The organism is Candidatus Pelagibacter sp. PS_11 (assembly GCF_059417975.1).
The window spans coordinates 286,767-400,242 of record NZ_CM182075.1 but is presented as its reverse complement, the minus strand read 5'-3'; the positions used below and the strand labels follow the sequence as shown (position 1 = coordinate 400,242).

The following is a 113,476-nucleotide window of genomic DNA, read 5'->3' as shown; positions in this document are numbered from 1 at the left end:
AAAATATTAAAATCATCAATTTTTTTACCAACCCAAACGAGTATAAAACTACTTAATAGAGTAGCGGACGCATAAATAGATCCAAACTGACCATGCGTTATAGAAAGCGCGTCTCTTATGCTTGAATTAAATAGTCCTAGAAAAAAACTCTGTCCAAAACTTGAAAAAAATGTAAATATAAATCCAAATAGAATTACTTTAAAATTCAAACTTTTAAACATAGGAAATAAAAATTATGAGCAATGTTGCATTTATAGGATTAGGTGTCATGGGTTATCCAATGGCAGGTTATATATCAAAAGCAGGTCATAATGTAACTGTTTATAATAGAACTGCTGCAAAAGCTGATAAATGGGTTGCAGAATATAAAGGGTCAAAAGCAGACACACCTGCAAAAGCTGCTGAGGGTGCTGACTTTATATTTACCTGTGTTGGTAATGATAATGATTTATCAGATGTTACAATTGGTAAAGACGGAATATATAACACAATTAAAAAGGGAGCTATTCATATTGATAACACTACTGCTTCAGCTGAAATTGCACGAAAATTATATAAATCATCTAAAGCACATGGTTGGGGATTTTTAGATGCACCGGTATCAGGTGGTCAAGCTGGTGCTGAAAATGGTGCACTAACGGTAATGATAGGTGGCGAACAAGCTGACTTTGATAAAGCAAAAGACATTATTGATTGCTATAGCAAAAAAATGAAATTATTAGGTGGTGCTGGTAATGGCCAATTAGCAAAAATGGTTAACCAAATCTGTATTGCAGGTTTAGTTCAAGGTTTATCAGAAGCAATTAACTTTGGCAAAAAAGCTGGATTAAATATGGAAGATGTAATTGAGGTTATATCTAAAGGTGCTGCTCAATCTTGGCAAATGGAAAACAGATACAAAACAATGATTGATGATCAATTTGAATTTGGTTTTGCAGTTGATTGGATGAGAAAAGATTTAAAAATTGCAATGGATGAAGCTAAAAATAATGGCTCACTACTACCAGTAACTGAAATCGTTGATAAGTATTACGGTGAAGTTCAAGAGATGGGTGGAAAACGTTGGGATACTTCTAGTTTGATTAGAAGACTTAGTAAATAAGCCATAATGCAACCAGCATACTACGAAGATTTTGAAGAGATCAAAAATAAGATCTGGTCAATGTTGGACAATGCTGTCAAGGATAGAGGGTCTCCTTTTAGAATTCCTGTATTTATTTGTGGTGGTCAAGATGACTTTGATGGAAGAATTGTAGTTCTTAGAAAATCAGATGAAACAAATAATCTTGTCCAATACCATAGTGATATTAGATCTAATAAAATTGCTAAATTAAAATCAAATAAAAACGCAGCAATGCTTTTTTATGACAAGGAAGAAAAGATCCAAGTTAGACTTAAAGTTGAATGCACCATTAATCATGAAAATGACATTACAAAACAGTCTTGGTTAAAAACAGGTCATATGAGTAGAAAGTGTTATTTAGTAGATAACGGACCAGGAACATTATCCAAAACCCCTACTTCAGGACTAAAGCCTGAACTGGATAATTTTGAATTTACGATGGAGCAAAGTGAAGTTGGATATAAAAACTTTACTGTTATTCAATGTAAAATTAAAAGCATGGAGTGGCTTTATTTAGCAGCCAAAGGTCACCGTCGTGCTAAGTTTGATTTAGAAAATAATAAAGATTGTTGGTTAGTTCCTTAGTAAAAAGAAGTCTTCACATCTCCAAATGTAGATGATGTTAGGGCTTTAGAAAAAGAAAATAAATTACAAGATTTATTAAAATAAATTACTGAATTGTTATAGAAACGTAAGGCTCTTCAATCCACATAACGTCTGTTGTTGTGTCTTCACATCCAACTGCATTTTCTGTGTTAAACGCTACTTTAATTACAGGAGCTTTTAATAATCTAGTATAAGGCTCAGTTAATTCATAAATCATGACTGCGTTATCACCTGATACACTCATTGAAGATGCGTATGTAGGATTTGTGTATCCTATGGTAATATTTTCAGAGTCAGTAGTACCAGTACCAACCTCATATTTATCATCATTTACAAGATACATTGCTGTTGATGATGCAGCAGTTGCTGTTGTTACCAATAAATTATCAGCCACGTTATCTGTTCCTCCGTCAGTGAAGCAAGAGCTTGAACCAGAAATTACGACTGTACCTGTAATTTGAATTGTTCTAGAAATTGTAATTCTAATGTGTGAATAAGTTCCACTAGGTATTCCTGCAGTTGAGGCATAATTTCCAACAGTAGCACCAGCATCTGCTGCTGCAATATCAGCTGCCATATCTCTTTCACCAACAGTGATAGGTGTGGTGCAAGTAGCATCCGAACATAATTCAACTTTTTTCATAGTAATCTCATATTCTGTTGCTTCTCCAGTTGCGGTAGCTGCATAACCCTTATTAAGAATTAAAAAAGTAAATAATAAAATTAAAAATATTTTTTTCATTAGTTTCCGTTTACCAATACTACTCCACTACTTTCAACTTCTAGAGTTATTATGTTGCTTCTTTTTACTTTTGTTAACATATCTTTACTAACATCTGAATTTTGAAATGCTTCACTTGAAAATCCATCCTCCGCATTAGGTCTTTTTTTTGATCCAGCAACGTATATAAGTTTTGCAAAATTACTGTAATTTGTTAAATTATTATCGTCTCTTCCAATTTCAATAGTTAAATTATTAGATAAATCCATTGTTGCCGTATAAATACTCCCCTTTGAATTTTCTGACCCTTTTTCTTTTTTCCATTCATAGTGATTGAAAGTAATATGAGCCCAAGGCGTATATGGAACTTGTCCCGTAATATTTAAATCATATCCATCTAAAACTCTTTCTGTATTATTGCCAACTTTATTTCCTCCACCTTGTGCATCTAAATAATAATTTCCATTGATATCAAAAGCTGAAGCTCTAAATTCTGTACCAAAACCTAGTCTACTATTGGTTTCGATATCTAAATCTAGAAAAGTATTTATTCCCCAAAAAGTACTCTTATCATCTGAAAGAAATCTTTTACCAATTCCATAATTTATAGATTGCCTATCATCACCAAATACATGATAGCTATTAAGCTGTGCCTGATAGAAAAGAACACTATCTTCTTCCACGCTCATTGGTCTAACAATCATAATAGAGCCTGTTGGCTTATTATTTCTTTTTGTTCCTATTGAAACTTCTGTGTCTCCTGGGCCGTCTAAAAGATTACTAATATAATTCTCTGCAGCATCTGAACCCTTGTCATACACTTTATTAAGTGTGTTCTCCAACTCATTAGCATTAGCTACAGTTGTGATAAATAGTGATAATATTATTACTAAAACTTTCATTATCATTGCTTAATTTAAATAACTTAAAAAACAAATATTTTATAACTCAAAATAGGTTTTTTTTGTTGAAAAAACTTTACTTTTTGAGGGTGATACTTTTTTTTAAGTCTTATTTAAGTTGATTAGTGAATTTTTTATATAGTTTTAAACAATCTTCAGTGTCTATTTTTCCTAATGGTTCAATCGTTTCCTTAAATTTTTTACCTAAACTTAGCCCTTCTGATTTAGAATAATCTAATAATTTTTTTTTAATTAATTTTTCTAATTTCCTCCTAACCGTTTCTTGAGGCATGGATAGATTTTCTGCAACTGCAAAGATTGTCAATTTTTTATCTTTCATTAATATCTTGTGATCTTCAGTCTCTGTCTCATCAAAAACTTCAGTCCAACTAAGTGACTTTCCTGAAGTGATAGTTTGATAGAGAAAATGTGTATATACTACTGACAAGATCATGTGACTTTCATAATCATGTTTCACCATCTTTTTTACATTTAGAAAATGGTTAATATGATGAGAAACAATAAAATATAATAATTCATTGTCTATCCCTTTAACCATGATTTATAAAAGATTTTTCTTAAAGAAATTTATAAATTGAGGCATATATTCATCACCATGATTTCCTCCAACATGAGCTCCTCTTTTTAAACATTTTTCACCTTTTAAAATTTTAAACATTTTTTTAAAAGTTTTTTTAGGTTCTGTGGCAGCAGCTTCACCGTACTCCTCCCAACTATTAAAAAGTTTATACTTATTTAAACCTAGGTCAGCAAGTTTGCCCATAACAACACCATTATCATCAACGTAATTTGCAGGACATGTAGGCATAACCATTGCCTTAACTTTTTGAGGTTTATATGGTGAATGCCAATCATGACCCCAGCCTGATTTAATATCAATTTCAATTTGTCCTTCTTTAGCCAGAATATTTTTAACATATTCTTCACATGGCTTTGCTAAAGTTAAATCGTCATCTTCACCGTGGACATAAAGCATTTTTGTATTCTTTGTAAGTTCAGCATTTTTAAACAATCCAGCCATTCTGCACTCTGCAGCCTCTGGAAGTATTGCATCAAATCCATTTGATCCCTCTAAAAATTTTGATGTAAATTTTACATCTGCAACAAGTAAAGAATTCGTACCACCTCTTGAGTGACCATTAGTTCCAATTTTTCCATTTGATCTTGGATGAGATTTTATAAATTGATAAGCCATCATAGTATCTATTGCTTGACTAACCATCGTCGCCTTAGATTGATCTCTCCATGTATCTTTTGTGCCTCTATTACAAAAGCTATCAATCAACATTACTCCAATCCCAGCCTCTAGAAGATTTTTACGCGCTTTAACATAATAAGGATTAGTAAATAATGATCCAGCACCTCCGCTTCCATGAGTCATAATCACTACAGGAGCTTTATTAGTACCTTTTGGAAAAGCTAAATATCCTGTTACAGTTACTGGGTTCAACAAATACTTTTCATTTAAAACGTTATACAAACCCATTGTTGTGTAAGAAGGCAATGCGATTATCTCCCCATCTTTTAAAACTTTATCTGCACCATATAAAATAGATTCTTTTTTAGAGCATTTGTATTTATCATGATCTGCAAAAGCAGATGATGAAAATAAAATTACAATTAAAATTAAAAATATTTTTTTCATAAATTATAAAAAACCCAATATAAGTTAACTATTTAAAACTCAAATGTCTAATAAACAAAAACCTATTTTGAGTTTTAAAATACTGATTTAGAATATTTTTTCCAATTATCTTGGTAATGAATTGCATTTTCAGTAATTAACTTTACCTCTTCAGTTGAGACTTGTCTTACAATTTTACCTGGGGATCCAACAACTAAAGAATTATCAGGGATGACTTTGTTTTCTGTGATCAAAGCATTAGCTCCTATGATGCAATTTTTTCCAATCTTTGCTCCATTTAAAATAACAGCACCAATTCCAATTAAAGAATTATCTTCAATGGTGCAACCATGCAACATTACTAAATGACCAATAGTTACATCTTTACCAATTTTTAATGGGTAACCAGGATCGGTATGTAATACACTGCCATCTTGAACATTGGAACCTTCACCGATATGAATATTTTCAACATCCCCTCTTAAGGTAACGTTAAACCAAATGCTGGTATTTTTTTCTAAAGTTACATCACCAATAATAGATGCATTAGATGCAGACCAATTATCACCTAAATTTTTAACTTTTTTATCTTCCAAATCATAAAACATAACTTATATATTATTATAACATGCCGTTAAAAACTCCAATATGTGATTTCGGACAAGCAGCTAAAAGCTTTGAATTAAAGTCCACTAATAACGAAATTATTAAATTAAATGATGTTAAAGGGACAAATGGAACTTTGGTTATGTTTATTTGTAACCACTGTCCTTATGTAAAAGCAGTTATTAAAGACATTGTTGAAGATTGCAAAAATTTAGAAAAACATGGGGTAAAAGCTGTGGCTATTTCAGCAAATGATCCAGTAAATTATCCTGAAGATAGTTTTGAAAATATGATTGAATTTGCAAGAAAACATCAATTTAATTTTCCATATTTATTTGATGAAACTCAAAATGTTGCAAAAAGTTATGATGCAGTATGCACTCCTGATTTTTTTGGATACAATAATAATTTGGAATTACAATACAGAGGTCGTATAAGAGAATTGGATAATTTAAAACCAGTAAGAGCTGGGGATAGTGATTTATATAGTGCAATGAAACAAATTGCAGAGACTGGCAAAGGTCCTGAAACACAAATTCCAAGTATTGGCTGTAGTATCAAATGGTTAGATAATTAATGTACCTAATAGTTACAAAAACGTTCCCTCCAGAAGTTGGAGGTATGCAGAATTTAATGTGGGGTTTAGCAAACGAACTTTCAAAACACTACATGATAAAAGTATTTGCTGATTATCATGAAAATCATAAATTATTTGATGAGCAAGTTTCTTTTTCAATAGAGCGTGTTGGTGGCATAAAACTTCTTAGAAAATATAGAAAAGCTCAATTGATTAATGAAATTATTAAAGAAAATAAAATTGATGGTATTATTGCTGATCATTGGAAAAGTTTAGAACATCTTAAAACTAATAAAAAAAAGATATGTTTAATCCATGGTAAAGAAATTAATCATGAAAAAGGCACCTCTCTTAATAAAAGAGTATTGGAGGTTTTAGATAGTGTTGAAACCATTGTTGCAAATTCTGAATATACTAAAAATTTAGCTATTTCATTAGGTGTTCACCAAGATAAAATTGTAGTTATTAATCCTGGTGTTGATCCTGTTGAAGAATTAGATAAAAAAACTTTAGATAAAGTAGAGAATTTATTAAAACATAAATCTCCCAGATTAATTACTGTCTCTAGATTTGATAAAAGAAAAAACCATGAAAAAGTAATCATGGCGCTTCGAAATTTAAAACAGATTTATCCTAGTATTGTCTATATTTGTGTGGGTTACGGCGATGAAGAGGAAAACATTAAAAAATTAGTAGCAGAACTAGGTCTTCAACCTCAAGTGATGTTCTTTAAAGATATTTCTAATGAATTAAAAAATGCACTAGTTGCTAAATCTAATATTTTTGTAATGCCATCTATTGTTCATAAAAAATCTGTTGAAGGATTTGGGATAGCTTATGTTGAAGCTGCTCAATATGGATTGCCCTCTCTTGGAGGAAAAGATGGGGGTGCTGGAGATGCAATCGAACATGAGAAAACAGGTTTAATATGTGATGGCAATGAATTAGATGAAGTGTATTCATCAATTAACTTAATGTTAGAAAATAAGAAATATTTAGAATATGGAAAATCTGCTAGAGAAAATTCTATAAAATTCAACTGGCATAAAATTTTAGAGAAATATAAACAAATATTAAACTAATAAAAGATGAAATATTCAATAATTAATATAATTTATAATTTACCTCTATCTAACTATTTGGGTGGTTTCATTAAAAAAAAACTCTTAAAGAATAATAGAATTACTTTTATTCCAACAAATAAAAAATCTTTACCAAAAAAAAACCATCCCATTTTAAATTCAATTGATTATCAAGAGGAAATTATTAGATCATATAATAAGAATAATGAATTATCATTTAATACATTTTTAGATTTAAAATGTTTATTAAAAAGAAAATTTAACACTAGTGAAAAATTTAATTTTCTTGATATTGGTGGTGATAAATTGGATTTTTACCTTGATATTTCTAAAGAATTTAAAAATATAAATTATTTTATAATCAATCTTCCTGAGGTTAATCAAATTATTAATTCTATTAAAAAAAAATATGGCTATGATAATTTAAAAATTTTAAATAGTTTAGATGAAATAAAAAATCATAATTATGATTTTGTATATTTTGGAAGCACATTACAGTATATGGATAACTATGAAAACTTTATTGAAGAAATTTTGCTAATAACTAAGAGATATATTTTTTTTTCTGCAACATGGTTTTTTTTAGATAATAATCCATTAAAGAAAATAGTAGTTAAACAATTAAATTTTTTACCAAAGCAATTCTACCTTTATTTTTTTAACTTACATTTTATTCAAAAAATGTTTGAAAACCAAGGTTTTAAAACTGAAATAAATGAAAAAAATACATCCCATACTTGTTCTTTTAAAAATTTTGAAAAATTAAATCTTAAAAATATTAAATATACTAATATTTTATTTACTAAAAAATTTTAAAGAAAAATAGATAAGTTATTTCTTTTTAAATACAGTTTTATAAACTTGCCAACTAACAATTAGTATTGTTATTCCTATAATTGATGTAGTGAGAGGTCTGTCCCATAAAAAAGTCCAAGAACCATCACTTATTAATAAAGATCTTCTTAAATTTTCTTCCATTAATCCTCCAAGAACAAAGGCTAATATAAGTGGTGGCATTGGAAAATCATATAAGCGCATAAAAGTTGCAACAACTGCAATCCCAATCATTAAATAAATATCAAAATTATTAAATGACATTACGTAAATTCCCGTAATTGAAAAAAATAAAATAAGTGGAATTAAATAATTTTTAGGAACTGCAAGTATTCTTGCTATGTAAGGTATTAAGGGTAAGTTTAGAATAAGTAATACTACCATTCCAATATACATAGACATAATAACTGACCAAAAGATTTCAGGATTAGTTATATAAAGTCTAGGCCCTGGTTGAATTCCAAATCCTAATAAAGCACCAAGCATTACAGCGGTTGTTCCACTTCCAGGTATTCCTAAAGTTAGTAGTGGCACAAAAGCTCCAGAGCATGCTGCATTATTTGCAGTTTCTGGCGCAGTTAAACCATGAACGCTTCCCTTACCAAATTTTTCTTTTTCTTCATCACTAACAAAATTTCTTTCCATTCCATAGGCTAGAAATGATGCAATAGTTGCACCAGCTCCGGGTAAAACACCAATTAAAAAACCAATAACTGAGTTTCGAGGAATAGCTTTTAACATTTTGGTTCTTTCTTCCTTATTAATTTTAATTGAACCAAGCTCTGTTAATGAAACTTGTTTGGCGACCGCAGATGGATCATTTCGTTTTAAAATAATTGTTAAGGCTTCACTCATAGCAAAAGTTGCCATTACAACTAAAACGAAACTTATCCCATCAGATAAATTCATATTATTAAAAGTAAATCTTGAAATATCAGATAAAGAATCTTGACCAACTGATGCTAACATTAAACCTAGAACAACCATCATCATTGCTTTTAAAAATTGTCCCTTTGATGAAAAAGCTGCAATTGCTGTTAAACCTAAAATCATTAAAGCAAAATAATCTGGTGATCTAAAAGATAAACTTACTTTAGATAAGCTTGGTGCAAGAAATAATAAATAAATTGAAGCAAGGGTTCCACCTGCAAAAGAACTCCAAGCAGCAATCGCTAATGCTTTTCCAGCTTTACCTTGTTGAGCCATTGGATATCCATCAAATGATGTTGCAACAGTTCCAGGAACACCCGGGGCATTTAATAAAATTGATGAAGTTGATCCACCAAATACTGCACCATAATAAACACCTGCCATTAAAATTAATCCAGTAGCTGGATCAAAACCATAAGTAATAGGTATCATTAATGCAATTGCTGTCATTGGTCCAAGACCTGGTAGCATTCCAATGATGGTTCCAAAAAAACAACCAATCATAACCATAAATATGTTTTGAAATGTAAGAGCTGTTTTTAAACCAATTAAAATTCCTTCAATCATCCCATAACTCCAATCAGTTTTAAAAATGGATCTCTTAAATAAATTTCAAGCACTCCATGCAAAAGATACATAAAAGCACCCACAAAAGGGAAAGAGAGTAAAAATATTAACTTCCACCTTCTCTCACCTAACGCATAATAAGAAGACGCTAGAAATAGAGAGGTCGTTAAAAAATAACCTACTTTTAATATAGTTACTCCATAAATAATTGCTATGAGCACAAGTATAGCTGTTTTTTTATACTCTAAGTTTTTATGATTAACTTTAATAGTATTGGGCTCTGGTAAAATAATTTTTAAACCAGAAAAGAATAAACCTGCATAACCTAAATAAATTGGAAATGTTCTGGCATTAAAAGGTGCGTTTTCATCAAATGAAAAAACCTGAATTTGATACGCAATATATAAATAGAATGCTGAGAAAATAAAAAAGAGCAGTGATATAATTTTAGTAGTATTTATATTCACTGCTCTAATTTTTAAATAATCCTAAAGGATTATATAACTCCTAATTTCTTCATAAGAGCTGTCATTTCTACAGTTTGTGCATCTAAGAATTTAACAAAATCCTTATCTGAGTTATAAATATTAACCCAAGCATTTCTTTTTCTAACAGCTTCCCATTCAGGAGTTTTCATCACTTTACCTAACATTGTAGATAAAGCTTTTTTATCTTTATTGCTCATATTTGGAGGTCCAAAAAATCCTCTCCAGTTTACGAACTGAACATCATATCCTTGTTCTTTTAGAGTTGGTGCATCCGGTGCATCAGCTATTCTTGAAGGAGCTGTGATACCAATAATTCTTACTTGGTCTCTTGCACCCATAAGTTCACCTAAACCTGTAGAGATAATTTGAGTTTCTCCAGATAAAAGTCCAGCTAACGCTTTTCCACCAGCATCATAAGGAATATAAGCAACATCATTTGGATTAGCACCAGCAGCTTGGAAAGCTAAAGCACCAATTAAATGGTCCATACTTCCTCTTACTGATCCACCAGCCATTTTGATAGAGCTTGGATTCTTTTTATATGCATCAACTACATCTTTAAAGTTTTTGTAAGGTGAGTCTTTTGCAACTGCAATCGCACCGTAGTCACCAATTACACCAGCGATCGGTGTAACATCTTTATAAGATAAAACTCCAGATCCTGTAACATAACCTTCGTGTCTAGTAATAGATCTTAAAACTAGCGGTGTAGATTGTACTAAAATTGTATTTTTAGGTTGAGTGTTAATCATGAAAGCTAAAGCTTTTCCACCACCACCACCTGACATATTTTCAAATGATGCACTTTTTAACATTCCTGATTTTGTTAAAGCTTCTCCAGTACCTCTAGCAGTTCCATCCCATCCGCCACCAGCACCACCACCAATTACGAAATGGATTTTTTCCATTGCGATTGAATTTGTTGCTGTTGCAGAGAATAATAGAATTACTGAGAATAATACTGAAACTAATTTTTTAATGTTTTTCATTATATTCCTCTATTGTTAGTTTTTAATATTTGCAGTTAATTATACTATGGTCATGAAAGCAAGTTTTTGAATAGAATGCAACTTAACGTTGATTTTCTTTCTTTGGGAAATAAGCAAGTGTTATCTCAAATATTTTATTAATAAAAAAAATAGATATCATTAATTACGAGAGTTTCTTTTCTTTTATTTTTTTATAGGTAAGTGATAAAAGAATATTTGTTAATGAAAAATTCTTCTATTCAATTTAATTCCTTTAACATTAAAGAATTATTTTCTAAAAAATTTCTATTAGTTATTTTAATTTCTATCCCAAGTGCAATTGTAGCTGACTATTTTAATATTCCATTAGCGTGGATGCTTGGTCCTATGCTTGCAGTTTCAGTTGCAGCATTAAGTGGATTAAAAATTAAAATGCCAAAACTAGCATTAAGTTCAATTTTAATAGTTCTTGGGCTTCATATTGGGAATTATATCGATCAAAATTTAATCAATCAGATGACTGAATGGGTGTGGACTTCAATAATAATGTTTGTCTATATTTTAATAAGTATTTTAATTGTTTCAAAATATTTACAAAAATTTTCAGGCTATAATGTCAAAACTTCTATTTTTTCAGCAGCCCCAGGTGCTTTAGGACCTTTGATGATATTAGCAGAGCATGAAAAATCTGACTTATCACAAGTTGCTACATCACATTTAATTAGGTTAATTATAATAATAACTGTCATTCCTTTTTTTGTTGTTAACTATTCAACAAATGAAGCTCTAACAATTGAAAAATTTAATTATCTTGATCAAAACCATTTTCATCTTTTAATTCTCTTAATAGGTTCGGTATCGTTAATTTTCTTATTTGATAAAATTGGTGTGCCTGCTGCATTATTATCTGGAACATTAGTTGCTAGTGGAATTTTACAAATAACTGAAGTTGCCTCCTATAAACTACCAGATGAAAGTATAAATTTTTGTTTGCTTATTTTAGGTGCCTCTGTGGGTTGTCGTTTTGCAGATAAATCACTAAAAGAAGTTGCGGGTAATTCATTTCATAGTTTGATTGCAACTGTAATACTTGTAGCACTTGGATTGTTAGCTGCAATTGTTGCAACATATTTTGTTGATACCAATTTCTTAACTCTACTTTTATCTTTTTCTCCTGGGGGAATTTATGAAGTAGCAGTTATTGCAATTGCTTTTGATTTAGACCCGAACTTTGTGGCATTTCATCATATTATTAGGTTGCTGATGATACTCTTTACTGTTCCTGTAATATTAAAAATTATTGGTAAAAAATTAAATTAATATTTTTTCTAAAACTTTACCTGCACTTAATTTATTTAAATCATCAACCTGTATTGCTTTAAAGTTTTCTCGCTCAATACTAACTTTAAAAGCTGTTGTATGTTTACCAAATAAAGTCAAACCTTTTACTCCAAGATGAGCAGTCATATGAGCTGGTCCTGTATCATTTGCAATAACAAATGAACTTTCTTTAATCAAGCTTGCAAGTTGAGAAATATCTAAAGCTTTACCTTTATCTAAAATTGAAATGGCATTAATGTTTTTTGCATCAACAATTTCAGAGGGTCCAGGTGCAACAATAACTTTAATTTGGTCTTTATATTTATTTTTAATTAACTCAATTAGCTCATTGTAATGGGGCCACTTTTTATGGGTTAGATGAGCTGAACAAAATGGAAATAAAATAATATATTTATCTAACTTAAATTCTTGTTTAATTTCATTGATATTAATGACAGCCCAACTAAAGTTAGGTTTCATAGTGTGTTCAGTTTTAATTCCAGAGATTTTTAATTGATGATCAAATCTATTCAAAACAGGATTTTTATCAAATTCTTCTTTTGAAATATTACTCGGTAAGGTAGTTTCTGAACTAGACCAAGTATTAAAATTTGCTTTTGAAAATAAAATATTTTTATAAAATTTTGTTCTAGATGAGTTTTGCAAATCATAAACTTTTTTTATATTTAATTTCTTCAAAGTTCTCATTAATAAATATAGATAAATTAAATTAAACCTTGATAGACGTTTGTCTAAAATAACATTGTGAATAAATGGATTTTTTCTAAATAGTTCAAAATAAGGTTTGGTTGTTAATATATGTATTTGATCATCTGGATGATTTTCAGAAATATCTTGAATTGCCCCACAAGCTTGGGCTATATCTCCTAAAGAACCATGTTTGATAATTAAAATATTAGACATATTTCTAACAACTTAACATAGTATAAATTTTTATGAATAAAATTCTAGTTGAAGTATCTGTGGGTGAGCTTTTAGATAAAATTTCTATTTTAGAGATTAAACAAGAAAAAATTAAAGATCCTGAAAAACTAAAATTTATTAATGATGAGCACAGTATTTTAAAAGATCAATTAGATAATAATGTTAAATCTGATGAAAAACTAAATACTCTTTTCCAATCATTGAAAGATATTAATGCAAAGTTATGGGTAATCGAAGATGATAAAAGATTGTGTGAAAAAAATTCTGATTTTACTGAAAACTTTGTAAAACTATCAAGAGACGTTCATTTTTTAAATGATGATCGTGCTAAAATAAAACTAGAGATGAATACTCATACAGGCTCTAAGATTAAGGAAATTAAAGAATATACTTCTTATTGAAAACTATATTTTTTTTCTAAATATTTTATCAAGTTGTGAATGATAAAAGTCATAAATAAATAAATTGCACCTGCTAAAAGAAACACCTCTAAGGGTTTATAAGTTGTTGATACAATATGTTTTGCAACACCTGTGATATCCATTAAGGTTACAGTGCTTGCAAGGGATGTGCCCTTCATCATTAATATAATTTCATTACCATAAGCTGGTAGGGATTGTCTAATCGCTACTGGAATTTTAATTTTATATAAAATAATTTTACTTGATATCCCTAGACTTTTACCTGCTTCAATAATTCCAGGTTTTATAGTTTGAAAGGCTGATCTTAAAATTTCTGAAGTATAAGCTCCCGTATTTAAAGCAAATGCAATAATTGCGCACCAATAAGGCTCTTTTAATATTACCCAAAGAAAAGTAGATCTTAACCACTCAATTTGCCCAAGACCATAATAAATTATAAATATCTGAACCAGTAATGGAGTTCCTCTAAATAAGTAAGAATATCCATAAGCAAATTTATTAATAAATGGGTTTTTATTTAATCTTAAAACTGCAAATAAAAATCCAATAAATAAACCAATGATTAATGATGCTGATAACAATTTTAAAGTTATAACTGCAGCACTAAGTAACTTTGGTAAACTTGTGATCATTAAATCAAAATCCATTAAAAGCCCCTACTATATTTGACTTCAAGTCTGTTAATTAACTTCATACTTAAAAATGTTAGCATTAAATATAAAACTGCAGCAAAACAATAAAAGAATAAAGGATCTCTAGTAGATCCTGCTGCAATATAAGATTGTCTCATAATCTCAACTAAACCAGTAACTGATATTAGTGATGTATCTTTTAAAGTGATTTGCCAAACATTACTTAAGTTTGGAATAGCAAGCCTTAACATTTGAGGTAGAATTATTTTATAAAATTGTACAAATTTACTAACCCCTAAAACTTTGGCGGCTTCAAATTGGCCTTTATCTATTGATTGTATCGCTCCTCTAAACACTTCTGTTGAATAGGCCCCAGATATAATGCCGATTGCAACTGAACCTGTAACAAATGCATTAATTTCTATATATTCAAAGTATCCAAAAATTGAAGCAACATACATTATCGCTCCACTTCCCCCAAAAAAGAAAAGATAGATTACCAATAATTCTGGAACCCCTCTGATAACTGTCGTGTAAGTATTTCCAATAAAATTTAAAAATTTATTATTTGATAATTTTAACGGCGTAAAGATTAATGAAAATAAAAAACCAATTAACATTGCAGTAACTGCTACAGCAATTGTCATTAGAGTTGCATAAAACAACTCGTCTCCCCAGCCTGTTTTTCCGAATGATAAAAGATCCATATCGAAAGGGCGACTAATTAAATAGTCGCCTTTTCAAAATATTATTTACATAGAAGCGTCAAAGCCAAAATACTTGATTGCAAGTCTAGAAATAACTCCATCTTTTCTTGCTTGATCAATGGCTTTGTTAAAAGCTTTTAAAAGCTCAGCGTCTCTCTCTCCTAGTGTTCCACCTAATTGAGAAGCTTGTCTTAAGCCAACTCCAACACCATTTCCAAATGCACCACCTGAAAAAGTTGGTCCAACAAGAACAACTGGTTTTCCAGATTTTTCAGCATAATCAGTAAATGCTACTGCTGCCGCTAAAGCAACATCACATCTTCCTGCTTCTAAGTCTAGATTAACTTCATCTTGAGTTTTGTAAGTTCTAACATTTACTTTACCTACATCACCAGACTCTAAAAAGTTTTGGTGAATAGTTCCTGTTTGAGTACAAACAGTTTTACCAGATAAAGCTCCAGTTATAGTTTTAAGTGCTTTATTAACACTTGAACCACCCAATGTTAGATTCACTCCTTCAGGAGTTTCCATTCCCTCTAAATCTGAACCTTTCATAACAGCAAGTGAAGCAACTTCGTCAGCATAACCTTGAGAGAAAGTAATTACTTTTTTTCTTTCATCAGTAATTGACATTCCAGCCATAATTGCATCAAATTTTCTCATTTGAAGAGCTGGTATCATTCCATCCCAATCTTGCTCAACAACTTCACATTGTCTTCCAATGTATCTACAAAGTGAATAAGCTAACTCAACTTCAAATCCAATTAATTTTCCTGAAGCATCCTTAGAGTTCCATGGTGGGTAAGCACCTTCTGTTCCAATCTTTATTTTATCAGCGTAAACATTTCCGATTAATAATAAAGAAGCAAGAACAGTTAAAATTGTTTTCTTAAATATATTCATTTTTCCTCCATAAATTTTAGGGGAAGAAATCCCCCTTAGGGATATTTATTTCACAAATTTGCTAATTTAAAAAGAAATTTTTAGTGATTAATTGATGATGAAAAGTTCCAAGAACAGTCAAAACTTGGGATATAAACCCTATCCAAAGTTGTATTTCCAAAATTCTTATTGAAAACATCTAGCCATTTCTCAACTTGCTCTGGTTTCTTATCTTGACTACCTACTTGAGCAGTAATTACTCCATTAGGTTTTAATATTCTAATTAATGAGTCCATATTTTTGGCAGCAAGATCAATACAAAACTGATCATCGTTAAGATCAACAAAAATTTTATCATATTTATCATCTTCAACAGATTTTATACTTTCAAAAGCATCCCCCCAAATACATTTAACTGAATTTTTCTCAGTTGATTTGTTGCCAATGCTTCCAAGGTGTTTGTTACAAACTTCAACTACTTCTGGATCAAGTTCATACCAGTCTATAAAATCAAAACCTTTAGAGGTACACTCTCTTGCAACTCCTCCATCTCCACCGCCGATAATAGCTGCTGTTCCCATATCTTTATTTAATTTTAAAGCAGCGTTTACAAATGTTGAGCTATATAAAACCTCATCATTTGTTGCGACTTGAATTTCGTTATCAATGAATAATGATTTACCAAATTGTTCTAAATCTAATATTTCAATATGTTGACCCACTTTAGATTTAAAATCTTCTAAAACTTCATTTACAACATATGACTTTTGTAATCCAGGCGAACTGTAAATGTCATGATATAAAGACTTAGTATCTCTATCAAAAGCTTTTGTGACAATTCTATTATGTTTAAATTGTTTTTTAACAATATCGAGAGCAATAGAAGGACTTACCTTCCCGCATGTGAAAAAATCAAAACTAATAATTCCTTTTTCTGGAAACGTATGAAAACTGATATGACTTTCCGCTAATAAGGCAAGGATAGTAAAACCTTGAGGTTCAAATTTATACTTTGAAATTTCAAGAATTGTAACTTCTGCAGCTTTTGCAATTTTACGAATTACGTTCTCGTAAACTGAAGGGTCATACTCTTGAGTAGTACCTATGATGTCTAAAGTTATGTGCTCACCTACTTTAGTCATAAAAATTATTCCCTCTTATAATTTTTTATTAATATTAAGTTGCCCGGTTTTATATAGGTGTATTGATAATTTTCAACAATTAATCAATTTTTTGATATTTTACTTAATTAAATTAGCAAATGCACTGGCCCCTTTTGCTAGATTTTTGTTCCAATCATTATCAGCATTTTCATCCGCATTATCCGATATATATTTAAAACATTTAAACTCAATATTTTCCAACCTACAAACTTTTGCAATAGCGTAGGCCTCCATATCGACTACATCAACTTCCATATCAATCTTTTTATTAACAAAGCTGTCTCCCGTTCCACAAGAATAACCATCTTTTGATGTTATAATTTCTTTAATTTTATCAAAAGGCGTCTCTCCCAATTCAAAGTCTAACCCTCTAACATCCATATCTCTTTGATAGAATTTAGTACACTCAACTATTCCTTTTAAATCTGTATTAATTGCACCAACTGTACCATAATTAATAATTAGTTTTGGTTTGTGAATATTAATTAACTTTAATGTGTTGTAGGTTGCATTAACTTTTCCAACACCAACATGATTAAAATAGTCCAACCCAATAGTTTCTTCTTTAATTGCTGCTAGGAATAATTTGTCCATAGATTTTTTTTACTAAAGATATAAATATATTAATATCATGAATTTAAAAGATTATATTAGGTCTATTCCAGATTATCCAAAAAAAGGAATTCTATTTAGAGATATAACAACTCTGATTAAGGATGCAGATGCATTTGAAGAATGTATTAATCAAATAGTTGAAAGATCTAGTAAATATAAAATTGATAAAATTGCAGCAATTGAATCAAGGGGTTTTGTTTTTGCATCAGCCGTTTCTTATTTGTTAAAAAAGCCATTTATATTACTTCGTAAAAAAAATAAATTACCTGCTAAAACTCATTCTATTGATTTTGAGTTAGAATACGGAAAGGCCACTATTGAGGTGCATATAGATTCGATTGACAAAAATGACTCTATTTTAATTATTGATGATCTAATTGCAACAGGTGGTACAGCTGAAGCTGCTGCTAAGCTTGTAGAAATTTCAGGAGGTAAAATTGCCGCTTTTATTTTTGCAATCAATCTTTTTGATCTTGGCGGATCTGATAATTTAGTTAAAAAAGGTTATAAGGTTGAAAACTTAATGGATTTTCCAGGTCATTGATATTTTTTATCAACTCTGTAGGATGAATTTTTTCCAATAATTGAATTTAACAAACCATTAAGTCGGCTAATATATTTACTTTTCATTTTTTTATTAAAGGTAATTGTATAAAAAACAACTTTAAAGAATGATCTAAGTAATTTTCCACTAGTTTTTTTAATTGCAAATAAATATCCATAATTTTTTTTATAAAAATAAAAAGTTGACCACATCCAATGCCACTCTCTTAATTTTTCAGATTCTAATTGATTTTTGGGATCAGATCCAAAAGATCCTTTGTAACCAAGATGATCAATAAGTAAATCTTTTGCTCTAAAAACATTTTCATTTTTTAACTCAAGATTTTTACACAAATCAAATTCCTCAAAATATAAAAAAAATGACTCATCAAAAATTTTCCTTGAGTTAAATTTTTTTAAGTTAATTAACATCATGCATCCTGTAACCCAGTCAACTTTAGTTAACGTTTCAAATATTTTTTTTGTAGATGACTCAATGTCATTACTATACTGCTTTTTCTCATTTTCTTTAAATACACCTGAAGATGAGAAAGATTTATCTTGATTGTATGTGCTCCCAATAATTGTAAAATTAAAACTTGAATCTAGATATTTTTTAACATTATCAAAAAATGTTTTATGAAAAACTATATCTGGATTGGCCACTATTACATAATCGGTGTTTACTAGGTTAAAACCATAATTGTTTCCGGCTCCGTAACCAAGGTTTTTTCCTGTAAAATGAATTGATAAATTATTTTTTTTATCGATAGAAAAAAATTGATTTTCTTTCTTAAAAGAATTTTCAATAATTTTAATTTCGACATTTTTATCTATTGAATTTAGACAATTTTTTAAAATGGTACTGTCTGTTTTGTATGTAACTATTACAATAGTGAGTTTTGCTAAATTATTCATTATATTCAAAAACTAAAATATATACTTTTTTTATTATTAATGTAGAAATTTTATGATGAAAAATATTATAGTAACTGGAGGGCTTGGGTTTATAGGTAGTAATCTAATTGAGTTATTAATCCATAAAAAATATAAGGTTATAAATATAGATAAGGTTAGTTACTCATCTAATTTTTACAATACAAAAGAGTACCAAAAAAATAAGAATTACAAATTTATAAAATGTGATCTTAATAACAAAAATAAACTTAATAAAATTATTTTTAAACATAAGCCAATTGGTATTTTTAATTTAGCAGCAGAAACTCATGTTGATAGATCAATAGATGGTCCTAAAAGTTTTATTGACAGCAATATTATTGGTGTTTTTAATCTACTTGAAATATTTAGAGAATATTTGAAATTAAATAAAAAAAGTAAATTAATTCATATTTCTACTGATGAGGTTTATGGAGATATATTAAAGGGACGATCTCATGAAAACTTTCCTTACAAACCTAGTTCACCTTATGCCGCTAGCAAAGCAGCTTCAGATCATCTTGTAAGTTCATATGTTAGAACCTATGGTATTCCTGCTATAGTCACAAATTGTTCAAATAACTATGGTCCAAAACAACACCCTGAAAAACTTATTCCAAAATTAATTTACAATATCTTAAATAATAAAAGTTTACCCATTTACGGTAATGGTAAAAATTCAAGAGAATGGATATATGTTCAAGATCATTGTGAAGCATTAATAAAAGTTTTTCAAAAAGGTAAAACTGGTGAATTTTATAATATAGGTTCAAATAAAAATTTGAACAATCTTGAGATTTGTAAAGCTTTAATAAAAATTGCTAAAAAAAATCACTTAATTGGTTCAAATGTTAAGATTAAATTTGTTAAGGATCGACCTGGTCACGATGTAAGATATGCACTTGATAGTAAAAAAATATTAATAACCTTGAGATGGAAAACAAAAGTTAGTTTTGAGAAAGGTTTAGAGAAAACATTTTTATGGTACCTTCATAATAATAATTACTATAAATCTATATCTAAAAAAGATATTATTAAAAGATTGGGTACAAAATGATTAAAAAAGGGATAATTTTAGCTGGAGGAATGGGAACAAGAATGAGTCCTCTTACAAAAGCTGTTAATAAACAACTTTTACCAATTTACGACAAACCTCTTATCTTTTATCCACTCTCAATATTAATGCTTGCAAAAATTAAAGACATTTTAATTATTGTAAATAAAGGACAGTTAAATCAATATAAAAAACTAATTCCTAATGGCAACAATCTAGGAATTAAAATTACTTATATAGAGCAAGACAAACCCAGAGGATTACCTGATGCTTTTGTTTTGGGTGAGAAATTTATTGGTAAAGATAACGTTGCAATGATTTTAGGAGATAATTTTTTCTATGGTCAGAACCTAACTTCAAAATTACTAGACTGTGCAAAAATTAAAAATGGCGCTAAGGTTTTATTGCATAGTGTTCAAACTCCCGAGTTATTTGGTGTTGCAAAAGTAGATAGAAATAACAAAATTATACAATTAAAAGAAAAGCCAAAAAAATTTATATCTAAAAACGCCATAACCGGTTTATATTTTTTTGATAATAAAGTTGTACAGTATTCAAAAAAACTAAGACCATCTAAAAGAGGTGAAGTAGAAATTATTGATCTTTTGTTAAGATATAAAAAAGATAATAAGTTATCGGCTGATTTTATTGGAAGAGGTGGTGCCTGGTTAGATACAGGTTCAATTGATGATTATTATAAAACAATCGCTTTTGTGCAGGCAATTGAAAATAGACAAGGATTTAAAATTGCTTGTATAGAAGAAATTGCATTAAACAATAAATGGATAGGGAAAAAAGAAATTGATAAATCAATTAAGTTTTATGGTAACTGTAATTATTCAAAATATCTTAAAAATTTAATTTAATGCAAAAAAAAATAGTTATCACGGGTGGTGAGGGAAGATTTGCCCAAGTTTTAAAGAGAGATAATAAAAAATTAGATATCCTTTATCCAAGTAAAAAAGAATTAAATATTTTAAGTATAAATTCTATAAATAGATATTTAAAAAAAAATAAGCCTAAATATTTGATTCATGCAGCAGCTTTATCGAGACCAATGAATATTCATGACAAACAAATATCTAAAAGTATTGATTTAAACATAATAGGTACAGCCAATATGGTAAAAGTCTGCTCTGAACTAAAAATTAAACTTATTTATTTTTCAACTGGCTATGTTTATGAGGGAAAAATTGGTAATTATAATGAAATTGATCCTGTATTACCTGTTAACAATTACGCATGGTCAAAGCTTGGAGGTGAGTGTGCGGTTACTATGTACAAAAATTCTTTAATATTAAGAATTACAATGTGTGAAAAACCTTTTTTACACAAATATGCTTTTCATGATATTGAGGCAAACTTTATATTTCATGAAGAAGTTGTAAAAATTATACCTAAAATTTTAGATAAAACTGGAATAATTAATGTTGGTGGAAAAATTCAATCAATTTATTCATTTGCAAAAAAAAATAACAAAAGTGTCAAAAAAAAATCTGGTAAAAAATTATTTCCAAAAAAAGTTTCCATGAATGTTGCAAAATTAAATAAAATTATGAAATGGTAGCGGGAAGTGGAATCGAACCACTGACCTCAGGCTTATGAGTCCTGCGCCATGACCCTTGGAGCCAACGCATCCTGTAAGAACATCTTCAAAACTCCTTTGTCTCTGCTCTTTTCTTTCTAAACTCAGATTTACATAAACTTAGACTCTAGTCAACTTCTATTGGAGCATTGGAGCATGAGTGGAGCAAAAAAAGTTAGTTCCAATCACTAACAGCTTTAACTTATCAAAATTATTAAAAGCTTTCAAATAAAACCCAAAATAAACATAATATGACTTTGATTACATTAAATATAAGTATATTTTTTAAAATTATGACTCAAACACTATTTGAAAAATATGGCGGAAAAAAAACAGTTGGTCAAATTGTTATTAATTTTTATCAAAAGCTTATGGCTGATGAAAATTTAAAAAAATTTTTTACAAATTCTGATATGAAAGTTTTGATTTCACACCAAACTAATTTCATTTCCCAAGCTTTAGGTGGGCCAAAAGAATATACTGGTCTTGATATGAAAACTGCTCATCAAGGCATGAAAATATCTCAAGAAGACTTTAATGGAGTTGCTGGACATCTAAAACAAACCTTGGAAGAACTAAATGTTGAAAGCCAAGATGTTGACACCATCATTGGTGTTGTCGCTCCACTTTCAGAACATATTGTATCAAAATAACAGAATTCATAATTAATAAATTTTGGTAATATTTATTTAATGATAAAAATAAATAATTGGGAAGACTTAATAGCATTAGCAAAAGAACAAGGGCTCACACCTAAGGAAGCATGGGAAAGAATTGAAAAAACAAATCTAAAATTTTTAAATAGAAAAAGTTCAGCAGAAAAAGAACTTAAAAAAGGAACAAGAGTACAAAAACTAATGTTTCCAAAGAATAATGAGGAAAATATTCTTTTAGCAAAAAATGTACCTTCTTTGGATGTTTCTGGTGATTTTTATAATTTCAAAAATTTAGAAGATAAAATCTTTTTTACTCTTGGCGATGTTTCTGGCAAAGGAGTGGATGCAGGACTCATTATGGCAAGAGTTACCTCATTGTTTGAAATCCTTGTTGAGGAAAAAAAGAGTCTTATTGAAATTGTGTCATTAATAAATGATAATTTATATAATTTACGTTCAGGAAAATTTTTAACAGGAATATTTGCTGTATACGATAAAAAATCTAAAAATCTTGAATTTATTAATGCTGGCCATTCAGAAAGTATAATTTCAGAGAATAAAAAAATTACTGAACATGTTTCTAGCAAAATTCCGCCGCTTGGAGTTCAGCCTATTAATCTTGATTTAAATAGTGTTTTAAATAAAATTTCATTGAAGGATAAAATTTTTTATATATACAGCGATGGCTTAAGCGAAAGTAAAGATTTTGAAGGAAATGAAATTGAAGCTGAGGGTATAATAGATTTGTTAAATAAGAATAAAGATCACGATATTGCAACACAATTGGAAAATATTTTTATAGAAATTTCCGCGTTTGGTGCATTGCAAAATATGTCAAATGAAGAACAAAGTATAATTAAGGATGATCTTACAATTTTAGCTATTAATGGGAAAAATATTTAATCAATGAAAAAAATTAAAAATGGTTTTACCTTAATTGAATTATTAGTGGTAGTTGCCATCATTGGTATTCTTGCAAGTGTAGGTATTGTTAGTTTTCAAGGTTACACTAAAATGGCAAAGAACAGGGTGCTTGTTGCAAATTGGAAAACAATTTCAAAAGTAATTGAGTTAGAATTAGCTGCTGCAAACAATGGTCTTGATAGTTTTATTGCAGAATATGATGAAGATGGAAATATGGTTAGTGAAAAAATGGATGGAAATACAACTTGTAATAATTTTGCATTTTCAGTCCAACAACATTTTAGTCATTTTAAAAACCCATACAATCTAGAATGGGAGTCTGTAACAGTTGATACATTAGCGCAATCACAACATAGGAAAGGACAAATTCAATTAGTGTGCTATTCACATTTTGCAAGTTTCGGTGACGGTGGAGGATGTCCTATTTCATCTGATGCATGTAGATTGTTGTTGATTGCTTATAAAGAAGATAGAGGACGATGGAATACACCTGATGGAAAGTGTGATAATACAATTGTTTCAACCACTGGTGATGGCTGGCAACGTAATGCGAGAGAATTTGTAAATGATTGTTATAATCAAATACTTGTAGGTGGAGACCAAAGAGAAAGTCAAGCTCAAGCACAATCTGATTGTGGTTGGGATTCAAGTATCCATGGCTCTTGGGCAGTAAATCAAAATAGTATCAGAGATGAAGCAGGTGGAAAATGTTCAGGTTCAAGTGGAACACCTTGTTCTTAAATTTTTAATTAATCTGTTATCTAACACGTGCTTCTCACTTGTTATTTCTTCTTCTAGATAACGCAATGACCAATTCTCATTGGAGCATGAGTGGAGCAATTAATATTTGAAAATGTTCAACCTTAAATAAGGCTTGTTAATTGGTAGCGGGAAGTGGAATCGAACCACTGACCTCAGGCTTATGAGTCCTGCGCTCTAACCGACTGAGCTACCCCGCCACTTAATTATCGTTGTTTTATAATAGATTTTATTTTTAGTGCAATCAAGTATTTGCCTGTTTTCTATACTCAATGTGCCTATAGTGTGCCGAGGATATATAGCTTTTTAGTGTGCCAAGATTATTATAACGTATAGAGATTATGAAAAAGATTTTAGGAATCATAGTTCTGGGTTTGTTGTTTAACAATAATTTATTAGCTGAAGAATATTCCAATTCATGGAAAATGGACATTTTTTGTAAACAAGGAAAAGGGGAATGGTATGAGTCTGCTTTTGTTGTAAATGTAGAAAACAATGAATTTTCATTAGGGCCATTTAATAGATGGCAGAATAAAAATATTAAATTTAAAGGAAAAATTGAAGGAAATAAAATCAAAATTTCAGAGTCAGTAACATTTAAAAATGGTTATCAGGATAACATTAATTATTCAGGTGAATTTATTAATGATAAAGAAGCAATTTTAAAAGGCAGAACTTCATGGACCCCTCCTTGGAAATGTAATGGAAAGTTTTTTAAAGTAGATCGTCCTCCACATTTAGCCCCTTTAAAATATTTAAGTGAAGCAACAGAAGAAATAATAAAATTTACCAGCTACAATCCTGGTATTCCCTTAACAATAATCAATGGATCTTATGTAAATTCTCCAGTTGAAGTGTCTGGAAAATTAATTTTACCAAAGGAAGGTAAAAATTTACCCGTAGTTGTAACCGTTCATAGCAGTGGAGGACCTAGTGAATTTACTGATATAACTCAGTCTTGGCGTAACGATTTTAAAAATCAATTATTAAAAAATAATATTGGTATTTTTGAAATAGATAATTTTACAAGCAGAGGAACAAAAGAAACAGCTTCTAACCAGGGTAAAGTGTCTATAAATGCTGGAGAGTTAGATGCTTTAGTAGCTTATAAAATACTGGATAAACACCCAAGAGTTAATGCAAAAAAATTAGGTATCACAGGTTTATCAAGAGGTGGAAATGCTGCAAATATGGCAGTAGAAAAAAAATTTTCAGATGTAATTCTTGGAGAAGAAAATTATTACCAAGCTTCACTTCCAATGGCTTCAGATTGTTTTAACGTAGCATTTGATAAACCAACTCCAACTCCTGCAAAAATATTATTTTTACTTGGAGGTGCTGATGATTATACACTAGCAAAGTTTTGCGTTGCTTATGCGGAAAAAATGAAAAAAGCCGGAGGTAATGTTGAGGTTATTGTAAAAGAAGGTTGGCACCATGACTTTTATAATGATGCACCTGCTAGCAACTGTTCTAATTGTGTACATTTTAATAAATGTGAAATTTATGCTCCTCAAGGGTGGGTTATGAATGACGAAGGGTTTATTCATGAAAAACAAACTGATATTTTTAAAGAAGCCTTTAAAATGGATTTAGAAAAATGGAGAAAAAAATTTGAGAAAGCATCTACAAAACCAGGTGCTTCGAATAAATTATATAGAAAGTTATATACTAAAATGTACAAAAAATGTGGAGAAAGAGGAACCACAAATGGTGGAGATCGTGGAAAAGAAACTGTTGAAATAGCAGTCCCATTTTTTGTTAGCACTTTAAAATAATGAAAAACTTTTAATTATTACTGTTTCCCCTTGTCACTATTTTATTTCTCTTGGTTGTGCCTAGAGTGTGCCAAGATATATGAAGATGTGAATTAACGTACACTGAACAAGGATAACGACCACTGACCTCAGGCTTATGAGTCCTGCGCTCTAACCGACTGAGCTACCCCGCCACTTAATTCTTGATGATTTATAATAGGTTTTTAATTTAGATCAATCAACTTTTGATCAATATGATTATTTTATAACCACTATAAAAGTTGAAAAAAGAGTTAATGCTAAAATTACTGAACTATAAAAAACGATTTGTCTTTTAGTTTCGTTTTTCTTATCTATTTTTACTCGGTTCAATAATTTATTGATGTCTACAATTCTCTTTTGATCAATATACTGTACTGGAATAGTTTTTTTATGAACTTTTTTTTCACTGGTATGTTTTCTGTCGTGAAAATAAGTTTTTTGCATGAGATTATTTAACCATCAATTATTTAATTCGGCAACTAAAATTATAACAATCTAGCACGTTTATCTTTTAGGGGAGCGATCTCTACTAGTGCTGGGAATTTCTGTTTAGCAACTTCAATATATAGGTTCATTTTTGAAAGTTCTTCATTTGAATGTATTGAGCTTACATATCCAAAAGACAGGTTTTTTTTATAATTAAAGGAATAATTCCCAGATGTCGTTCTTCCTATAATCTTATCTTCCAGATAGATTGGTTCTTCATGTAATAATAGAGGTGTGCCTGGCTTACTATCTTTAAGTGACAGCATAACAAACCTTCTGTTTTGTTTTTTACCTTTTATTTTTAATAAGCTTTCTTTGCCAATAAAATCGATTTCTTTTTTATAACTAATTGCAAAATTTAATCCTGCCTCGTATTGATTTTCTTCGGGTGAAATATCGTGACCCCAATGTAAAAATCCACTTTCCATTCGCATTGTATCCATTGCATGCGATCCACAGTGAGATAAATTATGATTTTTTCCTTCTTCAACAATTAACTGATAAATTTCTGTAGCATCCTTATTCTCTATATAAAGCTCAAATCCTAATTCACCTACATAAGATAATCTTTGAGCCCAAATTTTTTTTGAACCAAGACTTATAAATTTACCATAACCAAATTTAAATCCTTCATTACTAAAGTCATCATTTGAAATTTTTGAAATTAAATTTCTACTTTTTGGTCCAAAAATTCCTAAACAAATAATATCATCTGTAATATCTTTTAATTCTAAATTAGGAGATAAATGTTTTATAATATGCGCTTTATCATGGGTTCTTGTTGCAGCTGAACTTATTATTCTAAAATGATTTCTATCAATACAAATAATAGTTAAGTCTGCTTCAATTCCTCCAGCTTCATTCAGCATTTGTGTATATGTTGATCTACCTATTTCATTTTTAATATTAGCTGTACATATTCTTTGTAATTCTCTATGTGCTTGTTCTCCTTTTATTTCATATTTTGAAAATGGAGAGAGTTCATACAAACCAACATTGGTAATTGTATTTTTTGTTTCAAATTCAACTGAAGGATACCAGTTTTGATAATCAAAACTGTATTTGTATTCTGCTTTTTCATTATCTTTTGCGTACCACATAGGTCTTTCGTACTCACCCGATACACCAAAGCACGCTCCCTCTTTTTTTAATTCTTCATGATAAGGTAATAATCTTTGATTTCTTGATGTGTTATGTTGTTTATAAGGCCAGTGCATTCCATATAAGTCACCCAATGTTTCAGTAACTCTTTCCATAATAAATTTTTTAGATGAGTGGAACTTTTGAAATCTTTTAATATCAAGTGAAAATAAATCTTCATTCATATATCCATTAATCATCCATTCAGCAGTAACTCTGCCCGCACCCCCTGAACTTGCGATCCCAATGCTATTAAATCCACAACACGTAAAAAGATTACTCACCTCTGGAGCTTCTCCTAAAAGGTATTGTGTATCAGGTGTAAATGATTCAGGTCCTGAAAAAAATTTTCTAATACCAGCAGTTTCAAGTATTGGTAATCTTTGAAATGATTTTTCTAAATAAGGTTCAAAGTGATCAAAATCATCTGGAAACTCACCAAAAGAAAAGTCCTGTGGCACCACCCCTTTGTCTTTGAACGCAGGTTTTGCATTAGGCTCAAATATTCCAACTAACATTTTTCCTGCATCTTCTTTTAAATAAAGACAGGAATTATAGTCTCTTAAAACGGGTAAGTTTTTAGGTAACTTATCTAACGGTTCTGTGATTATGTAAAAGTGCTCGTTTGGATATAATGGAATACTTACCCCAATATCCTCTCCAATTTGTCTCGACCACATCCCAGTTGCAATTACAACGTATTCACAATCAATTTTGCCAAATTTCGTTTGAACACCAACAATTTTTTTGTCTTTAATTAATATTTTTTCAACAGGAGTTTTCTCAAATATCTGAGCTCCTTCCATCTTTGCAGCTTTTGCTAAAACATTAGTCACTCCAACGGGGTCTGCCTGACCGTCTTCCGGCATATATACCCCACCTAAAATATCATCATCATTTATAACAGGATAAAGTTCTTTTATTCTTTGTTTGCTAACAGTTTCAACATTAACATCAAATAACTGAGCAGCAGTTGCTTGTCTTAATAATTCTTGTAGCCTTTCAGGCGTGCTAGCAACTGTGATTGCACCATTTTGTTTTAGTCCAGTTGATAAACCAGTTTTTTTTTCTAATTCTTTGTAAAGATTTAAAGAGTATTTACGAAGTCTTGTAATTGTAGCGGATGCACCTAATTGACCAACAAGTCCTGCTGCATGCCAGGTGGTTCCTGATGTTAGTTGATCTCTTTCTAATAAAATGGTATCTTTCCAACCATATTTTGCAAGATGATATGCAACAGAACAACCAGCAACTCCCCCACCAATGACAACAACTTTTGCTTTGGCCGGAAGCATTTTATCCATACTTTTTTACTGGGTTATAGCTTTTTCCGGTGCTACAAACTCGTGTCCAAAAACATCAGCAACCGCTTTATAAGTCACCATACCTTTATGGACGTTTAATCCTGCAAGGAAGTTTTTATCTTCACCTAAAGCTTTTTGATAACCTTTGTTAGCAAGTTTAACTAAATAAGGTAGTGTTGCAGCATTTAATGCAATTGTTGAAGTTCTTGGAACTCCACCTGGCATATTAGCTACACAGTAATGAACTACATCGTCAATGATATAAGTTGGATCACCATGGGTTGTTGGTTTACTCGTTTCAACACAACCTCCTTGATCAATTGCAACATCAACAATAACAGATCCTCTTTGCATAAGTTTTAACATTGGTTTAGTAATTAACTTTGGAGCTTCAGCACCTGGAATTAAAACACCTCCAATTAATAAATCAGCTTTTGCAACTAGTTGATTTAAATCGATCTTATCACTTTGTTCTGGAATTATTTTATCTCCAAACATTTCAACTAATTGTTTCAATCTTGCTTCAGACTTGTCAACGATATGAACTTTAGCACCCATTCCTGTTGCAATTATAGCAGCATTTTCTCCAACAACACCACCACCTAAAATAACAACAGTTCCACCTTCTACTCCAGGAGCACCTCCCAATAAAAGTCCTCTACCTTTTTGATTTTTTTCTAAACAATGCGCACCAGCTTGAACTGACATACGTCCAGCAACTGCACTCATTGGTGCAAGTAATGGTAATCTGCCATTGTCATCTGTAACTGTTTCATAGGCTATACAAACACCTTTAGATTTAATCAAACCCTCTGTTAATTCTTTAGCTGCTGCTAAATGTAAGTAAGTATAAACAATCTGATTTTCTCTAATCATCTTAACTTCACCTGCTTGGGGCTCTTTTACTTTAACAATAATGTCTACATCATTGAAAATATCTTCAGCTTTATCAACAATTTTAGCACCCACACTTGTGTATTGATCATTTTCAAAACCAGCTTCAAATCCACCATTATTTTCAACTAAAACTTCATGACCTTCTGATATTAAAGTTTTAACACTTTCAGGTGTTAATCCAATACGATGTTCTTGTGGTTTGATTTCTTTAGGTACGCCGATTTTCATAACCTTCTCTCCTTAATTTAATACTTTAAAATTTTAAAGTTTTTAGTTTTTTTGATTTTTTTGATAGTTAGTGATACCAGTTCTTAACTTTTCAATAATCTCATCAATGTGTTTTTCTTCACAGATGAATTGAGGAGCTATAATTAAACAATCTCCTGTAGCTTTAAAGTTAACACCAGCTTCATAACAAGCTTTAAAACATTCATAACCAGCTTTACCTGGTTTAGTGTTTAGCTTCATGTCTATTCCGCCCATCATTCCATATCCTCTAATATTATCTACAGACTCTAGATCCTGAAGAGAGAATAATCCTTTTTGGAAATAAGGAGATAAATTTTTTGCTCTATTGAAAATATCATCTTTTTCAAAAATTTCCTGCACTGCAAGAGCGGCAGCAACTGCAACTGGAATTCCTGAATAAGTATAGCCATGAAACAATTCAACTGCACCTGTTGGTGAAGCATCCATTACCGCATCATAGATATAATCATTACATGCAACAACACCCATGGGAACAACACCGTTGGTTGTAGCTTTAGCCATTGTCATAATGTCTGGAGTTACTCCAAATTCATCTGCAGCGAATTTAGATCCTGTTCTGCCCCATCCTGTAATTACTTCATCAAAAATTAAAAGTATTCCATGCTTGTCACAGATCTCTCTTAGTTTTTGTAAATATCCTTTTGGTGGAACCAATGTTCCAGTTGATCCAGCAATCGGTTCAACAATACAAGCAGCAATGTTTTCGCCACCAAAGTTTTGACAAATAGTTTCTAAATCATTTGCTAAATAGTCTCCAGTTTCTGGTTGACCACTTACAAACTTATGTTCTGGTAAATGTGTATGTCTAATGTGTTGGACACCTGGCATTAAAACACTTGCAAACGTTTTAACATTATTTACCATTCCACCCACTGAAATACAGCCAATGTTCATTCCATGATAACCACGCTCACGTCCAACAAATCTAAATCTTTCTGCATGTCCTTTTGCTCTGTGATATGCAACAGCAATTTTAATTGCAGTTTCTACAGCTGTAGATCCACAAATTGTAAAAAACATTTTATTTAAATCACCTGGTGTGTGTTTTGAAATTTTTGTAGCTAATTCAAATGAACCACCAAAACCTTGTTGAAATGGTTGTGCGTAATCTAAAGTTTCTAATTGCTTTGTAACAGCTTCTGTGATTTCTCTTCTTCCATGGCCTAGTGGGTTACAAAATAACCCTGAGCTCGCATCTATTTGTGTTTTTCCATGGTGAGTTTTTAAGTAAACCCCCTTAGCTTCTGTAATTAGTCTTGGGTTTGCTTTGAAATCTTTATTAGATGTAAACGGCATCCAATGTTCATTTAATGAATTAGGTACTGAAGTTCTGTTTTCTGAGCTCATAAATATTCTCTCTCTAAGTATGTAGTGTTATAATTTTATTCCTAACTATTAGACTAAATCAAAAGGTTTTCTATAATTATTTTTTTCTTTAAGGCTTATAATTTTACAACTTATAGGTGTATAAAAATTAAAATTTGTTTTACATCAATTCCAAATTCTATTTAAATACAAATAATTTAATTAAATTACTAACAAAGGAATAATAATGAAAAAAATAATTGGTTTTATTCTTGGTGCTGTAGTTGCTCTTAACTTATCTATATCAGTTGCTAACGCTGCTGCTAAAGAAGTTAGAGTTGCATTCTTTTTAGAATGGCCTACTCCAAACCAAGAAGACAAAGTTAAAAAGATGTTTGATAAAGCTCTAGGTGTTCCAGTTAAATGGACTAACTTTTCAAACGGTGGTGCTATGACTGATGCTATGTTAGCTGGAGATATTGATATTTCTTACTCACAAGGCTTAGTGCCATTTATCAATGCTGTTAAATCAAAAGCTCCGCTAAAACTTGTAGATATTGCTATGGAATACGGAATGGGTGGAACAACTTGTGTTACATCTAATGCTTCTGGAATTACAAAAGCTAACGCTTCTGAATTAGAAGGTAAAAAAGTTGCTGTTCCTCTAGGAACAATGGCTGAGTATGTTTTTGATGAAAGTATGAAAGTTGTTGGCGCTGATAAAAGTAAAATGACAGTTATTCAAATGGATCCTGAAGAAGGTGCTGCTGCACTAGTTTCTGGTGATGTTGTAATGGCATGTTTATTTGGTGGTAATTCTATTAAAGCTGCAACTGCAGTTGGAAGTAGATTACTAACAGTTCAAGAAGCGCGTGATGCTGGTATCTTAGGTATTGACATTACATCTGTTACTGACAAATTTATGAAAGAGAACCCAGGTATGCTGAGAACTTTCATAGAAGTAACTCATGAAGCAAACGCTAGATATGCAGCAGGTAAAAGTGATTTAAATGTTATTGCTAAAGATGCTGAGATGAAGCTTGGTGATATGAAAGAAACTTTAAGCGGATTTAAATTTCTTACACCTGAAGAGACTGAAAAATCTATGACTTCTGGAAATCTAAGTGGATTTTTAAAAGGAATGGGTACTCCTAACGGAGCAGTTGATACAAGCTTTTTACCTCTTTAATTTAGAGAGTTGAATAAATTTAAATAGGCGCCAATTTAATAAATTGGTGCCTATTTTTTTAAAAAAATTCTAATATAGTATTGTCTTATGAGTGATTTAATTTCTCAGAATTTAAACATGATCTTTAAAACTCCAAAAGGAGAAACAGTTCATGCATTAAAAGATGTAAACTTTACACTTAAAAAAGGTGAACTTTTAACTGTTCTTGGTCCTTCGGGCTGTGGAAAAACAACTTTATTAAACATTACTGCTGGATTTCTACGACCTACTTCTGGAGTTCTCACTCTTAATGGAAATGAAATTAATGGCCCTGGTGTTGAACGGGGAATGGTCTTTCAGCAAGGTGCATTATTTGAATGGCTAACAGTTGCAGAGAATGTTGACTTTGGTTTAAGAATGAAAAAAGAAGACCCGGTTAAAACTGCTAAGAAAGTTGAAGAATGGTTAAATATAGTAGGCCTACAAGGTTTTGGAAACACTCCTACTTATCAATTATCTGGAGGTATGCAGCAAAGAGTTGCTCTTGCTAGATGTTTAATTAATGACCCTGATTTAATTTTAATGGATGAACCGTTAGGAGCATTAGATGCATTAACCAGAGAGAAGATGCAGTCTTTAGTTTTAAAAATTTGGAAAGAAACAGGAAAAACCATTATCTTAATCACCCACTCAGTTGAAGAAGCTTTACTACTAGGTGAAAGATTATATGTAATGGCACCAAGACCAGGTCGTATCCATAAAGAATATAATCTTCCTTTTGCATCAATGGGTATTGATGGTGATTTAAGGGAGATAAAAAAAACACCTAACTTTGTAAGCACTAGAGAAGAAATTCTAACTATGATTTGGAATATGGAAGAAGAAATTATGGGTAAAGATATTTAGTATGCTAACAGGTATTATAACATTCGTAGTAATTTTTGCAGTTATTGGATCTATTTTGTATGGAAGAAAATTAGCAAAAACTGAAAAATTAGATGCTGTATTTGGTAACCCTGAAAGAGCTAAAGGTGGAGTTCATTGGGTTATTGTTGGTAGTAGTTTTTTACTATTAACTTGGCTTTACTATTCTTGGGATATGGCGAAATCATTTTATCCTCAGTCAGCAAATGAACTTTGTCAGGTTGCAAAAGTAAACGACTCTTTACTTTCATTAAAATATTTATTTCCAATTGAGGAACGTGAATTTAAGAGTACTTCAATAATTAAAGGTGAAAACAAAAATATACAAAAACTAGCTAATGAAATTAAAAATTCACCTAATATAAGAGAACAAGACAAAACTACTCTTTTAAAATTTATTGCAAAAACTCAACAATCAATTCCATTGTTAACCAATATTGATCTTTTAGAAGAAGAAACAAAAAGTCAAATTCGAGATTTAACAAATAGAATTACTTGGTTAACAGAAGATTTTCAAAAAATAAGCTATCCGCCAATTAAAAGTATTGAAGAAGAGAACGCAAGAATTGAGGCTTTAAAAAAACAAGGGAAATGGGGAGCCTCTGCAACCGCTGTAGAAAATACAGTTGAAATACCAACTATTCCTGAAACAAAAATAGGTTTAAAATTTGATGCAGCTGCAAAAGAATTAACTCTTATTAGTAATGACTTTTTCAAATTAAGAAATCATAACTATAAATATAAGCAGTTAATGAAAGAGATTAAGGATGAGATTAAAGCTTATCGATCTAGTTTAGATGATACCCAAGAAGTAGCTTCTGCATTAGCAAAAGATGTTTTAAAAATTGCTCGAAGAATCGAATACGCAAGTATTTTCCCACCTAATACTCTTGATGATATGCAAAAATCAATAATAGAGTTTGATGAAGTTCAAAAGAAAGAGCAAGGTGTTTTAAGACTAGTTGATATTTTTTTATTTCCTGCTGGTACAATTGTTTCAAGTGGACCAAATTGTTCTGAGCAAGGATCTGGAAGATGGTTACCAAAACCGTCTGATACCTTTAATAAATTTGTGCTACTCCTTAAACCCAGTATTGGATTTAAAAACGTACCTCTAATTTGGTATGAAATGATGGATGTAAGTAAAATAGTTGGTTTTATATTACCTGATTGGATTGCAGATGCTATGCCTGGGGCATATCCAATTCATAATGCTGATGGAACTGTTACTCCAAACTTTAAGAGTAAAGTCTTAAGTGTCGTTACAGGTGAGTTTAAATTATTTAAGATACCAGTTCCGATGGGTCATATCTGGGATTCTTTTTTAAGAGTTCTTTTAGGTTTAGTACTTGGAATTATTTTTGGTGTACCACTAGGATTATTTATGGGTTTAAACAGATTTGCTAAAGGATTTTTTGATCCATTAATTGAACTATATAGACCGGTACCCCCATTAGCTTGGGCTCCTCTAGTTATTACTGTATTTGGAATTGATAATGTTGGGAAAGTTTTCTTATTATTTATGGTTTCATTTTCAATTATGATCATCTCTGCTAGAGCAGGAGCTGCTGGTACGCAGTTGTCTAAAATTCATGCTTCACACTCACTTGGTGCATCTAAATGGCAAATATTAAGACATGTAATATTTCCAAACTCATTACCAGAAATTTTAACAGGGGTTAGAGTTGCTGTTGGAATGTGTTGGGGAACTTTGGTTGCAGCTGAATTTTTAGCTGGTACTACCGGTATTGGATTTGTTGAAAACGTTGCTAAAAAATACTTCCAATATGAAGTTATTTGGATCACTATTTTTGTAATGGGTATGTTAGGTTTATTATTTGATGTTGCTTTAAGAAAAATAATTGACAAAACAATTCCATGGCATGGTAAAGGTTAATCAAACTTTTATTAAACTATGAAATCTTCGAAATTAAAAACAATTATTAAAGATATCTTTATTAAGTATAAATTAAGCAAAGATCATGCCACTATTTGTGCTGAAGCCTTAATCAATGCAGAATTAGTTGGTGCTCCATCACATGGTTTATCTAGACTTAAGATGTACTGTGACCGTATTTCTAAAAAAGTTATTAATCCAAAAGCTAAAATTAAAGTTAAAAAAATTTCTCAATCCATTGCCCATGTTGATGGTAACAATAGTATTGGCTTTGTTGCAGCAGATACCGCTATTAAAACTGCTATAAACAATGCTAAGAAAACTGGAATTGGCTTAGTTGCAGTTAAGAATAGTGGTCATTATGGTTTATCTGGTTATTACGCAGAGCAAGCAGTTAAAAAAGGTTTAATGGTAATGGTATTTACTAATGCACCTCCAGCAGTTGCGCCTCATGGAGCTTTAAAAAGTTTATTTGGAACAAACCCTATTTGTTTTGGAACACCTACTGGATCAAAGGTTCCTTTTATTTTAGATACTTCAATCTCAATGATTAATAGAGGAAAAATTAGAGTTGCAGCAAGAGAAGGAATTAAAATTCCTGAGGGAGTTGCTTTAGATAAATTTGGTAAACCAACAACGGATCCTAAAAAAGCATTAGAGGGTGTTCAATTACCAATAGCTGGTTTTAGGGGTTCTGGATTAGCTTGGATGGTTGATATTTTAAGTGGTGTATTAACAGGTGGTAATCATGCAGGTAGAGTTAAAGATCCATTTACTGATTTTAGTGGTCCACAAAATATTGGTCACCTATTTTTTGTTTTAAAGCCTAATTTATTTGTAGGAAATTCTTTCAATAAAAGGATAAAAGACAATATCAAAACTATAAAAAAACTACCTAAGATAAAAGGTGTTAAAGAAATTCTTTACCCAGGACAAAGTAAGTTTAATAGGTTTAAAAGTAATCTTAAAAAAGAAATTAATATTTCAAAAGCTGTTTTAAAAGACTTGGAATATTTACGAAGTATCTAGCTATCTTACAGTTCTTGAAAACTTTACAAGATCATTAACAAGAAGTTCAGGTTCTTCAAGCGCTGCAAAATGTCCACCCCTCGGCATCTCTGTCCATTGAGTAACATTAAACATTCTGTCTACATAAGATTTTGGTGGCCACTCAGACATTTCTGCTGGAAAAATTGCTGCAGCTGTGGGAATTTCTATTTTTTTAAAATCTTTAGGAAAAAAACGTCCACCCTCTTCTCTTCTTCCGTAATAAATCCAAGTAGCTGTGTTAAAAGTTTTTGTAACTACATAAACCATAATATTAGCTAAGAGTGTATCTTTTGAATAAACACTTTCAATATTGTTATCTTTTAAATCAGACCATGAGTACATTTTTTCAATAATCCATGCTGCAATTCCAACAGGACTGTCCATCATTCCATAACTTAAAGTTTGAGGTTTAGTTGCTTGTTGAGTTCTATAGCCATCCTGCATTATTTGGTCTGTATTAAATCTTTGTTGCCATTCTTCCTCTTGTTTTGTTTGTGGACCATCGGGGTGGCGCATTGTTAAACAATTAATGTGAATTGCCTTACATGATTTTGAATGGTCATAACCAATCCAGTTTGCAATAGTTGCTCCCCAATCACCTCCTTGTGCTAAATATTTTTTATAACCAAGGTTTTCTGTCATCAATTTATTTAAAGTATTGGCTATTTTTCTTGGTCCCATGGGTCTTGAAGGTCTCCCAGAAAAACCAAAACCAGGTAATGATGGAATCACTACATCAAAAGCATCTTCAATATTTCCACCAAATTTTTCAGGGTGTGCAAGTCTTTTTATAATATGTAAAAACTCAATTACTGATCCAGGCCATCCATGCATAAGAAGTAAAGGTGTTGGGTTGGACCCACTTCCCTTTTCATGAATAAAATGTATTTCGATATCATCTACAATAGTTGTAAAATTTGGAAATTGATTTATTTCTGCCTCATGTTTTCTCCAATCAAAATCTTTAATCCAATAATTTGAGATCTCTTTCATATAATCAAGATTACTTCCATATTTCCAGCCACCATCGTCTGGCATTTCATGCCATGGGTAATTTTTTACTTTAGTGTATATTTCTTGAAGTACTTTATCGGGAATATCTAATTTAAAAGGCTTAATCATTATCAATTTACAGTATATACTTTTTAAAAATTCAGACTAAATATACCTCATGCTTTCAAATAAAGAAATTGTTTGTCCTAATAACCTTCTGGATCATGCACATAAAAAAAAAGGTGTTAATGCTGCAATCGTAAATGCAGGGTTGCCTTTACCAATGCTTTCAGTTCAAGATGCTGTTAATGAAAATTTAATAACACCTATCTTTATAGGGAATAAAAAAGAAATTCTTAAATGTGCTGAAGATTTAAAATGGGATATTTCAAAATTTGAAATCATTGATGAACCTATTGAAAATAATACTGCTGCTATTGCTGCAAAACTTGCTAGCCAAGATAAAGTAGAAATTATTGTTAAGGGTCATATTCATACAGATGTCTTAATGAAAGAAATTTTAAAAAGAGATTACAATTTACTTGGTAAAACTAGACTTAGTCACATATGGCATATGACAAATACTAAAGATGACAAGCCACTTATAATTACTGATGGTGCTTTAAATGTTTTACCCAATGTAAAAACAAAAATGCATATTTTAAGAAATGTAATTGATTTTTCAAACCGTATAGGAATTGAAAGGCCCAAAATTGCAGTTCTATCAGCAACAGAAGAAATTTTAGATAGTGTACCAAGCTCTATCGATGCAGATGAAATTACAAAACTTGCAAAAGAAGAAAGTTTAAATGCTGATGTTTTTGGTCCCTTGGCATTTGATAATAGTATTTCAAAAAAATCTGCCGCTATAAAAGGTGTTAAAAATATTGTAGCTGGTAATGCAGATGTATTGCTAGTTCCAAGTGTTGAAACCGGAAATAGTTTGGTTAAAATGATGATTTATTTTATGGGAGCTTGTGCAGCTGGTGTAGTTGTTGGTGGTAAAGTTCCAATAGTAATTACTAGTAGATCTGATGAAGCACAAGCTAGATTAGCCTCTATTGCTGCAGCTGTTGTTGCTTTAGACTAATTCTTCATTGAAATAATTACATTAATGTTTTAAATAAAGCTTCAAAATTAGAGAGGGAAACAATGGCTATAACGTACTTAAAAAAATCACCAAAAACATCTTCAACGGACGATACTAAAACAACTGGAATTGTTCAGGATTTATTAAAAAATATCGAAACTACAAAAGAACAAGGTTGTATCGATCTTACAAAAAAATTTGATAAGTACGATGGAGAAATCATCGTTTCTAAAGAAAGAATTGAAGAAATTAAAAAAACATTAGATCAAAAAACAAAAGATGATGTTCAATTTTCATATGAAAGAGTTAGAAAATTTGCTGAAGCTCAATTAAAAAATTATGGTCAAGATTTTGAAGTAGAGCTTTCTGATGGACTTTTTGCTGGTCAAAAATTAATACCTGTAAATACTGCTGGATGTTATGTACCAGGAGGTCGTTATGCACACATTGCATCAGCTGTTATGAGTGTAACAACAGCAAAGGTTGCTGGTGTAAAAAACGTTATTGCCTGTAGCCCTCCAAAAGAAGGAGTGGGTGCTCATCCAACAATTATTTATACAGCAGATCTTTGTGGTGCTGATGTAATTTTAAATTTAGGTGGTGTTCCTGCAATTGCAGCAATGACTAATGGCTTATTTAATAACCCTCCTGCAGATATTATCGTTGGTCCAGGAAATCAATTTGTTGCTGAAGCTAAAAGAATTTTATTTGGAAAAGTGGGTATTGACTTGTTTGCTGGTCCTACTGAGATTGGAATTATTGCTGACGCTAAAGCTGACCCTGAGATAGTTGCTGTAGATTTAGTGGGTCAAGCTGAGCATGGTTATAATTCACCTTGTTGGTTATACACAACGAGTAAAGAGCTTGCAGAAAAAGTAATGAAAAGAGTTCCAGAATTAATTGCTGAACTACCAGAAGTTCCAAGAACAAACGCAGATGCAGCGTGGAGAGATTATGGTGAAGTTATCCTTTGTGATACTGATGAAGAAATGGCAACTATTAGTGATGAGTATGCTCCAGAACACTTAGAAGTTCAGACAGAAAATTTAGAGTGGTTTCACAAAAGACTTACAAACTATGGTTCTTTATTTATTGGAGAAGAAACAACTGTTGCTTATGGAGATAAATGTTCAGGAACTAATCATATACTTCCAACTAAAGGTGCGGGAAGATATACGGGTGGATTATTCGTTGGTAAGTTTGTTAAAACTTTAAGTTTTCAACGAATGACAAAAGAATCTACTGAATTAGTTGGTGCTGCAGCTGCAAGAATTTCTAGATATGAAGGAATGGAAGCACATGCAAGAACAGGCGACGTTAGGCTTAAAAAGTACGGTTATTCTAGTTAAATTATATAATTTCCATTAGCACTGTTAAAGCCAAAATAGACATAAAAAGAATAATCAAATAATTTATTCTTTTCCACACTGTTGCACTTTTAAGATATTTAGAAAAATAATTTGAAAGATATCCTATTATAAAAAAAAATAGGAATGAAGAAATGGCTGCCCCAGCACCAAAGTAATACTTATCCACTTGACTAAGGCTTTTAGAGAAGTTTCCAAGGAAAAACACAGTGTCTGAATAAACATGTGGATTAAGAAAAGTAAAACCTAAAGTTTTAACTACAATGTTAGATAAATTATTAGTTTTACTATCCACATCAAATGAAGTTTCTGAAACTTTAGTTTTAATTTTTCCCCAAATAAAATGTAATAAAAATATTAAAAGTAAAATATTAAAAACTAACTCAATAGTTGGAGTAAAAAAATGATTCAGATACTGAAATAAAAAAATTCCTAAAAAAATTAATAAAAAGTCTGAAATTGAACAAATTAAACATACAATAAAAATATATTGTTTTTTTAAGCCTTGTTCTATGACAAATATATTTTGAGCACCTATTGCAAGAATTAAACTTAACCCAGTTAAAAAACCTAATATTAAATAATCCATTAAGTTTTATTAAACTCTTTTTTTACCCTGAACAACCCTATCAAGTATTAATGCAACAAATAAAATAGCTATACCCGCAAGTATACCTTGTCCAACATTAGCATATTGCAATGCCTCAAGAACATCTTGACCTAAACCTTTTGCACCGATTAGAGATGCTACAACAACCATGGCTAAACTTAACATTACTGTTTGGTTCACACCTGCCAAAATTGAAGGTGTAGCTAGTGGCAGATCTACTTTTCTCAGCAAATACCATTTAGTTGCACCGTATGCGATAGCAGCTTCTCGAATTGTTTCTGGCACTCCACGTAACCCTAAAACTGTAAGTCTTACAACAGGTGTACCACCAAAAATCATTGTAATAATTACTGCTGCAACCTTTCCAGTTCCAAAAAACGCTATTACTGGAATCATAAATACAAAGGCTGGCATTGTTTGCATGAAATCCATTATCGGTCTAATTAATGAATAAAATCTTTGTCGTCTTGCACAGAAAATTCCAAGCGGAATTCCAATTGCTATACTTAAAACTGCAGCAGTTCCTAATAAGGCAAGTGTAGTCATTGCTTTAACCCAGAAACCTAAAAAACCCATGTAACATAAAAATCCTGTAGAATAAATTGCAGCCCTGGGTCCTGCAGATAACCCAGTTAAAGTTACAATTGCAGTTATAATTACAATCCAAGGAGTTTTAACAAACAATAATTCTAAGAAATCTAATACAGACCTAATACCAATTGTTATAGCTGTAAAAATTAAATCTCCTTTAACAACGGCATAATCAAAAACAATTTCTATCCATTTAATTGAAAATAATCTTATTTCAGGATGTGTTGGGAACGTATCCATTATCTTAAGTAAGCCCGGAAAACTGTAATGGATAACTGTAAAAATCATTATAACAGAGGTAAAAACACCACTTAAAATGTAATTTTTCATCTGCATCCCTGGATGAATAGACTTATCGGATAACCATTCAGAATATTTCTTTTCTAAAATTGAATTTGCCAAAACACCTTGAACAATTTTAACTCCTATCAATAAAATAAAACCAAAAATTACTATCCAAATTGCTGAAGCTTCTACTCTCATAATTTCATCTAAATAACCTTGCATAGCATTCTCTAAGGATTTTATGTTTCTTTCAAAGACATCAACTTTGTCTGGATTATTTTCTATCGCGGCTTCTAATTGTTTATTTCTAAAGGCTATAGTGCTTTTTACTTGTTCAACTTTAGCAATGGCCTCTGCCGTAATATTACCAAATAAACCTCTGATTATTTGTACTACTGAAAAAGTTTCAATAATTAAAAAAGCTAAAGTCCAATTCCAAATATTACGCATACCAAACCAAATTGGCCCAAATATGAATGCAAATAAATTAAATGAAAATGAGTAAGTAGGCTTGCTACCAATTTTTTTAAACTCTTTAATATAATAGTCTGGATTACTTTTTACAAAGTCAGTAATTAATTCATCTCTTGATGGGTTTCTGTTTGCTTTATTATCCATCACTGCCCTCTACAACAGCTTTTAATAAGTCTGCCTGTGTTATTATACCAATATTTTTATTTTCATTATTAATTACTAATATCGGCTCATCCTTAATAGAGGATTTTTCTATCAACTTATTTAGTAAATCATTTTCATGAACGCTTTCTAAATTTTTTGATATTAATCCAAATTCTTTTTCAAATTTCTCAACAGGCTGCATGATAGATTTTGCTTGAATAATTTTTAATCTAGATATTCCTTTTACAAAATCAGCAACATAATCATCTGCTGGTTTCATTACTATTTCTTCTGGTGTTCCTATTTGAATAACTTTTCCATCTCTCATGATAGCAATTCTATGACCTACTCTTACTGCTTCATCTAAGTCATGAGTTATAAATACTGTAGTCTTTTTCATTTGTTTTGAAAGTTTGATAAATTCTGCTTGAAGCTGTCTTCTTATTAATGGGTCTAGTGCACTAAAAGGTTCATCCATTAATAAAACATCAGGATCCGCTGCTAAAGCTCTAGCTAATCCTACTCTTTGTTGCATTCCACCTGAAAGTTCATGGGCAAATTTATTTCCCCAACCTTGAAGTTCCACAATATCTAAAATCTTATTAGCAGCATCCAATCTATCATTTTTACTAATACCTCTTATTTCAAGCGGCATTGCTATATTGTCTAAAACTGATCGGTGAGGCATTAGAGCAAAGTTTTGAAAAACCATGCCTATCTTTTTATTCCTTAAATCTTGTAAACTTTTTGGATCAAACTTCATTACATCTTCATTATCGATCAAAATTTGTCCTGAAGTAGGTTCTAGTAATCTATTAATATGTCTCACTAAAGTGGATTTACCACTTCCTGAAAGACCCATTACACAGAATATTTCTCCTTTTTTAACGTCAAAAGAGACATCTGATACACCAATTACTGAATTATATTTTTCTAAAGCTTCTTGTTTTGAAATACGATTATTTTGAATGGCATTTAATGCTTCCACAGAAGTGTTGCCAAAAATCTTCCAAACATTTTTTATTTCTATAGCTGAGTCCATCAAGTCCGTTCGAAAATTTAATAATTTTTTAAAGAAATATACCCGGCAACAAATTTGGTTGCCGGGTAAAATTTAGTTTAACTTAAAGGCCTAACCAACCATCAACTTTAGACTTATTGTTTTTCATCCATGTTCTAGCAACATCAGCTGGATCTTTTTTCTCAACTGAAATTTGAAAAGCCATTAATGAAACATCGTCTGCTGACAATTGAAAGTTCTTAAAGAAATCAACAATCGCTGGTGACTTTGCTTCTAAAGAAGTTCCCCAACCGATTTGGATTTGCTTAAGAGCATCTTTTGATGCAACATAAGATTTTTTGTACCAATCAGCATCTTCTTTAGGCTGAACCATTTTGTATTTTGCTTCATCGAACTTAGGTTCAGTTAACATAACTACATCAGCCATTCCCCAAATTGCATGTGGCTTGTAACAATAAAATGCATAACCTTCACCTTTTTTAATAGAGTCAAGTACTCTTGCATTTTTTACAGCTTCAGCAGCTCTGATTGCTTCAATGCCTGCATCGTATAAACCGTAATCTCTAAGTTTTACTTGGTTTACATTTGCAGAAGCCCATCCATCAGCACCTATCCAAAACTCACCTTTACCATTACCATCACTGTCCATTGCTTTCACAACTTCTGGTCTAGCTAAGTCTTCAATTGCTGTAATATTCATTTTTTTAGCAAATTGTTGAGACACACAATATCCTTGGTTTCCTTCATAAGGTTTTGAACTTAACTTAAGAGTTCCTTTAGGAACTAGATCGTTAGTATAAGCCTGTTGATTAGGTAACCAGATATCAGGGTGAACTTCTATTTCACCTTTGCTTCTATCAATTGCACCGTAGATTGCAGTGTTGTTTCCTGGAACTAGTTCTGCTTCTCCACCCATTTTGTCATTAACAACTGCTGCTAATAAATTTGCAATAGCCGTAGCACCTGTCCAACCTGGATCTCCTATTTTAACTTTCTCAGCAAATGTTGAAAAAGTAGCAAATAAAGAAATTAAACCAGCTACAAGTGTAGTTTTTATTATTTTCATTATATCCCTCTCGATTAATTTAAAAAACGAAGCATAACTTATAACTTTTGAACAAGTCAAAGAAAATTAGCTACTTATTATGATTGCTATGATTAAGTTTTAAGAGTGACTAATCCAAATAGTCTTAGTTTGAAGGTATTGATCTAGTGCTTCTGTACCTTGATCTCTACTCAATGATCCTGACTGTCTGTATCCACCAAAGGGTGTTTTTATATCACCTTCAGAAAAAGTATTAACTGAAACAGTTCCACAAGGTAAGCTTTTTGCCATATAAAAAGCTCTATCAATATCTTGAGTAAAAACACTTGCATGCAATCCATACTTTGAATTGCTTGCAATTTTTAATGCCTCTTCATCACTATTAATTGTAAGAACCCCTAAAACTGGTCCAAAAATTTCTTCTTGGGCAATTGTCATGTTTTCTTTTAAATCATCAAATAGAGTTGGTTTTGCAAAAAATCCTTTTTGATCACCGCTTGAAATTCCTCCAAATAATAATTTAGCTCCTTCATCAATTCCTTTTTGAATATATCCATCAACTGTTGCTAGATGTTTTTTAGAAATCATTGATCCCATATTACTTTCTGGATCAAGTGGATCTCCAGCTTTAAGAGCTTTAACTTTTTTTGAAACTTTATCTAAAAATTCATCTTTAACTTTACTGTGAATTATTTGTCTCATGTTTGCAGAGCAATTCTGTCCACCATTCCAAAAAGCTGAATTAATTGCATTATCAATTAAATCATCTGTAATCTTTGCATCTTCTAAAACTATAAACGGACTTTTTCCACCCATCTCTAATCCAATTGTTTTTAAATTACTTTCTCCAGAATATTTCATGAATAGTCCACCTACTTCTGTTGAGCCTGTAAATGAAACTGCATCAACATCATCATGTCTGCCAAGTGCTTCACCCACATCGCCAAAGCCAGGTACTATATTTAAAACTCCATCTGGAATACCTGCTTCTTTAGCAATTTGAGCAACTCTAATTGCAGTTAAAGGTGTGTCTTCTGCTGGCTTAATTATAACTGAACATCCAGCAGCTAATGCTGGTGCCATTTTCCAAACTGCCATCATTAAAGGGAAGTTCCAAGGAACAACTCCAGCAACAACACCTATTGGTTCTTTAACAATTAAACTAGTTAATGATGGTTCTGTTGGTCCAACTTTACCAAATACTTTATCTATTAATTCTCCGTACCATTGAAAATGCATTGGCGCATCATTTGCAACTTCATTAATACAGTCTCCAATTAATTTTCCAGTATCTACACATTCAAGAACAGAATTTTCTTCACCAGTTTGTCTTAGTAATTCTGCAAATTTCAGTAAAACATCTTTTCTAAATTCTGGGGATGTTCTAGACCAAACTCCACTATCAAAAGCTTTTCTTGAAACTTTAACTGCTAAATCAACATCTTTATGATTGCATTTTGCAACTGTACAAAGAAATTCACCCGTTGCAGGGTTTATATTTTCAAACTTTTCACCATCAATGGCATCGACATATTTACCATCAATAAAAGCTCTACCTTCAAATTTTAGATTTTTAGCAATAGTGTTGTAATCTACAGTCATTTTATAGATTAAAAGATATTCTAAAGATTGATTTTAGTAAAGAAGCTATTCTGGATTTGCAGTCAGTGTTTTAATCTCTAAAATATTTTCATTAGGGTCTTTAACAAAAAATGTCTCTTGCTCATACTTCGTACCTTTAAACCTTAAATAAGGCTCATCATAATATTTTGTATTGTTGTCTGTTAATCTCTTTTTTAGTGAATTAAAATTTTCTCTAGATAAATGTACACCGAAATGAGGAACGGAAACGTTACCCATATCAACATCATGTCTTTCACTTTCAAGTTTATGCTCACTTGCGTGAAGAGTTAATTCATTTCCCCAAAAATCTACATCTGCCCATTCTTGAGCCGAATTATCTAATCGGCACCCCAATATTTCACTGTAAAAATGTTTTGCTTTCTCTAAATCGCCACAAGGTATTGCTAAATGAAAACAGTTGGTATTTTTGTACATGGATTTTCCTCTTTAAATTGCTTATTTAAAGCTTATATAGAGCAATATAAAATTATAATCAACACTAGCAAAAAAATGAACGACTTTTTACAATCTATAATTGACAGAGACCCTGCGGCAAAATCTAAACTAAGTTTAATTTTAACTTACCCTGGTGTTAAAGCTGTTTTTTTTCATAGAATTGCTAATTTTTTTCAACTTGCTAAATTTCATTTAGTTGCAAGAATAATCTCTCAGCTATCTAGGTTTTTTACTGGAATAGAAATTCACCCAGGCGCTAAGATTGGAAAAAATTTATTTATTGACCATGGTATGGGTGTTGTAATAGGTGAGACTTCTGAAATTGGAAATAGTGTAACCATTTATCATATGGCAACATTAGGTGGGATCGCACCAAGTATTAATTCAAACGAACAGAGACAAGTTAAGAGACACCCCACATTAGGTGATTGTGTTGTAGTTGGTTCTGGTGCACAAATATTAGGCCCTGTAATAATTGGTGCTAATGCTAAAATTGGAGCTAATGCAGTAGTTACAAAAGATGTTCCCGAAAATGCAGTAATGGTTGGAATACCTGCTAAAAATGTTGGTACAGCAACTGAAGAATTTAAACCTTATGCGGTAGAAGAGGTAGATAAAAATACTTCAAGTTAATGAAAAATATTCAAGACAACTTTATTTCTGGAATTGGCAATACTCCTTTAATCAAACTTAGAGCTGCATCAGAGATTACTGGTTGTAATATTTATGGTAAAGCAGAATTTATGAACCCTGGTGGTTCTGTTAAAGATCGTGCAGCACTTACATTGATTAGAGATGCTGAAGAAAAAAAATTAATCTCTAAAGGTGGAACAATTGTTGAAGGTACTGCTGGTAATACTGGTATTGGCTTATGTCTACTTGGTAATTCACTTGGTTATAAAACAATCATAGTAATGAATGATAACCAAACCCAAGAAAAAAAAGATCTTCTTAGAAATATTGGTGCTGATTTAAGACTAGTTCCAGCTAAACCTTATAAAGATGATGCTAATTTTGTAAAAGTTGCAGCAAAACTTGCTGATGAATTAAGACCTTCAAATAATAATGGAGTTGTTTGGGCTAATCAGTTTGACAATGTTGCAAATGCTAAAGGTCATTATGAAGGAACAGGACAAGAAATTTGGAATCAAACTGAAGGTAAAGTTGATGGTTTTGTATGTTCATCTGGAACAGGTGGAACGATTTCAGGTGTAAGTAACGCTCTTAAAGAAAAGAATAAAGATATAAAAATATTTCTATCTGATCCAAAAGGCTCTGCTCTTTACAATTATATAAAAAATGGAGAATTAAAATCTGAAGGTGGTTCAATTACTGAAGGAATTGGCTCAAGTAGAGTAACAAAGAATTTTGAAAATGCTAAAATTGATGATGCTTATTCAATTGATGACCATGAAGCACTACCAATACTTTATGATCTAATTCAAAATGAAGGTTTAAGCCTTGGTACTAGTTGTGGAATTAATATTGCTGGTGCAATTAGATTAGGTAAAGAGCTTGGTCCTGGAAAAACTATTGTAACAATTCTTTGTGATAAAAGTGAAAAGTACGCTACTAAAATGTTTAACAAATCTTTTCTTGAAGAAAAAGGATTACCTTTTCCTAATTGGATTGATTAAATTTAAATAAAATTATGACTGGTCAAAGACGTTGGTTAAAAATTTGGGCAAGGACTGTTGGAATGCCAATAGGTATTAATGACAAAGATAAACCTGAATTTTTGCCTATAAAACAAACTGATGTTAAAAAAGCATTAGCTTTTAGAACATTTTGGATAGCGCTTCATGTATTAACTTGCCTATTAATTATTGCTGGTAACGGCCGTGTAATGGGTTGGTGGTAATATCTAAATAATTATATATCTCTAACAATATTTCATTTAAGATAATTAGATGAATCTAACTGGCGGCTACATATTTCTAGTGTTAGCAATAATACTTGGAATTTCATCCAATGGTTTCTTAAAAGCTACAGAAGGCTTTACAAATATTTATCCTACTCTTTTTTGCATTATTACAATTGTTGCATGTATCTTTTGTTTATCTAAAGCAATGACCATTATACCCGTTGGCTTTACTTACGCTACTTACGGGGGGCTCACTATTACAGCTGTAACAATCTTTGGTGTTGTAAAATACAATCAAACACCAAACCTTTATGCTGTTCTTGGAATATCTTTAATTATTATTGGTGTTATATTATTAAATACAATGGGAAAAACTAATTAATGAATATGACAACTTCCTACTTATTTCTAGCTTTAGCAGTAGTACTAGGTGTTGCTTCAAATAGTTTTGCAAAAAGTGCTGAAGGTTTTACTCTACTTGTTCCAAGTATTATTACGGCAATTACTATAGTTTTATGCATGTATGCCTTATCAATGGTGATGAAAAATATTCCAATGGGAATTACTTACGCATCATTTGCGGGTCTTGCGATTATCTCAACTGTAGGTGTTGGCATAATCAAATATAATCAAGTTCCAAATCTTTATTCGATAGTTGGTTTATGTTTTATTATTGTGGGTGTACTAATGGTAAATCTTTTAGGTAATAATTAATAAAATTATTTAAATAAAACTAGTTAGAAGAGTTTCTAAAATTATCGAAATCCTACAGTTTTGCTAGGTTGCATTCAATAAATATATTTAACATAAAGTGAAATAAATATTTTGAATACAATATTCAAAAATGTTACTCTATAATTATCAATAAAGGAGGATGATTATGAATTTATCACCACCTGACACATAACTGGTGTGATTAAATAATCAAAGACTAGATAAGACCAATAAAATATAAATCTATTATTATAGATTTTAGCGTATACCGCTCACTTACAGGGGAACTCTTTTGGAGTTTACCGAAAGGGTGACCCCCTTAAAAAAGCGGTCAAAAAATATCCGGCAACACATGATTGCCCTCATCATTTAAAATAATATCAAATTCATCAACTACATTAGAAATATCTAGTGGCGAATATAAATGTGGAAACATAGTTCCATCTGATGCTTGTTCCCAAACTAAATGATCTAACTTTAAAGTATCAACCTTTAATAAAATTAAATCTTTTTGATTTTGGTAAAATTTTTTAAGCGTTCCAGCAACTTGATCATCACCTGAAAAATGAATGTAACCATCTTCTAAATCTTTTTTAGAACCTGTTAATTTACCTTTAGTCTTAACCTCTTGCCATTCAGATTTAGTACATATTTTATAAACAAATTTGAAATTCATATAAAATTTATATTATTCAGTTGAGATTATGACAATAAGAAACTTCCCCTTGCGGGGAAGCTAATATTAACTATCTAATAGAGAGAGAAGATAATGTTAATTTTTGAATTTTATAAGGGATCTTATAGACCACACATTTAGATAATCAAATCTTATTTATTCAATTGGGGTATGCAAAAACTGACTAAATATAAATTGTAAATTTAATGAACAGTTTACCAGGATGAGTTTGGCTGATTTAAAAACTCTATTTCCTCAGGAGAAGATTTTCTACCTAAGACCATGTTTCGATGAGGGTATCTGTGAAATTTTTTAATTGCTAATGTGTGATCTTTCCAAAATTTTTTAATATTAATTAAATCTGGGTGATCTTTTAAATATTTATCGAGTAAATAGTAGCCCATATCATGGTCTGTGATCTCTTCACTATGAATAAGAGGTAATAACATAAACAATCTTTGAGTTTGATCCAATTCTTCTAAAAATCCTGCATAAACACAATCATTAACTATTAACCTTGCTTTATGATCTTGGCTAAAAGCTTTTGGATCATCTCTAAACATGTTTCTTGAAAATTGATCAAATAAAATAACTAGAGCTAAACTACCTAATGGAGTGTCTTGCCAATCATCATATTCATTTGTACTTGCTAATTCAAAATCTTTAAGAAATTTTTTTTTAATAGATGCATCTAGTTCTGTATCCTTTGTAAATCTTTTTTCAAAAGATGTGTCTTTAAACCAAAAATCAATTATCTCTTGAGCTTTACTGGATATTACAGGCATTTATTTAGAAACTGGTTTTAAAAGTTTAAGCATTTTATTATGAATAGATTGATTGACTGAAACTAAAATACTTCCAGCATTAACTGCATCTCTGTTATCCCAAGTTGAAACAATGCCACCAGCAGATTTTATGATTGGCATTAAAGGATGAATGTCCCATATTTTGTTTGTACATTGAAAAACAACATCAATTTTACCCTCACACAAATGAGAATAACTCAATGCATCAGTGCAAGGAAATTGCATTAATTTTAGAATTTTAGGAATTTTTAATTGCTGTTTAAAAGAAAGATGTCCATGAAAAGCACCTGCAACTTTTATTTTATCAAAAGTTATATTTCTAGAAACAGAAATTTTTCTTTTTTTACCTTTTTCAAAAACAAAAGAGCTTTTATTATCAATGTTTAAATAATATTTATTTAAAATTGGAAAATTTGCTAATCCTACAACAGGATTACCTTTGAAATTAAGAGATACTAAATTACTCCATGTCGGGTTACCTATTACATACGATCTTGTTCCATCAATGGGATCAATAACCCAAGTGTAATCACTTGAAGTTTTTTTATGACCAAATTCTTCGCCTATCACTTGATGACTTGGAAATTTATCTTTAATTTTTTCTCTAATAAATTTCTCAAAGGCTTTGTCTGATGTAGTAACGGGGTCATAGCCTTTTCCATGAATTTTATTTGAAACTTTAAATGTTTTGTTTAGCTTTGAAAAATAAAACTTAGTTAAATCATTTGCCAAATTACTTAAGAAATTTGAATAAATTTTATATTCTTTTGTATTTAATAAGTTCATTTTAAAAAAATTTACTACTTAATTTCTGCTGATTAAAGCTTAATTTTATTAATTTGATCTTCTGCAGATTTTATTGATTTTTCATAATCTATAGCCATTTGGTCAGCCGCAATAATATCTATTCTTTTTATTCCAAAAAAATTTAAAACATGCGTTAACCAAGGTGTGAGAAAGTCATCATTACTATTAATTTTTGTTCCACCAGAAGTAATTACAAGATAAACTTGTTTATCCTCAAGTAATCCTACTCTACTACCATCTTCATTATATTTGAAAGTTTCCTTAACTCTTGCAGCTAAATCGGCCCAAGCTTTTAAGGTAGCTGGAGGTCCAAAATTATAAATAGGTACTGAAATAATTATGATATCACTCTCTTTTAACTCTAAGACTAATTTATCTGACAATTCAAACATTTTCTTATGTTGCTCAGTCTGTTCTCCTTTGGGAATTTTCATTCCTGACTCAGTTAAATTAGATATAAAAATCATCTCATCATTAAGATCTCGATAAACAACCTCATCTTCAGGTTTTTTTATTTTATCTAGTAATTTTTTAGCTAAAGCTCTTGAAGTAGAGCCTTCTCTTCTAGCACTGGTATCAATTTGATATATTTTCATTAATTAATTACTTTAAATAGTTTCTAACCGAAATTTTGTAAAAATGGTAAATAATTTAAAATATAATAACCAAGAACCTGCAATTGATTTGTTAAAATTAAAATTCCTGTAATTAAAAGTATTATACCACCACCTTTAGTGACTAAATTAATATTTCTTTTGAAGTTTTTTGAAAGTAGTAAAAACCTTTGCATCAAATAACCTGATAAAATAAAAGGTATCGCCAATCCAAGTGAGTAAAAACTTAATAGTAAAATTGCTTTGTAAATAGTTTCTTCTGTAGAGGCTAAAGCAAGTATCGACCCTAAAATAGGCCCAATACACGGAGTCCATCCAAAGCCAAATGCCATTCCTATAATGAAAATAAAGAAAATATTATTCGATTTTTTTGTGTAAAATTTCTTTTCAACATTAAGAAAATTAATATTTAAAACACCAATTAATTGAAGAGAGAATACAATTATTATAACTCCTGCAATTGATCTGAAAATTTGAGAATTTTGTAAAAGAACTTGTCCTAAAAAGGAAGCTGTTGCACCAAAGATAATGAATACAAAAGAAAAACCTAATGAAAAAACTATCAATGGTAATAGATCAATTTTCTTTTTTTCTAAAATTTCATTCAATGTACTGCCAGTAATAAAAGAAACATAACCAGGTATTAGTGGCAAAACACATGGAGATAAAAAGCTAATTAACCCTGCTCCAAATGCAATAAATAATTCTAACATAAAATATTATTCTGCTATCACTTTTATGTTTTGTTTTCCAAGATTATCAATTGATAGTTCCATAGTGTCACCATCTTTTAAAAAAATAGGAGGATTCATGCCAAGACCAACTCCTGGAGGGGTGCCAGTAGTAACTATATCACCAGGCATTAATGTTATAAAACTTGTGATATGAGCTACCAAAAAGTTAAAATTAAAAATCATTTGATTGGTGTTACCTGTTTGATGTCTATTACCATTAACATCTAGTGTTAAGTTCAAATTATTAATATCTTTGATTTCATCTTTGGTCACCAAATAAGGTCCTAAAGGTCCAAATGTATCACCAGATTTACCTTTAACCCATTGACCCCCTTTTTCTTTTTGCCATTCACGCTCACTGATATCGTTGCAGATGCAGTATCCAAAAATGTAATCTTGCGCGTCTTTTTCTAAAACTCTTTTTGCTTTTTTCCCTATAACAAAAGCAATCTCAACTTCATGATCTAATTTTTTTGAAGCCTTGGGTATAATTACATTATCACTTGGTCCAACTATAGAATGAACTGACTTATTAAATAGAACTGGGTTCTCGGGTGTTTTTGCCCCAGTCTCTTTTGCATGCTCAACATAATTTAAACCGATTGCAAAAAAATTTCCTGGTTTAGAAATACAAGGCCCTATTCTTTCATTTTGATTTATCTCTTCCAAACTCTTCAAGTCCGTCTCTTTAATTTTATCTAGGGTTTCAAAATTAATACTTTCAGGATTTAAATCTTTAATAACTGAAGATAAATTTCTATATTTTCCTTCATTGTCTAATGCTACGGGAATTTCTTGTCCTACTTTTCCAATTCTTAAAAATTTCATTTTTTATTTATCTTTTCAATTGCATTATATAAAGAGCTATGATCAGTATTACCATGTCCATCTGCTACTAGATCTTGATACATTTCTTTAATTAAACTAGAAATAGGCAAATGAGTATCAACAGCTTTTCCAGCATTAATGATATTAGTCATATCTTTTAATTGCGTTGTAGTTTTTCCTTTTGGTGAGAAATCTTTACTAATCATTCTTTTTCCATGAGTTTGTAATATTTTACTATCAGCCCATCCTCCTGATAAGGCTTCAATCATTTTACTTGGATTAGTTCCAGATTTTTTGCATAAAGTAACTGCTTCTGCTACAGCTCCAATAGTAACACCTACAATTATTTGATTTGCTAGTTTTGAAATTTGACCAGATGTCACTGGGCCTACTAGTGTTGGGTTGCCTAATATTTTAAGAAGATCATAACATTCTTTAAATGTTTTTTTATCACCACCAACCATGATAGCTAAAGAAGCCTCTTCTGCTCCAATTGTTCCTCCAGATACAGGTGCATCTAGATAATTAATATTCTTTTCTTTTAAAATCTCAGCATATTTTTTTGTAATAACGGGATTGACAGAACTCATATCAATTACTGTGGCACTTTCTTTAATGTTGGATATAAATTCATCACTACCCATTACTTTCTCTACCGCAGCATCATCTGTAAGCATTGCAATAACTATATCAGAATTTGTAACAACACTTTTGATAGATGTGGATATTTCTGCTCCAAATTCTTTTAGTCTATCTGCTTTATCTTGAGATCTATTATAGGCTTTTAAATTATAACCAGATTTAAGAAGGTTTTTTGCCATGGGAAAACCCATGAGTCCAATTCCAATAAACGCAATACTTTTCATTTTATTGATTATATAACTTATATTCTCTGTTTGGTATCTTTATCAAAAATAGAAATATTATTTAAATCAATAAATAATGTCATTTCTTTATCAATCTCAACATCTATTGAAGATGCAAATTTACCCAATAGTTCCTGCCCCAAATAGCTAAAAGTAATTATTTGTTCATGACCAATATATTCATGTAATTCAGTTTTAACTTTAATTTCAGCAAAATTTTCATCTTTTGCCACTCTAGCAGCATGAGTTTTTTTTAAAAAAATATGTTCTGGCCTTATACCGAATAAAACTGCAGAATTATTTTGTAATTCTTTATTGTGATTAAAATTTATAGTCTCATTTTCACTAGCATTATCAGGTAAGAATGAAATCAATTTATTATTTGATGTCAAAGAACCTTTAATAAAATTCATTGATGGAGAGCCTACAAAGTCAGCAACAAACACACTACTAGGTTTATTATAAATATTTTTTGGAGTATCAAATTGTTCAATTTTACCATTATTCATTATTGCAATTTTTGTTCCCAAGCTCATAGCTTCAGTTTGATCATGCGTAACATAAACCATAGTCGTTTTTAAATTCTTATGTAGTTTCTTAATTTCTCTGCGCATCTCGATCCTAAGTTTTGCATCCAGATTTGAAAGTGGCTCATCAAACAAAAAGATTTTAGGCTCTCTAACTAATGCTCTGCCCATGGCTACTCTTTGCCTTTGTCCTCCAGAAAGTTGCGCTGGTTTTCTATCTAACAATTCAGTAATCTTAAGCAATTCTGCTATTTTGTTTAATGATTGATTAATTTTTTCTTTGGAAATTTTTCTTTGTTTTAAACCAAATGTAATATTATCTTTGACGCTCATTGCTGGGTAAAGAGCATAAGACTGAAACACAAAAGCTATATCTCGCTCACTAGGCTCCATTTTGTTTACTATTTGGTTGTCTATTAATATTTCTCCCACACTAGATTCTTCAAGACCAGCAATAGTATTTAACAACGTAGATTTCCCACAACCAGATGGGCCCAATAATACGAGAAAGTCACCTTCTTCAACGTTTAAATTTATTCCCTTTAATACTTCTGTTTGTTTAAATCTTTTTTCTAAATTATTAATCTTTAACGTTGCCATGTTATCCTTTCACTGACCCTGCTGTTAGTCCTTTAATAAAGTAATTACCTGCTAAGACATATATTATTAAAGTTGGTAATGCAGCCATAATTGCTGCTGCCATATCAACATTATAATATTTTACAGAGGCCGATGTTAATACCATATTATTTAACGCTACTTGAAGCGGTGCATTTTCACCAAAGGAAAAAGTCACACCAAATAAAAAATCATTCCAAATTTGTGTAAATTGAAAAATAATTGTCACTACTAAGATTGGTAATGATACAGGTAACAATATTTTAAAAAAAATTTTAAAGAAACCTGCTCCATCAACTTTAGCAGCTCTAATAATTTCATCTGATATTGAAACATAATAATTTCTAAAAAACAAAGTCGTAAACCCTAAGCCATACACAGTGTGAACAAGTATTAAACCAAATGGTGAATTTGATATTCCAAGAAAACCCAAGGTTCTAGCCATGGGAAGAAGTATTGCTTGATAAGGAATAAAAGTGCCAAAAAGAAATAGTAAAAATATTAAATTTGCACCTTTAAATTTCCATTTTGTTAAAGCATATCCATTTAGAGCTCCTAGAAATGTTGAAATTATTAGAGCGGGTATAGCTATTTTAAGTGAATTAAAAAAATATGGTTTTAAAAAAACATCACTAGTTCCTTCACCTCTACCAGCCCATGCAATTTTCCAAGATTCAAAATTAATACTGTTTGGCAAACTAAATAAGTTACCTTCTCTTATTTCGTTCATTGTCTTTAATGAAGTAACAATCATTACATACAAAGGGGTGATATAATAAAAGACAAATACTCCTAAAACTAAAAAAAGAAAAATACGAGATACTTTTTTTTTATTTAGCATCTTGCTCCCTTCTTAATTCTGAATAAAGATACGGTACAATTATTGCTGAAACTGTAGCAAACATCATAATTGCACTAGCAGATGCAAGTCCAACCTCACTTCTTCCAAAAGCCATTTTTGTCATAAATACTGCTGGCATATCTGAAGAAATTCCTGGGCCACCAGCAGTTAAGGCAATTACCAGGTCATAACTTTTAATTGATAAATGAACTAAAATTACAATTGCACTCATAAACACTGGTCGCATCATGGGTAAAACAATTTTTATATAAATTGAAAAAGTGCTAGCACCATCAACTTTTGCGGCTTTTATAACTTCGTCATCTATAGATCTTAAGCCTGCTAAAAAAATAGCCATTATAAATCCTGATGATTGCCAAACTCCTGCAATTACAATTGTGTAAATAGAAATTCCTGGGGTAACCAACCAATCAAATTGAAAGTTTTCAAATCCAATTTGGTGTGCAAATTTTTCAATCCCCATTGTAGGGTTTAAAATCCATTTCCATGCAGTGCCCGTTACAATAAAAGATAATGCCATTGGATAAAGATAAATAGTTTTTATAACTCCTTCTGATCTAATTTTTTGATCTAAAAAAATTGAAAGAATGACACCAATAAAAATACATAAAATAATAAACAAACTTGTAAAAATAAATAAATTTTCAACAGCTATATGCCAACGTGGCATTTGCCATAACCGAACATATTGGTGAATTCCCCAAAATTCATAATTAGGTAATAGTTTTGATTTAGTAAGTGATATATAGAAAGTCCACCCAATAAAACCATATACAAACCAAAGTATAACTGCAAAAGATGGTGCAACTACAATTTTAGGTAAATTCTTTTTTAACCAATACATTATAAATAAATAATCTGTGCCACTAACTTAGTGACACAGATTTTAATTGTTTTAACTTTAAAATTACAAAGACGCTTTAACAGCTGCTGCTAGTTTCATTGCAGCATCTTTTGAAGACATGTTTGAGTTAAAGTGTTCAGTTACAACATCAGTTATTGCACCAGACTGAGCTCCTTTTAGAGCCATTCCATGAGCATAACTAGGCATTAAACCACCAGCTTTACTAGCTGCATTCAAGTCTGAATTTGATTTTTTTGCACAATCATCAAAGTCAGCCATTGAAACATCTAATCTTGCAGGTATTGAGCCTTTATACATGTTAAAAACTTTTTGAAAGTTTTTACCCATGATCAAACTTGCTAGTAACTTTTGACCTTCTAATTTATCAGCTCCTTTAACATTGTAGAATACAAAAGAATCTACATTATAAAGGTATCCATTATTAGATGGTGTTGGTGAACAAAGATAATCTTTCCCAGGTGTTAAACCTTTTGCAGAAAATTCTCCTTTTGCCCAGTCACCCATAATTTGAAAAGCAGCTTTGCCATCCATAACCATACCAGTTGCAACGTTCCAATCTCTTCCAGGTGAACCTGCATCAGTGTATCCTTTAAGTTTTCTCATTTGGTCAAATATCTTAACCATAGTTGAACCGCTTAAAGCTTTTGGGTCTAAATCTATAAAAGCTTTTTTATAGAAATCATTTCCACCTATTCCTAAAGCAACAGCCTCAAAAACAGTAGCATCTTGCCAAGGTTGACCACCATGAGCAAATGGAATTATACCTGCAGCCTGTAGTTTGTCTGCTGCAGCATTAAATTGCTTCCATGTAGTAGGCATTTTAATTCCATTAGAATCTAAAACACTTTTATTAGCCCAAAACCAATCAATTCTGTGAATGTTAACTGGAGCAGCACAATATTGTGTAAAATTATTACACTTCATGTGTTGTGCAACTTGTTTGCTTACTAAATTGTCCCAACCCTCAGCTTTTGCAACGGAGTCGATGTTGTAAGGTTTGATAACACCTTGATCATCATATTCTTGAATTGCAGGTCCTTTAACTTGTGCAGCCGCAGGTGAGTCACCAGCAACAATACGAGCTTTTAAAGTTTGCATAGCAGCATCTCCACCACCACCTGCAACAGGCATATCAGTCCAAACACCACCTTTTGCAGCAAAGTCAGCTTTTAAAACACTCAATGCTTTTGCTTCTCCACCAGATGTCCACCAGTGAAGCACTTCGGCTTTAGGTCCAGCAAATGAAATATTTGGAACTAAAGAAATTGCAAATAATGCAATTAATACTTTTTTCATTTTCATATTTTTCCTTTTGGTTAATTTAAGTAAATTAAATATTTGATAAGAATTTGTACAAATAAAACCTTTAAATAGTAAGTGCTAATTGAACACACAACTTACAATTGTTTTAACACTTTTTAATAATTGATATTGATTTAATTGTTAATATTTAATTATAAAAAAATAGAAAATCACTTTTCACGAGAATTAACTAATAATTGCTTTTTCTACCCAATCTAGCAGCTCCTCTAACACCACTAGCATCACCATATTTGGGTTTAAGAAAAACTCCTTCGTATTCTCTTCCAATAACATATTTTTTTACTAGATTTTGAACCTCAGGAAAAAAATCAATTGAGTTAGAGACACCTCCACCAAAAACAAATGCATCAGGATCCATTATATTTATAATAGTTGCTAATGACATTGCTAAATTAATTTTAAATTGATCAATAAATTTTTCAGCATCTATATCATGTCTAGAGTTAAGTTGAAAAATGTCTTTAGTTTTTAAATTTGTTTTATATTTTTTATTATATCTTTTTGCTAAACCTATTCCTGAAATAAAACTTTCTATCTCAGACTCTCTAAGATTCGACGTTTCAAGGTTTTCTTTTTTAGCGGCCATATATGGTAGTTGATTATGACCCCATTCTCCTGCAATACCATTTGGTCCAGATACAATTTGTTTATCTATAACAAGTCCTCCTCCAGCACCTGATCCTAGAATAATGCCATAAACAATTTTATAATTTTTTCCTGAACCATCAATTGCTTCTGATAATGCAAAACAATTACCATCGTTTTCACAAAAAACCTCTCTTCCTAAAGCCTCATGTAAATCTTTTTGAAATGGTTTTTTTTCAATCCATATACAATTTGGTGCATTTTTAACAAGACCACTTTGTGGTGAATGAACACCTGGATGACAAACACCCACTTGAAGAGTTTGTGATATTTTTTTTTCTAATTCTAAAGAGGTGTTTTTTATTAATTTGATAATTTCGTTATAATCTTTTGGGCAGTCTCTTCTTTCTCTAAAGTGTTCAGTGCCTTCTTTATCTAAAACTACACTTTCAATCTTCGTTGCACCAACATCAAACCCTATCTGCATTTCACTTAGCCTTTAATGCCCATGTGAGTATATTTAACATTTAGATAATCTTTGATAGCCATTGATCCACCTTCTCTTCCATATCCACTCTGTTTTATCCCACCAAATGGTGCCTCAGCAACCGCAACAACTCCTGTATTAACTGCTACAGATCCAGTTTCTAATTTTTCTGATGCCAGATTAGCTGTTTCCATTGAATTAGTACAAACATAACTACATAAACCAAGGTCATTATCGTTAGCTCTTTCAATGACTTCATCAAAAGATTTAAATGACAACATTGGAACTAATGGTCCAAATGGTTCTTGTTTCATAATAGTAAAATCATCTTTTACATCATCAAAAACTGTTGGCTCATAATAAAAACCTTTATTAAAGCCTGCTGGTCTTTTTCCACCTAATAAAACTTTAGCACCTTCCTGTTTAGTTTTTTCAACTAATTCCTCAACTTCATTTAATCTTTTTTGAGTTGTTAATGGACCTAATTGAGTGTCTGGATCCATTCCACTTCCAATTTTTAACTTTTTAGTTCTCTCAATAAATAAATTAATAAATTCCTCTTTTTTATTTTCATGAATATAAAATCTATTAGGAGAAATACAAACTTGTCCATTATTTCTAAATTTTGCAGCAATAGCCATATCAGCTGCTTTTTTAACATCAGCATCATCAAAAACTATAAAAGGAGAATGGCCACTTAACTCCATTGTTACTCTTTGAACTTTATCAGCAGCTTGTTTTAAAATTAATTTTCCAACTCTTAAAGATCCAGTAATTGAAATTTTTTTAACTATATCTGATTGAATTAATTGAGAGGCTATGCTTGGTGGATCGCCTGATAAAAGATTAACTGCTCCTGGTGGAACCCCACATTCTCTACAGATATCAACCAACTCCATTACTACACCAGGTGTAATTGTATCAGGTTTAATAATTACCGAACATCCTGCAGCAAGTGCAGTAGATATTTTTCTAGCTGCTAAAATAAGTGGAAAATTCCAAGGCGATAATGCTGCTACAACTCCAACTGGTTGATAATAAACATGAACTCTTGTGTCTTCAAATCTACTTTCAATAGTTTGTCCAAAAATTCTTTTTGTCTCTTCAGCATTCCATTCAAAAATGTCTGCTGCTCCGTTTGTTTCACCAACACCTTCTGCTAAAGGTTTTCCATTTTCTAAAGTCATCCATTTAGCTAATAAATCTTTTTTCTCTCGAAGTTTATCTGCTATACGTCTAAGAATATAAGATCTGTCCCAGGGTGTTGTTTTTTTCCAGATTTGTAATCCTTTTTCAGCAGACTTTAATGCTTTATCAACATCAACAGATGTTGCTTTAGAAGCATGACCTAAAATTTCTTCTGTTGCTGGATTGATAACCTCATAAGTTCCCTTGTCTGCTGAAGGAGACCAGTTACCATCAATAAATTGTCCAAATTTTTCGTACATAATTTATAAATTTTTACTACTTTTATCCTAAAGACCAAAGTTTTGGAAACATTATACCTTCTAATTTGTCACCATTTTTATAGCCATTAGCTTCCATAATAGACCTTTCCTCTCTTGCCCATTCTCCCCTATAAATAATCTGCGAATTTTCTTTTGCCATTCTTAATGTGTAACGATGTATATCTCTATTTGGTATAACAGTATCTAATCCTCCATGTAATGTTCTAATATCGAAATAAATACAATCCCCAATATCTAGATCCCACTGCAAAAACTCATAATCATTTTTATTTTTTAATATATCGGGAGTTAATTCATATTTTTTTCCATTAACAATCCCTGGTTCACCATCAACTTCATGGCCGTCATTAAACCGTGTTCTTAGGAATAATTTATCCCACAAATGAGAACCTTTAACCCAAGCTATACCATCCTCTTTTTTTATTGGTTCAAGTGGTATCCACAAAACACACATAGATCCTTCAAAATCAAAATATGATATATCGTGATGAAAAGGGGGTAATGATTTTGACCCTGCTTCTCTAAAAAACCAATTATCCATTACTAAATTAATTTTTTTTGCTTCCAAAAGTTCTGCCGCAATTTTTGCAGTAGGAGATTTAAACACGAAATCTCTAAATTCTTCATGTAAATCCCAAGTCCAAAAATCCTCATAATATCCAGGTTGATTTTGATCTTTAGTATGATTTACAAATCGTGGACTAGGGTTTTCTTTGGCTTTATTAATCCCTGTTTTTAACCTGTCAATCCATGCGTTATCAAATTTACCCTTGATTAAGACAGCTCCGTCTTTTTTAAATAGATCCAGTTCCGATTTGGTAATAATTTTGCTCATATATTATTATTATAATATAATATAATAAATATAAGATGAAATTACTAAGTGATACTTTTGGAAGAAAATTTCCCTACATAAGACTATCGATCACAGACGTCTGTAATTATAAGTGCTCCTACTGTTTGCCACAAGGTTACAAAAAAACACCTGGAGACATGAGAAGTTTTATGTCTGCAGAAGAAATTTCAAGATTGACAAAAGCATTATCTGAATTAGGTGTTTGTAAAATTAGATTAACTGGTGGAGAGCCAACAGTTAGAAAAGACTTTTTTGATATCTTAAAAGATATGAAGCAAAATTCCAATATACCCAAAGTAACAATGACAACTAATGGTTATCGTTTAGACAAAATTGCAGAACAATTATTTGAAGCTGGTTTAGATGGAATAAATATTAGTATTGACAGTTTAAATAGAGAAACTTTTAAAAAACTAACAGGACATGACAGGCTTAATGAAATTTTAGAAGGCATAAAGATTTTACAAAAACTAGATTTTAAAAATATAAAAATTAATGCCGTTTTACTCAAAGGTATTAATGATACCTATGAAGAATTTGAAAAATTTGGAAACTTTATAAAAAAAAACAAAATTGACTTTAGGTTTATAGAATTGATGCAAACTGGTGATAATTTAGATTATTTCAAGAAAAACCATGTTTCTTCAAAAATATTCAAAGACTATTTAGAAAAAAATAACTGGATATCTCAAACATTTGGTAAAGATGCTGGTCCTTCATTAAACTTTATACATCCTGAATATGAGGGTAAATTTGGATTAATTGCTCCTTATACTAAAGATTTTTGCCAAACTTGTAATAGATTAAGAGTTACCTCTAGAGGTGATTTAAGATTATGTTTGTTTGGTAATACCGGAATTAGCATCAGGCATTTATTGCAAGATGATGGTCAAAAAGATGAACTTGTAGATCTTATCATAAAACAATTGCATCTTAAAAAAGAGTCACATTATTTAGAACTTGGAGATACTGGAATTACTCCAAATTTATCAAGCACTGGAGGATAAATGACAAGCTTAAAGGCAATAAATGAAGAAAAATTAAAAGACTGGGCTAAAGAAATTTTTAAAAAAAATTCTTTTAATATGATTGATGTTTCATCAAAAAAAGAAACTTTTAGAAGAGCGTTAGCTTCTGGGAGAATTTATGTAGGAAAAGAAGTTTTTAATCTAATTAGAAATAAAGAAATGCCTAAAGGTGATCCGATCACTTTAGCTGAAGTTTCAGCAATTTTAGGTGTTAAAAAAACTAGTGAATTAATTCCTTTATGTCACCCACTTCCAATAGATCATACTGCAACAAAAATTATCATGCATGAAGGTGATAGCTCTTTAGAGGTTTTTTGTGTTGTGTCAGCTGTTGCAAAAACTGGTGTTGAAATGGAAGCTATTATGGGAGTTAATGCTGCATTAATTACAATCTATGATCTTAGTAAAATTGTAAACCCACATCTTAGAATTGATAATGTGAAATTATTAATTAAAGAAGGTGGAAAAAGTGGTCTATGGATCAATCCTGACGGACTACCAGAGTTTTTAAAAGATATTTTTTAAACATGAAAGTTAAACTTGAGTTATTTGGAGCAAGTAGAGATTTTAGCAATAAAGATTACTTAGAATTTAATATTAAAGAAAAAATTGAAATCAAAGATTTAAGAAGAGAAATCATCAATTACTTGGATATTAATTTTAAAGGTAATGAAGATTTTATAAAAATAGTTAAAAGCTCTGCTTTTTGCTCTGAAGATAATAATATTGTTAATGATAATTTTAAAATTACAAAAGATCAAAAAATTGGGATTATACCTCCAATAGGTGGTGGCTGATGTTACATGCAAAAATTATAGATATTGAAAAAAATAACATAAAAACTTCTGAAGCAGAAGCATTTATAAAATCCTGCTCATATGGTGCATCAATTATTTTTACAGGAAATGTAAGAAATATTAATGAAAATAAAGAAGTTATTGGTATAACTTATGATAGTCATGACGAACTAGTACTAAAAAGTTTTGAAGAAATTTATAAAGAGACTACAGAAAAACTTAAAATTATAGATAAAGCAGTCTTTATAGAGCATATAAAGGGCTATGTGGGGCTTGGAGAAACTAGTATAATTATCGCAGTTGCCTGCAAACATAGAGATGAAGCTTACGTATTATCTAGGTATATAATTGAAGAAATCAAAAAAAGATCACCTATTTGGAAAAAAGAACATTATAAAAATGATGAAACTGAATGGTTAAAAGGTAATCCTATTAAAAATGAAAAAATATAAACATTCAGAAATTACACCAGAATTAATTTACAATAAAAGAAGAAAATTTATTAAATCAATTGGGCTTGGTGTTGGTTCAATATCTTTGAGCAGTATACCATTCTTAAACAATGCTTATTCACAAAATAAAACTAAGCTAACATCATATGAAGATATTACGACGTATAACAATTATTATGAATTTGGTACCAGTAAAAGTGATCCTTATAGAAATTCACAAGAATTTATTACTAAACCTTGGAGTGTAACTATTGAAGGGGAAGTAGAAAATCCAGTTACGATTTCAGCTGAAGAAATAATTTCTTTATTTCCTTCGGAAGAAAGAATCTACAAACTAAGGTGTGTTGAGGGTTGGTCTATGGTTGTTCCTTGGATGGGATTTTCTCTAAGTAAGTTACTTAGTAAAGTATCTATTAAAAATACTGCAAAATTTGTTGAATTTGAAAGTGTTTATGACCCTGAACAAATGAATGGCCAAAGATATCCAATTTTAAATTGGCCTTATAGAGAAGGATTAAGAATTGATGAAGCTATGCATCCTATAACAACAGTTGTTACTGGGCTTTATGGAAAAGCATTGCCTAATCAAAATGGAGCTCCATTAAGAATTTTTGTTCCTTGGAAGTATGGTTTTAAAAGTGCAAAAGCAATTGTTAAAATAAAATTAGTTAAAAATATGCCTACATCATCTTGGATGAGATCGTCCCCAAGAGAATATGGATTTTATTCAAATGTTAACCCAAATGTTTCGCATCCAAGATGGTCACAAGCAACAGAACGTGTCATAGGTGAAAGTATTTTAGCTCCTAGAATTGAGACTGAAATGTTTAATGGGTACGGTGATGAAGTTGCAAATCTATACTCTGGTATGGATTTAAAGAAAAATTTTTAAAAATATTTAGTTGGTTTTTTAAACTATGCAAAAATATATAAAAATATCAATTTTCTTTTTTTGCTTACTACCAATATTAATTATTTTTTATCAAATTGCTTTTAACCAATTAGGTCCTGAACCTGTGAAAAAAATAACACATGATACTGGTGAGTGGACACTTCGTTTTATCATAATAACTCTTGCAATGACCCCTTTACAAAAATTTACTAAATTAAATTTTTGGATTAGCTATAGGAGAATGTTTGGCTTGTTTGTTTTTTTTTACGCATCAGCACACATGATGACTTATGTTGGCATAGATTATCGTTTTGATTGGTCTGGTATTGGTGATGATATTATAAAAAAAAAATTTATATTTGCTGGATTTTTAGCTTGGCTTTTATTAGTGCCACTTGCTCTTACTTCATCTAAACGAATGATAAGGTTATTGAGAGATAAATGGAAAAAACTACACAAGCTTGTTTATATAATTTCTTTATTAGGAATTATTCACTACTTATGGTTAGTTAAAGTAGTTACAGTTGAACCTTTGATTTATCTTATTATTATAGTAATTTTACTTACACTAAGAGTTAAAATGAAATTTAATTAATTAATTGATTTTTTTTCAGGAACGCAAATCTCAGATCTTGTTAAAAATCTTCTGCCAGTTCCATTGTCTAAAGAAAACATTCCACCCATACCTTGAATGCAATCAATAATTAAATCTGTATTTTTCCATGCTTCATGTTGAGTTTCACTTATGTAAAAAGGAATACCACCAATTTTTCCAACTAAAACATCGTCATCACTTACTAAAAATTCTTTAACAGGATAACACATTGGAGCACTTCCATCACAACATCCACCAGATTGATGAAAGAGTAATTCTTTACCATGATCTTTCTTTAGATCTTCAATTAGTTCTAAAGCTGAAGGGGTTGCTGAAACTTTCATAGTTATATGGCCTGTAGTTTAATACAGGCCATCATAATATATCTGTTAAAAGAAGCCTAATTTTTTCTCACTGTACGACACGTGTAAGTTTTTCACCTGTCTATAATGATTAAGCATCATTTTATGTGTTTCTCTACCGATTCCAGATTGTTTATAACCTCCAAAAGCAGCATGAGCTGGATAAGCATGGTAACAGTTAGTCCAAACTCTACCAGCCTGGATTCCTCTTCCCATTCTATAAGCAATATTCCCATTTCTAGTCCAAACACCTGCTCCTAAACCATAAAGAGTATCATTAGCTATTTCTAATGCATGAGCTTCATCTTTAAATTTAGTAACAGATACAACTGGTCCAAAAATTTCTTCTTGGAAAACTCTCATAGAGTTATTACCTTCAAAAATAGTAGGTTGGATATAATTTCCTTTTTCCAAACCACTGTTTAAGTTAGCAACTTCACCACCACATAGAACTTTGGCACCTTCTTTCTTACCTAAATCTAAGTAAGACTTTATTTTTTCCATTTGTTCTAATGATACTTGAGCACCAATCATAGTTTCCATTTTTAGAGGATTGTCCTGCTTGACTGCTTTCGTTCTAGCAACTGCTCTTTCCATGAACTTATCATAGATAGATTCTTGGATTAATACTCTACTAGGACAAGTACAAACTTCACCCTGATTAAGAGTAAACATTGCAAAACCTTCAAGACATTTATCAAAGAAATCATCATCTTGATCCATAACATCTTCAAAGAAAACATTTGGAGATTTTCCACCTAATTCTAAAGTTATTGGAATTAAGTTTTGTGATGCATATTGCATGATCAAACGTCCAGTTGTAGTCTCACCAGTAAAAGCAATCTTTCTAATTCTTTTAGATGAGGCTAATGGTTTACCTGCTTCAAGACCAAAACCACTTACAACATTAACAACTCCTGGAGGCAATAAGTCTCCAATAAGTTCCATTAATAGCAAGATTGATGCTGGTGTTTGCTCAGCTGGTTTTAAAACTACACAGTTACCTGCGGCAAGTGCTGGTGCAAGTTTCCATGTTGCCATTAATAATGGAAAGTTCCATGGTATAATCTGTCCAACTACACCAAGTGGTTCAGGTATATGATAAGAATATTCACTATTACTTATCTCTGAAACCGAACCTTCTTCTGCCCTGATTACTCCAGCGAAATATCTCCAATGATCAACAACTAATGGTAAGTCAGCTGCCATACACTCTCTAATTGGTTTTCCATTATCTAAACATTCAGCAGTAGCTAATAGTTCAAGATTTTTTTCTATAACATCAGCTATTTTAAGTAGTATGTTGGATCTTTCAGTTATTGATGTAACTCCCCAAGTAGGAAAGGCAGCGTGTGCAGCATCTAATGCAGCCTCAACATCTTTTGCATCTGATCTTGGAACGGAACATATAACATCATTATTAATTGGACTTACGTTATCAAAATATTTTCCTGATTTTGGTTTAACGAATTTGCCACCTATAAAATTTCCATATTGTTCTTTAAATGGAAATTTAACTTTTAAGTGAGACGTATCTAGTAATGGAGATCGTCCACCTTTTACTGTTTCTGTGCTCATTTTTACCCTCTCTCTTTTATTAATATTCTTATGCTTATTTTTTTTTATTGGCTTAAGTAACTTCTTTTTAGCCACACCTTTTTTCTTTTTAACTTTTTTAATATTTTTAGGTGATTGCTTGACCAAGTTTTTCTTAATTTTTTTTTTGGTCTTACTTTTAGATTTTTTGGCTGTTTTTTTCTTTTTTGTAGCCATCACTTAACTAAACAAAAATTGATCTAAAGATCTATTAATTATATTATTATTTTCTACTTAAGATTGAATATAGCCTACATCTTGTGCTTAATTGAAATGTGTCTAATAATTTAGTTATGGATAATAATATAAAAAAAGAATTACAGTCTGCTACATTTGAAAGATTGCTCAAACATCTAGATGAACGAAAAGATGTTCAAAATATAGATATTATGAACCTTGCTGGCTTTTGCAGAAACTGTTTATCAAAATGGTACCGAGAAGAAGCTGAAAAAAAAAATATTGAAATTTCAGACTTAGATGCACGTGAACATATATATGGTATGCCTTATTCTGAGTGGAAAGAAAAATATCAAAAATAATTATTTTTCTTTAAGTCTTGGAAACAGTTCTACAAAATTACAAGGTTTATGATTTATATCTAACTGATGTTTTAAAATTCCATCCCAGGCATCCGTTACCCCGCCTGAAGAACCTGGTAAAGCAAATACATATTTTCCATTAGCTAGTACTGCACAAGCTCTAGATTGAATGGCCGATGTACCAACTGTTTTTAAACTTATTGTTCTAAACACCTCTCCAAAACCTGGAATATGTTTGTCAGCTATATCGTTTACTGCCTCTGGTGTAATATCTCGACCTGTAAGCCCAGTGCCCCCTGTTGTAATTATAACATCTATTTCAGATTGATTAATCCAATCTTTAAGGATTTTAATGATGTCCTCTTTGTTATCTTTACAAATTTTTCTATCTACTAGTTTATGTTTAGCCTCCTCTATTTTTTTCACTAAGATCGCACCTGACTTATCATTCTCATAAGTTCTAGTATCTGTAACTGTTAAAAGTGCTATATTTACAATCATAAATTTAAAATAATTATTATGATTATATTATCATTTTTATTTCTTCTAACAGCAACTTTATATTCAAGTGTTGGCTTTGGTGGTGGCTCTACCTATCTAGCCTTTCTATTAATTTGGGATATTCCTTACTTGATCTTTCCTGTAATTGCTCTCTTTTGTAATATTATTGTCGTATCAGGAAATTGTATAAATTATATTAAAGCTGGAAATATCAATTTTAAGATCCTTGCCCCATATTTGATTTCATCTGTGCCACTTGCATTCATAGGAGGATCTTTATCAGTAGATAAAGAAATTTTTGAAATTTTACTTTTTTTAGTCTTAGCACTAGCAGGAGTTCTACTCCTCTTGAAATTTCAATCTTTTGATCAAAAAATTGAAGTTTATAAAAAGATACCAAAAATGTTATCGATATTAATTGGTGCATCTATTGGATTTGTGTCTGGTGTAGTTGGAATTGGTGGTGGAATTTTCTTAAGCCCTATATTGTTATTATTTAGAGTAGATAAAGCAAAAAACATTGCAACAGCAGCATCATTATTCATACTGATTAATTCTTTATCAGGACTTGCTGGCCAATTTACAAAGGCATCAACAATAAATGGAATTTTTGATTATTGGCCATTATTTCTGTTTGTTTTAATAGGCGGTCAATTAGGAAATTTCTTGAATATTAAAATTTTCCCTGCAAGAATATTGGCTCTTGTAACATCAGCACTTGTCATATTTGTTGCTATTCGAATGGGACTAAAGTTGTTTGCATAACAGAAGTATTAAATTATTATAGAAAAATTATGAAAACATTCAGAGCATTTGGACCCACCATAGGAAAAACAAAGTTATCCAAAAAAATTATTACTATATTAAATAATCACGTTGATAAATCTCAATTATCTAAAAAAAATGACTATAGCTCTAAACTTGCAAGTCAAATTAAGAATGAAATTAAGATACCTAAAACATTAATTAATAAGAGTTTGTCTAAAGAATTAATAAAAAATATTAAAGTTTACCTTGATAAGTCAGGTGTTAAAAAAATTAAAGAAATTAAGATAATAAATCTATGGGTAGTTAAACAGTTAAAAAATGAATATAATCCAATTCATTATCATGAAGGACAATTGTCAGGGGTTGGCTATCTTAAAATCCCAAAAGATATGAATCAAAATAAACTAGTTAAGAATAAAAAGATTAAAACTAATGGAACAATTGATTTTATTAATGGTCAAAAAAACTTTTTAAGTCAAAGTATCTATAATTTAAACCCTACATTAGGAGATTTATTGATTTTTCCTAATTATTTAATGCACACAGCTTATCCATTTAATGTTGATGGTGAGAGAAGATCCTTCTCATTTAATGCTAAAATATTATTCAAGAAGTGATTTACTAATCAGTCTATTAGATATATAGATAGTTTAACCGATTTGATCCATATTGCAGGTACTAACTGCTAAAAAGGAAATCATTATATAATTGGTAAAGGTAGTTGAGCTGTATTGTGCACCTGGCATAAAGCCAAAGCACTAAAAAAGTTAGGAATAAAAATGAATATTAATTTTTTTAAAACAACACGAATTTTAGATGGTGGTATGGGGCAAGAATTGTTGGCTCGTGGTATGAAGCCAAACGGCACATTGTGGAGTGCAAATGCTGTATTAAAAGAAGAATACCATCAACTCTTACTAGACACACATTTAGATTTTATTAAAGCAGGTGCTGAAGTTATTGTTACAGCAACCTTTACTACTAGACGAATAAGATTACGTGATAATAAAATTGAAGATAAATTTGAATACTTAAACAAAAAAGCTGGTGAGATAGCTCAGAAAGCAAAAGAACAATATCCTAATGTGTTAATTGCAGGTGGTCTTCCACCTCAATATTTAACATACGAAGAAGATACAAGGCCAGATCATGAAATTAAACAAAATTTTTATGATCAAGCAAAATTATTAGATCCTTATATTGATTTTTTTTACCTAGATGTTTTGTCTAGCGTAAAAGAGTTTAGGTTAGCAATTGAAGCAATTAAAAAATTTAATAAGCCATATTTAATAGGCGCTCATATTTCTGAGGGAATAAATCTTCCAAGTGGTGAAAAAATATCAGATATTATTAATCATATTAACCATAACAATTTACTAGGATTAATTTTATCGTGCGTTTCTCCTGAAAACTTTTCTGAAAATTTAGAAGAAGTAAAAAATTTAGGTGTTCCTTTTGGATTTAAACTTAATGCTTTCGTGACAACTAAGCCTAAAGATGGCTATACTAACAATTACAATATGAGCAAAACTGGTAACCCAAATGAATTTTTGGGTCAAAGAAAAGACTTAACACCTGAATTGATGGCAAATTTTGTTAAAAAATTTAAAGATACAGGTGCAACTATTTTAGGTGGATGTTGTGAAACAAGACCTTCTCATATTAAGGAAATGACTAAATTTAAATAAACTAATCGTTATCAGTTAATCCAGCACCAGCACCACTTTCTTTTAAACTGTCATTTTCTTCAACAAAAGTTTCTTCTGAAAGCTTATAAAGCTCATTCCATTCTTTTTCTTCAAACGAGTCTCTGTTTTCTAAAACTTTTAAGTAAATATTTTCAGCAGATACGATGATTTCGTTTTTAGTATAATTAGAATAAATATTGTTATTGAAGTTTAACAAAAACTCCCTGTCATCCATTTTTAAGAATATTCTTTTACCGATTACCTCAGCTGCTCTACTTACAAATGGTAGGAAAAGTAATGGATATGAGATTTTTTTAAACGTTATCTCATTTAAAGTTTCTAGAGTTTTAATCTGATCTAAAAAATTTACCCCTGCGATTATTGGGCAATATTCATTTTTACCAGCCTCATTGTCTTGCTTTATGATGCTGATATTCTCTAACCTTGTTTCTTTTTTTTTCTTAAAAAAACTATTTAAGTTTTTAATTCCAGGTAAGCTAAAAATTTCAAGTAGTCTTATGTTTTTTCCAATTTCTTCTGCAATACCCCAAGAATATCCAGCAGCTCTACTTGATCTTTTAGAAACTGTATCTATTTCGCTTAATGATCTCATGTTGATTAATTATAAACCCAATGTTCATCATAGTTTTTTAATTGCTCTGGTAGGGGTGCACCTTGAAACATACATATTCTTAGCCACTTATCAGAACGTGGATCGAATTTTAATGCTCCAAAGAATGATAACTTTAACCTCAGCATATCAATAGGCATTATTTTTTGGCCAATAGTATTGTCTTGTATTTCAGAATAAGGGAATTTCTCTACTATAAATGCTCTTCTAACAACGTGTCTTAATTCATTATTAGTTGATAAAAATTTAGCAATAGTCCAGCTATTTTTAGTAACTGATAACAATTCATAAAGTTTTTTAATATCCCTTGCGATTGCTAAGGGTTGTTCTAACTCAGCGCCCTCTTCATCAAATCTATTTGCTAGTCTTGGCTCTTCTTTATTTTTTGAGATAAACCAAAAATTTAAATTATTTTCATCTTTAGTAAAATCTATAGTTAGAATATCTGGATATTTTTTTTCTAAAATCAGCTTTAAGTCTTCTACTGTTCTTTCAGTTGGAATATTAAAGTATTTTTCTTCTTCAGAGCTCATTTCTTTAATTAACGGAGACGTTATATCATCATAAGGTTCCATCATCATTGAGACGACATATTCAATACATTCTTCACAATATTCTTTTTCTAAATACAGATACAATTCATTAAAAGCATAATCTTGCTCAAAATTAAAATCATTATCTAGGTAGACAATAAATTCATTAAGATCTTTTAATAAAGATTTAATTTTATTTATTTGATATTCACTTTCTGTATTCCAAGAAGTGATATTCTTTATTGATTTTTTTAAACATTCTAAAAATAAGTTTTTATCTTTCTCTGATATTGTTTTTATCTCTCTTATTTTTTTTAAAGAAATTTCTCTTGCTGAAATCCAATTATTTAAAAGAGTTGGATGATTAACAATAAATGGAGCCATTCCAAGACCCGTAGAATTTCCTATTCCTAAATTTTTACAAATATTTATATCAAGGTTTACGGCTTTTTTTGGATTCTTGCTTTTAGCAACATGATTAACCTGATCAAAAGTAAATTGTCTTACCAGATAAACCAACATCATCTCCAATCTAAATGGACCATATATTTCTTCTCGGTCTTTAATTCTAAATCTATCTGCTAAGCCAAATTTACCTGATCCATAAACTGCTGTGGTTCTATATAAATAACCAACACTAGTTAACAAATCATTATCAGGTTGCTTACCTTCGCTTAAACATTCAACCACATGATTGAAAACTCTAACTGATTTATTAGCTCTTGAAAGAGTTAATTCTTTATAAGAAAGTCTGCCAAATTCTTGTTTGGGTACTTCGTTTTTTAATCTTTCAATATCTTGTTTTTTTGGAACACCATCAAAAAGTGTGAAGGCTGCATCCCATTTGGTAGCTATAACTCTATCTGATCTTTCATCATCATCTAATTCATTTGCAAAACAAATTAATGAATAAACTCTATTTTTTTTCTTAAATGAATAAACTGCAGTGCCATAACCATGTTCGTTTAATTCAAATAAATCTCTTTTATAATTCCAATCCTTAAACTCTTTTAAAAAACTTCTTAAAAATGAAAGTTTAGATTGATGAAAAGACCCAAGTCTTGATAATTTCATTACTACATTGGGGTCTCTTAATGAAATATTCATTGATTCATTTCTTTGTAAAAATTGTACCAGTTGTTTCCAAGAATTCCATCAACTTCATTTTCTGAAAAACCAACTTTTTTAAGTCCTATCTCTAAGTTTTCAAATCCTCTTGCATCTTTAAACCAATCAGGCTGTTTTGGAAAACCAGGTTTGTTTTTAGACCCTTCTCCATAATTTTTGCTTTTAGTCCAAGTACCATTTCTCATCCACTCAACAATAGTATCTGGTTGATTTAAACAAAGATCTGAACCTATTCCAATTTTTTCAACTCCCATAGTCTCAGCTGTCTTAGCTGTCATCTCACAAAAGCTTTCTAAAGAACAATCTGTTCCATCTTTTAAATGATGAGGATATAAAGAGAGACCCAACATTCCTTTGTGTTTGGATAAAATTTTTAGTAATTCGTTTGATTTGTTTCTCTTAGCTGGATGCCAAAATGATGGATTTGCATGAGTTATTGCAATTGGTTTTTCACTTATCTCAATTGCATCAATTGTACTTTTTTCTGCTGAATGAGACATGTCTATTACAAGACCTAATCTATTCATCTCTTTAATAACCTCTTTACCAAAATTAGTAACTCCACTATCAATTGCCTCATAACATCCCGTCGCTAGTAAGGACTGATTATTATAAGTAAGCTGCATAAACCTACATCCTAAATCATAAACTTTTTCAACCAATCCAATGTCATCTTCTATAGGTGAACAATTTTGAAAACCAAAAAAAACTGCAGTTTTATTTTCAGATTTAGCTTTTTCAATATCTTTAAAACTTTTGCCGTGAAAAATTAAGTCGGAATTTTCTGAAAAGTGATTTTCCCAATTTTTTAATACCGTTTTTAGCTCATCAAAATCTTCGTGGTAAACAATAGTTACATGGATTGCATCCAGTCCTGCTTGTTTATTGATCTGAAAAATTTCTCTAGACCAGTTACAATATTGTAAATTATCAATTTTAAAATTCATTGTGATCTTCTTTGTTTTAAAGAATATCAATAAGATAGATAAATTCTATTAATTTTATTGAAATTTTAGGCTTAATTTGAAATAACAATTTACGTTAGAATAAAATTACAACAAATGGCTAAAAATAAATTAAACAAAGTATCAATTGTTATGGGCAGTCAATCTGACTACAAAACCATGATATTTTGTCAAAATATTCTTAAAAAATTAAACATAAAATTTGAAATAAAAATAATATCAGCTCATAGAACTCCTAAAAGAATGTATGAATTTGCAATTAATGCTGAAAAAAATGGTATTGCAGTAATTATTGCTGGAGCTGGTGGATCTGCACATTTACCAGGAATGATTTCAGCCCTTACCTCTCTTCCAGTATTAGGTGTTCCAATTGAAAGCAAAAAGTTGAAAGGTCTTGATAGCCTTTTATCTATTGCACAAATGCCAAAAGGAATACCCGTTGGAACATTAGCAATCGGAGAAGATGGTGCAATTAATGCTGCCTTATTAGCCGCATCTATTATTGCTCTTAGTGATTTAAGTGTTAAGAGAAAATTAAATCAGTTTCGTTTAAATCAAAGCAAATCTGTTAAAAAAAAACCAAAATAGTTTTAAAATATGTCTAAACCAATTCTTGGAATTATAGGTGGAGGTCAGTTAGGTAGTATGCTTGCTATTGCTGCAAATAAACTTGAAATTAAAACAGTTATTTTTTGTGATGATATTGATGCTCCTGCGCAAAATTTTTCTAATGATTTTGTACACGGTGAATATAATGATAAAAATAAGATTAATGAGTTTTTGAGTAAAGTTGATGTTGTAACTTACGAATTTGAAAATATTCCCTACGAAACATTAAATGAAATTAATAAAATAAAACCTGTTTTACCAAAACCTTCCGTAAATAGAATAATTCAGCATAGATTAGCAGAAAAAGATTTTATCAATAATCTAAATATAAGAACTACAAGATATGTATCTATTAAAAAAAAATCTGAAATGGATTCTGTTAAAGATTTATTACCTGGTATACTTAAAACTACAACACTAGGATATGATGGTAAAGGACAACACCCTATTAACAGTTTAGAAAATTTAGACTCAATTGATGTTGATTATTCAAAAGGTTATATTTTAGAAAAATTAGTAAAATTAAAAAAAGAAATTTCAATAATCATTACAAGGTTTGCTATTCAAAAATATGAAATTTATGAACCCATTGAAAATGAACATGAAGATCAAATCTTAAGAAATTCTAAAATTCCAGCAGAGATTAGTGATAAAATATTAGAACAATCAAAACTATGGGCTACAACAATTGCAGAAGAATTAAAATATGTTGGAACTTTAAGTGTTGAATTTTTCATTGATAGGAATGACAATCTTTATGTAAATGAAATTGCACCAAGAGTTCATAACTCAGGGCATCTAACAATTAATGCGTATAATGTAAGTCAATTTGAAAATCATGTAAGAGCAATTTGTAAACTAGAGCAAATACCTCTTAAAAAAATATCCAATGCAATGATGATAAATATAATTGGTGATCAAATTACTAATTACAGAAATAAAGAACACAATGAAAATGAATTTTTCTTTGATTATCTTAAAAAAGAAATCAAACCAAAAAGAAAAATGGGACACCTAACAACCCTTCTTAAGTAGATATTACTCACATGCTAAAATCAATCGAAGGAAATTTTGATAATCCAGAAGTTCATGAGCTACTTATAAAGCATTTCATTGAGTTAAGATCTGTGTCACCTGAAGGTAGTGCTCACGTACTTGATATAGCTGGATTAAAAGATCCAACTATTAAATTTTGGAGCCTGTGGGAAGAAAATGACCTAATGGGAAGTGGTGCATTAAAATTCCTAGATAACGAACATGGTGAATTCAAATCTATAAGGGTTAGTGACAACTTTAGAGGTAAAGGAAATGGTACAAAAGTCATAAATCATCTAATTAATGAGGCAAAAAAACTTAATATTAAAAGATTAAGTTTAGAAACAGGTGCCGGTGAGTTCTTTTTAAATGCTAGAAAACTATTTAGTAAGTGTGGTTTTGAGCCCTGCGAGCCCTTCTCTCATTATAAAAAAGATATCAACTCTATTTATATGACCATGCTAATAAGCAACAAATAAGTCTTTAATTATTTATTCTTTTAAATTTAGTTGACAAAACCTCAATAAATCTAAACAAAGCGTGAATTACTTAATTATAAGTAATAAAAGTAACACAATAAAAAGTAAGAAGATAAATATGAGTCTACAAGGAAAAGTAAAATGGTTCAATCCAACTAAAGGTTTTGGTTTTATTGAAAGAGAAGATAAAGAAAAAGATGTATTCGTTCACGTTTCAGCTGTTAGAGATGCTGGTATGAACGGTTTAGATGAAGGTCAAGCTTTGACTTTTGAAGTTGAAGATGGTCCAAAAGGTCCTTCAGCGGTAAATTTAAAAACTGCATAATATTCACACTTTCTATTGGCTGAGATTTTTTAATTAAATTAATTTTTTAATTATTTAGCTAAATATTTCAGCCAATACCAATCAGTTTTTTTTAAGAAATTCACTCACTATAGTATTAAATTCATCTGGCTTCTCTAAATGAACATTGTGAGAGCAGCCATTAACTATTCTAAGATCGCTATTTATAATATTTTCTTTTAAAGTTTCTACTTGATTGAAGTTATAGGCTTTGTCTTGATCTCCCCAAATTATCAAAGTTTCGTTCTTAATATTTTTTAAATTTTCAATACCACTCCAATTTTTCATAGCAACAAGAGCATTGTCCGCCGCCTCTAAAGAGGTTTGCTTACCCGCTTCTTCACATAAATAAAAATATTTAGATTTATCCTCTTCAATGAACCATGTTTTTGCAATTCTATAAGCTGTATTATCCAGTCCATTAGTTTTTAGTTTGTCTCTAGAAACATCTATGGTTTCAAATCTGCCAGGTATATTTCCTCTTGGTCCTGTACCATAACAAATCAACTTTAAGATTTTTTCACCTACTAACTTTGCCATTTCTTGTACAATCATGCCACCCATTGAGTGACCTAATAAATAAAAACGTTCTATTTTCTTTTTTTCTAAACTTGTCAATAGAGATTTAGCCATATCTTCAATTGAGTTACATGAGTTAACTTTATTACTTTTTCCAAAACCAGGTAATGCTGGTGCCAAAACTCTAAAATTCTTTTTAAAAAAGTCAGTTTGCAAAGTCCACATCTCAGAAGATCCTAAAAAACCGTGCACTAACACTAGTGGAGTACCACTTCCCACATCTTCAATAAATATATCTTGCATATTTATATTTTATTAATAATCATCAAATATAACAATTTAATAATAAGTAGCTATCAGGTATGACAAATAGAAAAATAACTGACCTTTATGATGTTGAATTCACTCCATTTGATAATTATGGGGTTATTGTGCCTGGAATGAGTTGGCATAAAATTAGTTATAATAAAGAAAATGGTGGTAATGGAACTTATCTTTTAAAGATGGAACCAAATGCAAAAAGTTTGCCCCATGTGCATACAGGCTTTGAAGAGTTTTTGATGTTAGAAGGTGAATTAACTGATCCAGATAATAAAGTTTTTAAAAAAGGTGATTTTGTTACTTTTGAACCAGGCTCTACACACTCGTCCTTTACTAAAGATGGTTGCTTAATTTTAGTTTTTATGAGAGGTATCAACAAACCTCTTTAAGGAAATATTAAATAAATTTAATAGAATATATATATTTATGATTGGAATTTTAGGTGGAATGGGAACTCAAGCAGGACTTGATTTTTGCAATAAACTTGCAATGTTAAATAGAGGAAAAAGTGATCAAGAATACCCCCTATTCATGCTTTATAACAAATCAAATATTCCTGGAAGACCAGAATCTATTGGTGTTCAAACTAAATCATTATCCACAATTCCAAGAAGTTCAAAAAATACAAAAAAATATAATAGAGTTTTAAAAAGTTTGTTAGATGGATGTAAATCATTAGAAAAAAGTGGGTGCAAATTTATTGTTATACCCTGTAATACTGCACACTATTGGTATGAAGATTTAAAGAAAAAAATCAAGATACCAATCATTAACATGCCTAAAGAAGTTTTTATACAAACAAAAAAAAGTTGTAAAAAAAATTCTAAAATTGGACTTCTTGCAACAGAGGGAACTTTAAAAACTGAGATTTATGATAAAATTTTTAAAAAGGATTTTGTAATAATTAAACCTTTAAATAATTTACAAACAAGTTCAGTAAATAAAGCAATCAAACATGTAAAAATGGGCAATATAAAACTAGCAGAAAAAGCTATTGAGCCTGCAATTAAATATTTAATCAAACAAAAATGTAAAAAAATAATACTTGGCTGCACTGAGATACCTATTGCAATTTTTGCTTATAAATCTTTACGAAATGCTAAAGTTTCAAAATTGTACCTTGATCCTAATTTAATATTAGCCAACTCCTGTATGGCAAAATATAAAAAATAGATAATGAATACAAAAGTCAAAAAACCATATGTTATATATATGGCTGAAATTATTTACTCCTACGTTTCTATTGAAAAAAATAAAGATCCGGAGCTTGATGTAAAACAAGCTATTAATAAATTCATGGAAACTAATGAATTTATAAAATTAAGCACTGGTACATTACATGACGAATGGTTTGATGAATTAAAAAAAAATGAGTATCTAGACAAAGATACTGGAAATAAAATACCAGATGAAACTATTAAACTTTTAGAAATTCAAAAAGACATGACTATTAAAAATTTAATTAAAATTCCTAAACTTTACGAGACTGAAAACAATACTCTCATCGAAGCATCAAATAGAGCACAACAATTTTTATGGCGTATGTGTGAAAGTTATGAACTGTGGTGTAAAGAAACTGGGCAATCAGAGCAGCTATTATTAGGTATTACTGATTAGCTAATTGAATAATTTTACTTGTTTTTTCTATTCTACTTTTTACTAAAGCAAAAAACTCTTCTTGGCTTTCTTCTTCTTCAACTTTTAATTTTTTATCATCTACAAAGCTTTTAATATTTTCAGTAGGAGACTTCCCAGTAATTTCTTTAACTGCTTGATTAGAACCATATGAAAGGCCAGCTTGATAGATATTACCAGAGCTAGCTAATGTATAAGCAGGTCCTAATAAGGCTGTACTTTGCACACAACCATTAAGAAAAAATAGCAAAAATAATCCAGCAAATATTTTTTTTAAAATCATTATACCCCCTCTTAATCCTAAGTATTTAAAAGCACAACTCAAGAGAGAAAGTGTTCATTTTGGATATTAATCTCTAATATTGGTATAAAATATAGCCTATAACCTTGGTATGGTTAAAATTTTTCCATTCATTTTTATTGTTTTATGGTCCTCAGCTTTTGTGACAACAAAACCAATAATAGATAACAGTGATCCCTTCGCAGCATTAGCATTTAGATTTTTTGTGGTAGCTTTTGGTTTCTATATTTATTCAATTTATATAAAACAAAAAATTTTAACAAATTCAAGAAACCTTCTACAATCACTTTTTAGTGGGGTACTTTTTCATGGTGTGTATTTGGGAGGTGTTTTTTATTCAGTTTCAATCGGAATGCCTACCGGTATCGCTGCATTAATTGTAACCTTACAGCCAATTTTAACCAATGCTTTAGCAGGAAAATTTTTAGGTGAAAAAGTTACTTTTAAACAATGGATTGGAGTGATCCTTGGGTTTATTGGTGCAGCTTTAGTTTTAGGTTTTGATATTGGATCAAGTCTTCCTGTTTTTGGAGTGATAGCTTCTTTTATGGCTCTTCTAGCGATCACAACTTCTACTTTATGGCAAAAAAAAATAAGTAATAATTTACCTTTGTCTGTCAGTAATATGTATCAAGCAATAGGTGGCTGTTCTTTTCACATAATAATTATTTTAATTTTTAGTGAACCTTATATTAATTTTACATCCACATTCTTAATAGCAATGAGTCATCAGATATTCCTTGTATCTTTTGGAGCTTTTACAATCTTAATGTTTTTAATTAAGAACAACTCAGCAAGTAAAACTGTTTCTATATTTTTTTTAATACCCCCTACTACCGCAATAATGGCTTGGATATTTTTGAATGAAAAATTGAATAATCTAGATTTAGTTGGTTTTGCTGTGGCAACTTTTGGTGTTTATATTGCAACAAGAAAGCAATAAATTTTTAAATTCCTTTATAACCAAATTCTAAGCAAGCATCAGTAATTGAATGATAAAAAGATTCTCCAAAACTTCTTAATGTAAATATTCTAACTTTATCTGGATTGTCATCTAGCATATCAATTGTAACTGACATTCCGTTATAAATTGAATTTAAACAAGTATTTTTTTTCAATTCATTAAAATTAAAAGGACATCCTTTTTTTAATATCTCTTTTGTATTTTTTCCCTCTATTTGAATTATCGCTCTGCTATGAGATATATTTGTTATGGCGAAATCTGTTTCTGGTAATTTTTCATTAATTTCTTTTAAAATTTCTTTCTTTGAAGAAACTAAAAGCCAGTTATTTGGTCCATTCCATAAAATTCTTGTATTGGTGTTACAGCTTATATTTTGAGTTTCATTTTTTAAGTTCAAATCATCTAACTTAATATTTTCAATAGTTATTGCTGAACTATTATACTTAACAATTTGAATGATTAGATAGTCGCTTAATTCGCTTATTTTTAACAGCTCTTTATCATTTTTTCCTTCATGATCACCAAATAAACCTTTGATATGAATATTCTTTAAAGCAGAAATTGAAGTCATGATCTTACTCTTTCACCTTTTGGATCAACATAATGCGATGAAACAATCTCAACTGGTATTGTTTTATTTTTTAAAGGAGACATTGCAAATAGTTTTTTCCCTATCATATTTTTTCCATCCTTAAGAATTGCTAGTGAAAATGGATTATCGTATTCAACACTCCAACAAGATGCTGAAATATATCCTAATTTAGGATTTGGTGTTGGAGCCATTGCATCTTTAACTAAATGAGACCCTTCCGGGATACTTGTTTTCTTATCAATTGGAACAACCCCTACTACTTTTTGTCTATCTTCAGCTATAAATGCTTCTCTTTCTAATGAGCGTTTCCCTATAAAATCTTTCTTTTTACTAACAAGTCCTTCTAAAGAGTTATCATAAGGAATGGTTCTGCCATCAAGTTCTGATCCTGCAATGTGACCCATTTCAATTCTTAGAGTTGATAATGCTTCAGTGCCATAAGGTTGAATTTTAAATTCTTGTCCTACTTCCATTATCTTCTCCCACATAAAGTTTCCATTATCAGATTCGACATTAACCTCATAAGCAAGCTCTCCTGAAAATGAAATTCTAAAAATTCGTGCGTGAACTCCAAATAAATCTGCTTCTAAATATCCCATAAAAGGTAATCCTTCATTTGAAGCATCAATATTTGGAAATAATTTTTGTAATAAGTCTCTAGATTTTGGCCCAGCAATTGCAGCTCCTGCCCATTGCTCTGTAGTTGAAATCACATTTACATTTAGTTCTGGCCATACAAGTTGTAGATAATATTCAAGATGAGATAAAACATTTGCTGCTTGTGCTGTTGTTGTTGTCATATGATAATGGTTTTCAGAAATTCTCGTTGTTGTTCCATCATCCATAACAATTCCATCTTCTCTTAACATTACACCATACCTTGCTTTACCAACTGGTAGTTTTAACCAAGCATTAGTGTAAACTCTATTTAGTAGCTCTGCTGCATCAGGTCCTTTAATGTCAATTTTACCTAAAGTAGTTACGTCACAAACACCTACATTTGTTCTAACATTTTTAGCTTCTCTTTTTGAACCTTCAAATAAAGTTTCTTCTCCAATTTTATAATATCTTGGTCTCAACCAAACACCTGCGTCTACAAACACAGCATTATTTTTTTCATGCCAAGTGTGCATTGGTGATTTTCTTGTTGGTTTTGAATGTTTGCCAACTTCTCTTCCAACAATTGCACCAATAGTAACTGGTGTATACGGAGGTCTAAAAGTTGTATGACCTACTTCTGGCACTATTTTATTTTCAATGTTTGAAACTAATTGCAAACCGTTAAGATTACTTGTTTTTCCTTGGTCTGTGGCCATTCCTAGTGTCGTGTATCTTTTTACATGTTCTATGGATCGATACCCTTCTTTTAGTGCAATTTCTACATCTGAAACAGCTACATCGTTTTGAAAATCTAAAAATCTTTTATATGTTTTTCCTTTAGGCAAAGGCACACACCAAAATTTATCATGGGTGGTAGATTTTTTTTCCATAACTGTTGGTGATGATGTTTTGTTATCATTATTAGTAATTTTTTTTGAAAGTTCATATCCAGTTTCAAATGAACTTTTTAAAGTTTCTTCTAATGTAAAAGTTCCGTTTGCAGCACCTAATGTTGTTTCATTTTGTTTTGATAATCCAGGTACAAATGCATCTATATCCTTATTAAAAGTAGTTTTATTTCCTGATTGAGAAGCTAAATGTATTGTTGGTGTCCAAAAGCCTGAAACACAAATACAATCACAATTAATATTTTCTAAAGTTCCTAGTTCGTTTTTATCATCAGAAATTTTAGCAACTTCAGCTGATTTAACTTTTTTATACCCTTTTGCAGCAACTACTACGTAAGAAAATTTAATTTTAACATCTAGTTTTTTTGCTTCATCTATAATTTCTGACTTTGGTTCTTTTCTTGTATCTAAAATAATTGGATCAACACCATTTTTTTTAAACTCTATAGCCGTTTCATATCCGCTATCATTATTGGTAAATATTAAAGGTTTTTTACCAACTAACACTCCATAAACTTTTAAATATTCTTTTGCTGCAGAAGACAGCATCACACCTGGTGTATCATTATTTCCAAATACTAAAGGTCTTTCAATTGATCCTGATGAAATTAAAACTTCTTTTGCTCTAATATACCAAAGTCTTTGTTTTGGATTATATTTTTTAGTTTTAGGTAAGTGATCACTTAATTTTTCTGACATCACTAACATATTGTGATCATAGTAACCAAATACTTGAGATCTATTTTTAACAATAACATTAGGCATTTCTTTAAGTTCAGAAATAATATTTTCTGCCCATTCTTTTCCTGTTTGATTTCCAATATTAACCTCGCTAGTTAATAAAGTTCCACCAAATCTAGGCTTGTCTTCTGCTAAAATTACTCTTGCTCCATTTTTAGCAGCAGCATATGCACTTGCTAAACCAGAGGGTCCTGAACCTGCAATTAACAAATCACAATACTCATATTTATGTTCATATCTTTCCTTGTCATGTTCAATTGATGCAACCCCAAGTCCTGCTGCTTTTCTTATAAATGGCTCATAAACTTTGTACCAAAAACTTTTTGGCCACATAAACGTTTTGTAATAAAATCCTGCTGGAAGAAATATTTTTAACAAATTGTTGATAGCACCAATATCAAAATTAACACTTGGCCAACAATTTACACTTGTTGCTTCCAAACCTTCAAAGAGCTCTTGTTCTGTAGCTTTTACATTCGGTTCAGTTTCATTATTTCTGTATAATTGAACAATTGCGTATGGCTCATCTACACCTGCACCAAAAAAACCTCTGGGTCTATGATATTTAAAGCTTCTTCCTATTAAATGAACTCCATTAGCCAGTAATGCTGAAGCTAAGGTATCTCCCTCGTAACCAAAGTAAGTTACTCCATTAAACTTAAATGAGATTTTTTTATCTCTATTTATTAATCCAACATTATCTAATCTATAATTTTGTGTCATATTAAATATCTTCGCTAGCTTTAACGGTTTTAAATATTTCGTGAGTTGCAGTGTCTCTTTCTACTTTAATCCACTGTCTGCATCCTGATATATGTTGCCATAGCTCTTTGTGTTTTCCTCTTAAACTTTTTCTATTATAGACAAAATTATCCCAATCTTGATCTGAAACTTCTTTATTAAGTTCTGGTCTTTTAACGGTTGCATCACCACCGTATGAAAATTCATTTTGAGATCTCATCCCACAGTGAGGACATTTAATATGAAGCATTTATGAAATCCACGTTTTAGTTCCAAGTCCTTTTTCATCTAATAAGTGACCTGTGTGAAATCTATTTAAACTATATCCAGCATTTAATTTGTGAACTCTATCTTGTGCAATTGTATGTGCAAATGTCCATCCTGATGCTGGTGTTGCTTTAAATCCACCATAACACCATCCACAATTTAAATATAATCCTTCAATATGAGTTTTATCTATTATAGGTGAGCCGTCCATAGACATATCCATTATCCCACCCCAAGTTCTAAGCATTTTTAGTTTGCTAAGAAAAGGCATCATCGCAATTCCTTCAGTTAAAACATGTTGAAGGGTTGGAAGGTTTCCTCTTTGCGCATAGCTATTATAGCCATCCAAATCTCCTCCCATTACCATCTCACCTTTATCCGACTGACTAATATAAAAGTGTCCTGCACCAAAAGTTACAACTTTATCTAAAACAGGTTTAACTGGTTCTGAAACACAAGCTTGTAAAAGATGTGTTTCAATTGGTACTGTCATATTTAATTTCTCTGCTAAAACATTTGTACTACCTGCAACACACAGTCCAATTTTTTTAACTTTAATATCTCCTCGTGAAGTTCTAACTCCTTGAATTTTTCCACCTATAACATCAAAACCTGTTACTTCACAATTTTGAATAATATCTACACCCATTGAATCTGCTTGACGTGCATAACCCCAAGCAACAGCATCATGCCTTGCCGTTCCAGCGCTTGGTTGCATCAGTCCGCCAAATATAGGAAACCTTACATTGTCTGAAAAGTCAGCCATTGGAATAATTTCTTTTACCTCTTCTCTATTTAATAAAACTGCATCGATACCATTTAATCGCATTGAGTTTCCTCTTCTTGCAAAAACATTCATCTGGGCATCTGAGTGAGCAAGGTTAATAATTCCTCTTGGAGAAAACATTACATTGTAATTTAAATCCTGACTCATTCGTCTCCACAAATCCATTCCAAACTCACTGAACAATGCATTATCGTCATGCATGTAGTTTGATCTAATGATTGTGGTATTTCTTCCAACATTTCCACCCCCGATCCAACCTTTTTCAATGATAGCAACGTTTGTAATATTGTGCTCTTTAGCTAAATAATAAGCAGTTGCTAGGCCGTGACCACCTCCACCAATTATAACCACATCATATTCTTTTTTAGGAGTTGGATCTTTCCAGGCCAAATCCCAATTTTGATGACCAGAGAAGGCATTTTTAATCAAATTAAATATAGAATATTTTTGCATAAAATAATTTTATACAAAGGAATATAAATAGTTCTTATTTTTTTTATATATATTTTTTAGAAGTTTCCAAAAATTTAAAATAAGATATCAATTGGGCATTAAAAATTAATTTTATAGGAGTTTAAAATGAGCGAAGTTAAGTCAGACATTCAAATAGCTAGAGAAGCTAAAATGCAACCTATAAATGATATTTTAGCCAAGATAAATGTGCCTGATGAAAGCTCAGCTTTTAGTCCAATGGGAAGACACATTGCAAAGATTAATTTAGAATATTTAGACACTTTAAAAGATAAACCAAATGGAAAACTTGTATTAGTGACGGCAATCACTCCTACCCCAGCTGGTGAAGGAAAAACTACAACTTCAGTTGGTTTAAATGATGGATTAAACAAAATTGGAAAAAAATCCATTGTTTGTTTAAGAGAACCAAGCCTTGGTCCCTCTTTTGGAATGAAAGGTGGAGCAGCAGGTGGTGGTTATGCTCAAGTAGTTCCAATGGAACAAATTAATTTACATTTTACTGGAGATTTTCATGCAATAACATCAGCTCATAATTTGTTGTCAGCCTTAATTGATAATCATATCTATTGGGGAAATAAACTTGATATAGATGTTAGAAGAATTGTCTGGAAAAGAGTAATCGATATGAACGATCGTTCTTTAAGATCTATAAATATAAACTTAGGTGGAGTTGCAAATGGTTTTCCAAGAGAAGATGGTTTTGATATTACTGTTGCATCTGAAATCATGGCAATCTTTTGCTTATCAAATGATTTAGAAGATTTAGAAAAGAGAATAGGAAATATTACAATTGCTTATACTAGAGATAAAAAACCTGTTTATGCTAAAGATTTAAAAGCACAAGGTCCAATGACAGTATTATTAAAAGATGCAATTCGACCTAACGTTACTCAAACTTTAGAAAATAATCCTGCAATTATTCATGGTGGCCCTTTTGCTAACATTGCTCATGGCTGTAATTCTGTAATTGCAACAAAGACTGGACTAAAACTTGCTGACTATGTTGTGACAGAAGCAGGATTTGGTGCAGACCTTGGTGCAGAAAAATTCCTTGATATTAAATGTAGAAAATCAGATTTAAAACCTAGTTGTGTTGTAATTGTTGCAACTATTAGAGCATTAAAAATGCATGGTGGTGTAGCAAAAGATGATCTTAAAACAGAAAATGTAGAAGCCTTAAAAAAAGGTCTAGTTAACCTTCAAAGACATGTAGAAAATGTAAAAAAATTTGGTTTACCAGTTGCAGTAGCTGTTAATCATTTTATTAAAGATACAGAGAATGAAGTAAAAGCTTTGATAGAATTTTGTGACACTATTGGAGTTAAAGCAAGTCTTTGTACTCATTGGGCAAATGGTGGCGAAGGTACGAAAGAACTTGCAAGTCATGTTGCTGAATTATGTGAGAAAAATGAGGATAAATTTAAATTCTTATATGAAAGTAAAACTCCTCTTTTTAAAAAAATAGAAACAATTGCAAAAGAAATTTATAGAGCAGATGAGGTTATTGCAGATACTAAAATTAGAGATCAATTAAAAAGCTTTGAAGATGCTGGATATGGTGACTTTCCAATTTGTATTGCAAAAACCCAATACAGCTTCTCAACAGATCCAAGCTTAAAAGGTGCACCAACAGGACACTCTTTACCAATTAGGGAGATTAAACTTTCTTCTGGAGCAGAGTTTATTGTTGTTATATGTGGAGCTGTTATGACGATGCCTGGGTTACCAAGAGTTCCAGCAGCAGATTCAATTAAGCTAAATAAAGATGGTGAAATTGAAGGTCTATTTTAGAAACTAGTTACGCAGATAATTAAGCCAGTTTCTAACTTCACATGTTCTGTCATTAAAATCTAATAGTTCATTTTGAGATTTTATGTATGAGATATGACTTTCATACTCTTCTTCATTTAAAAAATTTTTATTTACAAATAGTCGTTCTTTACGACCTTCAATAAGTTTAAGCATCTGAAAGTACTCATAATCAGGATGATACTGTAAGCCAATAATTTCAGAGTTTCCCGCTCTAAAACTAACACCCATTACATTGTTAACTTTATCACTTGATAGAAGAATAGCATTTTCCGGTAATTCACTTACTTCATCAAAATTAAATGCTGGTGATGTAAAAATTTTTTTCTTATCTTTGTAAATAAAATGCTTCTCACCTTCATTATTAATAATTACATCTGATGCAATTCCAATGTGAGCACCATTTTTACCAGGGTTTACCTTGCCTCCAGCTGCTGTAGAACAAACTTGTAATCCCCAACAAATAGCTAAAATCTTCTTTTTTTGAGTAAAACAATTTGATGCAAAATTAATATGTTTCTTAATCACATCCGTCATATCATTTATTCGCATTGCACCACCCGTAAAGACAATACCATTATATTTACTCATGTCTTTTAGAGCATTCGTAGTCTCATCATCATTACCAGGATTTATAATTTCAGTAATTGCAGATGGTTCTATTTTTAAGATTAAATTTTTTAAATTATCTGCTGCAGAAGCTCCAGCTGCTTTAATAAAAAACTCACTATCTTCTCTAATATTTCCTTCAACAATTAAAATATTTAAATCACTCATTTAAACAATTCACCCGTCATACTGTTCTGGTACATTATCCTCATATCATCCTCAGTTAATTTTTTTGGATTTCCTCCAGTAGATGGGTCTGCTAAAGCCATTTTTGATAATCTATCAATATCAAAATCTTTTTCATCAATCACTTCTGATAATTTATGAGGCATATCAAGTTTTTTTCTTAAATCTAAAACCCAGTTAACAAAACCATCAAAAGATCTGTCTTTAAGTTCTAAATAGTCACAAATTTTAATTATTTTCTTTTCAATTACATCTTTGTTAAAAGTTAACACGTAAGGCATAAATATTGCATTAGATAAACCGTGATGAATATTATTTAATGCATTGACAGGGTGACTTAGAGAATGAATTGCTCCTAGTCCTTTTTGAAATGCAGTTGAGCCCATACTAGCTGCTGTTAACATATTCATTCTTGCTTCAATATTAGATCCATTGCTAACAGCTTCTAATAGCCACTTATCAATTAATCTCATTCCTTCTAAAGCAATTCCATCTGCCATCGGATGATAGCCTGGTGCGCAATAGGCTTCTAAATTATGTGCTAGTGCATCCATTCCAGTTGCTGCAGTCATTTTTGCTGGTAATCCAACTGTTAAAATTGGATCTAAAATAACTATTGATGGTAAAAATTTTGGATGAAAAATAATATTTTTCACGCCTGTTTCTTCATTTAATATTACTGATGCTCTGCCAGTTTCAGAACCAGTGCCCGCAGTAGTAGGTACTGCAATAATGGGAGCAATCTTATCAGAGTTTGCTTTAGTCCAATTATCTCCAACATCTTCGAAATCCCAAATAGGTAGATTTTGACCTGACATAAAAGCAACTGCTTTACCAACATCTAAACCACTACCACCTCCAAACGCAATAACACCATCACAATTGTTTTTTTTATAACTATCAACACCTTCATTAACATTCGTGCCAGTTGGGTTACCAACAACATTTGAATATAATGCAGCAATAATTCCACCCTCTTTTAAAATCGATAAAGTGTTTTTAACAATAACTGATTGAGCTAATCCATTATCAGTAACAAGCAGTGGCTTTTTAATGTTTAAATTTTTACATGCTGAAGCAACATCATTAATTCTATTTTCACCTACCCACATTGTAGTAGGATAATTCCAGTTGTATTTTTGCATATTATGTTTTAGTGTTTTATAAAGTTGGTTGATGTATATCACTTTCTAAAATAATTTTAACCGAAATATTTATGCAAAAAACTATTACACCTATTGATAATACCCTTTATATCGAAAGAAATTATGATGGAGCTAAAATAGAAGAAACTATTAATGGCTCAATGAAAGCTCAAAAAATGTGGGCCGATCTAGATATTAAAGAAAGAGTAAAACTATTAACAAGTTTTGTTGAAGATTTTTTATCAAGAAGCGATCTGATTTGTGAAGAACTAAGTAGACAAATTGGTAGACCTATTTCTCAAGCGGCTGGTGAATTAAAGGGCTTTAAAGAAAGAGCCGATTACATGCTATCTATTGCAGAAAAGAAATTATCAAATATTGATGTAGCAAAAGATGATAATTTTAAAAGTTATATAAAAAGAAAAGCTCTTGGTGTAGTTTTTGTAATAGCGCCATGGAACTATCCATACCTCGTTGCAGTAAACTCTATAATACCAGCTATGGCAGCAGGTAATTCTGTTATATTAAAACATTCTGCTCAAACCCCTTTATGTTCTGAGCAACTTTACCAATCAGCTAAAAAAATTCTGCCTAAGGATATTTTTAATTATTTACATTTAAACCATGAAGATAGTTTAAAAATTGTTTCTGATAAGCGAATTAATTTTGTCTCATTCACTGGATCAGTAAAAGCAGGTTACGATGTTCAAAGAGCAACTCAGAATAAATTTATTGATATGACTTTAGAATTGGGTGGTAAAGATCCAGCTTATGCCAGATATGATTGTGACTTAGAAAAAACAGTTGAAAATTTGGTTGATGGATCTTTTTTTAACTCAGGTCAATCATGTTGTGGAATAGAAAGAATTTATGTTGATGAAAAAATTTATAATAATTTTTTAGAATTGTTTGTTTCAAAAACTTATAATTACAAACTTGGAAATCCATTAGAAAAAGAAACCAACTTAGGTCCTGTGGTTAAACTATCAGCTGCTGATTTTATTTTACAACAAATAAACTCTGCAATTGATAAAGGTGCAAAAAAAATGATTGATGAAAGTAAATTTAACTTTTCAAAAGAACATAAAAATTATTTAATTCCTCAGGTTTTAACAAACGTGAACCATGATATGGCTTTTATGACTGAAGAAACTTTTGGACCCTGTGTTGGGATTATGAAGGTTAAAGATGATAATGAAGCAATTAAATTAATGAATGATAGTCCTTATGGATTAACAGCTTCAGTTTGGACAAAAGATCTTGATGTTGCTCAAAAAATTGGCAATCAAATTAATACAGGCACGTTTTATATGAATAGATGTGATTATCTAGATCCTGCATTATCATGGACTGGTGTTAATGAAACCGGAAAAGGTTGTTCGCTATCTGAGGTAGCTTATGAAAAATTAACTTCACCAAAAAGCTTTCACTTAAGAAAAGAACAATAAAATGAAATTAAATTTTAAAGGTAAAACTGCTGTAATCACTGGTGCAAGTGGTGGTATGGGTTTAGAGATGTCAAAAAAACTATCTCAAAACAATATTTCAGTTTTAATGTTAGATTTAAAAAGTCCTAGTAAAGAATTTTTAGATAATAATAAAAAATGTGAATTTAAAAAAGTTGATGTAACTAATTTTAATAAATTGAAAGTATATATCGATAATTTTTATAAAAAACACAAAAGATTAGACTACCTAGTTAATACAACTGGTGTTCTTTGGTTTGATAAAGATGTCTCAGCAGTAAATATAGATTCTAATGTATGGGATAAAGTTTTTGAAATAAATTTAAAATCTATGATGTATCTTTCAAAAATTATTGTACCTAAAATGATTAAAAATAAATTTGGTTCAATGGTGCATATATCTTCCATTGATGCATTATCTGGTGATGACAAACCTCAAGATGCCTATGGTGCTTCAAAAGCAGCAATGATTAGACTTTCAAAGTCCTTTGCCATTCAATTTGCATCTAACAAAATTAGATCAAATATAATCTTACCTGGACCAATAGATACGGGTATGCAGATTAGATGGAAAAAAAATCCTAATACAAAGAAAAATTTAGAAAAATTTATTCCTTTACATAAAGTAGGTAAACCCGAAGATATTTCAAATGCTTCTTTATTCCTATTAAGTGATCAAGCAGATTATATTACTGGAACTGAATTGATTGTTGATGGGGGTCTTACGGCTAAGCCGTAGTTATTAACTTTAGGCGCCTCTTTCTTGAGGCGCCTAAAAAATATTAATTATCTGTAAGGGTATCCAGCTTTTTCCATTGTGTTTGCATACAACTTAAATGCATCCACAACTTTTTTAGCTCTTGGACTAATACTTGAAGTCTCATCCCAGAATGCTTTAGAGTCGTTTACGACTTTAGCCCATTCATTATCAGGAAGACTTGTTAGTTCCATTTTTTTCCCATTAACACGAAGATCAGCTTCTCCACCCCAATACCAAACTTGTCTATAATAATGAGAGTCATTAATAGACATTCTGTAAAGTGCTTGAAGTTTTGGACTTAATTTGTCCCAAGCTTTTTGATTAGCAAAGTACGATCCAAACCATGCTCCTGTAACAGAGTTAGTTAATGCATATTTACAGATATCAGCCCAACCCACTTCATATGCCTCAGTAAATCCGCACCACGCAACACCATCCAGTTCTCCGGTTTGCATAGCAACCTCAACATCGTCCCAAGGAACCGTGACTGGTATTAGGCCATATTGAGCTAAGAATTTTCCAGCAGTAGGCACACCAAAGACTCTTAAGCCCTTCATGTCCGCAAGAGATGTAACTTTTTTATTCACAGTGAAAAGATGGCATGGATCCCAAGCACTTGTGCTTAACCATTTGACACCCTTAACTTCACTATAGGCTTCATCCCAAATTTCATTTAAACCATAATATTTAAATAAGGCTGGAACGTCTAAGCTATATCTAGTTGCAAATGGAAAATATCCACCAAACACAGAGATATCAACGGGTGACCCCATTGTAGCATCATCACTTTGTACGGCATCTAAAGTTCCTGCTTGCATGGCTCTGAATAGTTCATCAGTAGGAACTAATTGATCCGCATAATACAGTTCAATTTCCATTTCACCATAAGCAGCTTTATTAAATGCTTCAATTTGTGGTTTGATAACATGTGCACCAAGCGGAGCCCCTGAATATGTTTGAAGCCTCCATTTAATTGGGTTTGATGCAGAATAAGCGTAAGGTGCTTTAACAACACTTGCTCCTGCTACACCAAAAGTTAACAAGCCAGCTTTCTTAATAAACGATCGCCTCTTACTTGTTATTATTTTTTTTTCTTTTTTCATTAACTCTCCCTATTAGTTAAAAAATATTCTTAAACCCTATTATAAAAAAAATTATGATTAAACCAAAAAATGAAATATTTTATTCCACTAAATGATAATTTTTTCAACTTTAAAACCTAAAGTTGTATTATTATTTTTTATAAGTACTTATTTGGAAGATAAGTTGCAATTTGAGGAAAAACCATAACCAAAATCAATGCTAAGAGCATCACTAAGAGAAACGGTGTAATAGATTTATAAATATCAGATAAAGTTATTTCTTTTGGTGCCATTGCTCTCATAAGAAATAAATTATAACCAAACGGAGGGGTCATATATGCAATCTGACACGTAATTGTGTAAAGAACGCCGTACCAGATTGGATCGAATCCCAATGAGATAATTAGAGGTACATAAAGTGGCGCCACTATAACTAACATCGCCGTATCATCTAAAAACATTCCCATAAATATATAGGAAAGTTGCATCATAATTAAAACTCCCCAAGGAGTTAAATGCCATCTTTCTATAAATAAAGTTTCAATTGCACGCGCAGCACCAAGACCATCAAATACCGCTCCAAAACATAGTGCAGCTAATATTATCCACATAAACATGCAAGAAACACCAAGAGTTTTTCTAAGTGTTGTATCAAGAACTTTTCGAGTAAATCTTTTTTTGTAAATGGATGCTAAAGTTGCAAGTAAAGCACCTACAGCAGAACACTCAACTAAACTTGCTATACCCATTAAGAATAATCCAGTCATGGACATAAATATTACAAATGGAATTATTCCAGCTGTTAAAAGTTTTAGTTTTTCTTTAAGTGGAATATTTCTTTCTTTTTCACTTAATACAGGACCTAATTCAGGTTGAAGACGACATCTTACATAAATATAAATTATAAATAAGGTAGCCATTAAAAGGCCTGGTAAAAGTCCTGCAAGCCAAAGTTTACTTACTGGTTGACGTGCTATCATTCCATAAAGGACCATTACAACACTTGGGGGTATTAAAATTCCTAACGAACTTCCTGCTTGAACAACACCAGTAATCATTCTTTTATCATAATTACGTTTTAACATTTCAGGGAGAGCAATAGTTGCCCCTATAGCCATACCAGCAACACTTAATCCATTCATAGCTGAAATTCCAACCATCATGAACATTGTACCAATTGCTAAGCCTCCTTTTATTCCACCAAAAAATACATGGAACATTTTATATAAATCACTAGCAATACCTGACTCTGAAATCATAAAACCCATGTAAATAAAAAGTGGAAGCGTAAGCATTGGATACCACTTAAAAAGTTTCCATGTAGCCGTATATGGCATTTCAATAGCTCCATTTCCCCAAACTAATAATGCTGAAATAACAGCCACAAATCCAATTGCACCAAACACTCTTTGACCAGTAAACATCATTGCCAACATCGTTATGAACATGAACAATGCAATAAATTCATAACTTAGATATTGAGCTAGCATTATATTTTAATACCTTTAATTTTTGCGATATCTTTAATTAACATTGAAAAAGCTTGTAATAACATCAAGAGTATACCCAGTAACATCAAAGATTTTATGGGCCAAAGATAAGGCGCCCAAGCAGTAAAAAGTTTTTGTTTGTATTCCAATGTATATTGTAAACTTGAAATAGAGCCATAAAGAAGAACTACCAAGAAAAAAATCAAGAAAATACTTGTAAAAACATCCATTTTAGCTTTACCTTTTGCAGATAGTTTCCCATAGAATAAATCCATTCTAACATGATCATCAGTAATCATCGAGTAGCCACCCCCAAGTAAATAATACGCTGTAAGAGTAAATTGAGCCATCTCTATAATCCACATTAAAGGATAGTTAATAATGTTTCTCGTAACGAAAGATAATATTAAAAGAAACATCATAAAAAAAATACCGTACATTACAAATCTGCCAACTTTGACACAAATATTGTCTATTATATTTACATAAATTGAAAATATTTTTGGCATAAATTTCTAATTTTTATTTTTTTTGATTTCTTCTTCACAAAATTTTTTAGCTTCCACAAGATCAGTAATTTTAGATTTAGACAGTTTTTGGCTTCCAGCTAAACAGGCATCTACTGCTCTTTTAAGATTATGGTCGCTAAAATTTAAAATAACCACCATTCCAAGTATTATAAAAATAAATATTAATATATTTTTTACCATTGAATTTCTAATTTCTTATTATCACATATAGTATTTAACATACTAAACATTAATGGAAAATGTTTAGAATTAAGATCTTGTAAAATTTTAGGACCAATTTCCAATGCAAGTTGTGCACCTTCAACTGTAATATTTTTCATAAATTTTTCTTTAGCTTCTTTATAAAGGTATCCTTCACCTAAATATTTTCCCATCAAGCTATTTCTTCCTCCTATTGCACTAACATACAAATCACCTAAACCAGCTAGGCCATAAACAGTTTCAGGTCTTCCTCCATAGAAAGAAACAAACTCAACCATTTCAGATATTGATCTATGAATTAATGAGGCGGATGTATTTAAATAATATTTAGATTGAATTTCTTTAGGTGCTTTTGAATTACTTAACCCTTCTGAGGCTCCAATTAGCATAGAATAAATATTTTTAATTGCACCTGATAATTCAATGCCAGTTAAGTCATCTGATACTTCTGTTGAATAGTAATCTGTTGATATAATCTTTTTTAATTTTTCAGTTTCTTTGATATCTGGGTTTGCAATAACTGTGCCTGTCCTCATTTTATATGCAAGACCTGCTGCCAAGCAGGGTCCTTTAATCGCTGAAATATTTACTTCTGTATGACCTTCATCTTTGAGAAGTTTTTTAATTTTATCTGAAAGCGTTATTAATTCATTACCCTCAATAGCCAGGCCTTTGGTTAATAAAATAATGGGAAGATTTTTTTTGTAGCTCTTTGTAATTTGCTTAACAAACCATTCAATTCCTACCGAGCTAACTCCAGCAACCATGATATCTACTCCCTCTTCAAGTATTGATTGTAATTTTTCAAATTTTTCTACTTTCAATTTTAAAGGCAATTCAATATTTAAAGCTGGATGAAGATTGTTATTAGATTTAATATTACTTATTAAATCATCTTCTAAATGCGTACCAACGAGTGTTACCTCATTTTGGTTTTCAAGACATGGTACGGCAAAAGCTGATCCCATTGCTCCAGCACCAATGATAATAATTTTTTTCATAATTTAGTATTTTTTTATATTAATTTTTAGCATTTTGTTGGTAAAGTACAGTTATAAATTAATAGAGAGAGATGATATTATGACAAAAGTAGCTATTATTGGCGCTGGCCCTTGTGGTTTATCCGCTTTAAGATCCTTTGAACAAGCAGAAAAAAATGGTGAGAAAATACCTGAAATAGTTTGTTTTGATAAGCAAGAAGATTGGGGAGGATTATGGAACTACAGTTGGAGAACTGGATCTGATCAATATGGTGACCCTGTACCTAATAGTATGTATCGATATCTTTGGTCAAACGGCCCTAAAGAATGTTTAGAATTTGCTGACTACTCATTTGATGAACACTTTGGAAAACCAATTCCTTCTTTTCCACCTAGAGCAGTTTTATATGATTATATTTTAGGTAGAGTTAAAAAGGGAAATATAAAATCTAAAATAAAATTTAACACCTCTGTTACTAATGTTTCTTATGTAAACAATAACTTTGAGATTACTTATCGAGATAAAAAAAATGACAAAATTTCGAAAGATATTTTTGATTACGTAATTGTATCTACTGGTCATTTTTCGGTTCCATTCATCCCAGAATATCCTGGAATGAAATCATTTCCTGGAAGAATAATGCATTCTCATGATTTTAGAGATGCAGAAGAATTTCGAGGCAAGAATGTTGTTGTTTTAGGAAGTAGTTATTCTGCTGAAGATGTTGCTCTTCAGTGTCATAAGTATGGGGCAAAAAGTGTTACTATTGGTTATAGACACAATCCGATGGGATTTAAATGGCCGAAAGGTATGAAAGAAGTTTTTCATCTAGATAGACTTGAGGGGAATAAGGCAATATTTAAAGATGGCCACGTGCAAGAAGCAGATGCTGTAATTTTATGTACTGGATATCTTCATCATTTCCCTTTTATATCTGAAGATCTTAAATTAAAAACTGGCAATAGATTATATCCACCTATGCTATACAAAGGTGTAGTTTGGCAAAATAATCACAAATTAATGTATTTAGGTATGCAAGATCAATTTCATACTTTTAATATGTTTGATTGTCAGGCTTGGTTTGCAAGGGATGTTATAATGGGAAAAATTAAAGTTCCAAATGACTCTGAAATTGAAAAAGATATTAATAAATGGGTATCAATGGAAGAAAAATTGGAAAATCCTGAACAAATGATAGATTTTCAAACTGAGTACACCAAAGAACTTCATGATTTATCTGATTATCCTAAAATTGATTTTGAATTAATTAGAAAAACTTTTAAAGAATGGGAGCATCATAAAGTGGAAAATATAATGACTTATAGAAATAAATCATTTGCTTCACCAGTGACAGGCTCTGTTGGACCAATTCACCATACACCATGGGAAGAAGCTATGGACGACTCTTTAAAAACATTTTTAAATAAATAAAAGATTTATTATCTAGTTTAAGAGAATATTAGCTATCCTATACCAAGGTGTTTTTTTCTTTTTCCAACCCACGTTCTGATTAAATGGTCAAATATTAGGCCAATAAAAGCAACACAAAGTCCCAACGTCAATCCTATACCTGCACCCTTTTTATCAGATAGAGCTTTTAGAATGTACTGTCCTAAATCTTCTGTTCCAATAAAAGCCCCAATAATTACCATGAACAAAGCAAATACAATTGTTTGATTTAAACCAAGCATCATGTGAGGAAAAGCTAAAGGGAATTCAATTTTTAATAACCTTTGTACTTTATTTACACCTGACATTGTGGCAGCGTCATGTAAAGCTTCTGGAACACTTCTTAAACCTTCAATAGTATACCTTGTTGCAGGTATAGTTGCATAAACTATTACAGCAATTAATACTGAAGTATCTGTAACTCCAAAAAGCATCATCACAGGAATCAAGTATACAAACGAAGGGAAGGTTTGAAAGATATCACAAACGCCCAGCATAAAATTTGCAGTATGCTTGTTTTGAAATGATATAATTCCAACTGTAAATCCAATTATAGTGGATATAAAAACTCCAAAAGTTGCCATGTACAATGTAACTAAAGCTCTATCCCACCAAGGACTCAATGCAATAAATAAAGTTAATCCGCCCACTACAAGAGCTGAACGAATTCCTCCAATTATATAACCCGCTCCAATGACTAAAACTAAAGTAGCAACTGCTGGCATTCTTAAATATAAAGCTCTCATGGGTTGCAACACATCTACTATCAACCAAGTATTAAAAATCTTTAAAGTATGAAAGAAAGTATCCCAAATCCAATCCACACCTTTATTCCAAAAATCTGCTGTTGATATTCCTTTATTGTGAGGAACTTCAAATAAATAATTAGACCCATCTTTAAAATAAAATGACCCCAGATATGAAAAAATAATTCCTAGAATTACAGCAGCTGCAAAAAATAATATATTTTTATTACGCTGAAAATAAGTCAAGTTACCAAAATAATCTATTTGCTTATTTGCCCAAGCTAAGGACATCTTATCCAAAAGTATTGCAATCAAACTAATACATAAACCAGCCTCTAATGCTAATCCAATATTTAGCTGGTTTAATGCTAATAATAAATTAAACCCTAAACCTTTTGCTCCTATAAAAGCTGAAATAACTGCCATAGAAAAACACACCATTATGACCTGGTTAACTCCAATTAAAATATCTCTTCTAGCAGTAGGAATTAATACTTTAGTCATCAGTTGCCAATTATTACACCCACTCATTCTACCAGCCTCAATAACCTCAGAGGGTATTCCTCTTAGACCTAACAAGGTTAATAATATCATTGGTGGAACCGCTACAACCATAGTTATAATAACTGCAGCATGATCACCAATGCCAAAAAGAACAATTGCAGGAACTAATACTGCGTATTGAGGCATAGTTTGCATAACCAAAAGTATTGGATATAAGAATTTTTCTACACGTTTGCTTTTAAATGCCATAACTCCAAAAGTTAAACCAAAAAGAAAAGAAAGTGGTGCTGCTACTAATATAAAAGAAAGAGTTTGCATCGAAGGTTTCCATTGACCAAAAACAGAAATATAAATCATGACTAAACCTGCAAATAAAGCTAAGCCTTTACCGCTTAATTTATATCCAAGTATTACCGCACCTGCTGTAACGATTGTCCAAGGTAATCCTGGCAGTTCTGCCCATGGATTTGCATCTATCCAATCCCAACTACTAAATGAAACAATTGTTTCAACACCTCCTAATAAAATTTCTCTTATTAACTCTATAAGAAACGTCATAAATGAAGTTAAATTTCTTGTAATTTGTAAAAGTAGAGGTTGAGTTCTGAACTCTTGAATGTCTTCATTCCAAAACTCCATTGGCATCCATTCATTCATTAAAAAAAATAAAGAATCGTTTATCCAAATAGGCAACCATCCAAGTAAAGGTGGTAGTCTCCAAAAAACATCAAACGCATAATATCTCACCTCAGCACCAAATAATGTGTAAGTACTTTGATTAGGGTCTTTAATGAATTCGGCTTGGCCTCTTATAAAATTATAAGTTTCAGGAACTTCTATTGCAAAACATAAGCTAAAAAATACAATTAACAAAAATAACCATTGAAAAAATTTTGGATATTTTTTTAATAATTCCATATTTTGCCTTTATTTTTTCTCCCTTGAAAAAACAGTATGAATTATTTTTGAGGGGTGAACGCTTCCAACAATTTTATTATTTTCATCTGTAACAGCTACAGATTTTTCTTGAGTTAAAATTTTTTCAGCCACATTTTCAATTATTTCATTTTTCGAAACTTTGAAATCACTTAAATTTTCAGTTTCTGGTTTTTCCATTAGATCTGCTATTTTTAGAACCTTTCCCCTAGGTACTTCTTCGGTAAATTTTCTTACATATTCAGTTGCTGGATTTAAGACAATGTTGGCGGGTGTATCCAATTGCTCAATAACTCCATCCTTCATAATTGCAATACGGTCAGCAAGTCTTAATGCCTCATCAAAATCATGAGTAATAAACATAATTGTTTTTTGTAACTTTTCTTGAAGTCTTAAAAATTCATCCTGCATTTCTTTTCTAATTAATGGATCTAATGCAGAAAATGGTTCATCTAAAAACCAAATATCGGGCTCAACCGCTAATGATCGAGCAATACCTACTCTTTGTTGTTGTCCACCAGAAAGTTCTCTTGGAAAGTAGTTTTCTCTTCCATCAAGACCTACAAGTTTAACCATTTCCATTGCTTTATTGATGCTATCTTGAGTTTTAATCCCTTTGATTTGAAGTGGAAAAGCAATATTTTCAACAACTGTTTTATGAGGCAGTAAAGCAAAACTTTGAAAAACCATTCCCATCTTATTTCTTCTAAGTTCAATTAATTCTTTATTATTTAGTGTAAGTAAATCTTGACCGTCTATATAAATTTTTCCGCTTGTTGCATCTGTTAATCTAGAAATACATCTTAGTAATGTTGATTTTCCTGAACCAGATAGCCCCATCACAACTAACATTTCACCTTTTACAACTTCAAAAGAGGCATTATTTACACCAACTATACACCCATTATCTTGAAATGTTTTTGCATCCACATTTCCATTTGCTTCATGAAGCATCTTCTTGGCGTTAGAGCCAAAAATTTTGTAAACTGATTCACATTTAATTACAGGATCGCTCATAATGTATTAATAAGTTATACGAAATAGAAATAAAATACACTGTATATTATTTTTATTTATTGTTTTTCCTCCTTAAAAATTTTTAATAAAATAAACTCTTGTATCAATACCAGTACTTAAAAAACTTAAAGCTTCACCAGTAACAGTAATTGTTTCATCTATCCCAATGTTATTTCCACTTACCGTATAACCTGTAATACATTTGTTTTTGTCTTTGTCCCATTTAACAAATGTTTCATCAATTAGATTTCCATTCTTAGTATAAATTTCATGTGCCTTAAAATTTAAAAAATTTGCACCCATAATTGCACGTTGTGGAATAAGTTTTGTTGCATTACAAACTGCCTCATACAATTCATCTGTTAATTTAAAATGATTCGTTCCATCAAAAGTTACTAAAATACCTGATGGAAGACTTGATGTCAGTTCACTTAGTTTTCTTTCTTTTGCAATTCTTTCTTCTTCTATTTTCATCTTTTTAACTAATTCATCTCCTTGACCAAAAAAGATATTTAGAGTTACAAAAAATAAAATTACAACAACGGTAACTGAAATAAGACCAACAAATTGATTAAGTGCATGAGGTAAGTTTCTTAATTTATCTAAATATTTTTTTTCCATTATTATTTTAATTATTCTTGTAACTTCCCATTTTTCCAAATTCCTATTTTTTCCTTTCCATCGGACCAGGTAAATTTTCCTTCACCATTCATGAAGCCATTAGTCCATTCCCCATCATAAGTTGAGCCATCAGGAAAAGTTAAAATACCTTGACCACTCCATTCGCTATTTTTAAATTCACCTTTATAAATATAGCCATTTGGCCAAGTTTCAGTTCCATTACCCTCTTTTTGCGTCTGAACCCACTCTCCTTCATAGGTGGTTTTATCTGTGTACACCCATTTTCCAAAGCCGTTTTCACAGTTTCCCTCTTTACATCCGGTACTTCGGGCTAGGGCTATAGATGTGGTTAAAAAACTTAAAATAATACAAATAAGATATTTTTTCATTATTATATTTTACACAAAATTAGATAAAAAAAAATCAGACTTTTTTCTCATTTTTTTTACATGAATAAAAAGAAATATCTTTTTCAGAGTTTTCACTTTTCATGTCTCTTGTAATTTCATGAATTAATTCACCAGATTTTCTATTTATAATTCCTGATTCAGAGTAGTTTTTTTCTTCATCAATAGCTTTAAATAAAACTACGTCTTTGTTTACTATTCTAACTGTTAGTTTTTCTTTTTTTGAAAGAAATGAAGATAATCCATTTATTAAAAGTGTTTTTGGTTGTTTTGCATTGATTTCAAATTTATCTAAATCTTTATCCTCTAAATCCTTAGCTAAAAAAGTTTGATAATTATATTCTGCACTCTTAACTATTTTTTTTTCTAATTCACATACAAAGCTAAGACTAATATTTTCCTCTATATTCACATCTTGTGCTAAAGAAAAATTAAAAACAAATAAACTTATGGAAATGTAAAAAAAATATTTCATAACTTGTATAATTTTTTTCATTAATAATATGAATGTTTCTTGAAAAATTACCTATAAAAAAATCCCCCCCAATAAATATTGGGGGAGATCTTAAATTATTTGTTTATATCCTTATTTAGTAAAAGGAGTCCAAACTGACTTATTATCTGCAAGCCACTTTTTAGCTGCATCTTCGTGAGTCATTTTGTCAACGTCAACTAAAGCAGCCATTGCACCAATGTGACTTGTAGAGAATGACATCTTTTTAAACGTTGCAGCCGCAGCTGGATGAGTTTTTGGAAAGTCTGCATTTACAGCTTTTTTCAAGTAACCATCAGGCGAACCACATTTACCGTCACCACCATCTTCTGGTCTACAACCAGCAGTATATGGAGGGAAGTCTATAAATGTAAAACCAGCACCATCTGTAAAGTTTGGTGTCCAGTTGAATATTATAGTTCCTCTTCCTTCTTTTTCAGCAGCTACTAATTCTGCCCAAAGTGCATCTGCACTTCCAGCAAATTTAACTGTCCAAAGATCTCCTAAGCCTAAAGCATCAACCCTTTGAGGTATCAAATCTCCATGCCAAGTTTGAGGTCCTTCTAACATTCTTCCTTTTCCACCTGAGTCAGGTGTTGTAAAGTTTTTAGCACAAGCTGGATTTTTTAAAGCAGTCCAATCTGGTAGACCTGGACATAATCCTTTTTCAGCAACCCAGTTTGGATATCCCATATCTTCAAGCGTTCGAGCTTCATGATCTCCCCAATCAACTAAACCACCTTTATCAAGCGCTGTAGTAAATGATTTACCAAAAGCAGATTCCCAAACTTCATGAGATAAACTTACATCACCTAGACGAATTGACTCATACACAGCTTGTGAATCAGTATTTACGTATTTTACGTTATTTCCCATACTTTCGAAAATTCCACCAATAACGTGAGCCATTACAATTTGGCTTGACCAGTTATGAGTTGGAATTACGATGGGCTTTTTACTGTCTGCTGCGTTAGAAATTCCAGCGAAACTTACTACTGAAATTACTAGGGCAGACATTAATGATACTATTTTTTTCATTATTCTCTCTCCCTTAATATTAAGTTATAAAAGTATGTTCTCATTTATTAAATTTATAGTCAATCCCTTATGAATATATTATGCTTAAGGTAATTTATCAAAATTTACACTGGCAATGCTACATACTAGTAAAGATATACGAAGTCCTGGTTTAAGAACGTTACCACCTGGAGTTGAAAGATATTTTGTAAGAGGTGGAGGTTTATCAATTATAGAAGTTTTACCAGAAGATAAAATAGAAATAATAAATGAAGAAGGAAAACAAATTTGTGAAATAATTGTTTTTAATTCAAAAGGTAAATCTGATTTATCTATTTTAAATTTAAAAGAAAATTCTAACGCAGATTTTTCAAAAAAAACTATCTCAAACGATGAAAAAATTTCAAAAATTTTAAAGAAAAAAAACTTAAATTTAAGTAATGCTAAAGCATCTATCATTTTTAACGATGATTGCTTGATGGGTGAAAAAATAACACTAACCTCAAAAGATAAATGCATTGTAATGATTGCTGCACCTGGTGATGCAATGAATGTTCATGAACAAAATCCTCCAACAGATTTAACGATTTATTTAAATAAAGCTAAATTTATTGAAACTGATGAACAATTTATCTTACCAGATCCACTTAGTGATCCAATTATAGAACAACTTGTAAAAAGAAGAACTGCTGAAACCTACAGTGTTAAAGCTGGTGAATATATTCAAATAATTGATCCAGGTGGAAGACAGTGTTCTGATTTTTTAGCTTTTGATACACAAAAATTAAATGACGGTATTGAAAGCATTATTGATGATAAAACAACACGAACCTTTATGGGTGGTGCCTACCCTGGGCCAGGATTATTTTCAAAGTTTTATGACGGCGATCATGAAGCTATGATTGAAGTTGTGAGAGATACCGTTGGAAGACATGATACTTTCAATCTTGCTTGCACATCAAAATACTATGAAGACATGGGATATATGGGGCACATAAATTGTACAGATAATTTTAATAATAGGCTGGATAAATATGACATCAATTCTCGAAAAAGCTGGTCTGCAATAAATCTTTTTTTCAATACTGCTATTGACGCTAATAATGTTGCATCTTTTGATGAGCCTTGGTCAAGACCAGGGGATTATGTTTTGTTTAGGGCTTTAAAAGATTTAACTTGTATATCCTCTGCTTGCCCATGTGATGTAGATGCTGCAAATGGCTGGAATCCAACTGATATTTTTGTTAGGACTTATTCAAAGGAAAAAAAATATTCAAAAGCAATAGCATTTAGAATGAAAACAGACTCAGAGCCTAAATTAACACAAGAGACAGGGTTTCATAAAAAAACTTCTGAGCTAACAAGAAATTTTGTTGAGTATAAAGGTTTTTGGCTTGCTAATAATTTTACAAATTCAGGAACAATAAAAGAGTATACGGCTTGTAGAGAAAGTGCGATTGCAACAGACTTATCACCTCTTAGAAAGTTTGAAATTCTTGGACCTGATGCAGAAAATTTAATGCAATACACACTTACTAGAAATGTTAAAAAACTATCTATCGGACAAGTTGTTTATACAGCTATGTGTTATGAAAATGGCTGTATGCTAGATGACGGTACTTTATTTAAATTAGGACAAGATAATTTTAGATGGATCGGTGGAGATGAATACAGTGGTGAATGGTTAAAAGAACAAGCTAAGAAGAAAAATTACAAAGTTTGGATAAAATCTGCAACAGATCATATTCATAACATTGCCGTTCAAGGTCCAAATAGTAGAAAAATTTTAGAAAAGTTTGTATGGACGGCGCCAATCCAACCATCAATCACTGAACTTGAATGGTTCAGATTTAATATTGCAAGAATAGATCATGAAACAGGTACGCCAATTGTTATTTCAAGAACAGGTTACACGGGTGAACTTGGTTATGAAATATGGTGTCATCCAAAAGATGCTGCAGAAGTTTGGGATAAAGTTTGGGAAGCTGGTAAAGAGTTTGATATTACCCCATTAGGTTTAGAAGCTTTAGACATGGTTCGTATAGAAGCTGGCCTTATTTTTTATGGTTATGAGTTTGACGATCAAACAGATCCATTTGAAGCTGGAATTGGTTTTACAGTTCCACTTAAAACTAAGGAAGATGATTTTATAGGTAAAGAAGAATTAATTAAAAGAAAAGCAAATCCACAAAAAAAATTAGTTGGTCTGGAATTAGTAGGTCATGAACCGGCATTACATGGAGATTGTGTTCATGTAGGTCGTGGTCAAGTAGGTGTAATAACAAGTGGAATGCTATCCCCTAAACTTGGAAAAAATATTGCGCTTTGTAGAATAGATGTAAAATATTCTGAGATTGGAACTGAAGTTGAAATTGGTAAACTTGATGGTCATCAAAAAAGAATTGGAGCGAAAGTTGTACCTTTTCCTTTCTACGATCCAACAAAATCAAGAGTTAGAGCGTAATAAATGCCTAATAACAGTAAAGATCTTTTAAGTTTTTGGGAAGACCAAATGAAGCAATCCCATACTTCAAGCAACTATTTTTTTAGAAAATCCCCTTCTCATTATCATATGATGCTACTTGTAATGTCAGCTTACAAACATAATGAAAAGTTATCTGTTGAAGGGCTAAAGACAAAACTATTCAAAACTTCTAGACCAAAATCTGCATTGATTATTAATGAAGCTTGTGAAAAAGGATTCTTTCGTCTTGAAAAGACTTCAACTGACCAGCGAATAAAAAACATAGTGCCTAGTGAGACTTTTATTAATGAGTTTAAAGAATATTTAAATACACTGCAAAAGTTAAGTTATTAGTCACTTTTTAAAAAAATCTATAATATATAATTTATATATATAATTTATAGATCTATAAAAAATTGTATTTTTTTTTATCCAAAAAAATATTGTTTTGCTATGTCAACTTTACCAAAAAAAGCAAAAGTCGTAATTATAGGTGGTGGGATTCATGGCTTAAGTACAGCATGGAAACTTTCTGAAACTTATAAAAACGAAAATGACATAGTTGTTCTAGAAAAAAAAGATATCGCAGCAGGTGCAAGTGGAATTGCTTGTGGTGTTGTTAGAAATAATTATTTTCAGCCCGCTATGAGAGAATTAATGGCTCACTCAGTATCGGTTTGGGAAAGTGATCCCAAAGCATTTAAATATAACTCTGTCGGTTATTTGCAAATTTCACCGGAAGTTATGCACGAAGATGTTGCTTCAATAGCTAAACAACAAAAAGCAATAGGATATGATTCAGAATTTATAGAAGGTGAAGCAGACTGCATGAAGTATATGAAAAATATGTTTGGTGACTGGCAAGCTCAAGGGATAACTTCAGTTCTTCATGAAAAAAAAGGTGGTTATGCATTTAATAAAGATTCTATAAAAGCGCTTGAAGAAAAATCAACATCAAATGGGGTCAAGGTTGTTAAAGGGGTAACTGTTACAGGTTTTAAAAGAGGTAGTAACAGTAAAGCTGTTACAGGTGTTGAAACAGACAAAGGTATTATTGAGTGCGATCAAGTTGTTGTTGGTGCTGGTCCTTGGGTGAGAGATTTTTGGAATATGCTAGAGCTACCAAAAACTGCAAAAATTAAAGATAAAGATGGTAAATTTCATGAAACTGAAATGTGGAAATACTGGATGCTACAGGAAGGTGTAATTGGTGTTGATGAGGATTTTTTAAAAATGGATAATGGTGGTCAACCACCTGTAATTCATGTCGATTCTACGGCTCCTTTATATTCTGATAAAACAAAAAAATTAATTACTGATAAAATTTGGGGAATTTATTATAAACCTGATATCGAAGGTTTGGGAGTACAAGGTGGAACGTCACCCTACATAGTTGATAAACATTTTGATAAAGTTAATGTTGACCCCTATGGAATTGAGTCTCCTGAATTTCAAACTACAGAAGAGTTTAATGATATGTGGTGCTCAGCTTTAGCTCATTGTCAAAAAAGATTTGAAGGAAAATCTGATCTTTATAGAAAAGGCCCTTCAGGTGGACTTGGTTGCATGACCCCTGACTCATTTCCAATTTTTGATAAATTTTTAGAAAATGTTTACATGATTGCTGATGCTAACCACGGTTACAAAATGATTGGTGTTGGTGAACTTGTTGCAAAAGAAATTCTTGGAACTGAAAGTGATTTATTAAAACCGTTTAGATTCAACCGTTACGAGAAAGGTGAACTTCACCCAACTTCTAACAGTCCGTTCCCTTGGAGTTAAACTTCAAGCCTAGACACTAATAAATTTTTCAGTTACGGTTCGTTAAATAAAAATTCATTAGAGGGAGAGATAATGACAGATTTAGATAGACACGTAAGACAACCTGGTAGAGACAAATTAGTAAAGCAAGTTAGAGCTAAGATTAATGAGCTAGGTGTTGAATATATTTTTTTTCAATTTATTTCAGTAACTGGAAGAGTTGTAGGTAAAGGTATTCCTACTGATCACTGGGAAAGAACTTGCGAAAAAGGTTTTCAATTAGTTTACGGTGCTACAGCTAACTTATTTGTTGATCGTCATGGAGATTATATTGGTTATGGTCCAGAAGCAAAAGAGCTAGTTGGTATTCCTGATCCTGAAACTTTTTGCCAACTCCCTTGGGATAAAAAAGTTGCAAGAGTGTTTGTTACTTGCTTTAGAAATAGAGAAGAAAGAGAAAACCCAGGTGCACACTTAACTTCAGACTGCCGTGGAAATTTAAGAATACACGCTCAAGAATTTAAAAAGAAACACGGCTACCAATTAAGAGTTGGAACAGAGCCTGAAATGATGTGGTTAACTAAAAATGAAGATGGTTCACCAACAGGTAAAGGTTTTTCTAAACCCTACTGCTATCATATTGATCAATTCGAGTCGTTAAGACCAGTATTTATGAAAGTTTTTGAATACGCTAGAGCAATGGGCTTTGACATGATTCAAGGTGATCATGAGGATGCACCAGGACAATTAGAATTAAACTGGATGTATGATGACGTATTAAGAAATGCAGATAGACTTTCAACTTATAGACAAATTTGTGCTCAAGTTGCAAGAGAGTTTAATTTGATAGCTTGCTTTATGACAAAACCTTTTATGGGAGTGTCAGCAAGTGGTTGTCATACTAATATGTCTTTGTGGAAAGGTGGAAAAGATAAAGTTAATAAATTATCCCACAAATCAATACCAGCGATGGATGAAGTTTTCACTTATGTTGAAGGTGGAACTAATTACTTTATGCCTGATACTAAAGATATTCAGTTACCAGGTAAGGTTGGATTAAAAGCAATTGGTGGAGTAATGAAACATTTAGGTGCATTAACTGCAATTGGATCATCAACTGTAAACTCTTATAGAAGATTATGGGATACAGGTTTTTGGGCTCCTGTTTATGCTGATTGGGGATTTCAAAACAGAACATGTGGATTAAGAGTTTCTGCACCAGGAAGATTTGAATATCGTTCAGTTGACTCAATGCATAATCCTTACTTGATGGGTTCAGGATTATTGAAATGTTTTGATGATGGGATAACAAATAATATTGATCCAGGAAAACCAGAATCTAGAAGTATGTACGATGCTCAGGCAGCTGGTAAAGAAGTTAAAAAATTACCTTTAAGTCTAGGTGAAGCTTTAGATCGTCTGGCAGAAGATGAAGTGATCAAAGCAGCTATGCCAGATGAAATGTATAAAGTTTTCCATTGGTATAAAAATGATGAATGGGAAAGATTTTTAGGGGCAACAACTCAGTGGGACTTAGATACTTATCTAGATTGTCTACCGTAATCTTTAATAAAATAGGGGAAATATATGTGTGGAATAGCAGGATTAATACATAGAGGAAAATCATCCAATGTAGGAAGTGAGCTACAAGGAATGCTTCAAGCTTTAAAACATAGAGGAGAAGATTCTACAGGTTATGCTTTGTATGGAGATACTGATGGTAAAAATTTTATCATGCGTTTTAAAGTTGGAGAAAATGTTGGTGAAGGAAGTTCATCCATAATGGAAGATGTTTCTGTTTATGACAAAAGAAAGAAAATTGTTGATCAATATTTATCTGAACTAGGTGCTAAAATAGTAAAAGAGGAAAGAATTTTACCCTACTCTTTGAGATATGAGCTTGATTATGATGTAAAAGATCTACTAGAATTTTCACAAAAGATTGAAAGTATTCCAGGTGTTGAAATTTTATCTATGGGAAAATCCTTAGAGGTAATTAAAGATTTAGGAAATGCTCAAATGGTTCTTGATAGGTATGATTTAGGTAAAGTAGTTGGAACTCATGCAATTGGCCATGCAAGAATGGCTACAGAATCTGGTGTAGATATTAAATCAGCCCACCCTTTTTGGGGTTATCCTTTCAGTGATGTATCAGTAGTTCATAACGGTCAGTTAACTAACTATTGGAACAATAGAAGAATGCTTGAAAATAAAGGCATGAGATTTATGTCTGAGTGCGATTCAGAATTAATAGCGGTTTATATTGCTCAAAAAATGAAAGAAGGAGCAAGCCTTGAAGAGGGCATGAAAGCTTCATTAACAGGTCTTGATGGAGTGTTTACATATTTTGTTGCAACTAAAGATTCTTTAGGAATGGCAAAAGATACTATGGCTGCAAAACCTTTGGTTCTTTATGAGTCAGATGATTTAGTGGCAATGGGCTCAGAAGAAATAGCAATCAGATCAGTTCTACCACAAGAGATAGATACATATGATCCATTTGATGGAGAGGTAAAAGTATGGCAAATTTAAAGAATACAGAGAAAAAAACTAAAGCCCAGTCAATGGGTATGCACTCAGAAGTTTTAACAGGAAGAACTCAACAAAAGTTTTTTAATCCTGATGAAGGTGAAAACCTTTATTATTTTGGAACTTACGATGTAGATTTTAATAAAAGAACAGAGCTAGATGTTAAAGATATGACAGCTCCAGAAGCTAATAAAGAAATTGATAACTTAATGAGCCAAGGATTTGGCACAATTGTTATTAAAAACCCTCAAGGTAAACATAGTTTAGGGGTTGGTATTTTAAATAAATTAAATTTAATTTTTGAGGGAAGTTTAGGTTATTTTGGTATGGGTTCATGTGATGGACCTACTGTTAGAATTAATGGTAGAGTTGGTTGGTCTTGTGCAGAAAACTTAATGGCAGGAAAAGTTGTTATAGAGAAAAATGCAGGGTCTTGCTTTGGTGCCGCTATAAGAGGTGGTGATTTAATTTGCAAAGGAAGTGTTGGTGCAAGAACTGGAATTGACATGAAGGGTGGAACTATCATTGTTGGTGGTGATGCTGGAGCGTTCACTGGTTTTATGATGCAAAGAGGAAGAATAATTATTCTTGGTGATGTTGGAATAAACTTAGGTGACTCTATGTATGATGGCACAATCTTTATTGGTGGAAAAATAGGATCATTTGGAAGTGATGCTGTGCCTGCTGATCTAACTGCTAGTGATCAAGATTGGTTAAAACGAAAATTAAAAGTTGCAGAAATTGGTGAAAAATTTGATGTTAGTAAAATGACTAAAATTGTAGCTGGTAAAAAACTTTGGAACTATGACAATCTAGAACCTCATGAAAAGAAAGGAGCTATCTAATGGCTAAAAAGAAAACAAAAAAAAATGAAAAAAAATTAAAAAAAGCTAAAGGTAGTGTTGGTGGAAAAGCTGATGTTCATGCACATGAAGATGGTAAAAGAAATAAAAGTCTATTAGGTCACAATGCTATTTTTACTCCTGAAGTTATAGACGATATTCACATCAAAGCTCAACTTGGAAGATACAGAATGCGTGGAATGGCATTAATGAAAAAAATTCCAACATTTGATGATTTAGTATTCCTACCAGGAACTCTTACTAGATTTGTAATTGAAGGTTATAGAGAAAAATGTGAAACAAAAACTATTATCGGTCCTAATTGTGAGAACCCGATTGAACTAGATATACCAGTATATATTACAGGTATGAGTTTTGGTGCGCTTTCTTATGAAGCTAAAACTGCTTTAGCAAGAGGAGCAACAATGGCTGGAAGTGCTACTTGTTCAGGAGAGGGTGGAATGATTCCAGATGAAAGAAGATATTCTGAAAAATGGTACTATCAATGTATTCAATCAAGATACGGGTTTAACCCTCACCACGCTCAACTTGCTGATGCAATAGAAGTGTTTATTGGTCAAGGACAAAAAGTTGGAATGGGTGGACATTTAATGGGTCAAAAAGTTACTGATCAAGTTGCAGAAATGAGATCTTTACCATCTGGTATTGATCAAAGATCTCCAGCAAGACACCCCGACTGGCTAGGTCCAGATGATTTAGCTTTAAAAGTTGAAGAATTAAGACAACTTACAAAAAACAAAGTACCAATTCAGTTAAAACTAGGTGCATCAAAAGTTTATGATGATGTTCGTATGGCTGCAAAATGTAATCCTGACTCAATCTTTTTAGATGGTATGGAAGGTTCAACTGGAGCTGGTCCACATATAGCTGCTGCAAATACTGGTATCCCAGGAATTGCTGCAATCAGAGAAGCAAGAAGAGCTATTGATGATGTGGGTAAAACTGGACAGGTAACTTTAATTTATGCAGGTGGTATTAGAGATGGTGCTGATATGGCGAAGGCTTTAGCCTTAGGTGCTGATGCAATAGCAATTGGAACTGGTGCTTTAATAGCCTTAAACTGCAATAAAGATATTCCAGAAGCAAACTTTGAAAAAGAAATGGGTGTTAAGGCTGGTGACTGTTATCACTGCCACACTGGTCGTTGTCCAGTTGGTGTTGCAACCCAAGATCCTAAATTAAGAGCTAGATTAAATCCTGATGATGCTGCTTTAAGAGTTTATAATTACTTGCATGCAATGACATTAGAGGCTCAACTTTTAGCAAGAGCTTGTGGTAAAACTAATATTCACTCATTAGAACCAGAGGATTTAGCTGCACTAACAATGGAAGCTTCTGCACTAGCAAAAGTTCCTTTAACAGGAACCAACTTCACTGTTGGTGTTGATAACTATCACAAAATATAAGAGGTAAATATGGTTAAGAAAAAAACGAAAATAAAAGTAAAAAAAGAAAATCTAGGTGGAAAGTCTAAAGAAACTGCTAGAGAAAAAATGATTGGGCAACATATTGGTTATAGATATGATGTTAACTTACTCCCTGATTATAAAAAAATCACTCCATTCTTAAAAAAGTATATTGAAGCAATGGGATGGGATGATCTTAATTGGCTAGAAGATATACACATGGGTTATGAAGAAGATAGACCTGCTGTATTTTGTAGAAATGCAAATGGCTGGGTTACAATTCCAAAATCAATCAAATTGCCAAACAACCAACAAGACAGAGATATGATCGCAAGAGAGCTTTTAGTTAAGTTTCAAATGTCTAAAAAACACCCTCTTGTTGATTTGAAAAAAGCTTACCTTAAGTTTTAGTACCTCAATCAAAGGTTGATTATTTTTCAAAACTTGTAGTTATTACTTGCTTATTTAAGCAATGTATAGTTTGTCACGTCTCTATAAATTTTATAGTCTTTCTTAAAACTAATAGGAGAGAGATTATGGATGATCAATTAGGCGCTCTTACAGTTATATTTACAGAATTTTACTACTGGGTAACAGTGGTATTAATGTTCCTGATTCACGTCGGGTTTTGTATGTATGAAGTTGGAGCCTCACGATACAAGCATCACCAACATACTTTAATGAAAAATACCATGGTAATACCACTAGTAACGGTAACCTGGTTTTTCTTTGGTTGGTGGATTTACTGGGCATTCCCAACAGGACCGGGAATAGCACCTTCAATAATGAATGAGAGTTCAGCATTAATTACTGATGAAAGTACTTTTAGTGCGAAATGGTATGTGGCAAATACTGAATTTATGGCTGTCAACTTAGGTGACCGTATAAGTGGAGTATTCTGGGCTGCATTCTTACTATTTTCATGGACAGCTGCTTCAATTGTTTCTGGAGCAATCATTGAAAGAATTACAACTTTTGCATTTGGTATTTTAGCAATTGCAATTGGTTCGTGTTTCTGGGTAATTGATGCTGCTTGGGGATGGCACTTTGATGGATGGATGCTTAAAATTTTAGGGTATCATGACGCTTATGCATCAGGAGTAATTCACGCAATTGCGGGTGGATTTGCTTTAGGTGTTCTAATCGTACTAGGACCTAGAATTGGAAAATTCTCATCAAGTGGTGAACCAAGAAATATAGGACCAAGAAATCCATGGCTAGTTACAGTTGGATTATTTTTAATCTATACTGGTTTCTGGGGATTTTATGCGGCATGTAATATACCAATATTTGATCTTGGACCTGAGTATGGAATGGAAGGTGTCACATACTGGACAGCAACAAACATATATGTAACCCCAACCACACTGAGTGGAATAACCTATAACTTCTTGATGTCACTATCAGGTGGATTATTGGCTGGATACGTGGTCGCTAAAGGTGATCCATTCTGGACTTACTCAAGTGGACTGGCTGGTATCATCTGTGCATCTGCAGGTAATGATTTGTATCACCCGATACAAGCAATGCTTATTGGTGCAATCGGTGTAGTTATTTCATATAAAATGCATTACTGGGTTG

At 31.2% G+C, this 113,476-nt stretch carries 123 protein-coding genes, 1 tRNA gene and 1 riboswitch (2 of these 125 only partly in view); of the genes, 57 read left to right on the top strand and 67 right to left on the bottom strand.

What is annotated here, in order from left to right:
* On the bottom strand, positions 1-221 hold the beginning of the coding sequence (locus tag AC5SLT_RS02135) for an MFS transporter (RefSeq protein WP_494592324.1). Its footprint begins 988 nt before the window's first position; the window shows 221 of its 1,209 coding nt (coding positions 1-221); it begins with the start codon at positions 219-221; the stop codon falls past the left edge of the window.
* 14 nt (positions 222-235) lie between these two features.
* Between AC5SLT_RS02135 and AC5SLT_RS02130 the strand changes: the two genes are divergently transcribed.
* Positions 236-1,102: an NAD(P)-dependent oxidoreductase gene (locus tag AC5SLT_RS02130; RefSeq protein ID WP_494578556.1), complete on the top strand. Its 867-nt coding sequence runs from the start codon at positions 236-238 to the stop codon at positions 1,100-1,102.
* A gap of 6 nt (positions 1,103-1,108) precedes the next feature.
* Positions 1,109-1,708 (top strand): flavin-binding protein, encoded by a 600-nt coding sequence (locus AC5SLT_RS02125; protein ID WP_494578554.1) that lies wholly within the window; start codon positions 1,109-1,111, stop codon positions 1,706-1,708.
* 85 nt (positions 1,709-1,793) lie between these two features.
* On the opposite strand, the gene AC5SLT_RS02120 is transcribed toward AC5SLT_RS02125, so the two are convergent.
* The 5 genes from AC5SLT_RS02120 to AC5SLT_RS02100 all read right to left on the bottom strand — a co-directional run bounded on the left by AC5SLT_RS02120 (position 1,794) and on the right by AC5SLT_RS02100 (position 5,605).
* Positions 1,794-2,471: a hypothetical protein gene (locus tag AC5SLT_RS02120; RefSeq protein ID WP_494578552.1), complete on the bottom strand. Its 678-nt coding sequence runs from the start codon at positions 2,469-2,471 to the stop codon at positions 1,794-1,796.
* Positions 2,471-3,352: an inverse autotransporter beta domain-containing protein gene (locus AC5SLT_RS02115; RefSeq protein WP_494592322.1), complete on the bottom strand. Its 882-nt coding sequence runs from the start codon at positions 3,350-3,352 to the stop codon at positions 2,471-2,473. Before AC5SLT_RS02115 ends, AC5SLT_RS02120 begins: the two co-directional genes overlap by 1 nt.
* A 109-nt stretch (positions 3,353-3,461) precedes the next feature.
* Positions 3,462-3,911, bottom strand: a complete 450-nt coding sequence (locus AC5SLT_RS02110; RefSeq protein WP_494578548.1) for a hypothetical protein — start codon at positions 3,909-3,911, stop codon at positions 3,462-3,464.
* Between the two features lie 3 nt (positions 3,912-3,914).
* Positions 3,915-5,018 (bottom strand): dienelactone hydrolase family protein, encoded by a 1,104-nt coding sequence (locus AC5SLT_RS02105; protein ID WP_494578546.1) that lies wholly within the window; start codon positions 5,016-5,018, stop codon positions 3,915-3,917.
* 74 nt (positions 5,019-5,092) lie between these two features.
* Positions 5,093-5,605 carry a gamma carbonic anhydrase family protein gene (locus tag AC5SLT_RS02100; protein ID WP_494578544.1) on the bottom strand — a complete coding sequence of 171 codons (513 nt, stop codon included), beginning with the start codon at positions 5,603-5,605 and terminating at the stop codon, positions 5,093-5,095.
* Between the two features lie 20 nt (positions 5,606-5,625).
* Here AC5SLT_RS02100 and AC5SLT_RS02095 point away from each other — a divergent pair, with 20 nt between their 5' ends.
* From AC5SLT_RS02095 to AC5SLT_RS02085, 3 genes are read left to right on the top strand one after another with little or no spacing between them, the layout of a single operon-like run.
* Positions 5,626-6,180: a thioredoxin family protein gene (locus tag AC5SLT_RS02095; RefSeq protein ID WP_494578542.1), complete on the top strand. Its 555-nt coding sequence runs from the start codon at positions 5,626-5,628 to the stop codon at positions 6,178-6,180.
* Entirely contained in the window at positions 6,180-7,262 is a 1,083-nt protein-coding gene (locus tag AC5SLT_RS02090) for a glycosyltransferase family 4 protein (RefSeq protein ID WP_494592320.1), read from the top strand. Before AC5SLT_RS02095 ends, AC5SLT_RS02090 begins: the two co-directional genes overlap by 1 nt.
* Positions 7,263-7,268: 6 nt before the next feature.
* Positions 7,269-8,078: a class I SAM-dependent methyltransferase gene (locus tag AC5SLT_RS02085; RefSeq protein ID WP_494592318.1), complete on the top strand. Its 810-nt coding sequence runs from the start codon at positions 7,269-7,271 to the stop codon at positions 8,076-8,078.
* A 15-nt stretch (positions 8,079-8,093) separates the two neighbouring features.
* Here AC5SLT_RS02085 and AC5SLT_RS02080 read toward each other — a convergent pair whose 3' ends face one another.
* Genes AC5SLT_RS02080 through AC5SLT_RS02070 form a run of 3 tightly spaced genes read right to left on the bottom strand, consistent with a single transcriptional unit; the run spans position 8,094 to position 11,070 of the window.
* A complete protein-coding gene (locus AC5SLT_RS02080; protein ID WP_494592316.1) occupies positions 8,094-9,593 on the bottom strand; it encodes a tripartite tricarboxylate transporter permease in 1,500 nt (499 codons plus the stop codon).
* A complete protein-coding gene (locus AC5SLT_RS02075) occupies positions 9,590-10,060 on the bottom strand; it encodes a tripartite tricarboxylate transporter TctB family protein (RefSeq protein ID WP_011282218.1) in 471 nt (156 codons plus the stop codon). The genes AC5SLT_RS02080 and AC5SLT_RS02075 overlap by 4 nt, the downstream gene beginning before the upstream one ends.
* Before the next feature lie 29 nt (positions 10,061-10,089).
* Positions 10,090-11,070: a tripartite tricarboxylate transporter substrate binding protein gene (locus tag AC5SLT_RS02070; protein ID WP_494592315.1), complete on the bottom strand. Its 981-nt coding sequence runs from the start codon at positions 11,068-11,070 to the stop codon at positions 10,090-10,092.
* A gap of 222 nt (positions 11,071-11,292) precedes the next feature.
* Here AC5SLT_RS02070 and AC5SLT_RS02065 point away from each other — a divergent pair, with 222 nt between their 5' ends.
* Positions 11,293-12,369: an AbrB family transcriptional regulator gene (locus AC5SLT_RS02065; protein WP_494592314.1), complete on the top strand. Its 1,077-nt coding sequence runs from the start codon at positions 11,293-11,295 to the stop codon at positions 12,367-12,369.
* Here AC5SLT_RS02065 and AC5SLT_RS02060 read toward each other — a convergent pair.
* Positions 12,361-13,293 carry a glycosyltransferase family 9 protein gene (locus AC5SLT_RS02060; RefSeq protein ID WP_494592312.1) on the bottom strand — a complete coding sequence of 311 codons (933 nt, stop codon included), beginning with the start codon at positions 13,291-13,293 and terminating at the stop codon, positions 12,361-12,363. The genes AC5SLT_RS02065 and AC5SLT_RS02060 overlap by 9 nt on opposite strands.
* A gap of 32 nt (positions 13,294-13,325) precedes the next feature.
* Here AC5SLT_RS02060 and AC5SLT_RS02055 point away from each other — a divergent pair, with 32 nt between their 5' ends.
* Entirely contained in the window at positions 13,326-13,715 is a 390-nt protein-coding gene (locus AC5SLT_RS02055) for a DUF6165 family protein (protein WP_494592311.1), read from the top strand.
* Here the strand turns inward: AC5SLT_RS02055 and AC5SLT_RS02050 are convergent.
* The 5 genes from AC5SLT_RS02050 to AC5SLT_RS02030 form a co-directional block, all read right to left on the bottom strand.
* Positions 13,709-14,383, bottom strand: a complete 675-nt coding sequence (locus AC5SLT_RS02050; protein WP_494592310.1) for an ABC transporter permease — start codon at positions 14,381-14,383, stop codon at positions 13,709-13,711. The genes AC5SLT_RS02055 and AC5SLT_RS02050 overlap by 7 nt on opposite strands.
* Positions 14,383-15,075 carry an ABC transporter permease gene (locus tag AC5SLT_RS02045; RefSeq protein WP_494578527.1) on the bottom strand — a complete coding sequence of 231 codons (693 nt, stop codon included), beginning with the start codon at positions 15,073-15,075 and terminating at the stop codon, positions 14,383-14,385. Before AC5SLT_RS02045 ends, AC5SLT_RS02050 begins: the two co-directional genes overlap by 1 nt.
* A gap of 45 nt (positions 15,076-15,120) precedes the next feature.
* Positions 15,121-15,978, bottom strand: a complete 858-nt coding sequence (locus AC5SLT_RS02040; RefSeq protein ID WP_271486635.1) for a transporter substrate-binding domain-containing protein — start codon at positions 15,976-15,978, stop codon at positions 15,121-15,123.
* 80 nt (positions 15,979-16,058) lie between these two features.
* On the bottom strand, positions 16,059-17,099 hold the full coding sequence (gene speD, locus AC5SLT_RS02035; RefSeq protein ID WP_494592309.1) for an adenosylmethionine decarboxylase: 1,041 nt from the start codon (positions 17,097-17,099) through the stop codon (positions 16,059-16,061).
* 99 nt (positions 17,100-17,198) lie between these two features.
* Positions 17,199-17,714, bottom strand: a complete 516-nt coding sequence (locus AC5SLT_RS02030) for a 5'-methylthioadenosine/S-adenosylhomocysteine nucleosidase (protein WP_494592308.1) — start codon at positions 17,712-17,714, stop codon at positions 17,199-17,201.
* A 37-nt stretch (positions 17,715-17,751) separates the two neighbouring features.
* Here AC5SLT_RS02030 and AC5SLT_RS02025 point away from each other — a divergent pair, with 37 nt between their 5' ends.
* Complete coding sequence (locus AC5SLT_RS02025) at positions 17,752-18,279, top strand: adenine phosphoribosyltransferase (protein ID WP_494592306.1); 528 nt, start codon at positions 17,752-17,754, stop codon at positions 18,277-18,279.
* Here the strand turns inward: AC5SLT_RS02025 and AC5SLT_RS02020 are convergent.
* A complete protein-coding gene (locus AC5SLT_RS02020) occupies positions 18,273-19,196 on the bottom strand; it encodes a glycosyltransferase (protein ID WP_494592304.1) in 924 nt (307 codons plus the stop codon). The two genes, AC5SLT_RS02025 and AC5SLT_RS02020, sit on opposite strands and share 7 nt — an antisense overlap.
* Positions 19,197-19,251: 55 nt before the next feature.
* Here AC5SLT_RS02020 and rfbB point away from each other — a divergent pair, with 55 nt between their 5' ends.
* The 6 genes from rfbB to AC5SLT_RS01990 all read left to right on the top strand — a co-directional run bounded on the left by rfbB (position 19,252) and on the right by AC5SLT_RS01990 (position 24,174).
* Positions 19,252-20,271, top strand: coding sequence for a dTDP-glucose 4,6-dehydratase (gene rfbB / locus AC5SLT_RS02015; RefSeq protein ID WP_494592302.1), 1,020 nt, complete (start codon positions 19,252-19,254; stop codon positions 20,269-20,271).
* Complete coding sequence (locus tag AC5SLT_RS02010) at positions 20,268-21,134, top strand: sugar nucleotidyltransferase (protein ID WP_494592301.1); 867 nt, start codon at positions 20,268-20,270, stop codon at positions 21,132-21,134. Before rfbB ends, AC5SLT_RS02010 begins: the two co-directional genes overlap by 4 nt.
* Positions 21,134-21,835 (top strand): sugar nucleotide-binding protein, encoded by a 702-nt coding sequence (locus tag AC5SLT_RS02005; RefSeq protein WP_494592299.1) that lies wholly within the window; start codon positions 21,134-21,136, stop codon positions 21,833-21,835. Before AC5SLT_RS02010 ends, AC5SLT_RS02005 begins: the two co-directional genes overlap by 1 nt.
* 269 nt (positions 21,836-22,104) lie before the next feature.
* The gene (locus tag AC5SLT_RS02000) at positions 22,105-22,506 is read left to right on the top strand and encodes a group I truncated hemoglobin (protein WP_494592297.1); all 402 of its coding nucleotides are present in this window, start codon (positions 22,105-22,107) and stop codon (positions 22,504-22,506) included.
* 39 nt (positions 22,507-22,545) lie between these two features.
* Complete coding sequence (locus tag AC5SLT_RS01995) at positions 22,546-23,412, top strand: PP2C family protein-serine/threonine phosphatase (RefSeq protein WP_494592295.1); 867 nt, start codon at positions 22,546-22,548, stop codon at positions 23,410-23,412.
* 3 nt (positions 23,413-23,415) lie between these two features.
* The gene (locus tag AC5SLT_RS01990) at positions 23,416-24,174 is read left to right on the top strand and encodes a pilin (RefSeq protein ID WP_494592293.1); all 759 of its coding nucleotides are present in this window, start codon (positions 23,416-23,418) and stop codon (positions 24,172-24,174) included.
* 141 nt (positions 24,175-24,315) lie between these two features.
* Here the strand turns inward: AC5SLT_RS01990 and AC5SLT_RS01985 are convergent.
* A tRNA-Met gene (locus AC5SLT_RS01985) sits at positions 24,316-24,392 on the bottom strand.
* A gap of 141 nt (positions 24,393-24,533) precedes the next feature.
* Between AC5SLT_RS01985 and AC5SLT_RS01980 the strand changes: the two genes are divergently transcribed.
* Complete coding sequence (locus AC5SLT_RS01980) at positions 24,534-25,970, top strand: alpha/beta hydrolase family protein (protein ID WP_494592291.1); 1,437 nt, start codon at positions 24,534-24,536, stop codon at positions 25,968-25,970.
* 237 nt (positions 25,971-26,207) lie between these two features.
* On the opposite strand, the gene AC5SLT_RS01975 is transcribed toward AC5SLT_RS01980, so the two are convergent.
* From AC5SLT_RS01975 to aptA, 4 genes are read right to left on the bottom strand one after another with little or no spacing between them, the layout of a single operon-like run.
* Positions 26,208-26,435, bottom strand: a complete 228-nt coding sequence (locus AC5SLT_RS01975; RefSeq protein ID WP_006996673.1) for a hypothetical protein — start codon at positions 26,433-26,435, stop codon at positions 26,208-26,210.
* A 41-nt stretch (positions 26,436-26,476) separates the two neighbouring features.
* Positions 26,477-28,921 carry a GcvT family protein gene (locus tag AC5SLT_RS01970; RefSeq protein ID WP_494592289.1) on the bottom strand — a complete coding sequence of 815 codons (2,445 nt, stop codon included), beginning with the start codon at positions 28,919-28,921 and terminating at the stop codon, positions 26,477-26,479.
* 6 nt (positions 28,922-28,927) lie between these two features.
* Positions 28,928-30,046, bottom strand: a complete 1,119-nt coding sequence (gene ald / locus AC5SLT_RS01965; protein ID WP_494592288.1) for an alanine dehydrogenase — start codon at positions 30,044-30,046, stop codon at positions 28,928-28,930.
* Between the two features lie 42 nt (positions 30,047-30,088).
* Positions 30,089-31,435 carry an omega-aminotransferase AptA gene (gene aptA, locus AC5SLT_RS01960; RefSeq protein ID WP_006997111.1) on the bottom strand — a complete coding sequence of 449 codons (1,347 nt, stop codon included), beginning with the start codon at positions 31,433-31,435 and terminating at the stop codon, positions 30,089-30,091.
* A gap of 205 nt (positions 31,436-31,640) precedes the next feature.
* On the opposite strand from aptA, the gene AC5SLT_RS01955 reads away from it, so the two are divergent.
* The 4 genes from AC5SLT_RS01955 (at position 31,641) to AC5SLT_RS01940 (ending at position 36,411) form a co-directional block, all read left to right on the top strand.
* Positions 31,641-32,582, top strand: a complete 942-nt coding sequence (locus AC5SLT_RS01955) for an ABC transporter substrate-binding protein (protein ID WP_494577161.1) — start codon at positions 31,641-31,643, stop codon at positions 32,580-32,582.
* A gap of 87 nt (positions 32,583-32,669) precedes the next feature.
* Positions 32,670-33,467 (top strand): ATP-binding cassette domain-containing protein, encoded by a 798-nt coding sequence (locus AC5SLT_RS01950; RefSeq protein ID WP_020169287.1) that lies wholly within the window; start codon positions 32,670-32,672, stop codon positions 33,465-33,467.
* Between the two features lies 1 nt (position 33,468).
* Positions 33,469-35,382: an ABC transporter permease subunit gene (locus tag AC5SLT_RS01945; RefSeq protein WP_271622954.1), complete on the top strand. Its 1,914-nt coding sequence runs from the start codon at positions 33,469-33,471 to the stop codon at positions 35,380-35,382.
* A gap of 18 nt (positions 35,383-35,400) precedes the next feature.
* Positions 35,401-36,411 carry an Ldh family oxidoreductase gene (locus tag AC5SLT_RS01940; protein WP_494592286.1) on the top strand — a complete coding sequence of 337 codons (1,011 nt, stop codon included), beginning with the start codon at positions 35,401-35,403 and terminating at the stop codon, positions 36,409-36,411.
* Here the strand turns inward: AC5SLT_RS01940 and AC5SLT_RS01935 are convergent, their stop codons facing one another.
* Positions 36,412-37,554 carry an epoxide hydrolase family protein gene (locus AC5SLT_RS01935; RefSeq protein ID WP_494592284.1) on the bottom strand — a complete coding sequence of 381 codons (1,143 nt, stop codon included), beginning with the start codon at positions 37,552-37,554 and terminating at the stop codon, positions 36,412-36,414. It abuts the gene before it with no gap.
* Positions 37,555-37,603: 49 nt separating this feature from the next.
* On the opposite strand from AC5SLT_RS01935, the gene AC5SLT_RS01930 reads away from it, so the two are divergent.
* On the top strand, positions 37,604-38,515 hold the full coding sequence (locus tag AC5SLT_RS01930) for a bifunctional enoyl-CoA hydratase/phosphate acetyltransferase (protein ID WP_494592282.1): 912 nt from the start codon (positions 37,604-37,606) through the stop codon (positions 38,513-38,515).
* A gap of 62 nt (positions 38,516-38,577) precedes the next feature.
* Positions 38,578-39,864: a histidinol dehydrogenase gene (gene hisD, locus AC5SLT_RS01925; protein WP_011281955.1), complete on the top strand. Its 1,287-nt coding sequence runs from the start codon at positions 38,578-38,580 to the stop codon at positions 39,862-39,864.
* A gap of 1 nt (position 39,865) precedes the next feature.
* Here hisD and AC5SLT_RS01920 read toward each other — a convergent pair whose 3' ends face one another.
* From AC5SLT_RS01920 to AC5SLT_RS01895, 6 genes are all read right to left on the bottom strand, one after another.
* Complete coding sequence (locus AC5SLT_RS01920) at positions 39,866-40,471, bottom strand: LysE/ArgO family amino acid transporter (protein ID WP_494592280.1); 606 nt, start codon at positions 40,469-40,471, stop codon at positions 39,866-39,868.
* A gap of 9 nt (positions 40,472-40,480) precedes the next feature.
* Entirely contained in the window at positions 40,481-41,986 is a 1,506-nt protein-coding gene (locus AC5SLT_RS01915) for an ABC transporter permease (protein ID WP_494592278.1), read from the bottom strand.
* Positions 41,979-43,028, bottom strand: a complete 1,050-nt coding sequence (locus tag AC5SLT_RS01910; protein WP_006997121.1) for a quaternary amine ABC transporter ATP-binding protein — start codon at positions 43,026-43,028, stop codon at positions 41,979-41,981. Before AC5SLT_RS01910 ends, AC5SLT_RS01915 begins: the two co-directional genes overlap by 8 nt.
* Positions 43,029-43,110: 82 nt before the next feature.
* Entirely contained in the window at positions 43,111-44,073 is a 963-nt protein-coding gene (locus AC5SLT_RS01905) for an ABC transporter substrate-binding protein (RefSeq protein ID WP_271616889.1), read from the bottom strand.
* A gap of 99 nt (positions 44,074-44,172) precedes the next feature.
* Positions 44,173-45,654 (bottom strand): aldehyde dehydrogenase, encoded by a 1,482-nt coding sequence (locus tag AC5SLT_RS01900; protein ID WP_494592275.1) that lies wholly within the window; start codon positions 45,652-45,654, stop codon positions 44,173-44,175.
* A gap of 45 nt (positions 45,655-45,699) precedes the next feature.
* Positions 45,700-46,110: a VOC family protein gene (locus AC5SLT_RS01895; RefSeq protein ID WP_494577153.1), complete on the bottom strand. Its 411-nt coding sequence runs from the start codon at positions 46,108-46,110 to the stop codon at positions 45,700-45,702.
* A 75-nt stretch (positions 46,111-46,185) separates the two neighbouring features.
* On the opposite strand from AC5SLT_RS01895, the gene epsC reads away from it, so the two are divergent.
* From epsC to AC5SLT_RS01870, 5 genes are read left to right on the top strand one after another with little or no spacing between them, the layout of a single operon-like run.
* Positions 46,186-46,764 carry a serine O-acetyltransferase EpsC gene (gene epsC, locus AC5SLT_RS01890; protein ID WP_494592567.1) on the top strand — a complete coding sequence of 193 codons (579 nt, stop codon included), beginning with the start codon at positions 46,186-46,188 and terminating at the stop codon, positions 46,762-46,764.
* Positions 46,764-47,768 (top strand): cysteine synthase A, encoded by a 1,005-nt coding sequence (locus AC5SLT_RS01885; protein ID WP_494592273.1) that lies wholly within the window; start codon positions 46,764-46,766, stop codon positions 47,766-47,768. The genes epsC and AC5SLT_RS01885 overlap by 1 nt, the downstream gene beginning before the upstream one ends.
* 14 nt (positions 47,769-47,782) lie before the next feature.
* The gene (locus AC5SLT_RS01880) at positions 47,783-47,992 is read left to right on the top strand and encodes a hypothetical protein (protein ID WP_006997128.1); all 210 of its coding nucleotides are present in this window, start codon (positions 47,783-47,785) and stop codon (positions 47,990-47,992) included.
* Between the two features lie 49 nt (positions 47,993-48,041).
* Positions 48,042-48,377 carry a DMT family transporter gene (locus tag AC5SLT_RS01875; protein WP_494592271.1) on the top strand — a complete coding sequence of 112 codons (336 nt, stop codon included), beginning with the start codon at positions 48,042-48,044 and terminating at the stop codon, positions 48,375-48,377.
* The gene (locus AC5SLT_RS01870) at positions 48,377-48,709 is read left to right on the top strand and encodes a DMT family transporter (RefSeq protein ID WP_006997130.1); all 333 of its coding nucleotides are present in this window, start codon (positions 48,377-48,379) and stop codon (positions 48,707-48,709) included. The genes AC5SLT_RS01875 and AC5SLT_RS01870 overlap by 1 nt, the downstream gene beginning before the upstream one ends.
* Before the next feature lie 331 nt (positions 48,710-49,040).
* On the opposite strand, the gene AC5SLT_RS01865 is transcribed toward AC5SLT_RS01870, so the two are convergent.
* The 14 genes from AC5SLT_RS01865 to AC5SLT_RS01800 form a co-directional block, all read right to left on the bottom strand.
* Positions 49,041-49,385 carry a DUF952 domain-containing protein gene (locus AC5SLT_RS01865; protein WP_494592269.1) on the bottom strand — a complete coding sequence of 115 codons (345 nt, stop codon included), beginning with the start codon at positions 49,383-49,385 and terminating at the stop codon, positions 49,041-49,043.
* A gap of 215 nt (positions 49,386-49,600) precedes the next feature.
* A complete protein-coding gene (locus AC5SLT_RS01860; RefSeq protein WP_494592267.1) occupies positions 49,601-50,170 on the bottom strand; it encodes a DUF924 family protein in 570 nt (189 codons plus the stop codon).
* Entirely contained in the window at positions 50,171-50,977 is an 807-nt protein-coding gene (locus AC5SLT_RS01855; protein WP_494592265.1) for an inositol monophosphatase family protein, read from the bottom strand. It lies immediately after the preceding gene.
* Between the two features lie 32 nt (positions 50,978-51,009).
* Positions 51,010-51,594 carry an FMN-dependent NADH-azoreductase gene (locus AC5SLT_RS01850; RefSeq protein ID WP_494592263.1) on the bottom strand — a complete coding sequence of 195 codons (585 nt, stop codon included), beginning with the start codon at positions 51,592-51,594 and terminating at the stop codon, positions 51,010-51,012.
* Positions 51,595-51,617: 23 nt separating this feature from the next.
* Positions 51,618-52,325, bottom strand: coding sequence for a cytochrome c biogenesis CcdA family protein (locus AC5SLT_RS01845; protein WP_494592261.1), 708 nt, complete (start codon positions 52,323-52,325; stop codon positions 51,618-51,620).
* Between the two features lie 6 nt (positions 52,326-52,331).
* The gene (locus AC5SLT_RS01840) at positions 52,332-53,174 is read right to left on the bottom strand and encodes a fumarylacetoacetate hydrolase family protein (protein ID WP_494592259.1); all 843 of its coding nucleotides are present in this window, start codon (positions 53,172-53,174) and stop codon (positions 52,332-52,334) included.
* Positions 53,171-54,040 carry an NAD(P)-dependent oxidoreductase gene (locus AC5SLT_RS01835; RefSeq protein WP_494592257.1) on the bottom strand — a complete coding sequence of 290 codons (870 nt, stop codon included), beginning with the start codon at positions 54,038-54,040 and terminating at the stop codon, positions 53,171-53,173. Before AC5SLT_RS01835 ends, AC5SLT_RS01840 begins: the two co-directional genes overlap by 4 nt.
* A gap of 17 nt (positions 54,041-54,057) precedes the next feature.
* The gene (locus tag AC5SLT_RS01830; RefSeq protein ID WP_494592255.1) at positions 54,058-55,167 is read right to left on the bottom strand and encodes an ABC transporter ATP-binding protein; all 1,110 of its coding nucleotides are present in this window, start codon (positions 55,165-55,167) and stop codon (positions 54,058-54,060) included.
* Position 55,168: 1 nt separating this feature from the next.
* Entirely contained in the window at positions 55,169-56,026 is an 858-nt protein-coding gene (locus AC5SLT_RS01825) for a carbohydrate ABC transporter permease (RefSeq protein WP_018413992.1), read from the bottom strand.
* Complete coding sequence (locus AC5SLT_RS01820; RefSeq protein ID WP_494592253.1) at positions 56,016-56,891, bottom strand: carbohydrate ABC transporter permease; 876 nt, start codon at positions 56,889-56,891, stop codon at positions 56,016-56,018. The genes AC5SLT_RS01825 and AC5SLT_RS01820 overlap by 11 nt, the downstream gene beginning before the upstream one ends.
* 63 nt (positions 56,892-56,954) lie before the next feature.
* Positions 56,955-58,214 (bottom strand): ABC transporter substrate-binding protein, encoded by a 1,260-nt coding sequence (locus tag AC5SLT_RS01815; RefSeq protein WP_271622978.1) that lies wholly within the window; start codon positions 58,212-58,214, stop codon positions 56,955-56,957.
* A gap of 190 nt (positions 58,215-58,404) precedes the next feature.
* Positions 58,405-59,307, bottom strand: coding sequence for an ROK family protein (locus AC5SLT_RS01810; RefSeq protein ID WP_494592251.1), 903 nt, complete (start codon positions 59,305-59,307; stop codon positions 58,405-58,407).
* A 5-nt stretch (positions 59,308-59,312) separates the two neighbouring features.
* Complete coding sequence (locus AC5SLT_RS01805) at positions 59,313-60,755, bottom strand: NAD-dependent succinate-semialdehyde dehydrogenase (RefSeq protein ID WP_494592249.1); 1,443 nt, start codon at positions 60,753-60,755, stop codon at positions 59,313-59,315.
* 22 nt (positions 60,756-60,777) lie between these two features.
* The gene (locus tag AC5SLT_RS01800; RefSeq protein WP_020169258.1) at positions 60,778-61,611 is read right to left on the bottom strand and encodes a phytanoyl-CoA dioxygenase family protein; all 834 of its coding nucleotides are present in this window, start codon (positions 61,609-61,611) and stop codon (positions 60,778-60,780) included.
* Between the two features lie 35 nt (positions 61,612-61,646).
* Here AC5SLT_RS01800 and moaA point away from each other — a divergent pair, with 35 nt between their 5' ends.
* From moaA to msrQ, 6 genes are read left to right on the top strand one after another with little or no spacing between them, the layout of a single operon-like run.
* Positions 61,647-62,639 carry a GTP 3',8-cyclase MoaA gene (gene moaA, locus AC5SLT_RS01795; protein WP_494592248.1) on the top strand — a complete coding sequence of 331 codons (993 nt, stop codon included), beginning with the start codon at positions 61,647-61,649 and terminating at the stop codon, positions 62,637-62,639.
* The gene (gene moaC, locus AC5SLT_RS01790) at positions 62,640-63,185 is read left to right on the top strand and encodes a cyclic pyranopterin monophosphate synthase MoaC (protein WP_494592247.1); all 546 of its coding nucleotides are present in this window, start codon (positions 62,640-62,642) and stop codon (positions 63,183-63,185) included. It begins immediately after the preceding gene.
* 2 nt (positions 63,186-63,187) lie between these two features.
* Entirely contained in the window at positions 63,188-63,457 is a 270-nt protein-coding gene (locus tag AC5SLT_RS01785) for a hypothetical protein (RefSeq protein ID WP_027306642.1), read from the top strand.
* Positions 63,457-63,909: a molybdopterin synthase catalytic subunit gene (locus AC5SLT_RS01780; protein WP_494592246.1), complete on the top strand. Its 453-nt coding sequence runs from the start codon at positions 63,457-63,459 to the stop codon at positions 63,907-63,909. The genes AC5SLT_RS01785 and AC5SLT_RS01780 overlap by 1 nt, the downstream gene beginning before the upstream one ends.
* Positions 63,896-64,801, top strand: coding sequence for a protein-methionine-sulfoxide reductase catalytic subunit MsrP (gene msrP / locus AC5SLT_RS01775; protein WP_494592245.1), 906 nt, complete (start codon positions 63,896-63,898; stop codon positions 64,799-64,801). The genes AC5SLT_RS01780 and msrP overlap by 14 nt, the downstream gene beginning before the upstream one ends.
* A gap of 25 nt (positions 64,802-64,826) precedes the next feature.
* Positions 64,827-65,396, top strand: coding sequence for a protein-methionine-sulfoxide reductase heme-binding subunit MsrQ (gene msrQ / locus AC5SLT_RS01770; RefSeq protein ID WP_494592243.1), 570 nt, complete (start codon positions 64,827-64,829; stop codon positions 65,394-65,396).
* Here the strand turns inward: msrQ and AC5SLT_RS01765 are convergent.
* Positions 65,393-65,740: a DUF779 domain-containing protein gene (locus AC5SLT_RS01765; protein ID WP_006997157.1), complete on the bottom strand. Its 348-nt coding sequence runs from the start codon at positions 65,738-65,740 to the stop codon at positions 65,393-65,395. The genes msrQ and AC5SLT_RS01765 overlap by 4 nt on opposite strands.
* A gap of 45 nt (positions 65,741-65,785) precedes the next feature.
* Positions 65,786-67,336, bottom strand: a complete 1,551-nt coding sequence (gene adh / locus AC5SLT_RS01760; protein ID WP_026362714.1) for an aldehyde dehydrogenase — start codon at positions 67,334-67,336, stop codon at positions 65,786-65,788.
* 311 nt (positions 67,337-67,647) lie between these two features.
* Between adh and AC5SLT_RS01755 the strand changes: the two genes are divergently transcribed.
* Positions 67,648-67,893, top strand: coding sequence for a DUF1244 domain-containing protein (locus AC5SLT_RS01755; RefSeq protein ID WP_271499342.1), 246 nt, complete (start codon positions 67,648-67,650; stop codon positions 67,891-67,893).
* Here the strand turns inward: AC5SLT_RS01755 and moaB are convergent, their stop codons facing one another.
* Positions 67,894-68,394, bottom strand: a complete 501-nt coding sequence (moaB, locus tag AC5SLT_RS01750; RefSeq protein ID WP_494592241.1) for a molybdenum cofactor biosynthesis protein B — start codon at positions 68,392-68,394, stop codon at positions 67,894-67,896.
* Positions 68,395-68,412: 18 nt separating this feature from the next.
* Between moaB and AC5SLT_RS01745 the strand changes: the two genes are divergently transcribed.
* The 3 genes from AC5SLT_RS01745 (at position 68,413) to AC5SLT_RS01735 (ending at position 70,850) form a co-directional block, all read left to right on the top strand.
* The gene (locus AC5SLT_RS01745) at positions 68,413-69,159 is read left to right on the top strand and encodes a TSUP family transporter (RefSeq protein ID WP_494592239.1); all 747 of its coding nucleotides are present in this window, start codon (positions 68,413-68,415) and stop codon (positions 69,157-69,159) included.
* A 29-nt stretch (positions 69,160-69,188) separates the two neighbouring features.
* Positions 69,189-69,779 carry a 2OG-Fe(II) oxygenase family protein gene (locus tag AC5SLT_RS01740; RefSeq protein ID WP_494592237.1) on the top strand — a complete coding sequence of 197 codons (591 nt, stop codon included), beginning with the start codon at positions 69,189-69,191 and terminating at the stop codon, positions 69,777-69,779.
* Between the two features lie 89 nt (positions 69,780-69,868).
* Positions 69,869-69,932: riboswitch (SAM riboswitch) on the top strand.
* Between the two features lie 9 nt (positions 69,933-69,941).
* Positions 69,942-70,850: a homocysteine S-methyltransferase family protein gene (locus AC5SLT_RS01735; RefSeq protein WP_494592235.1), complete on the top strand. Its 909-nt coding sequence runs from the start codon at positions 69,942-69,944 to the stop codon at positions 70,848-70,850.
* Between the two features lies 1 nt (position 70,851).
* Here the strand turns inward: AC5SLT_RS01735 and AC5SLT_RS01730 are convergent, their stop codons facing one another.
* The 3 genes from AC5SLT_RS01730 to AC5SLT_RS01720 are packed head-to-tail and all read right to left on the bottom strand — an operon-like array spanning position 70,852 to position 74,089.
* Complete coding sequence (locus AC5SLT_RS01730; RefSeq protein ID WP_494592233.1) at positions 70,852-71,463, bottom strand: DUF3726 domain-containing protein; 612 nt, start codon at positions 71,461-71,463, stop codon at positions 70,852-70,854.
* A 5-nt stretch (positions 71,464-71,468) separates the two neighbouring features.
* The gene (locus AC5SLT_RS01725) at positions 71,469-73,121 is read right to left on the bottom strand and encodes a hypothetical protein (protein ID WP_494592231.1); all 1,653 of its coding nucleotides are present in this window, start codon (positions 73,119-73,121) and stop codon (positions 71,469-71,471) included.
* A complete protein-coding gene (locus tag AC5SLT_RS01720) occupies positions 73,118-74,089 on the bottom strand; it encodes a membrane dipeptidase (RefSeq protein ID WP_494592229.1) in 972 nt (323 codons plus the stop codon). The genes AC5SLT_RS01725 and AC5SLT_RS01720 overlap by 4 nt, the downstream gene beginning before the upstream one ends.
* Before the next feature lie 114 nt (positions 74,090-74,203).
* Between AC5SLT_RS01720 and purE the strand changes: the two genes are divergently transcribed.
* The 4 genes from purE (at position 74,204) to AC5SLT_RS01700 (ending at position 76,555) form a co-directional block, all read left to right on the top strand.
* Complete coding sequence (purE, locus tag AC5SLT_RS01715; RefSeq protein ID WP_494592228.1) at positions 74,204-74,695, top strand: 5-(carboxyamino)imidazole ribonucleotide mutase; 492 nt, start codon at positions 74,204-74,206, stop codon at positions 74,693-74,695.
* A gap of 9 nt (positions 74,696-74,704) precedes the next feature.
* Entirely contained in the window at positions 74,705-75,751 is a 1,047-nt protein-coding gene (locus tag AC5SLT_RS01710; RefSeq protein ID WP_494592226.1) for a 5-(carboxyamino)imidazole ribonucleotide synthase, read from the top strand.
* Positions 75,752-75,762: 11 nt separating this feature from the next.
* Positions 75,763-76,230 carry a GNAT family N-acetyltransferase gene (locus AC5SLT_RS01705; protein WP_278386947.1) on the top strand — a complete coding sequence of 156 codons (468 nt, stop codon included), beginning with the start codon at positions 75,763-75,765 and terminating at the stop codon, positions 76,228-76,230.
* A 118-nt stretch (positions 76,231-76,348) separates the two neighbouring features.
* Positions 76,349-76,555, top strand: coding sequence for a cold-shock protein (locus AC5SLT_RS01700; protein ID WP_006998008.1), 207 nt, complete (start codon positions 76,349-76,351; stop codon positions 76,553-76,555).
* 81 nt (positions 76,556-76,636) lie between these two features.
* Here the strand turns inward: AC5SLT_RS01700 and AC5SLT_RS01695 are convergent, their stop codons facing one another.
* Entirely contained in the window at positions 76,637-77,395 is a 759-nt protein-coding gene (locus AC5SLT_RS01695) for an alpha/beta fold hydrolase (protein WP_494592224.1), read from the bottom strand.
* A gap of 59 nt (positions 77,396-77,454) precedes the next feature.
* On the opposite strand from AC5SLT_RS01695, the gene AC5SLT_RS01690 reads away from it, so the two are divergent.
* From AC5SLT_RS01690 to AC5SLT_RS01680, 3 genes are read left to right on the top strand one after another with little or no spacing between them, the layout of a single operon-like run.
* The gene (locus tag AC5SLT_RS01690; protein WP_494578448.1) at positions 77,455-77,802 is read left to right on the top strand and encodes a cupin domain-containing protein; all 348 of its coding nucleotides are present in this window, start codon (positions 77,455-77,457) and stop codon (positions 77,800-77,802) included.
* A gap of 37 nt (positions 77,803-77,839) precedes the next feature.
* Positions 77,840-78,586 (top strand): aspartate/glutamate racemase family protein, encoded by a 747-nt coding sequence (locus AC5SLT_RS01685; protein ID WP_494592222.1) that lies wholly within the window; start codon positions 77,840-77,842, stop codon positions 78,584-78,586.
* A gap of 3 nt (positions 78,587-78,589) precedes the next feature.
* Positions 78,590-79,030, top strand: coding sequence for a hypothetical protein (locus AC5SLT_RS01680; protein ID WP_494592220.1), 441 nt, complete (start codon positions 78,590-78,592; stop codon positions 79,028-79,030).
* Here the strand turns inward: AC5SLT_RS01680 and AC5SLT_RS01675 are convergent.
* Positions 79,020-79,331 carry a hypothetical protein gene (locus tag AC5SLT_RS01675; RefSeq protein ID WP_278386950.1) on the bottom strand — a complete coding sequence of 104 codons (312 nt, stop codon included), beginning with the start codon at positions 79,329-79,331 and terminating at the stop codon, positions 79,020-79,022. The two genes, AC5SLT_RS01680 and AC5SLT_RS01675, sit on opposite strands and share 11 nt — an antisense overlap.
* Before the next feature lie 109 nt (positions 79,332-79,440).
* Between AC5SLT_RS01675 and AC5SLT_RS01670 the strand changes: the two genes are divergently transcribed.
* On the top strand, positions 79,441-80,292 hold the full coding sequence (locus AC5SLT_RS01670; protein ID WP_494592218.1) for a DMT family transporter: 852 nt from the start codon (positions 79,441-79,443) through the stop codon (positions 80,290-80,292).
* Positions 80,293-80,296: 4 nt separating this feature from the next.
* Here the strand turns inward: AC5SLT_RS01670 and AC5SLT_RS01665 are convergent, their stop codons facing one another.
* The 4 genes from AC5SLT_RS01665 to AC5SLT_RS01650 are packed head-to-tail and all read right to left on the bottom strand — an operon-like array spanning position 80,297 to position 85,402.
* On the bottom strand, positions 80,297-80,884 hold the full coding sequence (locus AC5SLT_RS01665; RefSeq protein WP_018414298.1) for a sarcosine oxidase subunit gamma family protein: 588 nt from the start codon (positions 80,882-80,884) through the stop codon (positions 80,297-80,299).
* A complete protein-coding gene (locus AC5SLT_RS01660; protein ID WP_494592216.1) occupies positions 80,881-83,877 on the bottom strand; it encodes a sarcosine oxidase subunit alpha family protein in 2,997 nt (998 codons plus the stop codon). The genes AC5SLT_RS01665 and AC5SLT_RS01660 overlap by 4 nt, the downstream gene beginning before the upstream one ends.
* A gap of 1 nt (position 83,878) precedes the next feature.
* Positions 83,879-84,145, bottom strand: coding sequence for a sarcosine oxidase subunit delta (locus AC5SLT_RS01655; protein ID WP_006997999.1), 267 nt, complete (start codon positions 84,143-84,145; stop codon positions 83,879-83,881).
* Positions 84,146-85,402 carry a sarcosine oxidase subunit beta family protein gene (locus AC5SLT_RS01650; protein ID WP_494592214.1) on the bottom strand — a complete coding sequence of 419 codons (1,257 nt, stop codon included), beginning with the start codon at positions 85,400-85,402 and terminating at the stop codon, positions 84,146-84,148. It lies immediately after the preceding gene.
* Positions 85,403-85,528: 126 nt separating this feature from the next.
* On the opposite strand from AC5SLT_RS01650, the gene AC5SLT_RS01645 reads away from it, so the two are divergent.
* A complete protein-coding gene (locus AC5SLT_RS01645; protein ID WP_027307074.1) occupies positions 85,529-87,214 on the top strand; it encodes a formate--tetrahydrofolate ligase in 1,686 nt (561 codons plus the stop codon).
* Between the two features lie 3 nt (positions 87,215-87,217).
* On the opposite strand, the gene AC5SLT_RS01640 is transcribed toward AC5SLT_RS01645, so the two are convergent.
* Together AC5SLT_RS01640 and AC5SLT_RS01635 are read right to left on the bottom strand one after the other, a co-directional pair.
* A complete protein-coding gene (locus AC5SLT_RS01640; protein WP_011282280.1) occupies positions 87,218-88,009 on the bottom strand; it encodes a type 1 glutamine amidotransferase in 792 nt (263 codons plus the stop codon).
* Positions 88,006-89,172 carry an iron-containing alcohol dehydrogenase gene (locus AC5SLT_RS01635; protein WP_020169583.1) on the bottom strand — a complete coding sequence of 389 codons (1,167 nt, stop codon included), beginning with the start codon at positions 89,170-89,172 and terminating at the stop codon, positions 88,006-88,008. The genes AC5SLT_RS01640 and AC5SLT_RS01635 overlap by 4 nt, the downstream gene beginning before the upstream one ends.
* A gap of 71 nt (positions 89,173-89,243) precedes the next feature.
* Between AC5SLT_RS01635 and AC5SLT_RS01630 the strand changes: the two genes are divergently transcribed.
* Positions 89,244-90,620 carry an aldehyde dehydrogenase family protein gene (locus AC5SLT_RS01630; protein ID WP_027307076.1) on the top strand — a complete coding sequence of 459 codons (1,377 nt, stop codon included), beginning with the start codon at positions 89,244-89,246 and terminating at the stop codon, positions 90,618-90,620.
* 1 nt (position 90,621) lies between these two features.
* Positions 90,622-91,377 (top strand): SDR family NAD(P)-dependent oxidoreductase, encoded by a 756-nt coding sequence (locus tag AC5SLT_RS01625; protein ID WP_020169585.1) that lies wholly within the window; start codon positions 90,622-90,624, stop codon positions 91,375-91,377.
* 47 nt (positions 91,378-91,424) lie between these two features.
* Here the strand turns inward: AC5SLT_RS01625 and AC5SLT_RS01620 are convergent, their stop codons facing one another.
* The 5 genes from AC5SLT_RS01620 to AC5SLT_RS01600 form a co-directional block, all read right to left on the bottom strand.
* Positions 91,425-92,501, bottom strand: a complete 1,077-nt coding sequence (locus AC5SLT_RS01620) for a type 2 periplasmic-binding domain-containing protein (protein ID WP_020169586.1) — start codon at positions 92,499-92,501, stop codon at positions 91,425-91,427.
* A gap of 137 nt (positions 92,502-92,638) precedes the next feature.
* Positions 92,639-93,970, bottom strand: a complete 1,332-nt coding sequence (locus tag AC5SLT_RS01615; RefSeq protein WP_011282285.1) for a TRAP transporter large permease — start codon at positions 93,968-93,970, stop codon at positions 92,639-92,641.
* A complete protein-coding gene (locus AC5SLT_RS01610) occupies positions 93,970-94,479 on the bottom strand; it encodes a TRAP transporter small permease subunit (protein ID WP_020169587.1) in 510 nt (169 codons plus the stop codon). Before AC5SLT_RS01610 ends, AC5SLT_RS01615 begins: the two co-directional genes overlap by 1 nt.
* A gap of 6 nt (positions 94,480-94,485) precedes the next feature.
* A complete protein-coding gene (locus AC5SLT_RS01605; protein WP_020169588.1) occupies positions 94,486-94,680 on the bottom strand; it encodes a hypothetical protein in 195 nt (64 codons plus the stop codon).
* Complete coding sequence (locus AC5SLT_RS01600; protein ID WP_020169589.1) at positions 94,674-95,702, bottom strand: glycerol-3-phosphate dehydrogenase; 1,029 nt, start codon at positions 95,700-95,702, stop codon at positions 94,674-94,676. The genes AC5SLT_RS01605 and AC5SLT_RS01600 overlap by 7 nt, the downstream gene beginning before the upstream one ends.
* Before the next feature lie 79 nt (positions 95,703-95,781).
* Here AC5SLT_RS01600 and AC5SLT_RS01595 point away from each other — a divergent pair, with 79 nt between their 5' ends.
* Positions 95,782-97,113, top strand: a complete 1,332-nt coding sequence (locus tag AC5SLT_RS01595; protein ID WP_020169590.1) for a trimethylamine monooxygenase — start codon at positions 95,782-95,784, stop codon at positions 97,111-97,113.
* A gap of 32 nt (positions 97,114-97,145) precedes the next feature.
* Here AC5SLT_RS01595 and tmoV read toward each other — a convergent pair whose 3' ends face one another.
* The 6 genes from tmoV to tmoX form a co-directional block, all read right to left on the bottom strand.
* A complete protein-coding gene (tmoV, locus tag AC5SLT_RS01590) occupies positions 97,146-99,299 on the bottom strand; it encodes a trimethylamine N-oxide ABC transporter permease protein TmoV (protein WP_011282289.1) in 2,154 nt (717 codons plus the stop codon).
* Positions 99,300-99,308: 9 nt separating this feature from the next.
* On the bottom strand, positions 99,309-100,334 hold the full coding sequence (gene tmoW, locus AC5SLT_RS01585) for a trimethylamine N-oxide ABC transporter ATP-binding protein TmoW (protein WP_006997990.1): 1,026 nt from the start codon (positions 100,332-100,334) through the stop codon (positions 99,309-99,311).
* A 72-nt stretch (positions 100,335-100,406) separates the two neighbouring features.
* Complete coding sequence (locus tag AC5SLT_RS01580) at positions 100,407-100,955, bottom strand: hypothetical protein (protein WP_011282290.1); 549 nt, start codon at positions 100,953-100,955, stop codon at positions 100,407-100,409.
* Positions 100,956-100,966: 11 nt separating this feature from the next.
* Positions 100,967-101,344: an MORN repeat-containing protein gene (locus tag AC5SLT_RS01575; protein ID WP_006997988.1), complete on the bottom strand. Its 378-nt coding sequence runs from the start codon at positions 101,342-101,344 to the stop codon at positions 100,967-100,969.
* Positions 101,345-101,378: 34 nt separating this feature from the next.
* A complete protein-coding gene (locus AC5SLT_RS01570; protein WP_494592211.1) occupies positions 101,379-101,858 on the bottom strand; it encodes a hypothetical protein in 480 nt (159 codons plus the stop codon).
* Positions 101,859-101,948: 90 nt separating this feature from the next.
* Positions 101,949-102,893: a trimethylamine N-oxide ABC transporter substrate-binding protein TmoX gene (gene tmoX / locus AC5SLT_RS01565; protein ID WP_006997986.1), complete on the bottom strand. Its 945-nt coding sequence runs from the start codon at positions 102,891-102,893 to the stop codon at positions 101,949-101,951.
* Between the two features lie 115 nt (positions 102,894-103,008).
* Between tmoX and AC5SLT_RS01560 the strand changes: the two genes are divergently transcribed.
* The 9 genes from AC5SLT_RS01560 to AC5SLT_RS01520 all read left to right on the top strand — a co-directional run.
* Positions 103,009-105,336 carry a trimethylamine N-oxide demethylase gene (locus AC5SLT_RS01560; protein WP_011282291.1) on the top strand — a complete coding sequence of 776 codons (2,328 nt, stop codon included), beginning with the start codon at positions 103,009-103,011 and terminating at the stop codon, positions 105,334-105,336.
* Positions 105,337-105,339: 3 nt separating this feature from the next.
* Complete coding sequence (locus AC5SLT_RS01555) at positions 105,340-105,690, top strand: hypothetical protein (protein WP_011282292.1); 351 nt, start codon at positions 105,340-105,342, stop codon at positions 105,688-105,690.
* Positions 105,691-105,789: 99 nt separating this feature from the next.
* Positions 105,790-107,118, top strand: coding sequence for an NAD(P)/FAD-dependent oxidoreductase (locus tag AC5SLT_RS01550; protein ID WP_011282293.1), 1,329 nt, complete (start codon positions 105,790-105,792; stop codon positions 107,116-107,118).
* A 72-nt stretch (positions 107,119-107,190) separates the two neighbouring features.
* Entirely contained in the window at positions 107,191-108,660 is a 1,470-nt protein-coding gene (locus tag AC5SLT_RS01545) for a glutamine synthetase family protein (RefSeq protein ID WP_027307086.1), read from the top strand.
* 24 nt (positions 108,661-108,684) lie between these two features.
* Positions 108,685-109,629, top strand: a complete 945-nt coding sequence (locus tag AC5SLT_RS01540; protein ID WP_011282295.1) for a class II glutamine amidotransferase — start codon at positions 108,685-108,687, stop codon at positions 109,627-109,629.
* The gene (locus AC5SLT_RS01535) at positions 109,617-110,471 is read left to right on the top strand and encodes a GltB/FmdC/FwdC-like GXGXG domain-containing protein (protein WP_011282296.1); all 855 of its coding nucleotides are present in this window, start codon (positions 109,617-109,619) and stop codon (positions 110,469-110,471) included. The genes AC5SLT_RS01540 and AC5SLT_RS01535 overlap by 13 nt, the downstream gene beginning before the upstream one ends.
* The gene (locus AC5SLT_RS01530) at positions 110,471-111,895 is read left to right on the top strand and encodes an FMN-binding glutamate synthase family protein (protein ID WP_006997979.1); all 1,425 of its coding nucleotides are present in this window, start codon (positions 110,471-110,473) and stop codon (positions 111,893-111,895) included. Before AC5SLT_RS01535 ends, AC5SLT_RS01530 begins: the two co-directional genes overlap by 1 nt.
* Before the next feature lie 9 nt (positions 111,896-111,904).
* Positions 111,905-112,306: a hypothetical protein gene (locus AC5SLT_RS01525; protein ID WP_006997978.1), complete on the top strand. Its 402-nt coding sequence runs from the start codon at positions 111,905-111,907 to the stop codon at positions 112,304-112,306.
* A 125-nt stretch (positions 112,307-112,431) separates the two neighbouring features.
* Positions 112,432-113,476, top strand: the 5' portion of a protein-coding gene (locus AC5SLT_RS01520) for an ammonium transporter (protein ID WP_494592209.1). Its footprint extends 356 nt past the window's final position; 1,045 of the gene's 1,401 nt are visible here — the first part of the coding sequence; its start codon is at positions 112,432-112,434; its stop codon lies off the right edge, out of view.

What these genes read in the sequence shown, in the direction of transcription:
- AC5SLT_RS02130 (WP_494578556.1), top strand. Translation starts at nt 236, where the DNA reads ATGAGCAATGTTGCATTTATAGGATTAGGTGTCATGGGTTATCCAATG.
- AC5SLT_RS02125 (WP_494578554.1), top strand. Translation starts at nt 1,109, where the DNA reads ATGCAACCAGCATACTACGAAGATTTTGAAGAGATCAAAAATAAGATC.
- AC5SLT_RS02120 (WP_494578552.1), bottom strand. Translation starts at nt 2,471, where the DNA reads ATGAAAAAAATATTTTTAATTTTATTATTTACTTTTTTAATTCTTAAT.
- AC5SLT_RS02115 (WP_494592322.1), bottom strand. Translation starts at nt 3,352, where the DNA reads ATGAAAGTTTTAGTAATAATATTATCACTATTTATCACAACTGTAGCT.
- AC5SLT_RS02110 (WP_494578548.1), bottom strand. Translation starts at nt 3,911, where the DNA reads ATGGTTAAAGGGATAGACAATGAATTATTATATTTTATTGTTTCTCAT.
- AC5SLT_RS02105 (WP_494578546.1), bottom strand. Translation starts at nt 5,018, where the DNA reads ATGAAAAAAATATTTTTAATTTTAATTGTAATTTTATTTTCATCATCT.
- AC5SLT_RS02100 (WP_494578544.1), bottom strand. Translation starts at nt 5,605, where the DNA reads ATGTTTTATGATTTGGAAGATAAAAAAGTTAAAAATTTAGGTGATAAT.
- AC5SLT_RS02095 (WP_494578542.1), top strand. Translation starts at nt 5,626, where the DNA reads ATGCCGTTAAAAACTCCAATATGTGATTTCGGACAAGCAGCTAAAAGC.
- AC5SLT_RS02090 (WP_494592320.1), top strand. Translation starts at nt 6,180, where the DNA reads ATGTACCTAATAGTTACAAAAACGTTCCCTCCAGAAGTTGGAGGTATG.
- AC5SLT_RS02085 (WP_494592318.1), top strand. Translation starts at nt 7,269, where the DNA reads ATGAAATATTCAATAATTAATATAATTTATAATTTACCTCTATCTAAC.
- AC5SLT_RS02080 (WP_494592316.1), bottom strand. Translation starts at nt 9,593, where the DNA reads ATGATTGAAGGAATTTTAATTGGTTTAAAAACAGCTCTTACATTTCAA.
- AC5SLT_RS02070 (WP_494592315.1), bottom strand. Translation starts at nt 11,070, where the DNA reads ATGAAAAACATTAAAAAATTAGTTTCAGTATTATTCTCAGTAATTCTA.
- AC5SLT_RS02065 (WP_494592314.1), top strand. Translation starts at nt 11,293, where the DNA reads ATGAAAAATTCTTCTATTCAATTTAATTCCTTTAACATTAAAGAATTA.
- AC5SLT_RS02060 (WP_494592312.1), bottom strand. Translation starts at nt 13,293, where the DNA reads ATGTCTAATATTTTAATTATCAAACATGGTTCTTTAGGAGATATAGCC.
- AC5SLT_RS02055 (WP_494592311.1), top strand. Translation starts at nt 13,326, where the DNA reads ATGAATAAAATTCTAGTTGAAGTATCTGTGGGTGAGCTTTTAGATAAA.
- AC5SLT_RS02050 (WP_494592310.1), bottom strand. Translation starts at nt 14,383, where the DNA reads ATGGATTTTGATTTAATGATCACAAGTTTACCAAAGTTACTTAGTGCT.
- AC5SLT_RS02045 (WP_494578527.1), bottom strand. Translation starts at nt 15,075, where the DNA reads ATGGATCTTTTATCATTCGGAAAAACAGGCTGGGGAGACGAGTTGTTT.
- AC5SLT_RS02040 (WP_271486635.1), bottom strand. Translation starts at nt 15,978, where the DNA reads ATGAATATATTTAAGAAAACAATTTTAACTGTTCTTGCTTCTTTATTA.
- speD (WP_494592309.1), bottom strand. Translation starts at nt 17,099, where the DNA reads ATGACTAAAGTAGGTGAGCACATAACTTTAGACATCATAGGTACTACT.
- AC5SLT_RS02030 (WP_494592308.1), bottom strand. Translation starts at nt 17,714, where the DNA reads ATGGACAAATTATTCCTAGCAGCAATTAAAGAAGAAACTATTGGGTTG.
- AC5SLT_RS02025 (WP_494592306.1), top strand. Translation starts at nt 17,752, where the DNA reads ATGAATTTAAAAGATTATATTAGGTCTATTCCAGATTATCCAAAAAAA.
- AC5SLT_RS02020 (WP_494592304.1), bottom strand. Translation starts at nt 19,196, where the DNA reads ATGAATAATTTAGCAAAACTCACTATTGTAATAGTTACATACAAAACA.
- rfbB (WP_494592302.1), top strand. Translation starts at nt 19,252, where the DNA reads ATGAAAAATATTATAGTAACTGGAGGGCTTGGGTTTATAGGTAGTAAT.
- AC5SLT_RS02010 (WP_494592301.1), top strand. Translation starts at nt 20,268, where the DNA reads ATGATTAAAAAAGGGATAATTTTAGCTGGAGGAATGGGAACAAGAATG.
- AC5SLT_RS02005 (WP_494592299.1), top strand. Translation starts at nt 21,134, where the DNA reads ATGCAAAAAAAAATAGTTATCACGGGTGGTGAGGGAAGATTTGCCCAA.
- AC5SLT_RS02000 (WP_494592297.1), top strand. Translation starts at nt 22,105, where the DNA reads ATGACTTTGATTACATTAAATATAAGTATATTTTTTAAAATTATGACT.
- AC5SLT_RS01995 (WP_494592295.1), top strand. Translation starts at nt 22,546, where the DNA reads ATGATAAAAATAAATAATTGGGAAGACTTAATAGCATTAGCAAAAGAA.
- AC5SLT_RS01990 (WP_494592293.1), top strand. Translation starts at nt 23,416, where the DNA reads ATGAAAAAAATTAAAAATGGTTTTACCTTAATTGAATTATTAGTGGTA.
- AC5SLT_RS01980 (WP_494592291.1), top strand. Translation starts at nt 24,534, where the DNA reads ATGAAAAAGATTTTAGGAATCATAGTTCTGGGTTTGTTGTTTAACAAT.
- AC5SLT_RS01975 (WP_006996673.1), bottom strand. Translation starts at nt 26,435, where the DNA reads ATGCAAAAAACTTATTTTCACGACAGAAAACATACCAGTGAAAAAAAA.
- AC5SLT_RS01970 (WP_494592289.1), bottom strand. Translation starts at nt 28,921, where the DNA reads ATGGATAAAATGCTTCCGGCCAAAGCAAAAGTTGTTGTCATTGGTGGG.
- ald (WP_494592288.1), bottom strand. Translation starts at nt 30,046, where the DNA reads ATGAAAATCGGCGTACCTAAAGAAATCAAACCACAAGAACATCGTATT.
- aptA (WP_006997111.1), bottom strand. Translation starts at nt 31,435, where the DNA reads ATGAGCTCAGAAAACAGAACTTCAGTACCTAATTCATTAAATGAACAT.
- AC5SLT_RS01955 (WP_494577161.1), top strand. Translation starts at nt 31,641, where the DNA reads ATGAAAAAAATAATTGGTTTTATTCTTGGTGCTGTAGTTGCTCTTAAC.
- AC5SLT_RS01950 (WP_020169287.1), top strand. Translation starts at nt 32,670, where the DNA reads ATGAGTGATTTAATTTCTCAGAATTTAAACATGATCTTTAAAACTCCA.
- AC5SLT_RS01945 (WP_271622954.1), top strand. Translation starts at nt 33,469, where the DNA reads ATGCTAACAGGTATTATAACATTCGTAGTAATTTTTGCAGTTATTGGA.
- AC5SLT_RS01940 (WP_494592286.1), top strand. Translation starts at nt 35,401, where the DNA reads ATGAAATCTTCGAAATTAAAAACAATTATTAAAGATATCTTTATTAAG.
- AC5SLT_RS01935 (WP_494592284.1), bottom strand. Translation starts at nt 37,554, where the DNA reads ATGATTAAGCCTTTTAAATTAGATATTCCCGATAAAGTACTTCAAGAA.
- AC5SLT_RS01930 (WP_494592282.1), top strand. Translation starts at nt 37,604, where the DNA reads ATGCTTTCAAATAAAGAAATTGTTTGTCCTAATAACCTTCTGGATCAT.
- hisD (WP_011281955.1), top strand. Translation starts at nt 38,578, where the DNA reads ATGGCTATAACGTACTTAAAAAAATCACCAAAAACATCTTCAACGGAC.
- AC5SLT_RS01920 (WP_494592280.1), bottom strand. Translation starts at nt 40,471, where the DNA reads ATGGATTATTTAATATTAGGTTTTTTAACTGGGTTAAGTTTAATTCTT.
- AC5SLT_RS01915 (WP_494592278.1), bottom strand. Translation starts at nt 41,986, where the DNA reads ATGGATAATAAAGCAAACAGAAACCCATCAAGAGATGAATTAATTACT.
- AC5SLT_RS01910 (WP_006997121.1), bottom strand. Translation starts at nt 43,028, where the DNA reads ATGGACTCAGCTATAGAAATAAAAAATGTTTGGAAGATTTTTGGCAAC.
- AC5SLT_RS01905 (WP_271616889.1), bottom strand. Translation starts at nt 44,073, where the DNA reads ATGAAAATAATAAAAACTACACTTGTAGCTGGTTTAATTTCTTTATTT.
- AC5SLT_RS01900 (WP_494592275.1), bottom strand. Translation starts at nt 45,654, where the DNA reads ATGACTGTAGATTACAACACTATTGCTAAAAATCTAAAATTTGAAGGT.
- AC5SLT_RS01895 (WP_494577153.1), bottom strand. Translation starts at nt 46,110, where the DNA reads ATGTACAAAAATACCAACTGTTTTCATTTAGCAATACCTTGTGGCGAT.
- epsC (WP_494592567.1), top strand. Translation starts at nt 46,186, where the DNA reads ATGAACGACTTTTTACAATCTATAATTGACAGAGACCCTGCGGCAAAA.
- AC5SLT_RS01885 (WP_494592273.1), top strand. Translation starts at nt 46,764, where the DNA reads ATGAAAAATATTCAAGACAACTTTATTTCTGGAATTGGCAATACTCCT.
- AC5SLT_RS01880 (WP_006997128.1), top strand. Translation starts at nt 47,783, where the DNA reads ATGACTGGTCAAAGACGTTGGTTAAAAATTTGGGCAAGGACTGTTGGA.
- AC5SLT_RS01875 (WP_494592271.1), top strand. Translation starts at nt 48,042, where the DNA reads ATGAATCTAACTGGCGGCTACATATTTCTAGTGTTAGCAATAATACTT.
- AC5SLT_RS01870 (WP_006997130.1), top strand. Translation starts at nt 48,377, where the DNA reads ATGAATATGACAACTTCCTACTTATTTCTAGCTTTAGCAGTAGTACTA.
- AC5SLT_RS01865 (WP_494592269.1), bottom strand. Translation starts at nt 49,385, where the DNA reads ATGAATTTCAAATTTGTTTATAAAATATGTACTAAATCTGAATGGCAA.
- AC5SLT_RS01860 (WP_494592267.1), bottom strand. Translation starts at nt 50,170, where the DNA reads ATGCCTGTAATATCCAGTAAAGCTCAAGAGATAATTGATTTTTGGTTT.
- AC5SLT_RS01855 (WP_494592265.1), bottom strand. Translation starts at nt 50,977, where the DNA reads ATGAACTTATTAAATACAAAAGAATATAAAATTTATTCAAATTTCTTA.
- AC5SLT_RS01850 (WP_494592263.1), bottom strand. Translation starts at nt 51,594, where the DNA reads ATGAAAATATATCAAATTGATACCAGTGCTAGAAGAGAAGGCTCTACT.
- AC5SLT_RS01845 (WP_494592261.1), bottom strand. Translation starts at nt 52,325, where the DNA reads ATGTTAGAATTATTTATTGCATTTGGAGCAGGGTTAATTAGCTTTTTA.
- AC5SLT_RS01840 (WP_494592259.1), bottom strand. Translation starts at nt 53,174, where the DNA reads ATGAAATTTTTAAGAATTGGAAAAGTAGGACAAGAAATTCCCGTAGCA.
- AC5SLT_RS01835 (WP_494592257.1), bottom strand. Translation starts at nt 54,040, where the DNA reads ATGAAAAGTATTGCGTTTATTGGAATTGGACTCATGGGTTTTCCCATG.
- AC5SLT_RS01830 (WP_494592255.1), bottom strand. Translation starts at nt 55,167, where the DNA reads ATGGCAACGTTAAAGATTAATAATTTAGAAAAAAGATTTAAACAAACA.
- AC5SLT_RS01825 (WP_018413992.1), bottom strand. Translation starts at nt 56,026, where the DNA reads ATGCTAAATAAAAAAAAAGTATCTCGTATTTTTCTTTTTTTAGTTTTA.
- AC5SLT_RS01820 (WP_494592253.1), bottom strand. Translation starts at nt 56,891, where the DNA reads ATGTATTGGTTAAAAAAGAATTTACCTAAAATTGTAGTTGCACCATCT.
- AC5SLT_RS01815 (WP_271622978.1), bottom strand. Translation starts at nt 58,214, where the DNA reads ATGAAAATGAAAAAAGTATTAATTGCATTATTTGCAATTTCTTTAGTT.
- AC5SLT_RS01810 (WP_494592251.1), bottom strand. Translation starts at nt 59,307, where the DNA reads ATGCAGATAGGGTTTGATGTTGGTGCAACGAAGATTGAAAGTGTAGTT.
- AC5SLT_RS01805 (WP_494592249.1), bottom strand. Translation starts at nt 60,755, where the DNA reads ATGTACGAAAAATTTGGACAATTTATTGATGGTAACTGGTCTCCTTCA.
- AC5SLT_RS01800 (WP_020169258.1), bottom strand. Translation starts at nt 61,611, where the DNA reads ATGAGCAAAATTATTACCAAATCGGAACTGGATCTATTTAAAAAAGAC.
- moaA (WP_494592248.1), top strand. Translation starts at nt 61,647, where the DNA reads ATGAAATTACTAAGTGATACTTTTGGAAGAAAATTTCCCTACATAAGA.
- moaC (WP_494592247.1), top strand. Translation starts at nt 62,640, where the DNA reads ATGACAAGCTTAAAGGCAATAAATGAAGAAAAATTAAAAGACTGGGCT.
- AC5SLT_RS01785 (WP_027306642.1), top strand. Translation starts at nt 63,188, where the DNA reads ATGAAAGTTAAACTTGAGTTATTTGGAGCAAGTAGAGATTTTAGCAAT.
- AC5SLT_RS01780 (WP_494592246.1), top strand. Translation starts at nt 63,457, where the DNA reads ATGTTACATGCAAAAATTATAGATATTGAAAAAAATAACATAAAAACT.
- msrP (WP_494592245.1), top strand. Translation starts at nt 63,896, where the DNA reads ATGAAAAAATATAAACATTCAGAAATTACACCAGAATTAATTTACAAT.
- msrQ (WP_494592243.1), top strand. Translation starts at nt 64,827, where the DNA reads ATGCAAAAATATATAAAAATATCAATTTTCTTTTTTTGCTTACTACCA.
- AC5SLT_RS01765 (WP_006997157.1), bottom strand. Translation starts at nt 65,740, where the DNA reads ATGAAAGTTTCAGCAACCCCTTCAGCTTTAGAACTAATTGAAGATCTA.
- adh (WP_026362714.1), bottom strand. Translation starts at nt 67,336, where the DNA reads ATGAGCACAGAAACAGTAAAAGGTGGACGATCTCCATTACTAGATACG.
- AC5SLT_RS01755 (WP_271499342.1), top strand. Translation starts at nt 67,648, where the DNA reads ATGGATAATAATATAAAAAAAGAATTACAGTCTGCTACATTTGAAAGA.
- moaB (WP_494592241.1), bottom strand. Translation starts at nt 68,394, where the DNA reads ATGATTGTAAATATAGCACTTTTAACAGTTACAGATACTAGAACTTAT.
- AC5SLT_RS01745 (WP_494592239.1), top strand. Translation starts at nt 68,413, where the DNA reads ATGATTATATTATCATTTTTATTTCTTCTAACAGCAACTTTATATTCA.
- AC5SLT_RS01740 (WP_494592237.1), top strand. Translation starts at nt 69,189, where the DNA reads ATGAAAACATTCAGAGCATTTGGACCCACCATAGGAAAAACAAAGTTA.
- AC5SLT_RS01735 (WP_494592235.1), top strand. Translation starts at nt 69,942, where the DNA reads ATGAATATTAATTTTTTTAAAACAACACGAATTTTAGATGGTGGTATG.
- AC5SLT_RS01730 (WP_494592233.1), bottom strand. Translation starts at nt 71,463, where the DNA reads ATGAGATCATTAAGCGAAATAGATACAGTTTCTAAAAGATCAAGTAGA.
- AC5SLT_RS01725 (WP_494592231.1), bottom strand. Translation starts at nt 73,121, where the DNA reads ATGAATATTTCATTAAGAGACCCCAATGTAGTAATGAAATTATCAAGA.
- AC5SLT_RS01720 (WP_494592229.1), bottom strand. Translation starts at nt 74,089, where the DNA reads ATGAATTTTAAAATTGATAATTTACAATATTGTAACTGGTCTAGAGAA.
- purE (WP_494592228.1), top strand. Translation starts at nt 74,204, where the DNA reads ATGGCTAAAAATAAATTAAACAAAGTATCAATTGTTATGGGCAGTCAA.
- AC5SLT_RS01710 (WP_494592226.1), top strand. Translation starts at nt 74,705, where the DNA reads ATGTCTAAACCAATTCTTGGAATTATAGGTGGAGGTCAGTTAGGTAGT.
- AC5SLT_RS01705 (WP_278386947.1), top strand. Translation starts at nt 75,763, where the DNA reads ATGCTAAAATCAATCGAAGGAAATTTTGATAATCCAGAAGTTCATGAG.
- AC5SLT_RS01700 (WP_006998008.1), top strand. Translation starts at nt 76,349, where the DNA reads ATGAGTCTACAAGGAAAAGTAAAATGGTTCAATCCAACTAAAGGTTTT.
- AC5SLT_RS01695 (WP_494592224.1), bottom strand. Translation starts at nt 77,395, where the DNA reads ATGCAAGATATATTTATTGAAGATGTGGGAAGTGGTACTCCACTAGTG.
- AC5SLT_RS01690 (WP_494578448.1), top strand. Translation starts at nt 77,455, where the DNA reads ATGACAAATAGAAAAATAACTGACCTTTATGATGTTGAATTCACTCCA.
- AC5SLT_RS01685 (WP_494592222.1), top strand. Translation starts at nt 77,840, where the DNA reads ATGATTGGAATTTTAGGTGGAATGGGAACTCAAGCAGGACTTGATTTT.
- AC5SLT_RS01680 (WP_494592220.1), top strand. Translation starts at nt 78,590, where the DNA reads ATGAATACAAAAGTCAAAAAACCATATGTTATATATATGGCTGAAATT.
- AC5SLT_RS01675 (WP_278386950.1), bottom strand. Translation starts at nt 79,331, where the DNA reads ATGATTTTAAAAAAAATATTTGCTGGATTATTTTTGCTATTTTTTCTT.
- AC5SLT_RS01670 (WP_494592218.1), top strand. Translation starts at nt 79,441, where the DNA reads ATGGTTAAAATTTTTCCATTCATTTTTATTGTTTTATGGTCCTCAGCT.
- AC5SLT_RS01665 (WP_018414298.1), bottom strand. Translation starts at nt 80,884, where the DNA reads ATGACTTCAATTTCTGCTTTAAAGAATATTCATATCAAAGGTTTATTT.
- AC5SLT_RS01660 (WP_494592216.1), bottom strand. Translation starts at nt 83,877, where the DNA reads ATGACACAAAATTATAGATTAGATAATGTTGGATTAATAAATAGAGAT.
- AC5SLT_RS01655 (WP_006997999.1), bottom strand. Translation starts at nt 84,145, where the DNA reads ATGCTTCATATTAAATGTCCTCACTGTGGGATGAGATCTCAAAATGAA.
- AC5SLT_RS01650 (WP_494592214.1), bottom strand. Translation starts at nt 85,402, where the DNA reads ATGCAAAAATATTCTATATTTAATTTGATTAAAAATGCCTTCTCTGGT.
- AC5SLT_RS01645 (WP_027307074.1), top strand. Translation starts at nt 85,529, where the DNA reads ATGAGCGAAGTTAAGTCAGACATTCAAATAGCTAGAGAAGCTAAAATG.
- AC5SLT_RS01640 (WP_011282280.1), bottom strand. Translation starts at nt 88,009, where the DNA reads ATGAGTGATTTAAATATTTTAATTGTTGAAGGAAATATTAGAGAAGAT.
- AC5SLT_RS01635 (WP_020169583.1), bottom strand. Translation starts at nt 89,172, where the DNA reads ATGCAAAAATACAACTGGAATTATCCTACTACAATGTGGGTAGGTGAA.
- AC5SLT_RS01630 (WP_027307076.1), top strand. Translation starts at nt 89,244, where the DNA reads ATGCAAAAAACTATTACACCTATTGATAATACCCTTTATATCGAAAGA.
- AC5SLT_RS01625 (WP_020169585.1), top strand. Translation starts at nt 90,622, where the DNA reads ATGAAATTAAATTTTAAAGGTAAAACTGCTGTAATCACTGGTGCAAGT.
- AC5SLT_RS01620 (WP_020169586.1), bottom strand. Translation starts at nt 92,501, where the DNA reads ATGAAAAAAGAAAAAAAAATAATAACAAGTAAGAGGCGATCGTTTATT.
- AC5SLT_RS01615 (WP_011282285.1), bottom strand. Translation starts at nt 93,970, where the DNA reads ATGCTAGCTCAATATCTAAGTTATGAATTTATTGCATTGTTCATGTTC.
- AC5SLT_RS01610 (WP_020169587.1), bottom strand. Translation starts at nt 94,479, where the DNA reads ATGCCAAAAATATTTTCAATTTATGTAAATATAATAGACAATATTTGT.
- AC5SLT_RS01605 (WP_020169588.1), bottom strand. Translation starts at nt 94,680, where the DNA reads ATGGTAAAAAATATATTAATATTTATTTTTATAATACTTGGAATGGTG.
- AC5SLT_RS01600 (WP_020169589.1), bottom strand. Translation starts at nt 95,702, where the DNA reads ATGAAAAAAATTATTATCATTGGTGCTGGAGCAATGGGATCAGCTTTT.
- AC5SLT_RS01595 (WP_020169590.1), top strand. Translation starts at nt 95,782, where the DNA reads ATGACAAAAGTAGCTATTATTGGCGCTGGCCCTTGTGGTTTATCCGCT.
- tmoV (WP_011282289.1), bottom strand. Translation starts at nt 99,299, where the DNA reads ATGGAATTATTAAAAAAATATCCAAAATTTTTTCAATGGTTATTTTTG.
- tmoW (WP_006997990.1), bottom strand. Translation starts at nt 100,334, where the DNA reads ATGAGCGATCCTGTAATTAAATGTGAATCAGTTTACAAAATTTTTGGC.
- AC5SLT_RS01580 (WP_011282290.1), bottom strand. Translation starts at nt 100,955, where the DNA reads ATGGAAAAAAAATATTTAGATAAATTAAGAAACTTACCTCATGCACTT.
- AC5SLT_RS01575 (WP_006997988.1), bottom strand. Translation starts at nt 101,344, where the DNA reads ATGAAAAAATATCTTATTTGTATTATTTTAAGTTTTTTAACCACATCT.
- AC5SLT_RS01570 (WP_494592211.1), bottom strand. Translation starts at nt 101,858, where the DNA reads ATGAAAAAAATTATACAAGTTATGAAATATTTTTTTTACATTTCCATA.
- tmoX (WP_006997986.1), bottom strand. Translation starts at nt 102,893, where the DNA reads ATGAAAAAAATAGTATCATTAATGTCTGCCCTAGTAATTTCAGTAGTA.
- AC5SLT_RS01560 (WP_011282291.1), top strand. Translation starts at nt 103,009, where the DNA reads ATGCTACATACTAGTAAAGATATACGAAGTCCTGGTTTAAGAACGTTA.
- AC5SLT_RS01555 (WP_011282292.1), top strand. Translation starts at nt 105,340, where the DNA reads ATGCCTAATAACAGTAAAGATCTTTTAAGTTTTTGGGAAGACCAAATG.
- AC5SLT_RS01550 (WP_011282293.1), top strand. Translation starts at nt 105,790, where the DNA reads ATGTCAACTTTACCAAAAAAAGCAAAAGTCGTAATTATAGGTGGTGGG.
- AC5SLT_RS01545 (WP_027307086.1), top strand. Translation starts at nt 107,191, where the DNA reads ATGACAGATTTAGATAGACACGTAAGACAACCTGGTAGAGACAAATTA.
- AC5SLT_RS01540 (WP_011282295.1), top strand. Translation starts at nt 108,685, where the DNA reads ATGTGTGGAATAGCAGGATTAATACATAGAGGAAAATCATCCAATGTA.
- AC5SLT_RS01535 (WP_011282296.1), top strand. Translation starts at nt 109,617, where the DNA reads ATGGCAAATTTAAAGAATACAGAGAAAAAAACTAAAGCCCAGTCAATG.
- AC5SLT_RS01530 (WP_006997979.1), top strand. Translation starts at nt 110,471, where the DNA reads ATGGCTAAAAAGAAAACAAAAAAAAATGAAAAAAAATTAAAAAAAGCT.
- AC5SLT_RS01525 (WP_006997978.1), top strand. Translation starts at nt 111,905, where the DNA reads ATGGTTAAGAAAAAAACGAAAATAAAAGTAAAAAAAGAAAATCTAGGT.